108 protein-coding genes, 5 tRNA genes and 1 pseudogene (2 of these 114 only partly in view) are annotated in these 111,664 nt (G+C 64.9%); 78 read left to right on the top strand and 36 right to left on the bottom strand.

Translation table 11 applies throughout. From position 1 onward, the window contains the following. The 9 genes from bluB to OXS31_RS03450 form a co-directional block, all read left to right on the top strand. Positions 1-643, top strand: partial view of a 5,6-dimethylbenzimidazole synthase gene (gene bluB / locus OXS31_RS03490; RefSeq protein ID WP_144960271.1) — the 3' portion only. The gene continues 8 nt to the left of window position 1, outside the view; 643 of the gene's 651 nt are visible here — the last part of the coding sequence; its start codon lies off the left edge, out of view; the stop codon is at positions 641-643. Beyond that, positions 640-1,548, top strand: coding sequence for an adenosylcobinamide-phosphate synthase CbiB (gene cbiB, locus OXS31_RS03485; RefSeq protein WP_027596930.1), 909 nt, complete (start codon positions 640-642; stop codon positions 1,546-1,548). Before bluB ends, cbiB begins: the two co-directional genes overlap by 4 nt. Continuing rightward, positions 1,541-2,530 (top strand): threonine-phosphate decarboxylase CobD, encoded by a 990-nt coding sequence (gene cobD, locus OXS31_RS03480; RefSeq protein WP_267397960.1) that lies wholly within the window; start codon positions 1,541-1,543, stop codon positions 2,528-2,530. Before cbiB ends, cobD begins: the two co-directional genes overlap by 8 nt. Then, positions 2,527-3,978, top strand: coding sequence for a cobyric acid synthase (locus OXS31_RS03475; protein ID WP_267397959.1), 1,452 nt, complete (start codon positions 2,527-2,529; stop codon positions 3,976-3,978). Before cobD ends, OXS31_RS03475 begins: the two co-directional genes overlap by 4 nt. Continuing rightward, positions 3,979-4,500, top strand: a complete 522-nt coding sequence (gene cobU / locus OXS31_RS03470; RefSeq protein WP_267397956.1) for a bifunctional adenosylcobinamide kinase/adenosylcobinamide-phosphate guanylyltransferase — start codon at positions 3,979-3,981, stop codon at positions 4,498-4,500. Further along, entirely contained in the window at positions 4,497-5,555 is a 1,059-nt protein-coding gene (cobT, locus tag OXS31_RS03465) for a nicotinate-nucleotide--dimethylbenzimidazole phosphoribosyltransferase (RefSeq protein WP_027596926.1), read from the top strand. The genes cobU and cobT overlap by 4 nt, the downstream gene beginning before the upstream one ends. Continuing rightward, complete coding sequence (gene cobC / locus OXS31_RS03460) at positions 5,548-6,099, top strand: alpha-ribazole phosphatase family protein (RefSeq protein ID WP_027602696.1); 552 nt, start codon at positions 5,548-5,550, stop codon at positions 6,097-6,099. The genes cobT and cobC overlap by 8 nt, the downstream gene beginning before the upstream one ends. Continuing rightward, entirely contained in the window at positions 6,099-6,830 is a 732-nt protein-coding gene (locus OXS31_RS03455; protein WP_267397955.1) for an adenosylcobinamide-GDP ribazoletransferase, read from the top strand. Before cobC ends, OXS31_RS03455 begins: the two co-directional genes overlap by 1 nt. Positions 6,831-6,989: 159 nt before the next feature. Next, positions 6,990-9,143 carry a bifunctional diguanylate cyclase/phosphodiesterase gene (locus tag OXS31_RS03450; protein WP_267397953.1) on the top strand — a complete coding sequence of 718 codons (2,154 nt, stop codon included), beginning with the start codon at positions 6,990-6,992 and terminating at the stop codon, positions 9,141-9,143. 103 nt (positions 9,144-9,246) lie between these two features. Here the strand turns inward: OXS31_RS03450 and OXS31_RS03445 are convergent, their stop codons facing one another. Continuing rightward, positions 9,247-10,551 (bottom strand): outer membrane protein transport protein, encoded by a 1,305-nt coding sequence (locus OXS31_RS03445; RefSeq protein WP_108581366.1) that lies wholly within the window; start codon positions 10,549-10,551, stop codon positions 9,247-9,249. A 284-nt stretch (positions 10,552-10,835) separates the two neighbouring features. Here OXS31_RS03445 and rnd point away from each other — a divergent pair, with 284 nt between their 5' ends. From rnd to OXS31_RS03430, 3 genes are read left to right on the top strand one after another with little or no spacing between them, the layout of a single operon-like run. Next, complete coding sequence (gene rnd / locus OXS31_RS03440; protein ID WP_267397951.1) at positions 10,836-11,990, top strand: ribonuclease D; 1,155 nt, start codon at positions 10,836-10,838, stop codon at positions 11,988-11,990. Beyond that, a complete protein-coding gene (locus OXS31_RS03435) occupies positions 11,987-12,289 on the top strand; it encodes a YcgL domain-containing protein (protein WP_027596918.1) in 303 nt (100 codons plus the stop codon). Before rnd ends, OXS31_RS03435 begins: the two co-directional genes overlap by 4 nt. Further along, on the top strand, positions 12,286-13,227 hold the full coding sequence (locus OXS31_RS03430; protein ID WP_267397949.1) for a D-2-hydroxyacid dehydrogenase: 942 nt from the start codon (positions 12,286-12,288) through the stop codon (positions 13,225-13,227). The genes OXS31_RS03435 and OXS31_RS03430 overlap by 4 nt, the downstream gene beginning before the upstream one ends. Here the strand turns inward: OXS31_RS03430 and OXS31_RS03425 are convergent. Beyond that, positions 13,212-13,808, bottom strand: a complete 597-nt coding sequence (locus tag OXS31_RS03425) for a nitroreductase family protein (RefSeq protein WP_027596916.1) — start codon at positions 13,806-13,808, stop codon at positions 13,212-13,214. The two genes, OXS31_RS03430 and OXS31_RS03425, sit on opposite strands and share 16 nt — an antisense overlap. 135 nt (positions 13,809-13,943) lie before the next feature. Here OXS31_RS03425 and OXS31_RS03420 point away from each other — a divergent pair, with 135 nt between their 5' ends. Beyond that, the gene (locus OXS31_RS03420) at positions 13,944-14,393 is read left to right on the top strand and encodes a YcgN family cysteine cluster protein (protein WP_007159211.1); all 450 of its coding nucleotides are present in this window, start codon (positions 13,944-13,946) and stop codon (positions 14,391-14,393) included. On the opposite strand, the gene OXS31_RS03415 is transcribed toward OXS31_RS03420, so the two are convergent. The 9 genes from OXS31_RS03415 to OXS31_RS03375 all read right to left on the bottom strand — a co-directional run bounded on the left by OXS31_RS03415 (position 14,369) and on the right by OXS31_RS03375 (position 24,496). After that, positions 14,369-15,385 (bottom strand): oligopeptide/dipeptide ABC transporter ATP-binding protein, encoded by a 1,017-nt coding sequence (locus tag OXS31_RS03415; protein WP_267397947.1) that lies wholly within the window; start codon positions 15,383-15,385, stop codon positions 14,369-14,371. The genes OXS31_RS03420 and OXS31_RS03415 overlap by 25 nt on opposite strands. Continuing rightward, a complete protein-coding gene (locus tag OXS31_RS03410; RefSeq protein ID WP_267397946.1) occupies positions 15,382-16,365 on the bottom strand; it encodes an ABC transporter ATP-binding protein in 984 nt (327 codons plus the stop codon). The genes OXS31_RS03415 and OXS31_RS03410 overlap by 4 nt, the downstream gene beginning before the upstream one ends. Before the next feature lies 1 nt (position 16,366). Further along, a complete protein-coding gene (gene ddpC / locus OXS31_RS03405; protein WP_267397944.1) occupies positions 16,367-17,242 on the bottom strand; it encodes a D,D-dipeptide ABC transporter permease in 876 nt (291 codons plus the stop codon). A 1-nt stretch (position 17,243) separates the two neighbouring features. Further along, the gene (locus OXS31_RS03400) at positions 17,244-18,260 is read right to left on the bottom strand and encodes an ABC transporter permease (protein ID WP_267397943.1); all 1,017 of its coding nucleotides are present in this window, start codon (positions 18,258-18,260) and stop codon (positions 17,244-17,246) included. A gap of 48 nt (positions 18,261-18,308) precedes the next feature. After that, complete coding sequence (locus OXS31_RS03395; protein ID WP_044342416.1) at positions 18,309-19,874, bottom strand: ABC transporter substrate-binding protein; 1,566 nt, start codon at positions 19,872-19,874, stop codon at positions 18,309-18,311. A gap of 106 nt (positions 19,875-19,980) precedes the next feature. Next, the gene (ddpX, locus tag OXS31_RS03390; RefSeq protein ID WP_267397942.1) at positions 19,981-20,556 is read right to left on the bottom strand and encodes a D-alanyl-D-alanine dipeptidase; all 576 of its coding nucleotides are present in this window, start codon (positions 20,554-20,556) and stop codon (positions 19,981-19,983) included. Between the two features lie 40 nt (positions 20,557-20,596). Continuing rightward, positions 20,597-21,448: a MurR/RpiR family transcriptional regulator gene (locus tag OXS31_RS03385; RefSeq protein WP_267397941.1), complete on the bottom strand. Its 852-nt coding sequence runs from the start codon at positions 21,446-21,448 to the stop codon at positions 20,597-20,599. 217 nt (positions 21,449-21,665) lie between these two features. Beyond that, complete coding sequence (locus OXS31_RS03380) at positions 21,666-22,421, bottom strand: SRPBCC family protein (protein ID WP_044342419.1); 756 nt, start codon at positions 22,419-22,421, stop codon at positions 21,666-21,668. Positions 22,422-22,474: 53 nt separating this feature from the next. After that, the gene (locus OXS31_RS03375; protein ID WP_267397938.1) at positions 22,475-24,496 is read right to left on the bottom strand and encodes a S9 family peptidase; all 2,022 of its coding nucleotides are present in this window, start codon (positions 24,494-24,496) and stop codon (positions 22,475-22,477) included. 89 nt (positions 24,497-24,585) lie between these two features. Here OXS31_RS03375 and OXS31_RS03370 point away from each other — a divergent pair, with 89 nt between their 5' ends. The 4 genes from OXS31_RS03370 to OXS31_RS03355 all read left to right on the top strand — a co-directional run bounded on the left by OXS31_RS03370 (position 24,586) and on the right by OXS31_RS03355 (position 26,627). Then, positions 24,586-25,059: a hypothetical protein gene (locus OXS31_RS03370; RefSeq protein ID WP_027596906.1), complete on the top strand. Its 474-nt coding sequence runs from the start codon at positions 24,586-24,588 to the stop codon at positions 25,057-25,059. A gap of 98 nt (positions 25,060-25,157) precedes the next feature. After that, on the top strand, positions 25,158-25,931 hold the full coding sequence (locus tag OXS31_RS03365) for a class II glutamine amidotransferase (RefSeq protein ID WP_027596905.1): 774 nt from the start codon (positions 25,158-25,160) through the stop codon (positions 25,929-25,931). Positions 25,932-25,949: 18 nt separating this feature from the next. After that, positions 25,950-26,462, top strand: a complete 513-nt coding sequence (locus OXS31_RS03360) for a DUF2937 family protein (RefSeq protein WP_027596904.1) — start codon at positions 25,950-25,952, stop codon at positions 26,460-26,462. Between the two features lie 88 nt (positions 26,463-26,550). Then, positions 26,551-26,627, top strand: a tRNA-Val gene (locus tag OXS31_RS03355). A gap of 160 nt (positions 26,628-26,787) precedes the next feature. On the opposite strand, the gene OXS31_RS03350 is transcribed toward OXS31_RS03355, so the two are convergent. Beyond that, positions 26,788-27,957 carry an MFS transporter gene (locus tag OXS31_RS03350; RefSeq protein ID WP_267397937.1) on the bottom strand — a complete coding sequence of 390 codons (1,170 nt, stop codon included), beginning with the start codon at positions 27,955-27,957 and terminating at the stop codon, positions 26,788-26,790. Positions 27,958-28,521: 564 nt separating this feature from the next. Further along, entirely contained in the window at positions 28,522-29,229 is a 708-nt protein-coding gene (locus tag OXS31_RS03345; protein ID WP_042135821.1) for a YfdX family protein, read from the bottom strand. A 407-nt stretch (positions 29,230-29,636) separates the two neighbouring features. On the opposite strand from OXS31_RS03345, the gene OXS31_RS03340 reads away from it, so the two are divergent. The 15 genes from OXS31_RS03340 (at position 29,637) to OXS31_RS03270 (ending at position 46,563) form a co-directional block, all read left to right on the top strand. After that, positions 29,637-29,918, top strand: coding sequence for a hypothetical protein (locus OXS31_RS03340; protein WP_007159203.1), 282 nt, complete (start codon positions 29,637-29,639; stop codon positions 29,916-29,918). Positions 29,919-30,124: 206 nt separating this feature from the next. After that, complete coding sequence (gene thrS, locus OXS31_RS03335; protein ID WP_027596901.1) at positions 30,125-32,047, top strand: threonine--tRNA ligase; 1,923 nt, start codon at positions 30,125-30,127, stop codon at positions 32,045-32,047. A gap of 20 nt (positions 32,048-32,067) precedes the next feature. Continuing rightward, a complete protein-coding gene (gene infC / locus OXS31_RS03330; RefSeq protein ID WP_007159201.1) occupies positions 32,068-32,601 on the top strand; it encodes a translation initiation factor IF-3 in 534 nt (177 codons plus the stop codon). A gap of 61 nt (positions 32,602-32,662) precedes the next feature. Continuing rightward, positions 32,663-32,857, top strand: coding sequence for a 50S ribosomal protein L35 (gene rpmI, locus OXS31_RS03325; RefSeq protein WP_007159200.1), 195 nt, complete (start codon positions 32,663-32,665; stop codon positions 32,855-32,857). A 30-nt stretch (positions 32,858-32,887) separates the two neighbouring features. Beyond that, positions 32,888-33,244 carry a 50S ribosomal protein L20 gene (gene rplT, locus OXS31_RS03320; RefSeq protein WP_007159199.1) on the top strand — a complete coding sequence of 119 codons (357 nt, stop codon included), beginning with the start codon at positions 32,888-32,890 and terminating at the stop codon, positions 33,242-33,244. 96 nt (positions 33,245-33,340) lie between these two features. Then, positions 33,341-34,342 carry a phenylalanine--tRNA ligase subunit alpha gene (pheS, locus tag OXS31_RS03315; RefSeq protein ID WP_181083957.1) on the top strand — a complete coding sequence of 334 codons (1,002 nt, stop codon included), beginning with the start codon at positions 33,341-33,343 and terminating at the stop codon, positions 34,340-34,342. 18 nt (positions 34,343-34,360) lie between these two features. Then, positions 34,361-36,739: a phenylalanine--tRNA ligase subunit beta gene (pheT, locus tag OXS31_RS03310; protein ID WP_144955352.1), complete on the top strand. Its 2,379-nt coding sequence runs from the start codon at positions 34,361-34,363 to the stop codon at positions 36,737-36,739. A 3-nt stretch (positions 36,740-36,742) separates the two neighbouring features. Next, on the top strand, positions 36,743-37,045 hold the full coding sequence (ihfA, locus tag OXS31_RS03305; protein ID WP_007159196.1) for an integration host factor subunit alpha: 303 nt from the start codon (positions 36,743-36,745) through the stop codon (positions 37,043-37,045). Continuing rightward, the gene (locus OXS31_RS03300; RefSeq protein ID WP_007159195.1) at positions 37,026-37,385 is read left to right on the top strand and encodes a MerR family transcriptional regulator; all 360 of its coding nucleotides are present in this window, start codon (positions 37,026-37,028) and stop codon (positions 37,383-37,385) included. Before ihfA ends, OXS31_RS03300 begins: the two co-directional genes overlap by 20 nt. 64 nt (positions 37,386-37,449) lie before the next feature. Then, positions 37,450-37,526, top strand: a tRNA-Pro gene (locus OXS31_RS03295). Between the two features lie 159 nt (positions 37,527-37,685). Continuing rightward, complete coding sequence (locus OXS31_RS03290; protein ID WP_267397936.1) at positions 37,686-40,121, top strand: DEAD/DEAH box helicase family protein; 2,436 nt, start codon at positions 37,686-37,688, stop codon at positions 40,119-40,121. Between the two features lie 38 nt (positions 40,122-40,159). After that, a complete protein-coding gene (locus OXS31_RS03285; protein ID WP_267397935.1) occupies positions 40,160-41,938 on the top strand; it encodes an N-6 DNA methylase in 1,779 nt (592 codons plus the stop codon). After that, a complete protein-coding gene (locus tag OXS31_RS03280) occupies positions 41,938-43,899 on the top strand; it encodes a restriction endonuclease subunit S (RefSeq protein WP_267397933.1) in 1,962 nt (653 codons plus the stop codon). The genes OXS31_RS03285 and OXS31_RS03280 overlap by 1 nt, the downstream gene beginning before the upstream one ends. 1 nt (position 43,900) lies before the next feature. Next, a complete protein-coding gene (locus OXS31_RS03275; protein WP_267397932.1) occupies positions 43,901-45,745 on the top strand; it encodes an AAA family ATPase in 1,845 nt (614 codons plus the stop codon). Between the two features lie 2 nt (positions 45,746-45,747). Next, a complete protein-coding gene (locus OXS31_RS03270; RefSeq protein WP_267397931.1) occupies positions 45,748-46,563 on the top strand; it encodes a hypothetical protein in 816 nt (271 codons plus the stop codon). 267 nt (positions 46,564-46,830) lie between these two features. On the opposite strand, the pseudogene OXS31_RS03265 reads toward OXS31_RS03270, so the two are convergent. Further along, positions 46,831-47,124: pseudogene (locus OXS31_RS03265) on the bottom strand (JAB domain-containing protein); the annotation flags it as partial. Between the two features lie 658 nt (positions 47,125-47,782). Here OXS31_RS03265 and OXS31_RS03260 point away from each other — a divergent pair. Further along, positions 47,783-47,908, top strand: coding sequence for an AlpA family phage regulatory protein (locus OXS31_RS03260; protein WP_346659867.1), 126 nt, complete (start codon positions 47,783-47,785; stop codon positions 47,906-47,908). 24 nt (positions 47,909-47,932) lie between these two features. Here the strand turns inward: OXS31_RS03260 and OXS31_RS03255 are convergent, their stop codons facing one another. After that, positions 47,933-48,826 carry a LysR substrate-binding domain-containing protein gene (locus OXS31_RS03255; RefSeq protein ID WP_267397929.1) on the bottom strand — a complete coding sequence of 298 codons (894 nt, stop codon included), beginning with the start codon at positions 48,824-48,826 and terminating at the stop codon, positions 47,933-47,935. Positions 48,827-49,049: 223 nt separating this feature from the next. Between OXS31_RS03255 and OXS31_RS03250 the strand changes: the two genes are divergently transcribed. From OXS31_RS03250 to OXS31_RS03210, 9 genes are all read left to right on the top strand, one after another. Then, positions 49,050-50,123, top strand: coding sequence for an ABC transporter substrate-binding protein (locus OXS31_RS03250; protein WP_267397927.1), 1,074 nt, complete (start codon positions 49,050-49,052; stop codon positions 50,121-50,123). A gap of 234 nt (positions 50,124-50,357) precedes the next feature. Beyond that, the gene (locus OXS31_RS03245) at positions 50,358-51,431 is read left to right on the top strand and encodes an ABC transporter ATP-binding protein (protein WP_267397926.1); all 1,074 of its coding nucleotides are present in this window, start codon (positions 50,358-50,360) and stop codon (positions 51,429-51,431) included. Continuing rightward, positions 51,418-52,290, top strand: coding sequence for an ABC transporter permease (locus OXS31_RS03240; RefSeq protein WP_150338357.1), 873 nt, complete (start codon positions 51,418-51,420; stop codon positions 52,288-52,290). The genes OXS31_RS03245 and OXS31_RS03240 overlap by 14 nt, the downstream gene beginning before the upstream one ends. Positions 52,291-52,295: 5 nt before the next feature. After that, positions 52,296-53,093, top strand: a complete 798-nt coding sequence (locus OXS31_RS03235) for an ABC transporter permease (RefSeq protein WP_042135782.1) — start codon at positions 52,296-52,298, stop codon at positions 53,091-53,093. Then, complete coding sequence (locus tag OXS31_RS03230) at positions 53,090-54,229, top strand: FAD-dependent oxidoreductase (RefSeq protein WP_267397925.1); 1,140 nt, start codon at positions 53,090-53,092, stop codon at positions 54,227-54,229. The genes OXS31_RS03235 and OXS31_RS03230 overlap by 4 nt, the downstream gene beginning before the upstream one ends. Then, positions 54,219-54,566: a (2Fe-2S)-binding protein gene (locus OXS31_RS03225; protein WP_042135778.1), complete on the top strand. Its 348-nt coding sequence runs from the start codon at positions 54,219-54,221 to the stop codon at positions 54,564-54,566. The genes OXS31_RS03230 and OXS31_RS03225 overlap by 11 nt, the downstream gene beginning before the upstream one ends. After that, entirely contained in the window at positions 54,563-55,942 is a 1,380-nt protein-coding gene (locus tag OXS31_RS03220; RefSeq protein ID WP_267397924.1) for an NAD(P)/FAD-dependent oxidoreductase, read from the top strand. The genes OXS31_RS03225 and OXS31_RS03220 overlap by 4 nt, the downstream gene beginning before the upstream one ends. Before the next feature lie 13 nt (positions 55,943-55,955). After that, on the top strand, positions 55,956-57,122 hold the full coding sequence (locus tag OXS31_RS03215) for an FAD-binding oxidoreductase (protein ID WP_252977092.1): 1,167 nt from the start codon (positions 55,956-55,958) through the stop codon (positions 57,120-57,122). Beyond that, entirely contained in the window at positions 57,083-57,442 is a 360-nt protein-coding gene (locus OXS31_RS03210) for a RidA family protein (RefSeq protein ID WP_027596893.1), read from the top strand. Before OXS31_RS03215 ends, OXS31_RS03210 begins: the two co-directional genes overlap by 40 nt. Positions 57,443-57,836: 394 nt before the next feature. Here the strand turns inward: OXS31_RS03210 and OXS31_RS03205 are convergent, their stop codons facing one another. Next, positions 57,837-58,619, bottom strand: a complete 783-nt coding sequence (locus OXS31_RS03205) for a LuxR C-terminal-related transcriptional regulator (RefSeq protein ID WP_074584381.1) — start codon at positions 58,617-58,619, stop codon at positions 57,837-57,839. Between the two features lie 140 nt (positions 58,620-58,759). Here OXS31_RS03205 and OXS31_RS03200 point away from each other — a divergent pair, with 140 nt between their 5' ends. Both OXS31_RS03200 and OXS31_RS03195 read left to right on the top strand, forming a co-directional pair. Continuing rightward, positions 58,760-59,575: a carbon-nitrogen hydrolase family protein gene (locus tag OXS31_RS03200; protein ID WP_267397923.1), complete on the top strand. Its 816-nt coding sequence runs from the start codon at positions 58,760-58,762 to the stop codon at positions 59,573-59,575. A 107-nt stretch (positions 59,576-59,682) separates the two neighbouring features. Beyond that, the gene (locus OXS31_RS03195; RefSeq protein ID WP_267397922.1) at positions 59,683-61,011 is read left to right on the top strand and encodes an APC family permease; all 1,329 of its coding nucleotides are present in this window, start codon (positions 59,683-59,685) and stop codon (positions 61,009-61,011) included. Positions 61,012-61,304: 293 nt separating this feature from the next. Here OXS31_RS03195 and OXS31_RS03190 read toward each other — a convergent pair whose 3' ends face one another. From OXS31_RS03190 to dapA, 8 genes are all read right to left on the bottom strand, one after another. Beyond that, complete coding sequence (locus tag OXS31_RS03190) at positions 61,305-62,066, bottom strand: DeoR/GlpR family DNA-binding transcription regulator (protein ID WP_267397921.1); 762 nt, start codon at positions 62,064-62,066, stop codon at positions 61,305-61,307. 55 nt (positions 62,067-62,121) lie between these two features. Further along, complete coding sequence (locus OXS31_RS03185; RefSeq protein WP_139346959.1) at positions 62,122-62,805, bottom strand: SDR family oxidoreductase; 684 nt, start codon at positions 62,803-62,805, stop codon at positions 62,122-62,124. 11 nt (positions 62,806-62,816) lie between these two features. After that, positions 62,817-63,947, bottom strand: a complete 1,131-nt coding sequence (locus OXS31_RS03180; RefSeq protein ID WP_077172217.1) for an exo-alpha-sialidase — start codon at positions 63,945-63,947, stop codon at positions 62,817-62,819. Beyond that, entirely contained in the window at positions 63,934-65,346 is a 1,413-nt protein-coding gene (locus OXS31_RS03175; RefSeq protein ID WP_267397920.1) for a sodium:solute symporter family protein, read from the bottom strand. Before OXS31_RS03175 ends, OXS31_RS03180 begins: the two co-directional genes overlap by 14 nt. 61 nt (positions 65,347-65,407) lie before the next feature. Further along, complete coding sequence (pdxA, locus tag OXS31_RS03170; protein WP_267397919.1) at positions 65,408-66,427, bottom strand: 4-hydroxythreonine-4-phosphate dehydrogenase PdxA; 1,020 nt, start codon at positions 66,425-66,427, stop codon at positions 65,408-65,410. After that, on the bottom strand, positions 66,420-67,673 hold the full coding sequence (locus tag OXS31_RS03165) for a four-carbon acid sugar kinase family protein (protein ID WP_144960319.1): 1,254 nt from the start codon (positions 67,671-67,673) through the stop codon (positions 66,420-66,422). The genes pdxA and OXS31_RS03165 overlap by 8 nt, the downstream gene beginning before the upstream one ends. Then, positions 67,670-68,836 carry an iron-containing alcohol dehydrogenase gene (locus OXS31_RS03160; protein ID WP_042135738.1) on the bottom strand — a complete coding sequence of 389 codons (1,167 nt, stop codon included), beginning with the start codon at positions 68,834-68,836 and terminating at the stop codon, positions 67,670-67,672. The genes OXS31_RS03165 and OXS31_RS03160 overlap by 4 nt, the downstream gene beginning before the upstream one ends. Positions 68,837-68,848: 12 nt before the next feature. Beyond that, positions 68,849-69,724, bottom strand: a complete 876-nt coding sequence (dapA, locus tag OXS31_RS03155) for a 4-hydroxy-tetrahydrodipicolinate synthase (protein ID WP_278895023.1) — start codon at positions 69,722-69,724, stop codon at positions 68,849-68,851. Positions 69,725-70,090: 366 nt separating this feature from the next. Here dapA and OXS31_RS03150 point away from each other — a divergent pair, with 366 nt between their 5' ends. The 3 genes from OXS31_RS03150 (at position 70,091) to OXS31_RS03140 (ending at position 72,280) form a co-directional block, all read left to right on the top strand. Continuing rightward, positions 70,091-70,567, top strand: coding sequence for a heme-binding protein (locus tag OXS31_RS03150; protein ID WP_267397917.1), 477 nt, complete (start codon positions 70,091-70,093; stop codon positions 70,565-70,567). A gap of 11 nt (positions 70,568-70,578) precedes the next feature. Then, positions 70,579-70,977 (top strand): hydroxyisourate hydrolase, encoded by a 399-nt coding sequence (uraH, locus tag OXS31_RS03145; protein ID WP_027602718.1) that lies wholly within the window; start codon positions 70,579-70,581, stop codon positions 70,975-70,977. A 529-nt stretch (positions 70,978-71,506) separates the two neighbouring features. Continuing rightward, positions 71,507-72,280, top strand: a complete 774-nt coding sequence (locus tag OXS31_RS03140; RefSeq protein WP_267397916.1) for a lipopolysaccharide biosynthesis protein — start codon at positions 71,507-71,509, stop codon at positions 72,278-72,280. 76 nt (positions 72,281-72,356) lie between these two features. Here OXS31_RS03140 and OXS31_RS03135 read toward each other — a convergent pair whose 3' ends face one another. From OXS31_RS03135 to OXS31_RS03125, 3 genes are all read right to left on the bottom strand, one after another. Next, on the bottom strand, positions 72,357-72,794 hold the full coding sequence (locus OXS31_RS03135) for a YqaA family protein (RefSeq protein WP_267398223.1): 438 nt from the start codon (positions 72,792-72,794) through the stop codon (positions 72,357-72,359). Between the two features lie 113 nt (positions 72,795-72,907). Then, on the bottom strand, positions 72,908-73,447 hold the full coding sequence (locus tag OXS31_RS03130) for a thioredoxin domain-containing protein (RefSeq protein WP_267397915.1): 540 nt from the start codon (positions 73,445-73,447) through the stop codon (positions 72,908-72,910). A gap of 85 nt (positions 73,448-73,532) precedes the next feature. Continuing rightward, the gene (locus tag OXS31_RS03125) at positions 73,533-74,576 is read right to left on the bottom strand and encodes an SDR family oxidoreductase (protein ID WP_267397914.1); all 1,044 of its coding nucleotides are present in this window, start codon (positions 74,574-74,576) and stop codon (positions 73,533-73,535) included. A 162-nt stretch (positions 74,577-74,738) separates the two neighbouring features. On the opposite strand from OXS31_RS03125, the gene OXS31_RS03120 reads away from it, so the two are divergent. Beyond that, positions 74,739-76,130 (top strand): CoA transferase, encoded by a 1,392-nt coding sequence (locus tag OXS31_RS03120; RefSeq protein WP_144955336.1) that lies wholly within the window; start codon positions 74,739-74,741, stop codon positions 76,128-76,130. Positions 76,131-76,169: 39 nt separating this feature from the next. On the opposite strand, the gene yghU is transcribed toward OXS31_RS03120, so the two are convergent. From yghU to OXS31_RS03105, 3 genes are all read right to left on the bottom strand, one after another. Next, positions 76,170-77,003, bottom strand: coding sequence for a glutathione-dependent disulfide-bond oxidoreductase (gene yghU, locus OXS31_RS03115; RefSeq protein ID WP_267397913.1), 834 nt, complete (start codon positions 77,001-77,003; stop codon positions 76,170-76,172). Between the two features lie 185 nt (positions 77,004-77,188). After that, a complete protein-coding gene (locus tag OXS31_RS03110; RefSeq protein WP_027596884.1) occupies positions 77,189-78,091 on the bottom strand; it encodes an AraC family transcriptional regulator in 903 nt (300 codons plus the stop codon). A gap of 66 nt (positions 78,092-78,157) precedes the next feature. Continuing rightward, positions 78,158-79,252: a GNAT family N-acetyltransferase/peptidase C39 family protein gene (locus OXS31_RS03105; RefSeq protein WP_027596883.1), complete on the bottom strand. Its 1,095-nt coding sequence runs from the start codon at positions 79,250-79,252 to the stop codon at positions 78,158-78,160. A 139-nt stretch (positions 79,253-79,391) separates the two neighbouring features. Between OXS31_RS03105 and OXS31_RS03100 the strand changes: the two genes are divergently transcribed. Continuing rightward, complete coding sequence (locus tag OXS31_RS03100; RefSeq protein ID WP_027596882.1) at positions 79,392-80,885, top strand: RimK family protein; 1,494 nt, start codon at positions 79,392-79,394, stop codon at positions 80,883-80,885. A 57-nt stretch (positions 80,886-80,942) separates the two neighbouring features. Here OXS31_RS03100 and OXS31_RS03095 read toward each other — a convergent pair whose 3' ends face one another. Together OXS31_RS03095 and OXS31_RS03090 are read right to left on the bottom strand one after the other, a co-directional pair. Continuing rightward, complete coding sequence (locus OXS31_RS03095; protein WP_007159125.1) at positions 80,943-81,140, bottom strand: SEC-C metal-binding domain-containing protein; 198 nt, start codon at positions 81,138-81,140, stop codon at positions 80,943-80,945. Position 81,141: 1 nt separating this feature from the next. Further along, entirely contained in the window at positions 81,142-81,624 is a 483-nt protein-coding gene (locus tag OXS31_RS03090) for an LEA type 2 family protein (RefSeq protein ID WP_027596881.1), read from the bottom strand. 169 nt (positions 81,625-81,793) lie between these two features. Here OXS31_RS03090 and OXS31_RS03085 point away from each other — a divergent pair, with 169 nt between their 5' ends. Beyond that, positions 81,794-82,360 carry a hypothetical protein gene (locus tag OXS31_RS03085; RefSeq protein ID WP_108581410.1) on the top strand — a complete coding sequence of 189 codons (567 nt, stop codon included), beginning with the start codon at positions 81,794-81,796 and terminating at the stop codon, positions 82,358-82,360. A 12-nt stretch (positions 82,361-82,372) separates the two neighbouring features. Here the strand turns inward: OXS31_RS03085 and OXS31_RS03080 are convergent, their stop codons facing one another. Together OXS31_RS03080 and OXS31_RS03075 are read right to left on the bottom strand one after the other, a co-directional pair. Continuing rightward, positions 82,373-82,846 carry a YchJ family protein gene (locus OXS31_RS03080; RefSeq protein ID WP_077172226.1) on the bottom strand — a complete coding sequence of 158 codons (474 nt, stop codon included), beginning with the start codon at positions 82,844-82,846 and terminating at the stop codon, positions 82,373-82,375. A 1-nt stretch (position 82,847) separates the two neighbouring features. After that, positions 82,848-83,345 carry a DUF6231 family protein gene (locus OXS31_RS03075; RefSeq protein WP_027602728.1) on the bottom strand — a complete coding sequence of 166 codons (498 nt, stop codon included), beginning with the start codon at positions 83,343-83,345 and terminating at the stop codon, positions 82,848-82,850. A gap of 136 nt (positions 83,346-83,481) precedes the next feature. Between OXS31_RS03075 and OXS31_RS03070 the strand changes: the two genes are divergently transcribed. The 4 genes from OXS31_RS03070 to OXS31_RS03055 all read left to right on the top strand — a co-directional run bounded on the left by OXS31_RS03070 (position 83,482) and on the right by OXS31_RS03055 (position 88,053). After that, positions 83,482-84,141, top strand: a complete 660-nt coding sequence (locus OXS31_RS03070) for an OmpA family protein (RefSeq protein WP_007159120.1) — start codon at positions 83,482-83,484, stop codon at positions 84,139-84,141. Between the two features lie 90 nt (positions 84,142-84,231). Beyond that, on the top strand, positions 84,232-84,492 hold the full coding sequence (locus OXS31_RS03065; RefSeq protein ID WP_007159119.1) for a DUF1145 domain-containing protein: 261 nt from the start codon (positions 84,232-84,234) through the stop codon (positions 84,490-84,492). 135 nt (positions 84,493-84,627) lie between these two features. Further along, positions 84,628-86,772 (top strand): ATP-dependent DNA helicase DinG, encoded by a 2,145-nt coding sequence (gene dinG / locus OXS31_RS03060; RefSeq protein ID WP_267397912.1) that lies wholly within the window; start codon positions 84,628-84,630, stop codon positions 86,770-86,772. Positions 86,773-86,907: 135 nt separating this feature from the next. Further along, on the top strand, positions 86,908-88,053 hold the full coding sequence (locus OXS31_RS03055) for a serine hydrolase domain-containing protein (protein ID WP_077172228.1): 1,146 nt from the start codon (positions 86,908-86,910) through the stop codon (positions 88,051-88,053). Between the two features lie 18 nt (positions 88,054-88,071). Here the strand turns inward: OXS31_RS03055 and OXS31_RS03050 are convergent, their stop codons facing one another. After that, a complete protein-coding gene (locus OXS31_RS03050) occupies positions 88,072-88,665 on the bottom strand; it encodes an NYN domain-containing protein (protein ID WP_027596872.1) in 594 nt (197 codons plus the stop codon). Positions 88,666-88,921: 256 nt separating this feature from the next. Then, the gene (locus tag OXS31_RS03045; RefSeq protein ID WP_044342729.1) at positions 88,922-89,341 is read right to left on the bottom strand and encodes a hypothetical protein; all 420 of its coding nucleotides are present in this window, start codon (positions 89,339-89,341) and stop codon (positions 88,922-88,924) included. Between the two features lie 254 nt (positions 89,342-89,595). Between OXS31_RS03045 and OXS31_RS03040 the strand changes: the two genes are divergently transcribed. From OXS31_RS03040 to OXS31_RS02925, 24 genes are all read left to right on the top strand, one after another. Further along, complete coding sequence (locus tag OXS31_RS03040; RefSeq protein ID WP_267397911.1) at positions 89,596-90,441, top strand: OmpA family protein; 846 nt, start codon at positions 89,596-89,598, stop codon at positions 90,439-90,441. Positions 90,442-90,521: 80 nt separating this feature from the next. Further along, positions 90,522-91,169: a pyridoxamine 5'-phosphate oxidase gene (gene pdxH / locus OXS31_RS03035; RefSeq protein WP_027596869.1), complete on the top strand. Its 648-nt coding sequence runs from the start codon at positions 90,522-90,524 to the stop codon at positions 91,167-91,169. Between the two features lie 133 nt (positions 91,170-91,302). Next, positions 91,303-91,767, top strand: coding sequence for a membrane protein (locus OXS31_RS03030; RefSeq protein WP_007159112.1), 465 nt, complete (start codon positions 91,303-91,305; stop codon positions 91,765-91,767). Between the two features lie 185 nt (positions 91,768-91,952). Beyond that, on the top strand, positions 91,953-93,173 hold the full coding sequence (locus OXS31_RS03025) for an aspartate aminotransferase family protein (protein WP_027602734.1): 1,221 nt from the start codon (positions 91,953-91,955) through the stop codon (positions 93,171-93,173). A 62-nt stretch (positions 93,174-93,235) separates the two neighbouring features. Beyond that, positions 93,236-94,255 carry an arginine/ornithine succinyltransferase subunit alpha gene (aruF, locus tag OXS31_RS03020; protein ID WP_027602735.1) on the top strand — a complete coding sequence of 340 codons (1,020 nt, stop codon included), beginning with the start codon at positions 93,236-93,238 and terminating at the stop codon, positions 94,253-94,255. A gap of 26 nt (positions 94,256-94,281) precedes the next feature. Then, positions 94,282-95,289 (top strand): arginine N-succinyltransferase, encoded by a 1,008-nt coding sequence (gene astA, locus OXS31_RS03015; protein WP_027602736.1) that lies wholly within the window; start codon positions 94,282-94,284, stop codon positions 95,287-95,289. Positions 95,290-95,298: 9 nt separating this feature from the next. Beyond that, positions 95,299-96,762: a succinylglutamate-semialdehyde dehydrogenase gene (astD, locus tag OXS31_RS03010; protein WP_267397910.1), complete on the top strand. Its 1,464-nt coding sequence runs from the start codon at positions 95,299-95,301 to the stop codon at positions 96,760-96,762. Continuing rightward, the gene (gene astB, locus OXS31_RS03005) at positions 96,759-98,120 is read left to right on the top strand and encodes an N-succinylarginine dihydrolase (protein ID WP_042135697.1); all 1,362 of its coding nucleotides are present in this window, start codon (positions 96,759-96,761) and stop codon (positions 98,118-98,120) included. Before astD ends, astB begins: the two co-directional genes overlap by 4 nt. A gap of 14 nt (positions 98,121-98,134) precedes the next feature. Further along, positions 98,135-98,431, top strand: coding sequence for a GTPase (locus OXS31_RS03000; RefSeq protein ID WP_150338379.1), 297 nt, complete (start codon positions 98,135-98,137; stop codon positions 98,429-98,431). Between the two features lie 37 nt (positions 98,432-98,468). Continuing rightward, positions 98,469-99,476 (top strand): succinylglutamate desuccinylase, encoded by a 1,008-nt coding sequence (gene astE / locus OXS31_RS02995; protein ID WP_027596863.1) that lies wholly within the window; start codon positions 98,469-98,471, stop codon positions 99,474-99,476. Positions 99,477-99,487: 11 nt separating this feature from the next. Continuing rightward, the gene (gene ltaE, locus OXS31_RS02990; RefSeq protein ID WP_267397909.1) at positions 99,488-100,486 is read left to right on the top strand and encodes a low-specificity L-threonine aldolase; all 999 of its coding nucleotides are present in this window, start codon (positions 99,488-99,490) and stop codon (positions 100,484-100,486) included. A gap of 185 nt (positions 100,487-100,671) precedes the next feature. Continuing rightward, on the top strand, positions 100,672-103,296 hold the full coding sequence (alaS, locus tag OXS31_RS02985) for an alanine--tRNA ligase (protein WP_267397908.1): 2,625 nt from the start codon (positions 100,672-100,674) through the stop codon (positions 103,294-103,296). An 84-nt stretch (positions 103,297-103,380) separates the two neighbouring features. Continuing rightward, a complete protein-coding gene (locus OXS31_RS02980; RefSeq protein ID WP_267397907.1) occupies positions 103,381-104,616 on the top strand; it encodes an aspartate kinase in 1,236 nt (411 codons plus the stop codon). Between the two features lie 155 nt (positions 104,617-104,771). After that, complete coding sequence (gene csrA, locus OXS31_RS02975) at positions 104,772-104,957, top strand: carbon storage regulator CsrA (RefSeq protein ID WP_007159101.1); 186 nt, start codon at positions 104,772-104,774, stop codon at positions 104,955-104,957. Between the two features lie 61 nt (positions 104,958-105,018). After that, positions 105,019-105,109, top strand: a tRNA-Ser gene (locus tag OXS31_RS02970). A gap of 106 nt (positions 105,110-105,215) precedes the next feature. Next, positions 105,216-105,292 (top strand) — tRNA-Arg (locus OXS31_RS02965). Between the two features lie 60 nt (positions 105,293-105,352). Beyond that, a tRNA-Arg gene (locus tag OXS31_RS02960) sits at positions 105,353-105,429 on the top strand. A gap of 142 nt (positions 105,430-105,571) precedes the next feature. Then, positions 105,572-106,012: a thioesterase family protein gene (locus tag OXS31_RS02955; protein ID WP_007159100.1), complete on the top strand. Its 441-nt coding sequence runs from the start codon at positions 105,572-105,574 to the stop codon at positions 106,010-106,012. A gap of 2 nt (positions 106,013-106,014) precedes the next feature. Beyond that, on the top strand, positions 106,015-107,013 hold the full coding sequence (locus OXS31_RS02950) for a tRNA-dihydrouridine synthase (RefSeq protein ID WP_027596859.1): 999 nt from the start codon (positions 106,015-106,017) through the stop codon (positions 107,011-107,013). A 153-nt stretch (positions 107,014-107,166) separates the two neighbouring features. Next, on the top strand, positions 107,167-109,170 hold the full coding sequence (locus OXS31_RS02945) for an FUSC family protein (protein ID WP_267397906.1): 2,004 nt from the start codon (positions 107,167-107,169) through the stop codon (positions 109,168-109,170). Beyond that, complete coding sequence (locus tag OXS31_RS02940) at positions 109,157-109,360, top strand: DUF1656 domain-containing protein (protein ID WP_267397905.1); 204 nt, start codon at positions 109,157-109,159, stop codon at positions 109,358-109,360. Before OXS31_RS02945 ends, OXS31_RS02940 begins: the two co-directional genes overlap by 14 nt. 28 nt (positions 109,361-109,388) lie before the next feature. Then, positions 109,389-110,291 carry an HlyD family secretion protein gene (locus OXS31_RS02935; protein ID WP_027596856.1) on the top strand — a complete coding sequence of 301 codons (903 nt, stop codon included), beginning with the start codon at positions 109,389-109,391 and terminating at the stop codon, positions 110,289-110,291. 96 nt (positions 110,292-110,387) lie between these two features. Continuing rightward, complete coding sequence (locus OXS31_RS02930; protein WP_027602746.1) at positions 110,388-110,699, top strand: DUF485 domain-containing protein; 312 nt, start codon at positions 110,388-110,390, stop codon at positions 110,697-110,699. Further along, on the top strand, positions 110,696-111,664 hold the 5' portion of the coding sequence (locus OXS31_RS02925) for a cation acetate symporter (protein ID WP_037007224.1). The gene runs 687 nt beyond the window's last position; 969 of the gene's 1,656 nt are visible here — the first part of the coding sequence; its start codon is at positions 110,696-110,698; its stop codon lies beyond the right edge, outside the window. The genes OXS31_RS02930 and OXS31_RS02925 overlap by 4 nt, the downstream gene beginning before the upstream one ends.

The raw sequence follows: 111,664 nt of genomic DNA, 5'->3' as shown, positions 1-111,664 counted from the left end.
GACCCCCTATACCCCCGCCGAACAAGCCGCCGTCTACCGAGCCATCGCCGAGCGCCGCGACATGCGCCATTTCTGCGGTGGCGAGGTGCCTCCCGAACAACTGGCCCGTCTGCTGGGCGCTGCGCACCAGGCGCCCAGCGTTGGGCTGATGCAGCCCTGGCGCTTCCTGCGCATCAGCGATCCGGCCCTGCGCCAGCGCCTGCACGAACTGGTGGAAGAAGAGCGCTGCGCCACCGCCGAGGCCCTTGGCGAGCGCAGCGACGACTTCATGAAGCTCAAGGTGCAGGGCATCCTCGACTGCGCCGAGGTGCTGGTGGCGGCGCTCATGGACGGCCGCGAAGCCCACGTCTTTGGCCGCCGTACCCTGCCGGAGATGGACCTCGCCTCGCTGTCCTGCGCCATCCAGAATCTCTGGCTGGCGGCTCGCTGCGAAGGCCTGGGCATGGGCTGGGTGTCGCTGTTCGAACCGGAATCCGTGCGCAGCCTGCTGGAGATGCCGGAAGGCGCCCAGCCGGCGGCCATCCTCTGCCTGGGGCCGGTGGAAGCCTTCTACCCGCGGCCCATGCTGGAAGAGGAGGGCTGGCGCCAGGGGCGGCCGCTGGAGGAACTGGTCTTCGAGAACCGCTGGGGCCAGAAGCCATGATGCTGGCCTTCGCGGTCGTCGGCGGCATGCTGCTCGACCTGCTGCTCGGCGAACCCCGCCGCGCCCATCCCCTGGTCCTGTTCGGGCGCCTGGCCGATAGCCTGGAGGCCCGCTTCAATCCCGGCGGGCGCGGCTGGCGCAGCCATGGCGTGATGGCCTGGAGCCTGGCCGTGTTGCCCTGGGTGCTGCTCACCGCTTTGCTCTGCCAGATCGGCTGGCTGGCCTGGATCATCCAGCCCCTGGCGCTGTATCTGGCCGTGGGACTGCGCAGCCTGGGCGAGCACGCCGAGCCGGTGGCGCGCGCCCTGCAACGCAACAACCTGCCCGAGGCGCGGCGTCGGGTCGGCTATCTGGTCAGTCGCGAAACCAGCGAGCTGGACGAGACCGCCGTGGCCCGCGCCGCCACCGAATCGGTGCTGGAGAACGGCAGCGATGCGGTCTTCGCCGCGCTGTTCTGGTTCGCCCTGCTCGGCGCACCCGGCGTGGTGCTCTATCGCCTGGCCAATACCCTGGACGCCATGTGGGGCTATCGCACGCCGCGCCTGGAGCGTTTCGGCTGGGCCGCGGCGCGCCTGGACGATGTCCTCAACTATATCCCCGCGCGCCTGGTGGCCCTGACCTATGCCGGCCTCGGCCGTTTCTGGAGCGCCATCGAAAGCTGGCGGACCCAGGCGCCGCTGTGGGACAGCCCCAACGCCGGCCCGGTGATGGCGGCCGGTGCCGGTGCCCTGGGCGTGAGCCTGGGCGGTCCGGCCCGCTACCACGGCGAGTGGCACGAGCGCCCGGTGCTGGGCCGTGGTCCGGCGCCGACCTTCCTGGCCATCACCCGCGCCCTGAAGTTGGTCCGCCGTGGCGCCTGGTTGTGGACTGCCTTGATCGCCCTGGGAGGGTTGTTGCTTGCTTGAGCATGGCGGTCGCCTGAGGCGCGCGGCGCGCACCTACGACATTCCCCTGGGCGACTGGCTGGACCTGTCCACCGGCCTGGCCCCCTGGCCCTGGCCGCTGCCGGAGATTCCCGCCAGCGCCTGGGCACGGCTTCCCGAGCCCGACGACGGCCTGGTGGAAGCCGCCTGCGCCTGCTACCGGGCCAGCGCGGCACTGCCGGTGGCCGGCTCCCAGGCCGCCATCCAGGCGCTGCCGACCCTGCGTCCAGCCGCGCGGGTCGCGGTGCTGGCGCCCTGTTATGCCGAGCATGCCCTGGCCTGGCGTCGCGCCGGGCACGAGGTGCTGGAGTGGGACGAGACAGGCATCGCGACTCATCTCGACCAGCTGGACGTGGTGGTGGTGGTCAATCCCAACAACCCCACCGGCGAGCGCCTGTCGCCCGCCCGGCTGCTGGACTGGCACGCCCGGCTCGAACGCCGGGGTGGCTGGCTGGTGGTGGACGAGGCCTTCATGGATCCCACCCCGGGGGCAAGCCTTGCACCCTTCAGCGATCTGCCCGGCCTGATCGTGCTGCGCTCCTTTGGCAAGTTCTTCGGACTGGCCGGGCTGCGCCTGGGCTTCGTGCTGGCGGCGCCGAGCCTGCTGGCGCAGTTGGACGAGCAGTTGGGGCCCTGGACGGTGAACGGCCCCAGTCGTTATCTCGCCCGGCGACTGCTGGCCGATCAGCCGGGCCAGCAGCGTCAGCGCGAGGCGCTGCTCGAGGCCGGCGAACGTCTGGCCGCCATGCTCGCCCGCCATGATCTTATGCCCATAGGTGGTTGCGCCCTGTTTCAATTGCTGCAGCGCCCGGATGTCGCGGCTCTGCACGAACACCTGGCCCGCCAGGCCATCCTGACCCGTCTGTTTCCCGCGCTTGGCGCCCTGAGATTCGGTCTGCCCGGCGACGAGGCCGGCTGGCAGCGCCTGGACCAGGGCCTCGCCAGCTACCGGAGTCCCCTATGAGTACGTTGATGGTGCAGGGCACCACCTCCGACGCCGGCAAGAGCACCCTGGTGGCCGCCCTGTGCCGCTGGCTCTATCGCAAGGGCGTGGCCGTGGTGCCCTTCAAGCCGCAGAACATGGCGCTCAACAGCGCCGTGACCGCCGATGGCGGCGAGATCGGCCGCGCCCAGGCGGTTCAGGCCCAGGCCTGTGGCCTGGCGCCCCATACCGACATGAATCCGGTGCTGCTCAAGCCCAATACCGATGTCGGCGCCCAGGTGATCATCCATGGTCGCGCCGTCACCAGCATGGATGCCAAGGCCTATCACGCCTACAAACCGGTGGCGCGGGAAGCGGTGCTGGCCTCCCATGCGCGATTGGCCGAGCGCTATCAGGTGGTGCTGGTGGAAGGCGCCGGTTCGCCGGCCGAGATCAACCTGCGCCAGGGCGACATCGCCAACATGGGCTTCGCCGAGGCGGTGGACTGCCCGGTGCTGCTGGTGGCGGACATCGACCGCGGCGGCGTCTTCGCCCATCTGGTCGGCACCCTGGACCTGCTCGAACCCAGCGAACAGGCGCGCGTCGCCGGCTTCATCATCAACCGCTTCCGCGGCGACCTGGCCCTGCTGCAACCCGGGCTGGACTGGCTCGAAGCCCGTACCGGCAAGCCGGTGCTCGGCGTGCTGCCCTATCTGCACGACCTGCACCTGGAAGCCGAGGATCGCCTGGCCACCGGCCAGGTCGCCAAGCAGGGACCGCGCCTGCGGGTGGCGGTGCCGGTGATGCCGCGGCTGAGCAACCACACCGATTTCGATCCCCTGCGCCTGCATCCCCAGGTGGAACTGTTGTTCGTCCGCCAGGGCGAGGAATTGCCCGCCGCCGACCTGATCATCCTCGGCGGCTCCAAGAGCGTGCGCAGCGACCTGGCCTTCCTGCGCGCCCAGGGCTGGGATACGGCCATCGCCCGTCACCTGAGATACGGGGGACGGGTGCTGGGCATCTGCGGCGGCTTCCAGATGCTTGGCGAGCGGATCGCCGATCCCCTCGGACTGGAAGGCGCGCCGGGTGACAGCGCCGGTCTGGGCCTGTTGGCCATGAGCACTGAGCTGGCGGCGGAAAAGCAGCTGCGCAACGTGCACGGCTGGCTGAACGACGGCGATGCCGAGGTGGCCGGCTACGAGATCCATGCCGGCGTCAGCCAGGGCCCGGCCCTGGAGCGCCCGGTACTGCGCTTCGCCGATGGCCGTGTCGACGGCAGCCTCAGCGCCGACGGCCAGGTGCTGGGCACCTACCTGCACGGCCTGTTCGAGTCGCCAGCCGCCAGCGTCGCCTTGCTGCGCTGGGCCGGCCTGGCCGATCCGCGGCAGCTGGACTACCACGCCCTGCGCGAACGGGATCTGGAGCGCCTGGCCGATCTGGTCGAACACCACCTGGACACCGGGCGCCTGCGCGCCCTCTGCGAGCTCTAGATGCGTGAATTCATCCTCGGTGGCGCGCGCTCCGGCAAGAGCGCCCTGGCCGAGCGCCTGGCCGCCGAGTCCGGCCTTGCCGTCACCTATATCGCCACTGCCGGTTGCAGCGATGCCGAGCTGGCGCGGCGCATCGAGCGCCATGCCGCCCGCCGGCCGGCGCACTGGGCGCTGGTGGAAGAACCCCTGGCGCTGGCCGAACGCCTGGCGGCCCTGGCGGCGCCGGAGCGCTGCCTGCTGGTGGACTGCCTGACCCTCTGGCTGACCAATCTGCTCCTGCTCGACGATCCCCAGCGCCTCGATCGTGCCTGCGCGGAGCTGCTCGAGCTCCTGCCGCAGTTGCCCGGTCACCTCATCTTCGTCAGCAACGAGACCGGCCTGGGCGTCGTCCCGCTGGGCGAGCTGACCCGCCGTTATGTCGATGCCGCCGGCGAATTGCACCAGGCCCTGGCCGCGCGCTGCGAGCGCGTGGTGCTGACCGTCGCCGGTCTCCCCCTGACCCTCAAAGGAACCCCGCTATGAGCATGCCCTGGTGGCAAGGACCCTGCCGCCAACCCGATACCGCTGCGGCCGAAGCCGCACGCCAGCGGCAGACGGTATTGACCAAGCCGAGCGGTTCGCTCGGTGATCTGGAAGTGCTGGCCATCCAGCTGGCGGCCCTGCAGGGCACGCCGCGGCCGCTGCTGCAGCGCACCGCCATCGCGGTCTTCGCCGGTGATCACGGGGTGGTGGAAGAGGGCGTCTCGGCCTATCCGCAGTCCGTGACCGCCGAGATGGTGCGCAACTTTGTCTGCGGCGGGGCAGCCATTAGCGTGCTCGCCCGGCAACTGGACGCTGCTCTGGAAGTCATCAACTTGGGCACCGTCACGCCGCTGGAAGCGCTGCCCGGCGTCATCGACCTGCCCCTGGGGCGCGGTACCGCCAACTTCACCCTGACCCCGGCCATGACCCATGACCAGTGCCAGGCGGCGCTGCTGGCCGGTCGCGACGCCGTCCTGCGCGCCTGTGCCGGCGGCGCCGACCTTTTTATCGGTGGCGAGATGGGCATCGGCAACACCACCGCCGCCAGCGCCATTGCCAGCGTGCTGCTGGATACCTCGCCGCTGGCCCTGGCCGGCCCCGGGACCGGGCTGGACGCCGATGGCGTGGCGCGCAAGGTGGCGGTCATCCAGCGCGCCCTGTTGCGCCATGGCGACGCCCTGGAGGATCCCTACGAACTGCTGCGCCGCCTGGGCGGCTTCGAGCTGGCCGCCCTGACCGGTGCCTATATGGCCTGCGCCCAGCAGGGCCTGCCGACCCTGGTCGACGGCTTCATCTGCTCGGTAGCAGCCCTCTGCGCCCAGCACCTGCAACCCGATACTCGCGACTGGCTGCTGTTCGCCCACTGTGGCGCCGAGCCCGGCCACGCCGCGGTGCTGCTGGCGCTGGGCGGCGAACCCCTGCTGGATCTCGGCCTGCGCCTGGGCGAAGGCAGCGGCGCGGCCCTGGCCGTGCCGCTGCTGCAGCTGTCCTGCCGCCTGCACAGCGAGATGGCGACCTTCGCCGAAGCCAGCGTCTCCAGTCGCGCCCATGACTGACTGCTGGCTGCTGCGCCATGGCGTCACCGAAGGCCCCGAAGGCTTTCGCGGACGCCTCGATCCGCCGCTGGCGGAACACGGCTGGGCGCAGTTGCGCGCCGCCGTCGCCCCGCAGCCGCCTTTCGAGCTGATCCTGACGTCGCCGCAGCAGCGTTGCGCGCGCTTCGCCGAGTGGCTGGCGGCGGAGCAGGGCGCCGAGCTGGCGGTGGAAGCCGATCTGCGCGAACTGGATTTCGGCGCCTGGGAAGGCCGTACCGCCGCCGAACTCATGCAGGACCAGGCAGAGGCCCTGGGCCGCTTCTGGGCCGATCCCTATGCCTACACCCCGCCCGGGGGCGAACCCGTGGCGGCTTTCGCCACGCGGGTCCTGGGCGCGGTGGCCCGCTGGCGGCCACGGCTGCAGGGCCGGCGCAGTCTGATCGTCACCCACGGCGGCGTCATCCGCCTGCTGCTGGCCCGCCAGCGGGGGCTGCCACCCAAGGACCTGCTGCAGGTCGAGGCGCCCTACGCGACCCTGCAGCCGCTGACGCTGGAGGAGGGCTGATGCCGCTGCCGCTGCTGATCGCCGTGCAGTTTCTGACCCGTCTGCCGGTGCGCCTGCCCGGCATGCCGCCCGCTGCGGCCGTCGGCCGCTCGGTGCTCTGGTATCCGGCGGTCGGCCTGCTGCTGGGTGCGCTGCTCAGTCTGATCGCCTGGCTGGGGGCGTCGGGCGGTGTCTTGCTGCAGGCGGCCCTGGTGCTGGCCGGCTGGGTGGTCCTCACTGGCGGCCTGCATCTGGACGGCCTGGCCGACACGGCGGATGCCTGGATCGGCGGCTACGGTGACCGCGAGCGGACCCTGGCCATCATGAAGGATCCGGCCTGCGGCCCCATGGGCGTGCTGGCGCTGCTGCTGACCCTGCTGCTCAAGTGGAGCGCCCTGGTGGTGCTTCTGCCCCACGCGCCGGCCGCGCTGTGGCTGGCGCCGCTGGCCGGTCGCCTGGCATTGCCCTGGCTGTTGCTGACCACCGCCTATGTGCGCCCTGGCGGTCTGGGCGAGCTGCTCAGTCGTCACCTGCCGCGGAAGGTCCTGGTCCGGGTGCTGTTGCTGGGGGCTCTGGGCATGGTCCTGCTACCCCAGGGCCTGACCGCGCTGTTAGTGACCGCCGGGATCGCGCTGCTGGTGCGTCGCGCCCTGCGCCGGCGGCTTGGCGGTACTACGGGCGATACCGCGGGCGCCCTGCTGGAGATCGTCGAAGCCGGGGTGCTGGTCGCGCTGGCCCTGACGCTGGGCTGAAAAATCGGCCCAAGCGTGAGATACCCGGGATTTTGCGATCTCCGTCCTTGAACGACCCGGGTTAACGGGTTAATAAGGCGCCTGGTTGCGCGCCCAGCGAAGCCACCTCGGCACGTGCGGATCCAGAGGGAGTCGTCGTCAGCTGGACAAGGAGCCCCAATGACCGATGCGCCTCACCGCGCCGCCTCGCCCCGGGAAGTCGCCCCCGCGTCGCGGCTCCGTCTCAAGCCCCGCAGCCTGTTCGCCAAGTTCTTTCTGGCGTTCATCCTGGTGGACGCCCTGGGCACCCTGCTGTTCACCCTGCACAGCTATCGCCAGGCGCGCGACGCCAGCAGCCAGAGCATCGACTATCGCCTGATGAGTGCGGCCCTGGCGCTGCCGGAGATCCTCGGCGAAGACTATCTCGCCCAGTTGCAGGACCCGGCCAAGGCGGACCCGGAACGCTACCAGCGTACCCTGATCACCCTGGATCGCTATGCCCGCAAGGCCGGACTGGCCTCGCTCTATGCCTTCGTCAGGGAAGGCTCGAGCTTTCGCTTCATCATGGATTCGGCCAACGAGGAGGAAATCCGCGTCGGCTACTTCGGCGACTATCGCCAGCTCTACGATCAGGCACCCCCGGAACTCGGTGCGGTGTTTGCCGATCATCAACCGCGTTTCGCGGAGTACCAGGATAACTTTGGCAGTTTCCGTTCCCTGTTCCTGGCCATTCCAGGACAGGACGGGCAAGCAGTCGTCATAGGGGCGGACATGTTCATGGAAGGAATAGCAGCGGCGGAGCAGTCGGCTCTGCTGGATTCGCTGCTCATAGGGGCGATCATCTTCGCGATGGGCGCCCTGGTCAGCCGGATTCTGGCTGGCGCGCTCAATCGCTATCTGGCCCGTCTCGGGCAGGCTACTGAACGTATCGCCGACGGTGACTATCAGCTAGGGCTCAAGGAAGGTCGCGATCCGGTCGGCCGGCTGGGCCGCGCCATGAACCAGATGGGCGCCGCCCTGGCCGCGCGCGAGCGGCGCATCAGCCAGCTGGCCTTTCGCGACATGCTCACCCGGCTGCCCAATCAGGTGCGGCTGGTGCTGGAAATCCGCCAGCGCATCGAGCGCGCCGCGGCCGGACGCTTCGCCGTGCTGCTGCTGGACGTGGCCAATTTCCGCAACATCAACGAATTGCTCGGCCAGGAAGGCGGCGACAAGATCCTGCGCCACCTGGCGCGTCGGCTGCGGGTCGCGGCGCCGGAAGAGAATGGCGTGGCGCGGATCGGCGCCGACACCTTCGTCCTCTTGCTGCCCTGGTTCGACGACGCCTCGGCGGAGGCGGCGCTGCTGTCGCTGCGCAACCTGGTGGAGAAACCCTTCGTCAGCGGCAACCAGCGGGTGTCCCTGCGCATCACCTTTGGCATCGCCTGCTACCCCGAGCACGGCGGCAGCGCCGAAGCCCTGCTGGCCAACGCCGAGACCGCGCTGCAGGACGCGCGCCGGCGCCAGTTGCCCTTCGCCTTCCATGATCCGGACCAGGAGCGTCAGCGGCAGCTGGGCATCGCTATGCTCGACGCCCTGGACCTGGCCGTGGACCACGATCAGCTGCGGCTCTATCTGCAACCCAAGATCGCGCTGCCCGACGGCCGCGTCGAGGGCGCCGAGGTGCTGATCCGCTGGCAGCATCCGGAACTGGGCCTGCTCAAGCCGGATGCCTTCGTCGGCATCGCCGAACAGAGTCGCAAGATCTGCGACATCACCCTCTGGGTGCTGGAGCGCTGCATGCGCCTGCAACGGGAGCGGCAGCTGGGCGCCCTCAAACTCAACGTCAATCTGTCGCTGCTGGACCTCGAGCACCCGGCCTTCATCGCCCGCATCGGCCGGTTGCTGGACGAGACCGGCGCCATGGCCGCCGGCTTCTGCCTGGAAATCACCGAGTCCCGCGCCATGAGCAATCCGGTGCAGGTGCTCGACTGCCTGCGCCAGCTCAAGGCCATGGGTTTCGAGTTGTCGCTGGACGACTTCGGTGCCGGGCATTCCTCGCTGGCCTGCCTGAGCAGCTTTCCTATCGACGAGCTGAAGATCGATCGCCAGTTCATCGAGCATTGCCAGCTGCCCGGGGATCAGGAGGTGATCAGGCTGCTGGTCCAGCTCGGCCAGTTGCGCGGGTTGCGGGTGGTGGCCGAAGGCGTGGAAACCCGCCAGGCCCTGGAGGTGCTCACAGACCTGGGCTGCGACCAGATCCAGGGCCAACTGGTGGCCGGCGCCCTGTCGCTGGACGACTTCCAGCGCTGGTATGCCGAGCAGGAACAGGGCCTCTGGGCGCTCAGAGCATAGCCTGATACCAGTTTCAGCCGCCGCTGCGGGTAGCCGTAGCTCGATCGATAGCCTGAAAAGCACGAAGCCGCCTGGCGGCGGCTTCGTTAGCGGACCCTGGCGCTTAGAAGCGGTAGGTCAGCTGGGCGCCCAGACCGTGGGCGCTGTTGTCGTACTTGGCGCTGTAGCCGGCCTTGGTGGAGGTGGCGGGCCGATTGACCGACACATCGTCTTCCCAGAGGTAGGCATAGGCCACATCGATGGTCATGTCCTTGGTCGGCGACCAGCCGGCGCCCACCGAGAAGGTCTTGCGATCGCCCACCGGGATGCGCACGTTGCGGTCGCCGTTGTCGGCCGGAGAGGGGTCGATGGCCATGCCCGCGCGCAGTACCCACTGGGGATTCAGCTGATAGGCCGCGCCAACGGCGTAGGACCAGGTGTCCTTCCAATTGAGTTCTTCCGATACGGTCGCAAGGGGCGAACCCAGCACCGGCAGGGTGGGGGTGCCCTCGTTTTCTACGTCGATCGACTTCAGGCGACTCCAGCGGGTCCAGGTGGCACCGGCGTACATCGTCCAGTCGTTGTTCAGACGGTAGGTGAAGGAGGCATCGCTGCTTTCCGGCAGGGTGATGTTGAGGCTGGCGTCATATTTGCCGTTGAGCCGGCTGACCAGGGCGTTGGTGATCGGGCTGGCCTGGCTGTTGGCGCCGGTGACCTCGGTGTTGCCCTTGAGCTTGTAGGTGACCTTGGAGTGGTAGGTCAGGCCGAAGGTCAGGTCATCGGTCAGGTCCGCGAGCAGGCCGACGTTGAAGCCGTAGGCGGTGTCGTCGCCGTCGATCTTGACCTGGCCATCCTGGGTGCTGCCGAAGTTGACGTTGCTGTTGAGCTTGCCTTCGATGCGGTTGATGGTCGGACCGAAGCCGATGGAGACCTTGTCGGTGATCTTGTAGCTGACGGTGGGCTGGATGGTGATGACTTCCACCTTGCTCGCCTGACCCTGGTAGCGACCCTGGAAGGCGTGCTCGTAGTTGCTGATCAGCGCATAGGGGACATACACACCCAGGCCGAAGTGCAGGCGGTCATCCACCGGGGTCACGAAGTAGCCGAAGGGCACCACTGAGTTGGGCACCATGTCGCCGTCGTTGCTGCCCTGAACGGCCTGGCCGTTGGCATAGCGGCCGCTGGCGTCCTTGATGTCGATCTTGGCATGGATGTAGGCGCCGCCCAGGGACACCTCGCGGCCCAGGCGCGACATGCCGGCCGGGTTGCCATAGATGGTGGAGGCGTCCTGCGCGGAGGAAGAGCGTCCGGCGAAGGAAGTACCCATCCCGCTGACACTTTGTTCGTTGATAGCCAGACCGTTCGCCAGGGCATAGCCGGAAGCGCTCGAAACGGCCAATGCAAGTAGGGTCAGTTTTATTGTTTTCATGCTCTTGCAGCTCCATTGAAAGGCGAGAAGCGCTTACCTCCGCGGATTCCCAAGTCCGAGTGAGTACCTGCGCACACTCAGCTTTTAGCAGGCCCTGCTTGCGAATACAAAAAAAACTATTCGGTCACGTTTGGTTCGGGGCGGTCAGCCGGCGTTCATCCGACGAACCCGCCTGGAAAGGCGCTGAATGCCATGCGTTCCGGTACCGGAAAGGCGGGTCGAGCGGCACCGAAGATCGTGCCAGGGTGGCTTATACTGTCGGCTCATCTGTTCGGAGTGCGCCCTTGACTTCTGCCCCTCACTGGATCCGCGACGACGCGGCGCTGGCCGCCCTCTGCGCGCGCTGCCAGACCTTGCCCTTCATCGCCCTCGACACCGAATTCATGCGGGTCGACACCTTCTATCCCAAGGCCGGCCTGATCCAGATCGGCGACGGCGAACAGGCCTACCTGGTCGATCCCCTGTGTATCGGCGACTGGACACCCTTCGCCGCGCTGCTGGAGGACCCGGCCGTGGTCAAGGTGCTGCACGCCTGCAGCGAAGACCTGGAAGTGCTGTTGCGCCTGACCGGCAGCCTGCCCCAGCCGCTGTACGACACCCAGCTGGCGGCGGCCTATCTGGGCCTGGCGCATTCCATGGGGTATTCGCGGCTGGTCGCCGAAGTGCTCAAGATCGACATACCGAAGGACGAGACCCGCTCCGACTGGCTGCAACGCCCCCTGACCCCGCTGCAGGAGCGTTATGCGGCGGCCGACGTGACCTATCTGGTCGACGTCTACCTCTATCTCGATGCGCGGCTGGATGACCAGCGGCGGGCCTGGCTGCTGGAGGATGGCGCCGAACTGGTGGCCAATCTGCGCCGCGTCAGCGATCCCTGGGAAGCCTATCGCGACGTCAAGCTGGCCTGGCGCCTGTCGCGCCAGCAACTGGCGGTACTGCGGGTGCTTTGCCACTGGCGCGAGGTCCAGGCCCGCGAGCGCGACCAGCCGCGCAACCATGTCCTGCGCGAACGCTCGCTGTGGCCGCTGGCGCGTTTCCAGCCCACCGACAAGCAGGCCCTCGCGCGCATCGACGATATGCACCCGCGTACCGTGCGCCAGGATGGCGATACCCTGCTGGCGCTGATCGCCGAAGGCGCGGCCACCCCGGCCGAGCAATGGCCGCCGCTGCAGTCCGAGCCCTTGCCCCACGAGGCGTCGCCGCTACTCAAGGCCCTGCGCGCCATCGGCGAACGGGACGCCGAGGCTCTGGGCATGGCGCCGGAACTGATGCTGCGCAAGAAGGTGCTCGAAGCCCTGCTGCGCACCGGCTGGCCCGATGGCGACTATCAGTTGCCCGACAACCTGCGGGGCTGGCGTCGCGAGCGCTTCGGCCAGGCCCTTCTCGATCACCTGCAGGCGCAGCGCACCCCGCCGGCGCCCCTGGAAGACACCCCATGAAATTGCTGTGCTCCATCTACCGAAGCCCGCGCAAGCCGGAAATGTACCTGTATGTCGACAAGCTCAAGGGCCTGACACCTGTCCCCGAAGGCCTGCTCACGGCCTTCGGCCCGCCGGCACTGGCCTTCGAATTCGTGCTGACCCCCGAGCGCAAGCTGGCGCGAGAAGACGTCGCCAAGGTCCTCGAGAACATCGCCAAGCAGGGCTACCACCTGCAGATGCCGCCGCCGGAGCTGGAGCGCGACGACTACATCGAGCACCTGCCCGAAGAACTGCTGCGTCTCAACGATCCGCTATGACCGCCGTCCTGCTGCTGGAAGACGCGCCGGCCGGCTATGTCGATGCCTGGCGCCAGCTGGCGCCGGAGCTAGACCTGCAGGTGCCGGCGGACCCGGCTGCGGCCGTGCGTCTGGCGCAGCAACCGTGCTACTGGCTCGGCCAACCCGATCGCGCTGCGGCCCTGCTGCGCCAGGGCGTAAAGCCGCTCTGGCTGCAATCCACCTGGGCCGGCTATGCGCCGCTGCTGGCCGCGGAGCTGCCATGCGACTATCTCTTCAGCCGGGCGGTGGGTCTGTTCGGCCAGAGCATCGGCGAATACGTCCTGACCTATCTGTTGCAGCATGAGCGCCAGGTGGCGGCGCGTCAGCTCAGTCAGCGGGAAGGACGTTGGGATACCCGGGCGCCAGGCCCCCTCGCCGGGCGGCGCCTGTTGCTGGTCGGGGCAGGGGACATCGGCCAGGACATCGCCCGCCTGTTCGCGCCGTTCGGCATGAGCCTCACCGGCGTCGCCCGCAGTGCGCGAACCCTGCCCGGCTTTGCCCGGGTGGTGCCGCTCTCAGAGCTGCACCAGGCGGCGCGGGAGGCGGACTTCGTGGTCAATCTGCTGCCGGACAGCGCCAGCACCCGGGATCTCTACGACGCGGCTTTCTTCGCCGCCTTGCCTGCCGGCGCCTTGTTCATCAATGCCGGACGCGGCACCAGCGTGGTGGACGCCGATCTGATCGCCGCGCTGGAAAGCGGCCACCTGGCCGGCGCGGTGCTGGACGTGTTCCGTCAGGAGCCGCTGCCGATCGAGCATCCCTTCTGGCAGACGCCCAATCTGCACCTCACCGCCCATGTCGCCGGACCCACGCCACCGGCGGCGGCCGTCCGGTTGTTCCTCGACAATCTCCAGCGCCTCCAACAGGGGCAGCCCCTGCGCGGCGCCGTCGAGCTCGCCGCTCAGCCGAAGGTATAGGGGCCGGCCACCGCCAGCTCCTCGACGGTCAGGCGTGGGCTGGGCAGCTCGCGGCCCTGCAGGGACTCCGGCAGGCTGGCCTTGTCGCCCAGCTTGCCAATGGCCACCGCCAGCTCGACCTTGAACGCCGCCGGCACCTTGAGTTCGCGCTGGATGCCTTCGCGGTCGATCCCGGCCATGCCGTGGGCATGCCAGCCGGCATTGGTCGCCTGCAGCGCGAGGTAGGCCCAGGCCGCACCTGCATCGAAGCTGTGGCTGGGGAAGGGGACCTCCTCACCGCTGCTGGCGCGCAGCAGGGTGGTCTTCGACAGGATGATCACCAGGGCCGAGGCGTGTTGCGCCCAGCCACGATTGAATTCGGCCAGCAGACTCAGGAACAGCTCCCAGTGGGCATCGCCGCGCCGTGCATAGAGAAAGCGCCAGGGCTGGGCATTGAAGGCGGAGGGCGCCCAGCGCGCGGCCTCGATGAAGCCGAGCAGCGTCTCTTCCTCGATGGCGACCGGTTCGAAGGCGCGCGGCGACCAGCGCTGCACGAATTGCGCGTCGACGGGGTATTGCGGAGTACGGCTGGTGCTGGTCATGGCTTCACCACGGAGGAAAGGGAATCCGGCACGGTAATCCGGCCGGGCGGAGTCGACAAGGGCGCGAACGGTGCTTGGCGCTCGCGGCGTGCGGCACTAGACTGCGCGCCCCCTCTCTTTGCCACGATCCCCGCCATGGCCGCCATCACCCAGCCGTTCTGGAAGCGCAAGACCCTCGACCAGCTCGATGCCCAGGAATGGGAGTCGCTGTGCGACGGCTGTGGCCTGTGCTGCCTGCAGAAACTCGAAGACGAGGACGACGGCGCCGTCTACTACACGCGCATCGCCTGCAAGCTGCTGGATCTCAAGACCTGCCAGTGCAGCCGCTACGCCGAGCGCACCCGCTTCGTCCCCGACTGCATCCAGCTCACTCCCGCCCAGGCCGACCAGTTCGCCTGGCTGCCGCCCACCTGCGGCTATCGCCTGGTGGCCGAGGGCAAGGACCTGCCGGAATGGCACCCGCTGATCTGCGACGACCCCGAGGCGGTGCACAAGGCCGGCATCTCCCAGTCCGGCCGCATGCTGAGCGAGACCCAGGTCGCCGAAGACGACTGGGAAGACTATCTGATCTTTCGCGCGGGCTGATCCCGGCCGCAGACCACCGCCGGGCTGTTCCGTAGCGGCGTCGTAAGACCCGCCGCCCAATGGCAGCGGACCTCCGCCAACCTGCCTGGCAACAGCGCCTGAGGGTGCTCGCAACCGGTACCCGCCTGGGGACAGCGATCCCGAAAGAAGCAGCCACTCGGCAGCACCCGGTTGCCCGGCAACTCGGTACGCTGCGTGGCGGCATTGCCGGTGAGCGGCTGATCCAGGCGCGGCACCGCCTCCAGCAAGAGCCGGGTATAGGGATGACTCGGTTGTTCCAGCACCTCAGCCGCCGCCCCCAGCTCGACGATCTGCCCCAGGTACATCACCGCTACCCGGTCGGCCAGATGGCGTACCACCGAGACGTTGTGGGAGATCAGCACGAAGGTCAGGCCACGTTCTCGTTGCAGCTGGGCCAGCAGGTTGAGGATCTGTGCCTGCACCGAGATGTCCAGTGCCGAGGTGGGTTCGTCGAGAATGATGACGTCCGGATCCGACGACAGCGCCCGGGCGATGGCGATGCGCTGGCGCTGACCGCCGGAGAACTGGTGCGGGTAGCGATCCAGGTATTCGGGACGGATACCGACCTGCAGCGCCAGGCGCTCGGCCAGGGCGCGCAATTCGGCAGAGGAGCTGCGACCCCGCACCACCAGCGGTTCGGTGATCAGCTTCCATACCGGCAGGCGCGGGTCCAGCGAGGACTGCGGGTCCTGGAAGACGATCTGGATGTTGCGTTCGCCACGGGCGGCGCCGGCGAGGGTGCCGCTCACCGGCGCCACCAGCCCCATCAGGACCTGGGCCAGGGTGCTCTTGCCGCAGCCGGATTCACCGAGCACGCCCAGCGTTTCGCCGGAAAAGAGCCGTAGGTCGATGCCGTTGAGGGCATGGGCCTGGCCCTTGGTGCGCCCGAGCCAGTCGCGGCCCACCGGATAGCGAACCTCGATGCCTTTGAGCTCCAGCAAGGGTACGGCGGGCGGAGAAAGGGTGTTCATGCCGGGGCGTCCTCTGCCTGCAGCCAGCAGGCGCTCAGGTGATCGGGGGTGTCCGTTGGCAGCAGCGCAGGGCGTGTCTCGCAGCGCTCATGGCGCCGGCTGCAACGCTCCTTGAAGCTGCAGCCACCAGGCAGCTGGGCCAGGTTGGGCACCTGTCCGGGGATGCTGGCCAGATCGCTGCCCGGCACCGCCTTTTCCGGAAGGCAGGCCAGCAGCCCCTGGGTATAGGGATGCCGGGGGGACTGCATGACCGCCGCGGTGGCTCCCTGTTCGACGATGCCGCCGGCGTACATCACATAGACGCGGTCACAGAATTGCGAGACCAGCGCCATGTCATGGGTGATCAGCAGGATGGCGGTGCCCCGCGCCCGCGCCTTCTCGCGCAGCAGGAGCAGCACCTGGCGCTGCACCGTGACGTCCAGCGCGGTGGTCGGCTCATCGGCGATCAGCAGCTGCGGATCGCAGGAGAAGGCCAGGGCGATCATGATGCGCTGGCGCATGCCGCCGGACAGTTCGAAGGGATAGCGTTCGAGGATCTGCTCGGGGTCGGCGATGTGCATGTCCTTGAGCAACTCGATCGCCCTGGCGCGGGCCTGGGCGGCATCCAGCGCGGTATGGCGACGGATCACGTCCAGCAGCTGGCGACCGATGCGTCGCGTCGGATTGAGCGCGGTCATCGGCTCCTGGAAGATCATTGCCGCCTCGCGGCCGCGAACTTCCATCAGCTGGCGCTCGCTCAAGGCGAGCATGTCGTGGCCCACCAGGTTGACGCTGCCGCCGGTGACCCGGTAGCTGCCGGGGGGCAACAGGCCAAGGGTGAGCATGGCGGTGACCGACTTGCCCGAGCCGGACTCGCCCACCACGCCGACGATCTCGCCGGGGGCCACACTCAGGCTGACGCCGTTGAGCGCCTTGGCGCTGCTGCGAAAGCCGGGAAATTCCAGATTCAACTGGTCAATGTGCAGAACGGGCTGGCCCATGTCATTTGCCCTTTTGGCGAGGATCGAGCAGATCGCGGATGCCATCGCCCAGCAGGTTGAAACCGATGGCGGTGACCAGGATCGCCAGGCCCGGGAAGGTCGAGTACCACCACTGATCGAGGATGAAATTGCGGCCGCTGGCAACCATCACGCCCCATTCCGCGGTGGGTGGCTGGGCGCCCAGGCCGATGAAGCCCAGCGCCGAGGCCATGAGGATGGCGTTGCCGATGTCCAGGCTGAATTGCACCAGCAGCGGCGGCAGGGCGTTGCGTGCCACGTGCCAGTGCACCAGGTGCCACTTGCCGGCGCCGAAGGTGCGTGCGGCCTGGACATAGGGCAGCTGGCGGATGCTCAGGGTCTGGCCGCGCGCCAGGCGCACATAGAAGGGGATGCGCACCAGGGTGATGGCCAGCATGGCGTTGAACAGGCTCGGCCCGAGGGCGGCGGCCAGGGCCATGATCAGCACCAGCGAAGGCACCGAGAGGATGATGTCCATCAGGCGCATCATCAGGCGATCGAAGGCGCCGCCGACGATGCCCGACAGGCAGCCGAGCAACCCGCCGATGGCGCAGGCGGCAAAGGCCACGAAGAGGCCGACGCCCACCGACTGGCGGCTGCCGTAGATCACCCGGCTGAGCAGGTCACGACCCACCTCGTCGGTGCCGAACCAGTGCAGGGCACTGGGTGGCTGCAGGCGGGCGGTGAGTTTCAGCGCGTTGGGCTGATAGGGCGCGAGCCAGGGCGCGGCGACCATGCACAGCAGCACCAGCAGGGTGATCACCAGCCCCGTGAGCATCAGCGGATTGCGGCGAATGCGCCAGGCCAGCCAGGCGGTCTGCTCGCGCCAGCCGGGGCGCGAGGCGGTCAGGGTCGTCATGCTAGTTCACCTTGCCGATGCGGGGATCGACCAGCCGGTAGAGCAGGTCGATGAAGCGGTTGAGCAGGACGTAGATGAAGGACACCACGATGGCGAAGCCCATGACCGCCGGGAAATCCAGCGCCTGGATCGACTTGACCACATAGGCGCCCATGCCCGGCCAGGCGAATACGGTCTCGGTGAGCACCGCGCCATAGAGCAGGTCGCCCAGGGCCAGGCCGATTACCGTGATGGAGGGAATCAGGGCATTGGGCAGCGCGTGGCGCAGCACCACGGTGGTCTGCGACAGGCCATAGGCGCGGGCGGTACGGATATAGTCCTCGCCCAGCTGTTCGAGCATGGCGCCACGGATCTGCCGGGTGATGACGCCCAGGTTGACGAAGGCCAGGGTCACCGCCGGCAGCAGCAGGTGCCTGGCCGCGCTGACGAAGCCGGTGAGATCGCCCGCCAGCAGGGTGTCGATCAGATAGAAGCCGGTCACCTTGGGCGGTGGCGTCAGCCCCTGGTCCAGGCGCCCGCCGCCGGGCAGCCAGCCGAGGTGCCCATAGAACAGCACGATCAGCCCCAGGCCCAGCCAGAAGGCCGGGGTGGAGATGCCGGCCACCGCCAGGGTACGGCTGATGTGATCGATCCAGCGATTGTTGTAGACCGCCGAGAGCACGCCCAGCGGCACACCGATCAGGATCGACAGCAGCAGCGCGGCCAGGGCCAGCTCCAGGGTGGCCGGAAAGAACAGCTGCAGGTCTTCCAGCACCGGCCGATGGGTGCGGATCGACTGGCCCAGATCGCCCTGCAGCAGGTCCCCCATGTAGCGGAAGTATTGCTGGTAGAGCGGCAGGTCCAGACCCAGCTGCTGACGGATACCGGCGACGATTTCGTCACTGGCACGCTCGCCGGCGATCAGCCGCGCCGGATCGCCCGGGATCAGGTGGGAGATGACGAAGGTGATCAGGGACACCCCGATCACCACGATGAGGATATCGGTCAGCTGCTTGCGCAGCAGATGGAAGAAGGCCATGGCATACCTCGCGAGGCGGGTGCCGGAACGCGCCGGCACCCGTCGCCCTTACTTGGACATCGCAGCGAAATCGAAGACCTGCTCGAGCATGGGGTTGAACACGTACCCCTTCACCGCGGCGCGCATCGGCACCGTGTAGGCCTTCTGGTAGAGGTAGGCGTAGGCGGCGTCGCCCACCACGATCTTCTGGGCTTCCTGGTACAGCGCCTTGCGCTGGGCCACGTCACTGACGCTGGCGGCGTCGCGCAGCAGCTGGTCCACCTTGGGATTGCTGTAGAAGGCGCGGTTGCCCGCCAGCCCCGCATTGGTGCTGTCGAACCAGAAGTTCATGAACATGTAGGGATCGGCGAAGTCCGGACTCCAGTTGCCGATGGCGACGTCGAAATCGCCCTTGCCCAGGCGTTCGCGGAAGGTGGCGTTGGCCAGCTTCTCCATCTTCAGGTTGACGCCGAGGGTGCTCAGGCCGGCTTGCAGGGTCAGGCCGATGGGCTCCCAGGCAGGGTCCTTGTCCGAGTAGAGGAATTGCAGCTCCCGCACCTTGGGCGCCTTGCCCAGGGCGGCCTGGGCCGCTTCCAAGTCCTGCCTGGGCATTGGCAGGCTCGGGTCATGCCCCCACATGCCGTCCGGGATCGGGCCGTTCATGAGCTTGGCCTTGCCCATGGCGATGCCTTCGACGATGCCCTGGTAGTCGAGGGAATCGACCACCGCCTTGCGCGCATTCACATCGTTCATGGGCGCGCGCCTGTTGTTGAGGTAGAGGTAGGTCACCCGCAGCGAGGGGTAGGCGGTGGTGACGAAACCGGACTTCTGCGCCAGGGCCTTGACCTGGTCTTCGGGCAGGTCCTCGATGATGTCCAGGTCGCCCTGTTCCAGTTGCAGGCGGCGTACCGAAGGCTCGGCGATGATGCGGATCACCACCTGCTTGAGCGTGGGTGCCTTGCCGGCGTAATGCGGGTTGGGCTCCAGGGTCAGCGACTGGCCCTTCTGCCAGGCGGCCAGGCGATAGGCGCCGGAGCCGGCGGTATGGCCGGCCAGCCAGGCGTCCACGTCCTTGCCGTGGGTGCTGGCCACCTTGGGGTTGATCACGCTGGCGCCGTCGTGGGCCAGGGCGAAGAGGAAGGGCGCGAAGGGCTTCTGCAGGGTGAATCTGATCGTCTGCGGATCCACCACGGTCACCGTCATGTCCGCCGGGAAGATGCTGGACGGGCCCTGCTTGAGCTTCATCAGGCGCTCGACCGAGAACTTGACCGCCTCGGCGGTGACCTCGCTGCCATCGTCGAATTTGTTGCCGGGCTTGAGGGTAAAGGTCCACACCAGGTTGTCGGGGGAGACGGTCCAGCCGCTGGCCAGGTCGCCCTCGACGTCGGTGCTGCCCTTGCCGTCTTCCACCTTGTAGCGCATCAGGCGCTGGTAGGCCGGATAGGTCACGGTCCAGTCGTTGTTGTCGAAGGTCACACCCGGGTCGACGGTCTGCAGATCCGCAGGCTTGCCGATGACCAGGGTGTCGGTCGCGGTGGCGGCACTGGCCGGTTGCCAGGCGCCGAGGCCCAGCAGGGAAACCAGGGCGAGCACGCGGGACGCCGATGAAACGCAGGTGCGCGAAGACGAGAACATGCCGGTACCTCGGATTGTTTGGGTTTATGGGTGTTTCGGCAGTGGGCAAGGTGGTCGAGCGAAGGGCTCGCGGCGCCGGATTCGAATGACCCGGTCGCCGGCAGGATCAGTTCAGCAGGGCGGCGAGTTCCTCCGGACTGAGATGGTGGTAGTCGATCAGCGCATAACGGCGGGCGTCGGGCAGTTCGAAGTGCCACCACTCGCTGGGGATGAAGGTGAAGCCGGCGCTCTGCATCACCCCCAACAGCAGCAGGCGGTTGCGCTGGGCCGCGGCGGGCACGGCCGGATTGAACAGGTGCGACAGCTCGCGCATGTCGTCGAAACCGGTACCCATGTCCAGCGGCGAGCCGGCTTCGTCGAGCAGGGTTACGTCCACCGCCACACCGCGGCTGTGGTGCGAGCCCTGGGCCGGGTCGCTCACGTACTGGGCATCCGGCAGCACCCGCCAGAGCAGTTGCTGGGCATAGGGCGGGCGATAGGCGTCCAGCACCTGCAGGCGCAGTCCGGCCTGTCGGGCCAGTTCGCTGGCTCTGTGCAGGTAGATCGCGGCATCGCGGTGCAGCAGGCAGTGGGCATCCTGGTAGAGGACCTTGCCCGCGAGATTGTCGGCGGTCGCATAGACGAGGTGGATGTCCACGCCGTAGCGGTGGGCGTCGATCTCGACGAGTTCTGGGTGGTTCACGGTAGGGGGGCTTCCTTGAGGTGAAGAGGGCGGCCTGGGCTCATTCGAATTGACCGAAGCGCTGCTGCAGGACGCGGTTGCTGGCCAGGCGCTGCTCCAGGGCATCGCCCGAGCGATCCGCCACCGCCGACACCAGCAGGTTGAGCAGGCAGGCCAGGGGCGCCAGGGAGTCCCAGAACTGGTCGACCTCCAGGCGCAGTTGCAGCAGGTCGGCCGGATAGTCCCGCGCCCAGGGGCAGTGGTAGTCGGTGATCAGCGCCATGGGCAGTTCGGCATCGCGGGCGGCCTCGCAGAGCTTGCGGGTCACGCTGGAATAGGCGCGAAAGTCGGCGACCACCAGATAGGGGCGGGTGAAGCCGCTGTTGAAGATGTCGGCGTAGGTGCCCGACAAGCCATCGACGTAGAAGGCCTTGGGACGGATGTATTCCAGCAGGCTGTGGAAACTGCCGAGCACCCCGCGGGTGGTCTGGATGCCGGCGATGAAGACGGCGTCCGCGCCGGTCAGCTGCTGGACCACCTGTTCGAACACCGGGCCGCGGGCCAACTGGTAGACGTCCTCAATGGCGGCGAGCTCGGCGGCCAGGGAACGGTCCAGCGCATCGCTGCGTCCGCTCTGCTGGCGAAAGGCACTGAAGCGGTCGGTGATGCGCCAGGCTTCCAGGCCTTCGTCTCTCAGGCTCTGCTTGACGTCGTCGAGGTTGCGATAGCCCAGCGAGCGCAGCAGCCGACCCACGGAGATGCCGGTGGTGTTGGTGCGCTGGGCAATGCTGTCGGCGGTCTCGAAGGGCAACTTCTCCGGATTGGCCAAGAGGTAGCCGGCGACGCGTTTGCCAGTGGGGGTGAGGTCGGCGAAGGCGCCTTCGAGGGCTTGGAAGAAAAGTGGCTTGGTCACACCAGATAGCCTGCGATGTTATCGAGCTGTCATTAAGAGCTCCGTTGTTCGAAAGCTAACATCGGTTTTCCAGGCGTCGCAAGCGGCGACACGCCGGTTGTTACCCAAGTGTCGCAAAGCGGGATTTGGGGTCGTTAGGAGATAAGCCAGTAGCGGCTCAACGGCTCGGAAGGAGGGTGGCGGCGTCCCGAGCGAGACGCCGCGGCACAGCCGGAGGTCAACCCAGCGGCGACTCCATGTGCGAGGTGCGCTCGACGGCGCCGTAGCGATCGCCGACCGCATGGGCACGTTCCAGCAGGATCTTTAGCTCGGCCAGGTCCTGGGCGATGCGGGTGCCAGGGTCGCGGCGCAGCAGCCGGGCGAACAGATGGCCGAGGCGACCGGCTGGCGGCTCGTAGGCCATGACCGCCGTCACCTCGGTACCGCCGGGCACGTCGGCGAAGCTGACCCAGCCCAGGTTGTTCAGGCCGGCGTAACCGCACGAGCGCCAGCCGATCAACTGGCCGGGGATGTCGTCGGTGACTTCGGCGTCCCATTCGAAACGCCCCATGGGTGCCTTGACCACCCAGTGGGAGTAGCGGTCGTTGAGCACGTCCACGCGTTCGATATGGCGCATGAAGATCGGCAGGTTGGAGAAGTCGCGCCAGAAGCGATAGAGCTCATCGCGGGGGCGGGCGATGACGACCCGGCGGGTCTGGGAGGCCGCCGAATGCCAGGCCAGCGAACGGCGGACGTCGCGTTCGAAACGCACCTTGGTCAGGGTACTCTTGATTGAGCAGTGTCCGCGCAAGCCACGTTTCAGCAGCCAGGCACCGGTGGCGCCGGTCAGCAGGCCGAGCAGACCGCCACGCGCCAGGCCGCGGCTGATCAGCAGACCACCGCCGGCCACGGAGGCCAGGCGTTCGACGCCCTTGATAGCAGCGGCGTCGCGAGGCGGAGGAGCGAGAGGGGGAGTGGGGGCATCTAGGTGCATGGCAGATTCTCCTTTAGCTGTGGAAAAGACCTGCCCAGAGCCCCCGCCGTTCCCTAGCCGGTCAGGCCCAGTACCCGGAAGACGAAGGCGTATTCCAGGGCCACGTCGCGCAATGCCTGGTAACGCCCGCTCATGCCGCCGTGGCCGGCGCCGAATTCGGTCTTGAGCAGGAGCAGGGGCGCCTGATCGGTCCGCCGCTCGCGCAGCCGCGCCACCCACTTGGCGGCTTCCCAGTACTGCACCCGGGTGTCGTGATAGCCCGCCACCGCCAGGATGGCCGGATAGGCCTGGGCCTTCACGTTTTCATAGGGCGCGTACCCGGCGATGCGTACGCGCACTTCCGGCTCGTTCGGATCGCCCCATTCGTCGTACTCGGTCACGGTCAGCGGCAGATCAGGCTTGAGCATGGTGTTGAGCACATCGACGAAGGGCACCTCGGCGATGGCGGCGGCATAGAGTTCGGGCCGCTGGTTGACGACCGCGCCGATCAGCAGGCCCCCGGCGCTGCCACCGCTGATGACCACCTGTTGCGGGGTCGTCAGGCCCTGTTCCAGCAGATGCTCGGTGCAGGCGATGAAGTCGTCGAAGGTGTTCTGCTTGTGCTCCAGCTTGCCGCTGCGATACCAGGCTTCACCCAGTTCGCCGCCGCCGCGGACATGGGCGATGGCGAAGCGCACGCCGCGATCCAGCAGACTCAGGCGGGCGTGGGAGAACCAGGGATCGAGGCTGTGGCCATAGGCGCCGTAGCCGTAGAGATAGAGCGGCGCGCTCTGCGGCAGGTCGCGACGACCGACCAGGCTGACGGGGATGCGGGTGCCATCGGCGGCGGTGGCCCACAGGCGGCGGCTCTCGTAGGCGTCGGCGTCGAACGGGCCTTCCACCGGGACCTGCTTGAGCACCCGCTGGGTGCCGCTGGCCAGATCCAGTTCGCGGATCTCGGCGGGGCGATTGAGCGCCTCGTAGCGCAGGCGCATGACCGGACTGGCGAATTCCAGCACGTCCATGGCATCCAGGCTGTAGACCTCGTCCGGCAGGTCGACGCGATAGGGCGCCTGCCCATAGGGGCGCACCTCCAGTATCGGCAGTCCGGCGGTACGCAGGCTGAGCACCAGGGCGTGGGCGCCGAGGCTGGCATCCTCCAGCATCACCTCGGGGTCGTGGGGCACCAGCAGTTGCCAGTGCGCGCGGGTGGGACTGCTCTCGGCGGCCTGGTAGAGGGCGAAGTTGATGCCGTCCTGGTTGCTGCGGATGTACCAGCCATCGACGCCATGATCGGGAAAGTACTCGTGACCTTCCTCGCGTGGGGCCAGGCAGACGAAGGCCTCGTCCGGCCGGTCCGCGTCCAGCACCCAGGCTTCGCTGGTGGTCTTGCTGTGGGACAGCAACAGCAGCTTGCGCTCTGAGCTCGAACGATAGCAGCCGAGAAAGAAGCGCCCATCGGTCTCGTGAAAGACCAGTTGCGGCTCGGCATCGCCCAGGTGATAGCGATAGAGCTTGTGCGGACGATGGGATTCGTCGCGCTCGCCAAAGAACAGGGTACGGCTGTCGTTGGCCCAGGTCAGGCTGCCGTCGCATTCCTCGAAGGGCAGTTCGGTCACCAGGCCGGTGGCCAGCTCCTTCACATAGAGCCGGTAGGTCTCATCGCCCACCTGATCGAGGCTGTAGGCGAGGCGGGTCTGGTCCGGGCTGATGGTGAAGCGGCCCACGGAGAGAAAGCCGCCGTCGGCGATGGCATTGCCGTCGAACAGCAATTCCTCGGTCGCGGGATCGGGCGTCAGGTCGCCATTGGCCGGGCGGCGGCAGCGATAGTTGCGGCCGTATTCGTCACCGGCTTGGGTACGCTGATAGTAGAGATAGTCGCCGCGGGGGACGGGCAGGGACAGGTCCGTCTCGCGAATGCGCGCGCGGATCTCCTCGAACAGCTGCTCGCGCAGGGCGGCCTCGGGTGCCAGTTGGGCTTCAAGGTAGGCGTTCTCGGCCTCCAGGTGCGTCAGCACCTCGGGGGCGTCACGGTTTTCCAGCCAGACGTAGGGATCGTCGCCAGGGGCGCGGCGGGCAATGGGGGCTTGGGTCATGCGGGCTCCTTGGGCGCCGCGCAAAGACACGCGGGCGGGGCAAAACCGCTATCATAGGCTTCTCCTTTCCGCTATCGCCATGGATCGCAATGACCGAGCAAGAGTACCTGATCGCCTGGGCCGTCTACGCCATCGCCGCGCTGCTGTTGTTGGTGGTGTCTTTCAAGGCCACCGGCTGGCTCTGGCGCTGGCTGCGCGAACCCATCCGGCTGGTGGTGGCCGTGCTGCTGGTGACGCCGGCCCTGGTGGACGCCGAGCATGGCCTCTATGCCCCGGCCATCGCCGTGACGGTGCTGGACCTGGTATTCAAGGTGGGCAACAGTGCCTGGTCGGCGGTGGCCAACCTGGCGGCTGCCGGCACCATCGGCGTGGTGCTCTACCTGATCTTCGTCCTCTGTCGCTGGCTGTACCGCCGCTCCCATCCGCGTCCCGCGCCGGTCGTCGGCGAAGGGCCGACGGATGATCCGCAACCGGAATCGCCGATGACCCCACGGACCCCGGCAACCCCAGTCGAGCGCCGCGAACCCCGGGGTCGCAGCGAGCGCGTCGAACCCCGTCTGTAATCCAGGCTTGCGCCCAGGACGTGACCCCTTCAGCATGATTGCGAAGGGCAGCGGCTGCAGCCGCCGTTGAACCAGGCAGCCACCCCGGAGGGACGGACATGTGCGAATTGCTGGGCATGAGTGCCAACGTGCCCACGGATCTGGTCTTCAGTCTCCAGGGCCTCATGCAGCGGGGCGGTCGTACCGGTCCGCATCGGGACGGTTGGGGCGTGGCCTTCTACGAGGGCAGGGGCCTGCACCTGTTCAAGGATGCCCTGCCAGGCGCCGATTCCGAGGTGGCCAAGCTGGTCCAGGGCTACCCGATCAAGAGCCACACGGTGATCGGCCATATCCGTCACGCCAACGTCGGGTCGGTCAATCTGGCCAATACCCACCCCTTCGTACGGGAACTTGGCGGCCGCTATTGGAGCTTTGCCCATAACGGCCAGCTGCAGGATTTCCATCCCGAGCCGCGTTTCTACCGGCCGGTGGGTGATACCGACAGCGAGACGGCCTTTTGCAGCCTGCTGGACCAGGTCCGCGAGCGCTTTCCCGAACCCGTCCCGGTGGAGATGCTGTTGCCGCAGCTGGTGAATGCCTGCGACGGCTTTCGCAAGAAGGGCGTCTTCAATTGCCTGCTCAGCGACGGCGACTGGCTGTTCAGCTTCTGCACCACCAAGCTGGCCCATATCACCCGCCGCGCCCCCTTCGGTCCGGCCCAGTTGCGTGATGCGGAAGTCCATATCGATTTCAAGGCCGAGACCACGCCCAATGACGTCGTCACCATCATCGCTACCGAGCCGCTGACCTCCGACGAGGTCTGGACCCTGCACCAGCCCGGGGAATGGCATCTCTGGTGGGATGGCGAGATCGTCTCCCAGGGTCGCGTCTAGACAGGAAGCCACTTCACGATGCTGCGCAGTTATATTCGTCTGCTGTTGTTCACCCTGGCCTTGCTGGTAGGGGTGCAGATCCCCGGCTTCATGCTCGACTACGAGCAGCGCGTGGATGCCCATCGCCTCGAATCCGATCAGGCCCTGAGCGGCTTCAGACGGACCGCGCAGCAGTACTTCGAAGGCAATCTCGACGGCTTGCTGGCGCATTACCGGGCCAGCGAGGATCCGGTCTTTCGCAGCGACGCCGACAGCCTCGGCGTACTGCTGCGCCGTAATGCGCTGTTCAACGAAGAGTGGCAGGCGCTGCAGGGTCCCTGGTACCAGCGGGCCTGGCACATCCTGGTACGGCCCAACAGCGAACTGCGCGACGAGACCCTGCAGCAGTATCGCTATCAGGTAGTGCTTACCCCCGAAGCCATCGGCTGGGGGATAGGGCTGGGCTTGGCCCTGGCGATAACGGTGGAAACCCTCGCGCTCTGGCTTTCAATCCTGCTCTATCCGCGGCGTCCAGCCCGGCGGGTTTCCTAGCCTTCAAAAAAATTTCACGTTTTCAGGCGTTTAGCTGAAAAAAGGGCTTGACGCTAAAGTCCCGCGCTGTAGAATGCGCACCCACAGCAGGCACGTAGCTCAGTTGGTTAGAGCACCACCTTGACATGGTGGGGGTCGTTGGTTCGAATCCAATCGTGCCTACCAAACAAAACCCGCACTGCTGGCGGGTAAGAAAAAAGGCGATCCGAAAGGGTCGCCTTTTTTCGTTTGGGGTTTTATTGGGGGGTGGCAGCGGTGAGGGCTTCAGATGGGTCCCGGCGACATACTGCTCGGCCCTGGCCTTTGCCTCGGCGAAGGCGAGGCGCTAGGCGTCTCGCTGTCGGGCGGTCATCGGCCAGGTGAGCGCAACGAACGCCATTCCGCCACCCACCAGTAGCAGCGCTGCACTCAGGCTCCAGTGCTGCGCGACGAAGCCGATCGCGGCCGGACCGATGAGAATGCCGGCATACCCGATGGTGGTGATCGCTGCAATGGCGTGGCTTGCCGGCATCCGGGTCTGCCGTCCGGCGGCACTGAAGAGCACGGGGACGATGTTGGAAGCCCCGAGGCCAACCAGCAGAAAGCCTGCGAAGGCAAAGGGCTGGGTGGGTGCCAGGACCGCCATCAGGAAGCCTGCCGCGGCGAGCAGACCGCCGCCTACGACCACTTTCAGGCCGCCCAGCGTCTTCACGATCCAGTCGCCGGTCAGGCGGCCAATGGTCATCGCCAAGGCAAATACCGTGTAACCGAAGCCGGCCTGCGCCGGGTCGACGCCATGCGCATCGATCAAAAACAGGGCGCTCCAGTCCAGGATCGCGCCTTCGCCGAGAAAGATCAGAAAACAGAGCAAGCCGATGAAGGCGACGATCCCGCGCGGCAGTGTAAACAACGGGGTATGTCCGGCGTCATGATTGCCGTAGGGCAGCAGACCCTTGATCGAGACCGCGAGTAGCACGATCAGCAGCGCGCTGAACACCAGGGTCGCCACCAGCGGTTGGATTCCAGCCCCCAGCAGAACGCTCATGCCGCCGGCGCCGACGATCCCGCCGACACTGAACAGGCCGTGGAAGCCGGACATCATGTTGCGACCGCTGTCCTTCTCGACCATCACGGCCTGAATGTTGATCGCGACGTCCAGCGCGCCAACGCTTGCCCCGAACAAGGCCAGGGCGATGGCCATGCCGAAGATCGAATCGGCGACGGCAAGCAGCGGCAGCACCAGGGCAAGTGCTACCGAGCTGGTCGCGATCACCGCGCGACAGCCGAAGCGGCTGGCGAGGATGCCGACGATGGGCATCGCGACAATGGATCCCAGGCCCAGGCAAAGCAGGAGAAGGCCAAGCGTCGAATCATCGGCGCCGATCCTCGCCTTGGCGACGGGCACCAGGGGTGCCCACGCGGCCATGGCAGAACCCGCAATGAGGAAGCCAGCGCGGGTCGCCCATTGCTCGATCGCTCCCGAAGGCTCTTGGGCGGCGAGTTGCACGTGTTGCATTGGATAGGCTCCGGATAGGGTGACAGGAGGAGTAATCGCACCTCATACCAGTGTTAGCTGATCATGCATGATTAAGCAAGAATGCGCACAATCGTGCATATCAAGGCTGTATTTGCAGCCCGTGTAGGCCGTGCCTGATCCGGGTGGGTTAGAAGCTGGCTGGCATCGAGGTATCGGCAGGACCGGGTGGCTCTGCCTGCGGGGAGGGGGTGGAAGCCTGTGCGAATCCGTGGGCGGGCGGAGTCTCAGCATGGCGACAGGCTCAGGTGCATTCGTGCACCGGCGGCCTCTCCTGCAGCGGCAGTCCATGGCCGGCACCTTGAAATTCAGGCGCCGGCGGCTGTGGACGGGTCCCGCCGAGGCCCGTGCGGGAGGGGTAGGGTTTGGGTCAGCTGGACCTGGTAACAACATCCGCATCGGTGGCGGGTAATGGAAAGGGGCGATCCGAGAGATCGCCCCTTTCGTGTCTGGCTGCTCCGCACGCTGGGATCGAGGCGGACTAGCCGGGCATCGGGTCTTTTAACAGGGCGACCCTGCGATCGCCCTGTTGCCCCTGCCAAGCCATCAGCTGCTCGGGGTGACGGTCTCGGTGAAGGAGCCTGCCGGCTGCAGCCCATGCTTGTTCGCCGTGAAGTCCAGGGCCGTCGAGGCGTAGCGCACGCCATCCTGAACCTGCTTGAGCGTCAGGTTGGCCTCATAGAACTTGTCGCTGGCCAATTGCTTGGCCGCCTGGTCGACGTCCGTCATGGTCTGCTTGAGCGGTGCCAGGGCGATGGCCGTGTCGATATCCACATCGGCCAGGCGCAAGGTTTCTGCAGCACCCTTGGCGTCGCCATGCTTGAGTTTGTTATTGGCATCGGCCACCGCCTTAACTTTCTGCGGGCTGGCCATGTAACTGTCCTGTACTACGGTATCGCCCCAGATGGGTAACCAGGACGTTACGGTAGTGCTGGTATCGGCCTTGCCCTGATTGTCCTTGACCTGCAATTCGCTCGCGGCTTTTTTCAGCGCGGTATTGTCCGATTGCGCAAGTTTGAGTGCCTGCTGGGCGTCCTTGACATGGGATACCGCCTGCTTCGTTTGCCCCTGGAAGAGTTCCAGGCGTGCGGCGGAGATGTCGGTAAAGGCCCGTTGTCCCTGGGTGGACAGGGCCTGGAAGCTACCCAGTTCGTTTGCCGAGGGGGCTTGGTTCGCGGCGATGGCCGCAGATGAGCAGGCGGCTACGATGGCGACGACAAGCATGCTCTTTGCCAGTTTATTCTTGACGTTCATTTGCTGCCTCCAGCGGATATGCAATTGAAGTAAGGCTATCGCTCAGGTACCAGAACCAGGTTCTGCAGTGCCTGGAATCGATACTCCGCCGTATCGCTTAACACTGGATTAATAGGTGCGGGGCTTTTCTTGAATAGCCGCTGAACAAGTTGGCACAGCTAACTACGCGTGATCTTTCCGCGCCTTGATTGAAGTGCGGAATTGATCGGGTCGGGCGTGAGTCTGGTTTGCGCGTTAGAACTTTCCGGAAGTGCGAATAAAGGTTCTGCCGATTGCTCGGGAGGGTGTGACCGCGTGCCTCGGTCGTGATGCCCGGGGTTTTCACGTAGACTGGCGGACGATTTTTCTTGGGGCTTCGTTGCTTCGCCAAGGCGCGAGCAGGGGTCCGTTACCGCGAGGAGAGAGTGATGACGCAGGGTGGTGAAGGGCGGCAGATCGGTAAAGGCGGCTGCCTGGGATTGATCCTGCTATCGATCCTGTTCGCGGTCGTGGTCTTCGGCTCCATCATCTATGTCTATCGCCACAATGCGACGCCGGCCAATCGGGCCAACGAGCAGCAGGCCATCGATCAGTGCCTGGCGCGGGCCAATGCCCCGGAAACCTCGCCGGCCGATCGCCAGGCGCTCATGGAAAATTGCCAGGAAATGCAGAAGCAGTTCCTCAAGAAGTACCCCGACGCGGCCCGTTGAGCCGGCGACTGTTCCTCTCGAGGTTGCGCCAGGTCTCAGTTTCTGAAAGGATTTCCGTCCCAAACTTTCCAGTGATCCTTTCGCGTCGCCCGGAATGCCTTGCGGCCCTGCCACTGTGCGGCGGGATTTCCAGCGGTGCGGCTGCTTACTGGCCAATCCCACCATGTGGCCCTTGGTATGGGTCACCACTGAGTTGAGGAGGCGCCATGCCTGTCATTACTCTCCCCGACGGTAGCCAACGTCCATTCGACAAGCCCGTCACCGTAGCCGAAGTCGCCCAGTCCATTGGTGCCGGTCTCGCCAAGGCCACCATCGCCGGTCGCGTCGATGGCCAGCTGCGCGATGCCAGCGATCTCATCGAGCAGGATGCCAACCTGCAGATCATCACCGCGAAGGACGAGGACGGCCTGGAGATCATCCGCCACTCCTGCGCCCACCTGGTGGGTCATGCGGTCAAGCAGCTGTTCCCGACCGCCAAGATGGTCATTGGTCCGGTGATCGACGAAGGCTTCTACTACGACATCTCCTTCGAGCGTCCCTTTACCCTGGATGACCTCTCGGCCATCGAGACGCGGATGCGCGAGCTGATCGACAAGGACTACGACGTCATCAAGAAGATGACGCCGCGCGCCGAGGTCATCGAGGTGTTCAAGGCCCGGGGTGAGGAGTACAAGCTGCGCCTGATCGACGACATGCCCGAGGAGCAGGCCATGGGCCTGTACTACCACGAGGAATACGTCGACATGTGCCGGGGCCCGCACGTGCCCAACACCCGCTTCCTCAAGGCGTTCAAGCTGACCAAGCTGTCCGGCGCCTACTGGCGTGGCGACGCCAAGAACGAGCAGCTGCAGCGCATCTATGGCACCGCCTGGGCGGACAAGAAGCAGCTGGCGGCCTACATCCAGCGCATCGAGGAAGCCGAGAAGCGCGACCACCGCCGCATCGGCAAGCAGCTGGATCTCTTCCACTTGCAGGAAGAAGCGCCCGGCATGGTGTTCTGGCACGCCAACGGCTGGACCGTCTACCAGGTGCTCGAGCAGTACATGCGCAAGGTCCAGCGCGAGCACGGCTACCAGGAGATCAAGACGCCCCAGGTGGTTGATCGCATCCTCTGGGAACGTTCGGGGCACTGGTCCAACTACGCCGAGAACATGTTCACCACGGCCTCGGAAAACCGCGACTTCGCGGTCAAGCCCATGAACTGCCCCTGCCACGTGCAGGTGTTCAACCAGGGGCTGAAGTCCTACCGCGACCTGCCGCTGCGCCTGGCCGAATTCGGTGCCTGCCACCGCAACGAGCCGTCCGGCGCCCTGCACGGCATCATGCGCGTGCGTGGCTTCACCCAGGACGACGCCCATATCTTCTGTACCGAAGAGCAGGTGGAGAAGGAAGCGGCCGATTTCATCAAGCTGACCCTGCAGGTCTATGCCGACTTCGGTTTCACCGACGTGATCATGAAGCTCTCCACGCGCCCGGCCAAGCGCGTCGGCTCCGAAGAGCTGTGGGATCGCGCCGAGAAGGCTCTGGCCGATGCGCTGGATGCCTCGGGTCTGGAGTGGGAATACCAGCCGGGCGAGGGCGCCTTCTACGGGCCGAAGATCGAGTTCACCCTCAAGGACTGCCTGGGTCGTAACTGGCAGTGCGGTACCCTGCAGTACGATCCGAACCTGCCGGAGCGCCTCGACGCCAGCTACATCTCCGAGGACAACAGCCGTCAGCGTCCGGTAATGCTGCACCGCGCCATCCTCGGCTCCTTCGAGCGCTTCATCGGCATGCTCATCGAGCACTATGCCGGTCTGTTCCCGGCCTGGCTCGCCCCGACCCAGGCGGTGGTGCTCAATATCACCGACAAGCAGGCCGATTTTGCCCAGCAGGTCGTCGGCGAATTGAACGCTGAGGGCTTCCGGGCCAAAGCCGACTTGAGAAACGAGAAGATCGGCTTTAAAATCCGCGAGCATACTTTGCTCAAGGTTCCCTATCTCCTGGTCATTGGAGACCGGGAGGTTGAGACACGATCCGTTGCCGTGCGTACCCGTGAAGGCGTTGATCTGGGCTCCATGCCCATCGAGCGTTTCCGCGAGCTGCTCACGCAAGCGGTTTCCCGGCGTGGCCGGCAAGATTCGGAGTAATCACTATCAAGCAGCGTGACATGAGACAAGACAAGCGAGCCGCCCCCCGGGCACCGATCAACGAAAATATCACCGCCCGGGAAGTTCGCCTTATTGGCGCCGATGGTCAGCAAGTAGGCATCGTCTCCATCCAGGAGGCCCTGCAGGCTGCTGAAGACGCCAAGCTGGATCTGGTGGAAATCACCGCCGACGCCGTACCCCCGGTCTGCCGGATCATGGACTACGGCAAGCACGTCTTCGAGAAGAAGAAGCAAGTCGCGGCGGCGAAGAAGAACCAGAAGCAGGCTCAGGTCAAAGAAATCAAGTTTCGTCCAGGGACGGAAGAAGGGGATTACCAGGTAAAACTACGCAACCTGGTACGTTTCCTAACCGAGGGGGACAAGGCCAAGGTCTCGTTGAGATTCCGTGGTCGGGAGATGGCCCACCAGGAGCTGGGCATGGAGCTGTTGAAGCGGGTCGAAGCTGACCTCGCCGAACATGGCGCCGTTGAGCAGCATCCTAAGATGGAAGGACGCCAACTCATCATGGTCATCGCCCCCAAGAAGAAAAAGTAACTACCAGGGCACTGGCAGGCCTTGCTGTTATGCGTAATCACTCAATGCGGAGTATCCGAACATGCCAAAGATGAAAACCAAAAGCGGCGCTGCAAAGCGCTTCGTGAAAACTGCTGGTGGCATCAAGCACAAGCACGCTTTCAAGAGCCACATTCTGACCAAGATGACCACCAAGCGTAAGCGTCAGCTGCGCGGTACGTCGCTGATGCATGCATCCGACGTCCAAAAGGTCGAGCGCATGCTGCGCCTTCGTTAATCCTGGTCAAGAATCTAGAGGAAGTTACTCATGGCTCGTGTTAAGCGTGGCGTCATCGCTCGTCGCCGTCACAAGAAAATCCTGAAGCTCGCCAAAGGCTACTATGGTGCCCGTTCGCGCGTCTTCCGCGTCGCTAAGCAAGCGGTAATCAAGGCAGGCCAATACGCCTACCGTGACCGCCGTCAGAAGAAGCGTCAGTTCCGCGCTCTGTGGATCGCTCGTATCAACGCTGGTGCTCGTATCAACGGTCTGTCCTACAGCCGTCTGATCGCCGGCTTGAAGAAAGCGGCCATCGAGATCGACCGCAAGGTACTGGCCGATCTGGCCGTGAACGAAAAAGCGGCGTTTGCTGCGATTGTCGAGAAAGCTAAAGCTTCGCTGGCTTAAGCCCCCCGGCAATCTCGCGCCTCTGGCGCGAAGCAACGTTATCAATAGGGGAAGAGCCTCATAGCTCTTCCCCTATTTTGTATCTGGAGTCCCTAGATGGAAAACCTGGATGCGCTGGTCTCCCAAGCACTGGAGGCCGTGCGGCACACCGAAGACACCAATGCCCTGGAACAGCTCCGGGTCAATTACCTGGGCAAGAAGGGTGAGCTGACCCAGATCATGAAGACCCTGGGCCACCTCACCGCTGAGGAGCGTCCCCAGGCTGGCGCGCTGATCAACGCCGCCAAGGAACGTGTCCAGGACGCAATCAACAGCCGCAAGGCGACGCTGGAGCATGCTGCATTGGCCGCTCGCCTCGCCGCAGAACGCATCGACGTGACCCTGCCCGGGCGGGGCCAGGCCTCCGGTGGCCTGCACCCGGTCACCCGCACCCTGGAGCGTATCGAGCGTCTGTTCGCCAACATCGGCTATGGCGTCGCCACCGGTCCCGAGATCGAAGACGACTACCATAACTTCGAAGCGCTCAACATCCCCGGCCACCACCCGGCGCGGGCGATGCACGACACCTTCTACTTCAATGCGAACATGCTGCTGCGCACCCACACTTCGCCGGTGCAGATCCGTACCATGGAGAGCCAGCAGCCGCCGATCCGCATCATCTGCCCGGGTCGTGTCTATCGCTGCGACAGCGATCAGACCCACTCGCCGATGTTCCATCAGGTCGAAGGCCTGGTGATCGACGAGGAAGTCAGCTTCGCCGATCTCAAGAGCACCCTAGTAACCTTCCTGCGCGAATTCTTCGAGGAAGAGCTGGAAGTCCGCTTCCGTCCCTCCTACTTCCCCTTCACCGAGCCGTCGGCCGAGGTGGATATTCGCCGCCCGAGTCGCGATGGCGAACCGGCCTCGCGCTGGCTCGAGGTGCTGGGCTGCGGCATGGTCCACCCCAACGTCCTGCGCATGGCCGGCATCGATCCGGAGAAGTACCAGGGCTTCGCCTTTGGCATGGGCGCCGAGCGCCTGGCCATGCTGCGCTACGGGGTCAACGACCTGCGCCTCTTCTTCGACAACGATCTGCGCTTCCTGGCGCAATTCCGCTAGCTGCCAGACGGGAGTCCTATGAAATTCAGTGAACAATGGCTGCGTAGCTGGGTGAACCCTGCGGCTACGCACGAGGATCTGGTTGCCCGGCTGTCCATGGCCGGCCTGGAAGTGGACGGCGTCGAAGCGGCGGCCGGTAGCTTCCAGGGCGTCATCGTCGGCGAAGTGGTTTCCGTCGAGCGTCATCCCGATGCCGACAAGCTCAATGTCTGCCAGGTCAGCAACGGCCAGGAATCCTTCCAGGTGGTCTGCGGCGCGCCCAATGTGCGCGCGGGCCTTAAGGTGCCTTTCGCCACCGTCGGCGCCACGCTGCCCGGCGACTTCACCATCAAGAAGGCCAAGCTGCGCGGCGTGGAATCCCACGGCATGCTCTGCTCGGCCAGCGAACTGCAGATCAGCGACGACAACAGCGGCCTGCTGGAGCTGCCGGCCGGCGCGCCGGTGGGCGAGAGCATCCGCAGCTACCTGCAGCTGGACGACGCCATCATCGACGTCGACCTGACCCCGAACCGCGGCGACTGTCTGTCCATCGCCGGTCTGGCGCGGGAAGTGGGTGCCCTGTACAACGCCGCGGTCGAGCCGCTGCAGGTCGAGGCCGTAGCGGCTACGCACCAGGAAACCCGTCCGGTCGAGGTGCTGGCTCCCCAGGCCTGCCCGCGCTACCTGGGTCGCGTAGTGAAGAACGTCGACCTGTCCCGCCCGACCCCGGACTGGATGGTCGAGCGTCTGCGCCGCAGTGGCGTGCGCAGCATCGACGCCGCCGTCGACGTCACCAACTACGTGATGCTCGAACTGGGTCAGCCCATGCATGCCTTCGATCTGGACCAGATCAAGGGCGGCATCCGCGTGCGCCTGGCCGATGCCGGCGAACGCCTGGTGCTGCTGGATGGCCAGGACATCGAACTGCGCAACGACACCCTGGTGATCGCCGACCACGAACGTGCCCTGGCCATCGCCGGCGTCATGGGTGGCGAGCACAGCGGCGTTGCTGCCGGTACTCGTGACCTGTTCCTGGAAAGCGCCTTCTTCGACACCATCGCCGTGGCCGGCAAGGCCCGTTCCTACGGCCTGCACACCGATTCATCCCACCGCTTCGAGCGGGGCGTGGACTTCGAGCTGGCGCGCAAGGCCATGGAGCGGGCGACCCGCCTGCTGCTGGACATCGTCGGCGGTGAGCCGGGTCCGGTGATCGAGGCGGTCAGCGCCGAGCACCTGCCGCAGGTCGAGCCGATCCTGCTGCGCGCCGAGCGCATCGAGCGCGTCCTGGGTCTGACCCTGGACGATGCCCAGGTCGAGCGTCTGCTCAGCGGCCTGGGTCTGGCCGTGGCCCGCCTGGAAGCCGGTCGTTGGCAGGTGGGCGTACCCAGCCACCGCTTCGACATCAGCATCGAAGTGGACCTGATCGAAGAGCTGGCGCGCCTCTATGGTTACAACCAGCTGCCGATCCGTTTCCCCCAGGCGCGCCTGGCGCCGCAGCCCCTGCCCGAGAGCAAGGGCGAGCTGAGCCAGCTGCGTCGCCTGCTGGTGGCCCGTGGTTACCAGGAAGCCATCACCTACAGCTTCATCGACGAAAAGACCTTCCGTCTGTTCGCCCCTGAGGCGCAGCCGGTGATGCTGGCCAATCCCATCTCCACCGACATGGCCGCCATGCGCTCGTCGCTGTGGCCCGGTCTGGTCAAGGCCGTGCAATACAACCTCAACCGTCAGCAGGACCGCGTCCGGCTGTTCGAGTCGGGGCTGAGATTCGTCGGTCAGCTGGAAGGCCTGGTACAGGAAAACGTACTGGCTGGTGCTGTGTGCGGTTCGCGTCTGCCGGAGAGCTGGTCGTCCGGTCGTGAGGCGGTGGACTTCTTCGACGTTAAGGCCGACGTCGAGGCGCTGCTGGCACAGTCCGGTGCGGGTTCTGACTTCCGCTTCGTCGCAGGCGAGCATCCGGCCTTGCACCCGGGGCAGACCGCGCTGATCGAACGGGCAGGGCAGCCAGTCGGCTACCTGGGCGCCCTGCATCCGGAAGTGGCGCGCGAACTGGACGTGGATCGTCCGGTGTTCCTCTTCGAGCTGGTGCTGGATGCCCTGACCACCGGCAGCCTGCCGCGCTTTGGCGAGCTGTCGCGCTTCCCGGAAGTGCGGCGTGACCTGGCGCTGGTGGTGGACGAAACCGTAGCCGCAGGCGACCTCCTGGCCGACATCCGTGAAAACGCCGGAGAAGGCCTCAAGGAGCTGCGTCTGTTCGACGTCTACCAAGGCAAAGGCATTGATCCACATAGAAAAAGCGTCGCCATCGGCTTGACCTTGCAACATCCATCGCGCACATTAACCGATGAAGAAGTCAACGAAACGACGCAGAAAATCCTCGTTTCTCTGGAAAGAAGGTTCAACGCCACCTTAAGGAAATAGCGCATGGGGGCCCTGACGAAAGCTGAGATGGCCGAACGTCTGTTTGAAGAGCTCGGTCTGAACAAACGTGAAGCCAAGGAATTGGTCGAACTGTTCTTCGAAGAAATTCGTCATGCGCTCGAAAGCAACGAGCAGGTCAAGTTGTCCGGTTTCGGCAACTTCGACCTGCGCGACAAGCGCCAGCGCCCCGGACGCAATCCCAAGACAGGGGAGGAGATACCCATCACGGCGCGCCGTGTGGTGACCTTCCGCCCCGGGCAGAAACTCAAAGCCAGGGTCGAGGCCTATGCTGGAACCAAGTCATAACGACGAGCTGCCGGTCATACCGGGCAAGCGCTACTTCACCATCGGTGAGGTGAGCGATCTCTGCCTGGTCAAACCGCACGTGCTGCGCTACTGGGAACAGGAATTTCCCCAGCTGAACCCGGTGAAGCGCCGCGGCAACCGGCGCTACTACCAGCGCCACGACGTGCTGATGATCCGCCAGATCCGCTCGCTGCTGTACAACGAAGGCTTCACCATCGGCGGGGCACGCCAGCGCCTCACCCAGGGCGACGAGACCCGCGACGAGGGTTCGCAGTACCACCAGCTCATCCGCCAGATGATCAGTGAACTCGAAGAAGTCCTCGTCGTACTGAAGAAGTGAAAAAAAGCTTCCATTAATCAAAGCGTTGCAGTAAGATGCACGCCGTTCCCTAGAGGAACATAGTCGGGGCGTAGCGCAGCCTGGTAGCGCACTTGCATGGGGTGCAAGGGGTCGAGTGTTCGAATCACTCCGTCCCGACCAAAAAACCCTAAAAAAATCCAGTCACTTAGCGGTGACTGGATTTTTTTTTGCCCAATGATTTTTTCTGCGTGCCCTAGAAAGTCGCTTCTGGTTGCCAATTGAGATTGTCTGCACGATAGTTTCGACTGAACGGATTAAGCTCTATGGGGAGGGGTCGTCATGGACAGGACGCAGTATTCTGAGCGTGACATCTGCACGAAGCTTATAACTCCGGCCATACAGCAAGCAGGCTGGCTGCAGCACCAGTTTCGTGAGGAAGTAAGTCTCACTGACGGTCGTGTAATCGTGCGAGGGAAGTTGGCGACCCGAATAAAGAATCCTGATGCCAAAGGTGGCCCTAAACGTGCGGATTTTGTTCTTTATGCCCGCCCGAGCGTACCTATTGCAGTGATTGAGGCCAAACAAGCCAAGTTTTCTGTCGGGCATGGAATGCAGCAGGCTCTAGCTTATGCGGAGATGTTGGATGCCCCATTTGCTATTAGTAGCAACGGCGGAGGATTTCTCTTTCACGACCGCACCGGCTTAACGCAGCCCATCGAGCGTGAGCTCTCTCTCACAGAGTTCCCATCACTAGACGATCTGTGGCCGCTTTACCAGAAATGGAAGGGGCTTGGCACAGACACTGCGGTCAAACTCGTCGAACAGCCTTTTTACTCCGACGGCAGTGGCAAGGAGCCGCGTTATTACCAGCGCGTCGCCATCAATCGCGCTATCGAGGCCATCGCCAAGGGCCAGCAACGCGTGTTGTTGGTCATGGCTACCGGCACCGGCAAAACCTACACAGCCTTCCAAATCATCTGGCGACTGTGGAAGGCCAAGGCCAAGAAGCGCATCCTATTTTTGGCCGACCGCAACATTCTCGTCGACCAGACCATGCAGCAGGATTTCGCCCCTTTTGGCGAAGTGATGCACAAGGTCACCAATCGCGAGGTCAAGAGAAACTACGAAATCTATCTGGCGCTCTATCAGGCTGTGACCGGGCGTGAGGAGTGGAAGCAGATCTATCGGCAGTTCCCGGCCGACTTCTTCGATCTAGTTGTAATCGACGAATGCCATCGCGGCAGTGCCGCTGATGACTCTGCATGGCGGGACGTGCTCGACTACTTCAACAGCGCCACCCACCTGGGTCTGACCGCCACACCCAAGGAAACGAAGGAAGTCAGCAACATCACCTACTTTGGTGACCCTGTGTATACGTATTCGCTCAAGCAGGGCATCGAAGATGGCTTCCTCGCTCCTTATAAGGTCATCCGCATTGCTACTGATGCCGACGCCGTGGGCTACACTCCCGAGAAGGGCAAGGTCGATAAGCTCGGCCAAACGGTGGAGCAGCGCCAATACAACACTAAGGATTTCGACCGCAATCTAGTGCTGGAAAAGCGCACTAGGCTCGTGGCCAGCAAAGTGTGGGAATACCTCAAAGCCACTGACCCGATGGCCAAGACCATCGTGTTTTGCGACGACCAGGATCACGCCGAGCGGATGCGGCAAGAGCTGGTCAAGCTCATACCCGCTGCTTCTAGCAACCGTCGCTACGTGATGCGCATTACCGGTGACGACAACGAAGGTAAGGCTCAGCTTTCCTACTTCATCGATAACGACGAGCTTTACCCGGTCATCGCCACCACCTCCAAGCTGCTCACCACCGGAGTGGATGCCAAAACCTGCAAGCTCATCGTGCTGGACCAGAACATCAACTCAATGACCGAGTTCAAGCAGATCATCGGCCGTGGCACCCGCCTGCGCGAGGACTACCAGAAACTCTACTTCACCATCATGGATTTCAAGGGTGCCACGCGTTTGTTTGCTGACCCTGATTTTGACGGCGAGCCTGTGGTGATCTACGAGTCCAAATCTGATGAGCCTGTGGTCCCGCCAGAAGTAATCGAAGTGCCTGGTATTGGCGAGCAAGAGCCGCCGCCTTACGACCTCGATGCCACAGGCAGCGATGAAATACCCCCTGGTAGCATTACTGGCGGCACAGGTGGCGAGGGTCGCGTCAAATATGTGGTCGACGACGTAAACGTGCGCGTCGCGGTAGAGCGTTCGCAATACCTCGACGCCGACGGCAAACTCATCACCGAGGATTACCGCGTTCTGCTCAAGGACGATATCAAGAAAGCATTGCAGGCCGAATTCGGTACGCTCACCGATTTCCTGCGCCGCTGGAACAGTGCTGAGCGCAAGCAAGCTGTGCTCAAAGAACTGGCCGATAATGGCGTTCCACTTGAAATCCTGCAGCAGGCCGTCGCTAACGGCAGCGAGCTGGACGTCTTCGATCTGGTTGCGCACGTCGCTTTCGACCAGAAACCGCTCACCCGCCGCGAGCGTGCTAACAACGTCAAGAAGCGCGATGTGTTCGCTAAATACGGTGAGCAGGCTCGCGCCGTGCTAGAAGCCCTGCTGGATAAATTTGCCGACCACGGTGTGCAGGACATTGAAGACGCGAAGGTGCTGGAGCTACCACCGTTTGACCAGTTCGGCAGCAAAACCCAGATCCGTCGTAGCATCTTCGGCAGCGTCGAGCAATTCACCCGGGCCGTACAAGAGCTAGAACAGGCGCTCTACGACCAGAATGAACAGAAACAGGCCTGACTCCCCCCCGTCAGGTCATGTGAGTCGAGAATAATACGATGAATCTCAGCAGTACCATCAAATCCATCCAGGACATCATGCGTAAGGACGACGGCGTCGACGGCGACGCCCAACGTCTGGGCCAGCTTACCTGGATGCTCTTCCTAAAAGTATTCGACCAGCGCGAAGAAGAATGGGAAGACGACAACGCCGCCTACCAATCGCCGATACCCGAGCACTACCGCTGGCGTAACTGGGCCGCTTACAAGGCCGATGCTGACGGCAAAAAAAAACCGCAGATCGCGGGTAGCGAGTTGATCGGTTTCGTCAACAATGAACTGTTTCCTGCACTCAAAGATCAGATCGATGCTGACCGTAGCCCCCAGCACAAGGTCATTCGCGAAGTTTTCCGCGATGCCAACAACTACATGAAATCCGGCCCGCAGATGCTGGCAGTGATCGAAAAGTTAGAAGAGGCAATCAACTTCCACGACTTCAAAACCCGCGCCAACTTGGGTGACGTCTATGAGCAGATGCTCAACGACCTGCGTGGTGCCGGCAATGCGGGTGAGTTCTACACCCCGCGTGCGATTACTGCTTTCATGGCCGACCGCGTCAATCCGCGTCTGGACAAGCGCGAAACTATGATGGACCCGGCCTGCGGTACCGGCGGTTTTTTGACCGCTGTCATCGACCACTTCCGCAATCAGCTCAGCATCAAATCCAGTGCCGAAGACAAACGCGCCATTGAAGACCTAATCCATGGCATCGAAAAAAAGCAGCTACCTCACCTGCTGTGTACCACTAATATGCTGCTGCACGGCATCGATGTGCCCAGCCAGATCGAGCATAAGAACACGTTGGGCATAGGGTGGAACGAATGGAGCGCCAACGACAAGGTCGATTGCATCATCACCAACCCGCCTTTTGGCGGTTATGAGGATGATGGCGTCGGCAGCGATTACCCGGCCGATCTGCGCACCCGCGAGACCGCCGACATGTTCATGGCGCTCATCATCAAAAAGCTCTTGAGAGAAAACGGCCGCGCCGCCGTGGTGCTGCCCGATGGCTTTTTGTTTGGCGATGGCATCAAAGGCACGCTGAAAAAGCTGCTGGTACGCGACTGCAAGCTGCACACTATCATCCGCCTACCTAGGGGGGTGTTTGCGCCGTACACCACCATTAAGACCAATCTGCTGTTCTTCACCAAGGGCCGCGCGGCGGATGATGGCGCCGAGCACTTCCACACCGACACCATCTGGTTCTACGAACACCCCTATCCTCAGGGCTACAAGAGCTATTCCAAAACCAAACCCATCCGGCTAGAGGAATTCAAACCCGAGCAGGATTGGTGGGGCTCGGAGGAAAACGACTTTGCTGACCGCGTGGAAAACGAATTCGCGTGGAAGGTGGATTTCAAAACCAGACGTGAGCAGGCCGAGGCCGCCGCTAAACCGCACTGGCAGCGCGCTGAAGATCTGAACAACCAGGCCGCTGCACTGGAAGGCGAAGCGGGCTACTTACGCAAGAGCTTAGTAGGCACCACTGATGCTGCCTACCGTGAAAAGATCGACGCCCAGATCGCAGAGCTGCGCGCCAAAGCCGAAACACTGCGCCTTCGAGCTCGCGACGCCCAGGCGGCGGGCGATCGCCTTTACTGGCCGATCTTTAATCTCGACATTAAAAACCCCAACGCGCCGGAAGAAGAAACCCACGATGCGGATCTGCTGCTGGAGAAGTACAAAAAGCTGCTGTGCGAAATTGAAGAAACCGAAAACCAGCTTAAAAGCGAACTGGCCGCCGCACTGGCACATCACTTCGTCGGTGAGGCCGTCTGATGGACGCGCAGCAGTTTTTGGCCGAGTTTGGGCATATTGCCAGTGCACCGGGGGGCATTAGTAAGTTGCGGGAGTTAATTCTCCAGCTTGCAGTTTTCGGGAAACTTACGGAGCGCGTTGCAGATGACACCAGCGCACTTGAGTTGATAGAAGCCAACAAGATTATTCAGGAGAATTTGGTCGCACAAAAGCTGCTAAAGCGGCGGCCCGCTCCAAAGCCCGTCATTGAGAGCGATCATCCTTGGATGCTGCCGCCGGGTTGGGCTTGGACGCGTTTGGGTACAGTCACCAACTATGGTGATGCTCCTAAAGTTGAGTTTGAGGACGTGACGGAAGACACCTGGGTGCTCGAGCTTGAAGATATTGAGAAAAATACCTCAAGGCTTCTTACCAAAGTCTTCGCACGCGAAAGAAAATTCAAGAGCACGAAGAACGGATTTCCTGAAGGTGCGGTGCTTTACGGGAAGCTTCGCCCTTATCTCGACAAGGTCCTAGTTGCTGATTCACCCGGAGTATGCTCTACCGAAATAAGCCCGATCTCGTTCTTTGAAAATATTAATGCAGGTTATTTGCGTTGGTATTTGAGGTCGCCTTACTTTATTGCCTATGCTAACGGTTCAACTTATGGCATGAATCTTCCGCGAATCGGAACAGAGTCTGCTCGCGAAGCGCTATTTCCTTTTCCTCCCCAAAAAGAGCAATCCCTCATCGTAGCCAAAGTCGATGAGCTGATGGCTTTGTGCGACAAGCTGGAAGCGCAGCAGCACGCCCGCCGTAAGTTGCAAAGCGCTCTGCGCCACTCCACTCTCCAAGCCCTCGCAAGCAGCCAAAGCCCGCATGAATTGCAAACAACTTGGGCACGCTTGGCCGAGAACTTAGGGAGGTTGATTTATGTGCCGCAGGATGTTCGTGAATTCAAGGCGCTGATCTTAGATTTAGCAATTCGGGGGCTGCTGACTGATCGACGGCTTGATGATGAACCTCCTGAGACGTTGATTAGCCGATCTTTGGAGGCTAAGCGTGCGCGCCTCGCCTCTGGCGAAATGAAGAACAAAAAGCCTTCGGCTACAGATATTGTTGATGTAGAGATAAAAATTCCGTCGCATTGGGAAAGAGCGAGCTTAGATGAGCTTTTTCAGTTCATTGACTATCGTGGGAAAACACCAGTAAAAACAAGCAGTGGTGTTGTGCTCGTAACTGCAAAGAACGTACGTCCAGGTGTCATTGCGACTGAGCCGGTTGAGTACCTCTCAGAGTCCTCATATCGAGCATGGATGACGCGAGGTTTTCCTCGTGCTGGGGATCTGCTAATTACTACTGAAGCTCCACTTGGTAATGTGGCGCGTATTGAGGGCCAACCAAGTTTTGCGCTTGCGCAACGTGTTATTGACCTTCAACCTTATGCAGACTTAGACACGAAGTGTGCTATGTACTTCATGATGTCTCCACTCTTTCAGTCATTGCTAGAAGCGAACTCAACGGGGATGACTGCGAAAGGCATTAAGGCAGGGAAGCTTAAGCAGCTACTTTTGCCAATCCCCCCAAAAGAAGAGCAGCAACGAATTGTTCAGCGGGTCGAGCAGCTGATGAAAATATGTTCGGTACTGTCGTCACAGCTGGAAGCAGCCAGAAAGCAATCTGCTCGGCTTGCTGCAGCTTCTGTGTCCATCCTCACCGGTATCGCCTTCGAACAGGAAGAGGCCCCCATGAAAGCTCCACAAACTGAGTTGATCGCTCCCTTGCGGTTAGGGGCAGCACCTCACATCAAAGTTCAGGCCCCGCTGGCGACCATACTGGCTCGTCACAACGGCGAAATGGGCGCCAATGACTTATGGCAGCGCTTTGGTGGCGAAATCGATGCCTTTTACGCACAACTGAAAGCTGAAATAGCGCACGGCTGGATTCTGGAGCCGACGCCTGCCGAAGTGCGTGAAAAGTCAGCCGACATGGTGAACGCCTGATATGCAGTTACTCCGCATTCGCATCCCGGCCTTTCGCAATCTGCGGGATCTCGACATTGCCTTCGCAACTCACTTGCAAGCTACGGCAGGTGCGGCTGCGGATGCACCGCTCAAGCCCATCCGCAGCCACGCGCTGATCGGCCAGAACGGCACCGGCAAATCCAACTTAATCGAGGCGCTAATCACCATCTTCCGCGACGTGGATTTGGAGCGCGAAGCAGCGTTTGATTACACACTGGAATACAGCATTCGTGGCCATGTGGTACGCATTGAAGCTGACTCTGCCAAGCAGAAACGCCCTTATGTTTGGGTAGATGGCGATCGAGTTAGCCAGGAATACTTAACCAAGAACGACCCTCCCGACAAGGAACAGCCAGACCGTCGGCGTGGTCCTCGCTTGCTTCCAACACATATTTTTTCTTATTACTCCGGGCGTAATGAACGTATTGAGACCTTGTTTCAGGAGCACCAGCGCCGCTTCAACCTACGCCAGGAAATTACCGCAGACGAGGTGCTGCCTGAGCAGCTGCTGGAAAACTTCACTGGTACAGAGGCAGACATCCGTGCGGTGGAAGACGCCAAGCGCCGGCGTGAGGCGCGGCTGAAACAAGCGGGTGACGACCGCCTTCGCCGTCTGTTCTACTGCCGTGGTGGGCATAGTCAGCTGGTGCTGTTGGCCTGTTTACTGTCCGATGACCCGGTGTTTCAGAAGGTACTGAAGAACCTGCACATCGAATCACTGGAATCCGCGCTGTTTGTACTTAAGGAACCGCATCGCCTGCGCGAAAAGCGTCGGGGTGGCAAGTTCGACGAACAGGAGCTGAATGAAGGTGACCCGCGCTTCTGGTATGCACGCGGCAACGTGGTCAGCGAGTTTCTTGACAAATTATGGCAAGTGTCTTGGGCGCCCATTGAGCAGGAGGCGACCAAACAGATCGACTTCCGTGGCCGCACAGAGAAACAAAAGCAGCTCTATTTGTTCGTGCCGAGTCAGGAGAAGCTCAAGCAACTGGGCGAGCTGGCCGGCAGCACCGACAGCTTCTTCCGCTATGCCGAGGGAGCCTACATTGGCGACCTGATCGACGAAGTACGGATTACAGTCAAGAAGCGCGATGAACATGGTGGCAAGGTGAGCTTTACGCACCTGTCGGAAGGCGAACTGCAGATGCTCACCGTGCTGGGGCTAATGCGCATTACCCGCGAAGACAATTGCCTGTTCCTGCTTGATGAGCCGGACACCCATCTGAACCCGATCTGGAAGTTGCGTTACTTTGATGATATTGAAGGCGTATTGAGTTCGGAAAATGATTCACTGGTACAAGCTAAATCGCAAATTTTGATAACCACTCACGACCCGATGATGGTGGGCTCACTTCGGAAAGAACAGGTTTATATAATTCGCAAAAGAGATGGCAGCACGCTGGTGGAGCAGCCTGACGAGCACCCGCAGGGCATGGGTGTATCAGGGTTGTTAAAAAGTGAAATGTTTGGGTTGCCCTCGACACTCGATCGACACACTTTAAATATGCTGCAACGCCGTAATGACTTACTGGCGAGAAGAAAGCACGAAGGATTGAACGATGATGAGCAGCGAGAGCTTGAGCTTTTGGTTGTTCGTCTAGATGACTTGGGGTTCTCGAGAGAATACCGTGACCCAATGTATCAGCTGTTCATTGAGCAAATGTACAAAGTGCGCAGTAGGCCGCTGGATGAGTTGTTGAGCGAGGAAGAGTTACAGCAGCAAAATGCCTTGGCTGAGAGAATTATGGAACAGCTTGTGAAAGCCCAGCGAATGGATGATCTTTCCTCGCTTGCGCAAGAGCTAGCTGAGAAGTTAAAGGATTAAGCATGCGCAAGGTAATTATTAACGGTACGCCACCAGTTGACTGGGTCGCCGAGGCTGATGCTATTACTGCGCAACTGCAGGCCGCTACAAACGATGCAGCGCGCCAAGCGATAGTCGATAGATATGAAGGTTTCTGGCGTGATGATCGTATTCGTAATTGGCTAATGGGCCAATTTTCCAATAAATGTTGGTACACCGAAGCGGAGGAGTCCATCTCACCGATTCACGTTGACCATTTTCGGCCGAAAGGGCGGATTAGGAATCTTGATGGCAGTTACGAAGACGGCTATTGGTGGTTAACTTTTAATTGGAAAAACTATGTCATTGCCGGTCATTTAATAAACTCTAAAAAGAGTGATCTTTTTCCTTTGATGGAAGGTGAACGGCGCGCCGCTGTGAACTGCCCGGAAGTGCAGCTTCGGCTAGAAGGTACAGTACTAATCGACCCGTTAACGGATCAGGCACGGTTAATTTCCTACGACCGCGACGACGATGGGTGCATTGCCGTATTAGCTGGCGGCATTGATGATCTAGAAATATTTAAAGCAGAAAAAACTATCGAAATTCTTGGCTTAAATAGAATCGATCGCTTAAATCAAAAGCGTGCAAAAAAATGGGATGAGTGTCTTGCGACCATTCAGGACTATCGTGGTGCTAGAGCCTATGGCGCTCACGCATTGGTTTGGATTATGAAGGAAAGCTCAATTGCCCGTTTAAAAGAAAAAGTGAAATACGACGCAGAGTTTTCATCTGTTGCAGAAGCATGCATCCGTAAGCAGGCGCCTGAAGCTGTAATTGCCGCGGTATTCGAACGGTAGAAGCTACAGATATGACCAACCGGTGGGTCATCCCGGATGCTACTGGACAATGGACAAAAAACAAAGCGAAGCAGCCGTCGCGAGCAGCCTAACGGCCGCCTGCGCTGGGTTACCCTATTCGCTGGATGGTTGATCTATGTTGCTCTTCGCCCCAACGACAAATTTAGCCTGCCACCACCACCGAACCAAGTGGTGGTGTAAAGCGCACCACGAGCACCGACAGCGGAAGCGCCGCAATGTAGCCCGAAAAGATGTTGGTGAATACGATTATGGCGATAAGTTTCGTAGCTCCTTCATGGTTGGCCCCCTATAAAAGTGCAGTTCCGCCAGCGATGGGCACCCCTCTCTGCCCACTACGATATGGTCCTGCGTTCTCACGCCGACCAGGTTCAACGCCTCCTTCAACTTGTGAGTTAGCGTACGGTCAGCCTGACTAGGTTCGGGGTCGCCGGATGGGTGGTTGTGAACCAGAATGATGGCGGCGGCGTTGTGCTCCAGAGCGATCTTGACGACTTCCCTGAGGTAGATGCTTGCGCTATCCAGGGTGCCCTGGGATAGCTCGCCCCGGCGAGCCCTCCGGCAGTTCCTCCTGCCAGGCCGCCTAGAATAGCACCGGCGAGACTGCCGATAGTAATTCCCACAGGTTCAGCGAAAGACCCGATTAGTGCGCCGCGCTGTGCTCCTGCCATAGCTTCGGCAGCTCCGCTGGCTGTGCCGCCAACGGCACCAATAGCACCTCCGATCTTCCGGCCCTCATTACGTGCAACCACTCGAAGAGAACCGCAGGAAGGACAGCAAATACTCATTATCTAAGCTCCTTTAATAGTTGTTGGGGCATGCGGGTATGTATTGCCGGCTGCTAATGAGTAATACAGACCTGAAATCTTTTTAATGGGTATCGCTATCCACACTTAGCCTGTCCGAATACGGGGTCCTAAACGGCGTGCACTGCCGCACCTAGGCGCTTCCTCCGCTTTTTCAGTTGGTTCCTTTCTAAGCAAAAGTAAGTTCCTGGCCGCGGTTGGCGGGCCCTCCAGCAAGGCAAGATCGAGTCGGCAGTGCGAGGCCAGATTACGCCTGTAGGTCCCCATCTACAGCGCCTATGGTGGTGTGTTTGCTTTCAGTATTTTTTTACACGAAGCACACGTAAAGACATCGCCCCGGCCGGCTCCTATAGTCCAGCTCCATCAGCTTCGGCACTCGAAGAGGAGAAGCGCCTATGGATCAAAGGAACTCGCAGATGAGAATTCTTAGAATGAAGCAGGTTCAAGAACGTGTTGTACTTTCGAGGTCAACGATCTATGACCGAATTAACGAGAGATCCCCTCGATATGATCCCGTGTGAGTAGAGAGGTATTGAAGTCAGCCCTCAGTGCGGATAGTGCGCTGCGTAGTGCTTTTGTAATGCCTGAATAAAGTCTGTTGCCAGCGGCGTTTGGCCCGATCCCGCCGGTGCAACCACATAAACTGGAAACAACAGCTCCGGCTCGAAGCGGTGAATGGTGATGCCCTTGTGCAGGAAATCCTGGGCGACGTTCGGGCTCATAAGGGCGGCGCCCATGCCGGCGGCGACCATCTCGCAGGTGATGGAGCTGTACTGGCCTTCCACGGCGAGCTTACGTTCGACACCGGCCTGCTCGAACACCCTGTCCATCTGCTCGCGGGTGCCGTCGCCGTGGCAGAGGGAGACGAAGTTCTCGCCGTGAAGATCCTGCGCTCTGATGACTTCTTGCGACGCCAGTCGATGGCCTGGCGGCAGGACGCAGACGGCGCGGAGCCGGGTGATAAGCAGCGTTTCCAGGGGTCCGGCGTCGCTGGGCTGGACCACCACGCCCAAATCGCAGAATTGAGATTGCACCCACTGCACCACAGTGGGCGAGGCGTTCATGTGCAGGGAGACGGTCAGCTCAGGGCGGGTCGCGACGAAATCCTTTATGACGAGGGGGATAAGCGTGAGGCCGGTCGAGGGTACCGCCGCGATCCGCAGTCGGCCGGTACCCAGATTGCGGATGTTCTTGGCCGACTGGCGCAGGCTGTCCAGCCCTACGTAGGCCCGTTCCACTTCCTGGAAGAAGGCGCTGCCTTCCTTCGTGGGTATCAGCCGTACCCCCGCGCGCTCGAACAGTTTGAGTCCGGTGCTCAGCTCCAGCTGGGCGATCAGTCTGCTGACATTGGGCTGCGAGGTGTGCAGCGCTTCCGCCGCCGCGGTCATGGAGCCTAGACGCATCACGCTGCGGAAGGCCTCGATCTGTCTGAGATTCAACAGAGTTCTCCATATCAAATATGAATACTTAACCCGTACCTTCGTATTTGACCCTATGGGTTCAGGCTGACAATACTCGGTCACAAGCCAAATGGCCCCATAAAAAGAAAGCGTTTCCGAATGGCGGTTACCGCGATGTCCTCGGAGGCGGATGCCTGGATCTTCCGGTCGTGTCCTCACGACGTTCTCGATCTGCCGCAACGCAAAAAAGGGAGCATTGCCCGTGACCAGTCCGTATCTCGTCCGTACCTCATCCATCTCATTGCGTCAGGGTCTGTCCGCGCTGCTGTTGGCCACAGCCGGTACCGGAATGACGCTTCCTGCTCACGCTGAAACGACGCTGTACGTCGCCGGCGTCGGCGGTTCTACCGAGCAGATGTACAAGACGCGCGTCATTCCCGCTTTCGAAAAGGCGCATGGGGTGAAGGTCGTGTATGTGTCGGGCAACTCGACTGAAACGCTGGCCAAGCTGCAGGCGCAGAAAGGACGGCAACAGATCAACGTCGCCATGATGGACGACGGCCCCATGTACCAGGCTTTGCAGCTCGGGTTCTGCGAAAAGCTCACGGATGCGCCTGTCTACCAGGACCTGTATCCCCTAGCGCGTCTGAGTCCCGAGGCGACTGCGGTAGGTATGGTTGCTACCGGGATCGGCTACAACGAAGTAGCCTTCAAGAAGCGCGGGTGGGCGGCCCCGACGTCCTGGACTGACCTCGAAGATCCGAAGTATCGGCAACTGCTGGGCATGCCGCCGATCACCAATACCTACGGCCTGCATTCGCTGATCGAGATGGCGCGGCTCAATGGCGGCGGCGAGAAAGACATCGATCCGGGTTTCGCGGTGTTCGAGAAGAAGATCGCGCCCAACGTGCTGGCCTGGGTGAGTGCGCCGGGTGAGATGGACGGGATGATGCAGAACGGTGATGTGGTCATGGCGGTGTACGGCAGTGGTCGGGCGGTGGCGCTGCAAAACACCGGCTTTCCGCTCAAGTTCATCTATCCGAAGGAGGGCGCTGTAGCCCTCCAGGTGGCCGCCTGCTCCGTCACGCCCAATGCGCAGTCCGAACTCTCCCAGCAATTCATTCAGTATGTGCTGTCGCCGGAAATCCAGAAGATCCAGTCCGAAAGTAACGGTTTTGCTCCGGTGAATCGCACTGTGAAGCTGCCGCCGGAACTCGCTGCGCGTATGCCTTATGGCCAGGAAAAGGTCGACAGCCTCCTCAAGGTCGATTGGGACACCATCAACCAGAAGCGTTCCGAGTGGACGACGCGCTGGAACAGGACCATCGAGCGGTAGAGGGCGTACCGACCAGACGGCGATGAAATGACACTGGGGATTGCGAGTGGAGAGGACGGTCCCGCCGGACTGCCCATCCGCTAGTTGTAGCGCCAAGCCCTCACGTCCATTTCGCCATCGTCCGGTTCCAATTCGCTCAATGATCGAGCGGCCGGTTACCCCTTGCTAACCGTCCGCTCCCACCTCCCCTGGACGAACAGTGATCACGCCCTCGTGATCGCCGGAGGCATGCCCATGGCTTTTCTGATCCTCGACGGCCTCGTCAAAACCTATGGTGACTTCACCGCCATCGCCGGACTCGATCTGGCTGTGGAGAAAGGCGAGTTTCTCTCCCTGCTCGGCCCCTCGGGGTGCGGCAAGACCACGACCCTGCAGAGCGTTGCCGGCTTCGTGCAGCCCACAGCCGGGCGCATCGTGCTGGACGGGCGTGACATCACCCATGTCCGCCCGGAGAAGCGCGGGCTAGGGATGGTGTTCCAGAGCTATGCCCTGTTCCCCCACATGACCGTGGCCGAAAACGTCAGCTTCGGCCTGGAGATGCGCGGTGTTCCGCGCAGCGACAGGGCGGAGCGGGTGAAGTCGGCGCTCGACATGGTTCGGCTGCAGGGTCTGGGCGAGCGCTATCCCAAGGCCCTGTCCGGCGGGCAGCGTCAGCGGGTGGCCATCGCCCGCGCCCTGGCGATCCGCCCGGACCTGTTGCTGCTGGACGAGCCCATGTCGAACCTCGACGCCAAGTTGCGCGAGGACATGCACATCGAGTTGCGCGCCATCCAGCGCGACCTGGGTATCACCACCATCCTGGTCACCCATGACCAGGTGGAGGCGATGACCATGAGCGACCGTATCGCGGTGATGCACGGGGGGCGCATCGTGCAGATCGGTTCGCCGTTCGAGACCTATGAGCGGCCCCAATCCCCCTTCGCCTCGAGCTTCCTGGGCAAGACCAATGCCTTCCCGGGTGCCGTCCAGACCCGCAAGCCGCGCTGCTACGAGGTCAAGGTCGACGGTCTGATGCTGCATATCCCTCATGAGGGACATCAGTTCGACGGCGATGTAAACGTCTACCTGCGGCCGGAAAAGATTCGCCTGGCCGATCCTGCCGAAGCGCGCTTGCGCGGCACGGTGCGCATGCGGGTGTTCCTCGGCAACCTCTGGCTGATCGGCGTCGAGAGCCCCCTGGGGCCGGTGAACCTGACGCAGCCGAACCTCGGCGCGCCGCCGCCGCTGGAAGGGTCTGAGGTGGGCCTGACCTGGCTGGACGATGACCTGCGCCTGCTCGGCCGGGAGGTGTCCCATGGCCACCTATGATGCCGAGCGCGTCGGCAGTGCCCCCTGGCTGCTGACTGGCCCTGCGCTTCTCGTCTTCCTGACCCTGCTGGCGGCGCCGCTGGTGCTCACGGCCATGCTGTCGTTGAACCTGTTCAGTGACACCAAGGGCGTCATTCCCGTGTATTCGCTCGCCAACTACCTGGAGGTATTCGGCGACGACTATTTCCACGAGATCTTCCTGCGTACCGGAGGAATGGCGCTCGCCGTGACCATCTGCTCGGTCCTGATCGGCGTACCGGAGACGCTCATCATCGCCCGGATGCGGGCGCCCTGGCGATCGCTGTTCCTGCTCGTGGTGCTCGGTCCGCTGCTCATCTCGGTGGTGGTGCGCACCCTGGGGTGGGCCATCCTGCTGGGCAACAATGGCCTGATCAACCAGGCGTTGCAGGCGCTGGGCATCATCGATTTTCCGATCCGCATGATGTTTACCCAGTTCGGCGTGGTGCTGGCGCTGACGCATGTGCTGGTGCCCTTCATGGTGATCGCCGTCTGGGCCAGCCTGCAGAAGCTCGATCTGCAGGTAGAGCAGGCCGGCCTGTCGCTGGGCGCTTCGCGGATGACGACCTTCAGGCGGGTGGTGCTGCCGCAGATCGTGCCGGGAATCCTCTCGGGCTCGATCATCGTCTTCGCCCTGGCGGCCTCGGCCTTCGCCACCCCCGCGATCATCGGCGGGCGACGCCTCAAGGTGGTCGCCACGGCTGCCTACGACGAATTCCTCGGCTCGCTGAACTGGCCGCTGGGCGCCGCCATCGCGGTGCTGCTGCTGATCGCCAACCTGGTGATCGTGGTGGGCTGCAGCCGGCTGGCCGAGCGCCGTTTCAAACACGTCTTCGAGTGATCGCCATGTACCGGAACGGTTTCTTCTCCCTTGCCTTTCATACGCTCTTCATCGCCTTCATCGTCGCGCCGCTGGTGGTGGTGATGGCGGTGTCCTTTACCGGCGAAGGCTTCATCTCGCTGCCCTCCGGTGGCCTGTCGCTGCGCTGGTTCCAGGCACTGTGGGCCAATCAGGAAATGGTCGATGCCTTCTGGCTGTCGCTCAAGCTGGGCCTGGTGTCGGCGACGGTCGCCACCCTGCTAGCGGTCCCCGCGGCGCTGGCCATCAGTCGCTACGACTTTCCCGGCCGCGGGGCGATCACGGGCTTCCTGATGTCGCCGCTGATGATTCCCTCGGTGGTGCTGGGGATCGCCTTCCTGCGCTTCTTTTCCCTCGCCCAGGTGGGCGGCTCGCTGTGGGCCCTGAGCATCACCCACGTCATCGTCGTGCTGCCCTATGCCTTGCGGCTGACCCTGGCGTCCACCATCGGCCTCGAGCGCGATGCGGAGCACGCGGCGCTGTCCCTGGGCGCCAATCGGCTGCAGACCTTCTGGCGGGTGATCCTGCCGCGGATCCGCACCGGCGTGGTGGGTGGCTGGCTGCTCGCCTTCATCCAGAGTTTCGACGAGCTGACCATGACGGTCTTCGTCGCCACGCCAGGCACCACGACCCTGCCGGTCGCCATGTACAACCAGATCGCCCAGACCATCGATCCCCTGATCACGGCGGCCTCTACGGTGCTGATCCTGGGGACCCTGGCGGTGATGCTGCTGCTGGATCGGCTCGTTGGCCTGGATCGCGTGCTGATCGGAGAGAAGCAATGAACGACAGCAGCATACCCACCTCGGCAGAGGTCATCGTGGTTGGCGGTGGATTGGTCGGCATGGCGGTCGCCTATGGCCTGGCAAAGGCCGGTACCAGGACGCTGGTGCTCGACCAGGGCGATGACGCCTTCCGCGCCTCGCGGGGCAACTTCGGCCTGGTCTGGGTGCAGGGCAAGGGCTTCGACCGCCTCGAATATTCCCGCTGGACGCGGTCCTCGGCGCTGGCCTGGGCAGGGCTGGCCGAGGACTTGCTGCAGGAGACGGACGTCGATGTCCGCCTGAAGCAGCCCGGCGGCTTTCATATGTGCTTTTCCGATCAGGAGTTGGCAGAGCGGCAGGCGCGGCTGGCCGGTATGCAGGCGGGCCTGGGTGATTACCCCTTCGAGATGCTCGACCGAGCAGATCTGCGGGCACGCTTGCCCGGTATCGGTCCGAAGGTCGTCGGGGCGAGCTACACGCCCATGGATGGCCACGTGAATCCGCTCAAGCTGCTGCGCGCTCTGTACGCCGGGGCGCGGCACCACGGGGCGACGATACTGGGGCGGATGTCGGTCGAGCGGATCGATTCCGCGCCGGGCGAATTCGCCGTGGTCACGCCGGGGCAGCGCTTCACCGCGCCGCGCCTGGTGCTGGCGGCAGGCCTGGGCAATCGAGCGCTGGGGGAGCAGGTCGGGCTGCATGCGCCGGTCGCGCCGAATCGGGGGCAGGTATTGGTCAGTGAGCGGGTTCGCCCCTTCCTCGACTACCCGACGATCAATGTGCGCCAGACCGACGAGGGCAGCGTGCAGCTCGGCGATTCCATGGAGGAGGTCGGCTTCAACGACCTGACCACTACCGACGTGCTCGCCCGGATCGCCCAGCGCGGCGTCAACACCTTTCCGCTGCTGGCTGATGTACGCCTGGTGCGCGCCTGGGGCGCCTTGCGCGTCATGAGCCCGGACGGCTATCCGATCTATCAGGAGTCCGCTTCGCATCCCGGTGCCTTCGTCGTCACTTGCCACAGCGGCGTGACCCTGGCCGCGGCGCACGCGACCCGGATCGCGCCCTGGGTCCGCGGCGGTGTTCAGCCGGAAGAGCTGGCGGTGTTCGCTGGCGAACGTTTTCTTACGGGGGAGGTGTTTTCCCATGCCCACTGATTCCTTGTTTCGCCGCATCGATGCCGAAGGCGGCCGCCTCATCACCCTGACCTTCGATGACCAGGCCTTCCAGGTACCGAGCGGTCTCACGGTTGCCGCCGCCTTGCTGCTGGCCGGCGTACGGCAGTTCCGCACCTCGCCGGTGGGCGGTGAAGCCCGTGCACCCTATTGCATGATGGGCGTGTGCTTCGAATGCCTGGTTGAGATCGACGGGGTGCCGAGTCGCCAGAGCTGCCTGATCGAGGCGGCCGACGGCATGCGTATCCGTTCGCAGCAGGGCGCCCGGGAGCTGCCCTTCACCGCTGCCGAACCCGTGGTGATGGAGGTGCAGCCATGAATCTCGAACCTGTGGACGTCGTCGTCATCGGCGCGGGCCCGGCCGGCATGGCCGGGGCCCGCACCCTGGCGGACCTGGGACTCTCCGTCGTGCTGCTGGATGAGCAGTCGGCGGTGGGCGGACAGATCTATCGCGGTATCGACAGCGCCTCAGCGGCACGGCGTACGCTGCTCGGGCCGGATTATGCGGCTGGCGCCGACTTGGCGAATGCGGTGAAGAGCACGACCGTGCGCCTTGAGACGGGTGCCTCCGTCTGGCAGATCACCCGCGAGCGTCAGGTGCACTATCTCAAGAACGGACAGGTACGTTCCTTCGCCGCCAGGGCCGTGCTGCTGGCGACCGGTGCGATGGAGCGACCCTTTCCCATTCCCGGCTGGACCCTGCCCGGTGTGATGACCGCCGGAGCCGCGCAGATCCTGCTCAAGACCGCTGGCATCGGTCCGCAGGGACCGGTGGTGCTGGCCGGGTGCGGACCGCTGCTATACCTGCTCGGCTGGCAATACCTGCGGGCGGGTATACCCATTGGGGGCCTGGTGGACACCAGTCGACGTGAGGATTACTGGCGCGCCCGTGGGCACCTGCTGGCGGCGCTGCGGGCCTGGCCCTATCTGCGCAAGGGCGTCTCGCTGCTGCGCGCCCTGCGCAAAGGAGAGGTCCCGCACTACACCGGTGCCGAACAACTCCAGGTCGAGGGGGAAGGGCAGGCGCAGGCGCTTCGCTTCGTCGTCGATGGGCAGTCGCATCGCTTGCCGGCCAGCACCGTGCTGCTGCACCAGGGTGTGGTGCCGAACATCCAGTTCACCCAGGCGCTGAGGGCCCAGCATCGTTGGGATGACGCGCAGCTGTGCTTCGTCCCGGAAGTCGATCAGTGGGGCGCGCTCGACGTGCCCTTCATCTCGGTGGCCGGCGATGGCGCGGGCATCGGTGGTGCCCAGGCGGCCGCGCTGCAAGGACAACTCTCGGCACTGGGGCTGGCGCGTAGTCTTGGCCAGATCACCCCGGCGCAGCGCGATGCCCAGGCCGCTCCCTTGCGTGCGGAGCTGGAGCGCAACCTGCGTATCCGCCCCTTCCTCGATGCCCTGTATCGCCCGCGCGAGGAGAACCGGATTCCCGCGCGTGACGACGTCACCATCTGCCGCTGCGAAGAGGTAACGGCGGGCGACGTCCGGCGCTTCGTCGAGCTGGGCTGCAGCGGGCCCAATCAGGCGAAATCCTTCGGTCGCTGCGGCATGGGTCCCTGTCAGGGACGCATGTGCGGACTGACCGTCACCGAGATCATCGCCAAGTCCCGCGGACTCACGCCCGACGAGGTGGGCTACTACCGCATTCGGCCACCGATCAAACCCATCACCCTGGGAGAACTCGCCAGTGGCTGACAGGACGGCGGACGTGATCGTCATTGGCGCCGGGCTGCATGGGTTGAGCACGGCCTGGCATCTCGCGCAGCGCGGCGTGCGGGTGGTCGTGCTCGAAGCCGACTATGCCGGGCGACATGCCTCTGGCGTGAACGCCGGCGGGGTGCGGACGCTCGGCCGGCACCTGGCGGAAATCCCCCTGGCGCTGGCGTCGCGCGCGCTCTGGCACAACCTGCCGGCGCTGCTGGGGACGGATGCGAGCTTTGTCGCCAGCGGTCAGCTCAAGCTGGCCGAAAGCGACGAGGAGCTGCAGGAATGTCGGGACCGAGTCGCTCACCTCCAGGCGCATGGTTTCTCCCATGAGGTGCTCGTCGATCGGCAGGAGGTCTTCGAACTCCTGCCGACGGTGGCGCCCCATGTGGTGGGAGGCATCTGGGTGGCGGACGATGGCTACGCGACGCCTTACCGGGTAGTGACGGCGGTTCGGCAGGCAGCGGAGCGCCTGGGCGTGGTGCTGCATGAGCAGACGCCTGCGCTAGCCATCATGCAGCGAGGCACCCGTTGGCAGGTCGAGACGCGCCAAGGGCGGTTCGCGGCGGACCAGCTGGTGGTGACGGCCGGTGCCTGGGCGGGGCGCCTGGCTGCCGAAGTGGGCGAGCCGGTACCCACCTATCCGCAAGGCCTGATGTTGATGGTGACCCACCGGGTAGCGCCCTTCTGCAGGCAGGTACTCGGCGCCACCGGCCGCGCCCTGTCCTTCAAGCAATTCGACAACGGCACGGTGGTCATTGGCGGCAAGTTGATCGGAGCCCTGGACTTCGATGCCCGCCACGGCGAGGTCGATATCGCTCGGCTCGTGACCAGCGCCCAGACCGTGACGGATCTCTTTCCGCACCTCAGGCATTTGGGCATCAACCGCGCCTGGTCCGGTATCGAAGCCTTCACCGAGGACGATCTGCCCGTCATCTCAAGCAGCAGTCGCGCCAGTGGCCTGACCTACTCGTTCGGTTACTGCGGCAGCGGTTTCCAGATGAGTCTCGGCACCGGCCAGCGCGTCGCGCAGCTGGTGCTGGGCGAGTCTTCACCCATCGATCTCGCGGCCTTTGCCATCGATCGCTTCCACAGAGATTTCTCAACCCCCAGGCAACCCAAGGAGCCTATATGCAACCCATTACCCGTATCGAAACCAACCAGCGCATGAGCCGGGTCGTCCAGTACAAGGGCGGCATCACCTTCGTCGGCGGCCAGACGGCCAATGATCGCACCCAGGACATCAAGGGGCAGACCGCGCAGGTGCTGCAGAAGATCGACGACTACCTGGCCAAGGTCGGCCTGGACAAAACGCGCATCCTCAGCGCCCAGGTATGGCTCTCGGACATCCAGGCCAACTTCGCCGGCATGAACGAGGTGTGGGACGCCTGGGCACCGGAAGGGCAGGCACCCGCGCGGGCCACGGTGGAATCCAGGCTGGCGGCACCGGAATTGCTGGTCGAGATCGCCATTGTCGCGGCGGCGGAGTGAAGACAGGCGCAGTGGCTCGCGTTCGATGGGACGCTGCGCTTATCTCAAACCTTTAGCAGAGCCCGTTTGTGGGGTACGGCTGACCTGGCTACACACCTGCGAAGATCGCTGGAGCGGGTGCGTGATGTAAGACGTTCGTCGGGCAAAGGGGGAGGCCTAGGGCTGGCAAGGTTGCTCGACCAGGCCCAACCGCCGTGTCTACTCGACGGTAGTCGCTTGAGCGCTGGTGTACCGGGAGCCGGAAAGTTTTCGGCGGACCCTCTCGTCCAATAACCCCTGAGCGATGGTGCAGGCAACTCGCCTAGCATAGACGCATGAAGATCCGCAGCGGCATGGTTCATAGGCGTGTCTAGACCATGAAGCCTAGGTCACCGGCTTACCCAGCTTGCTGCCGTCATCCGCGCTGAGCCTGCAGGAACACCGCGAACAGCTCCGACTGCGACTTGATGCCCAGCTTGCTGTAGACGTGCTTGCGATGCACCTTCACGGTCTCAGCCGAAATGGCTAATTTGCGCGCCACCTCTTTGCTGGAGTACCCGCTGAGGACCAGGCGCGCCACTTCCAACTCGCGACCGGTCAGCGCCGTTTCCACTTGGCGAGCCATCCGCTCAAGGCGCTCCTGCCAAGGGGGAGCGGCTGTTGGCTCGCTGGGCTCCGGCTCGTACCGCAGGCGCTGGCGCACCAGTGCCGTAACCCAGGGCGCTACCAGGGAGAGCAGGGCTATCTGCTCGGGTTGAAACCGTTGCCGTGAACCCAGTGACAGACACAGCGTTCGAGCACTGGGGAGGGCAACATTGAATTGCACCTCGTCAGCGACCACGTTGAGGCTGAAATAGCGCTGGTAGTAGTCCGTTTGCTCGAAACAATCAGGCGCGATTTCGCTCAAGCGCACGAGACCTTCCCGCTGGCTCTCGCGACTGGCGATGTAGAAGGGGTCGAGCAGGTACAGGCCGTGCAGGTAGTCCTGAAAGAGCCGGTCCGGTGCACCGTCGTCGGCGGGACTTTCGGCTAACACCTGCGGGCGTCCCTCGCTAAAGATCAGGGCCACCCAGCTGTCGTGATGTACGTACTGCTCCAGCGCGCGGGTCATAGCACGCCAAAAATGCGGGCGTTCGAGCGCTTCGATGAGTTCGGCCACGGTCTGATGGAAGGCGATGTCGTGCAAGGTCATGGTCATCTGTCTACCCCTATGGGGTTACCCCGCGTGCGTAATTCCGCCTGTGTGGCTCCGCCTCCATACTCGACTTCGGACGGAGGGGCGTTCGCATTCTGTGTTTGCCCCCCCACGTGATGCAACACTAGGAACGGAGCCCCGTCATGCAAGTTGAACTCGCTCAGCTCACCGGTCGTGATGGTAATACGGCCCATAATCTCGCCCAGGCCCTGCAGGCTATCGCGGCGTGCAGGGCGGGCACTCGCCTGCTGGTGTTCCCGGAGACCTACCTGACGGGCTTTCCGACGCCAGAAAACGTTGCGGCCCTGGCTGAGCCTTTGGATGGCCCGAGCCTGACCGCCATCGGCAAGGCAGCGGCTGCGCGTGGGCTGGCTGTTGCCATCGGTTTTGCAGAAGACGACGGTGGCACGTTCTATAACACCACTGTGTTGATGGACGGGCAGGACATTGTGCTGACCTACCGCAAGACGCACCTGTGGGCGTCGGATCGCGGCGTGTTCGCGCCGGGCGATCGCTACGCCACTGCGCTGCTGGACGGCGTACGGGTCGGCTTGCTGGTGTGCTTCGACATCGAATTCCCTGAGAGCGCACGGGCCCTGGGTGAGCTTGGCGCAGAGCTGCTGATCGTCACCAACGGCAACATGGACCCCTACGGGCCGACGCACCAAACCGCGATTATGGCGCGGGCGATGGAAAACCAGGCCTATGCGGTCATGACCAACCGGGTCGGCGCAGGGGACGACGGTCTGGTATTCGCCGGTGGCAGTGCAGTGGTCGACCCCAACGGCAGCCTGCTGCTGGAAGCCGGTCGAGAGCCCTGCGCGCAGTCCATCTCCCTGGACTTTCATCGCTTGGCCGAAGCCCGCCGTGACTATCGCTACCTGGAAGAGCGCCGCATGACGCTGCCAGGTACGCGTATCGACCATGCCAATGGCGTGCGTGAGCTACTGATCCCCTGACATTTTCCTTCTGAAGGGCGCCACAGACGCGCCCGTTGCGGCCTTGCCGCGCGCTTTTGCCGACTTCGGTCCTGCCATAACAACGTATAAAATGGGAGTAACCAGTAATGGCTCGTCTGCAACGATCCCTCTCTCTAGGAGCGGTGGTGCTGTTCGGCATCGCCTACATGACGCCGATCATCGTACTCGGCACGTTCGGCATCCTTGCCGAGATTACCCACGGTGCCGTATCAGCGGCTTACCTGGCCGCTGCGGTGGCGATGTGCTTCACCGCGCTGAGCTACGCGCGCATGGCCAAGCTGTTTCCGGTAGCCGGATCGGCTTATAGCTATGTGCGCCACAGCATCAGCGATCACCTCGGGTTCATCGCCGGCTGGGCGGTGTTGCTGGACTACCTCTTCCTGCCGATGGCGATCTGGCTGATTGGCGCGGCTTACCTTCATTCGGCGTTCCCGCAGCTACCCCAGGCAGTTTGGGTGCTGACGTTCATCCTGGTCACCAGCGTGATCAACATCTTTGGCCTGCACCTGGCCAAGGGCATCAACAGCGTACTGATGTTGGTGCAGTTTTTGGTACTGCTGGCTTTCGTGGCGCTGTGCGTGCATTACGTGCTGGGCGACGCCAGCAAGCCGCTGTTGTCGTTGCAACCGTTCTTGGGCGAGGGCGTGAACCTGTCCCTGGTGATGGCCGGCGCGGCGGTAGCCTGTTACTCCTTCCTGGGCTTTGATGCGGTCAGCACCCTGACCGAGGAAACCCGCGACCCCCAGCGCACCATTCCTCGGGCGATCCTGCTGATCACCCTGATCGGTGGACTGATTTTCGTGGTCACGGCCTATTTCGTTCAGCTGGCCCATCCGTCCACCCTATTTGAAAGCAGCGATGCGGCCGCTTACGAGATCGCGCGCAATATCGGGGGTGACCTGTTTGTGTCGGTCTTCCTGATCGGGTTGATCGTGGGCCAGTTCACCTCGGGCTTGTCGGCGCAGGCCAGCGCCTCGCGACTGATGTTCGCCATGGGCCGCGATGGCGTGCTGCCCCGGGCGCTACTGGGCACCCTGAGCCCGCGCTTCGGTACGCCGGTAGGCGCTATCCTGGTCTGCGCGGTAGTGGCGCTGCTGGCCCTGAGGCTCGATGTCACCACCTCGACCTCATTCATCAACTTCGGCGCCTTTCTAGCGTTCAGCCTCGTGAACCTCTCAGTGATCGTTCACTTCGCACGCCAGCCGCAGAAGCGTGGCCCCCTACAACTGGTGCTCTACCTACTGTGTCCACTCATCGGTATGTTGGCGACGCTCTGGCTGATGATCAGTCTTGACCGCTTGGCGATCATGCTTGGCTGCAGCTGGCTGCTGCTCGGTGGACTCTATCTGGCTTGGCTGACGGGAGGTTTTTGTAGTCGCCCGCCCGCACTTAGTTTCGAAGCTGAGCAAGGGTAAGTAACGCGCTTTTCGCTGTGCAGGGCAGGTACCCAGCCAAGCTGGCGAAGGCGTGTGAGTACAGCTGCTTCGCCGGTGGCCACATACCGAACCATTGCCGTATCGGCTGCGGGTGGCCTCTATGCACTCAGCTCAGGCGCCGGCCAAGGTTTGGCGTCAGGAGCCGGCGACACGGTTTAGGGGTGGCACCCAAAGCACGCCTGGAATGAAGCTGGTGTGTGGATCACAGCCGCCTACCGCTTTTAATGACTGATCCTTACGCCAAGGCCCTGCGTAGATCAGCGCGTTAGCGCTCAGGAAACCACTTCGACCCTTACCAATCCCAGCTGCCTGAACGGCGTCAGAACCTCACCCGCCGTCGCATCGGTAATCAGCGTCCAGTCCGTCTTTAGCGGCGTCCAGTGTTGCTGGCGATCCCGGCCCAGCTTGGTCGAGTCGGCAAGCACGAAGACCTCAGCGGCCTGTTGGATCATCAATTCCTTGAGGTAGGCCTGCTCAGTGCTGGCCTCACAGAGGCCGCGGCCGGCGACCACGCCGTCGGCGCTGAGGAAGACCTTGTCTGCCGAGAGTCGCTCCAGCATGGTGAAGGCCGCCGGGCCGAAGGTGGACATGCTGCCGGGGCGCAGGTCGCCGCCGAGCAGGGTGACGTGGCCTTCAGGCAGATCACGCAGCAGCGGCACCGCCAGCAGGTTGTTGGTGATGACGTGCAGACCGCGCCGCTCGCTGAGCAGTTTGGCCAGCGCGGCGGTCGTCGTGCCGCCGTCCAGCACCAGGGTGTCGTGGTCGTTGATATGGGCAAGAGCGGCGCGGGCGAGGAGGGCTTTCTCTGGACCGGACTGGCTGCTGCGTTGCTCCAGCGACGGCTCCGGCTCACGGGTACCGATGTGGGTCGCGCCGCCATAGGTCCGCAGGATCTGGCCTTCCTCCGCGAGGGCAGTCAGGTCGCGGCGGACCGTGGCTTCCGACACCCCCAGATGCCGGCACAGGGTTTCGACGTTGGTGTGACCAGCCAGGACCAGCTCGAGGATGGCCTGGCGACGTTTGGCGACCTTCATGGGGAATCCATCGGGAGAGACCGCGCTACTCTAGCGCAGTCACGCTTCCCCCACATCACAGCGACGCGCCACCGCAGACCGTCAGCGTCTGGCCGGTGAGGGCGCCGGCATCCGGACCGAGCAGGAAGGCGGTCAGGCCCGCAACCTCTTCAGGCTGCACGTAGCGACCCAGCGGGGGCAGCCGCGGTGGCGTGCCGGCGCGGCCCGGGTCACGCAGCATGGGCGTCTCGGTCGCCCCGGGTGCCACCAGGTTCACGGTGATGCCCCGCGAGGCCGATTCCAGCGCCCAGGAGCGCACCAGGCCCACCAGGGCCGCCTTGGTGGCAGCGTACTGGCTGCGTCCGGCCGCGCCCTGCATGGTGCGGCTGCCGATCAGCACGATGCGACCACCCGTAGCGAGGCGCTCGATCAGGCGGTCCACCAGCCGACTGGCCACGGCGACGTGCAGGTGCCACATGGCCGCGCCGTCGGCCGGGTCCAGGGCGCCCAGTGGCGCTGTACGCATGAAGCCGGCCGCGTGGACGATGGCGTCGAGCATGCCGATGTTGGCCAGCACGCCATCCAGCGCCTGGTCATCGGCCAGGTCGACACCGATCCAGGTCAGTGCCGGATGCGTTTGCTCTGGCGGGCGGCGGCTGAGGCCGGTCACCCGCCAGCCTTCGGCGAGCAGTCGCTGAGCGATGGCCGCGCCGATGCCGGAACTGACGCCGGTCACCAGGGCGTGAGGCGGAGTCATCATCGCCATCTCCTCTAACGCAGCGCCGCCAGTGGCAGCCGGACGTGCTTGATGCGCTGGCGGAAGTAGGTGAAGGCCAGGTGCACATCCCCGTCGGCCGCCTGTACCAGGCTGGGATAGGAGTACTCGCGATTGAGCTTCTCGGTGGAGTTGTTGGTCAGGCAGTAGCCATCGCCGGCTTCAACATCCAGACGTCGCCAGGTATGCCCCTCATCCGTAGACACGGCCAGGCTCATGGGGCCGCGCGGCACGCCCCAGACAGCGCTGCGCTCACCATCCTTCGCCACCGGATCGACGCGGCTGTCGCCATCGTCGATCTCGTCGTAGAGCGAGGCGCGGCGCTCGCTGTACTCGGCGGCGCTAGTAGGGTTGTAGGCCACCACCAGTTCGCCGCTGGTGAGGCGAACGAACTGGATGGACGAGTTGTTGTTGGGCAGGGCCGTCGGGGTGGGGACGCTCCAGCTGCGACCACCGTCCTGGGAGCGGCTGGCGTGGATGAAGTCCGCCCAGCGACTGCGGAACAGCGCCAGCAGGCTGCCGTCACCCAGCCGCTGGATATTCATGTGCACGCAGCCGGTGCTCTCCGGTACTGCATGTTCGGTCCAGCTACGGCCCTGATCGCCTGAAATCAGCACGGCGCTGGTGTCATGGCTGCCTACCCACTTTTCGCCGGGGCGGGCGATGCAGTGGAAGATCGGCAGCAGCCAGTCGCCGTTGGCCAGCACCACCGGCGGTTGGCGAACGAAGGTTCCGGGGGTGTCGATCAGCGTCTCGATGGCGCCCCAGCTGTGGCCGCCATCGGTGGATAGGCGACGACGAACGATGGCGGTGTCCTGGTTGCCGGCCACCTGAGCCGTCCACAGTAGCCACAACGGGCCATTCGGCGCCTGGAACAGGATGGGGTTCTGCTCGGAGCGGGTCGGGTCGTCCGACAGTTGCACGGGCTCGCTCCAGATGCCGGTCTTCGGATCGCGGCGGCTGAGCAGGACCGAGATGTCGGCCTTGCCTTCCTGGGTCCCGGCGAACCAGGTGCACAGCAGGGTGCCGTCAGGCTGAGCCAGCAGGTTGGCGGCGTGGTTCTGCGGATAGGGCGTCGGCAGGAAGCTGTCCTGGCGGCCAGCGATGGCGATTTCAGTGATGGACATGGGGGACCTCGGCAGGAGCGGCTTTGGCGGCGGGCTGGGGAAAGAGACGTTCGATGACCACGACGATGGCAGGCGTCGCCAAGGCAACGTACATGTTGTCGATGCCATAGGGATTGCCCAGCAGATACCAGACGCTGGTGGTGATGGTCGAGGCCAGCAGGCCCAGGGTCGCACCGCGGTTGGTGGCGAACAGCGGCAGGTAGATGGCGATCATGGCGATCACCGCGATGGACAGGCGCAGCGCCCGGGTAAAGAACGACAGGTTGAGGATCTCGGGCACGAAGAACACGAAGAACAGCGGCACGAAGCCGATGATCAGCGAGATCACCCGGGTAGCCTTGAATTCACGCTCGGGCGTGGGCTTGCGCAGCGGCACGTAGAAGTCCCGGACCACCAGCGAGGCGATGGCCAGGGCCACGGTGCTGACGCTGACGAAGATGGAGGCGACCAGGGAAATGGTCACCACGCCGGCCAGTACCGGGTGCATCGACTGCAGGAAGACCGGCAGGGCATAGAGGCTGCTCATCTCCGGATGCAGGTACCTGGACGCGACCCCGATGAAGCCCAGAGCCAGGGAGATGGGAATGCACAGCAGCGAGGCATGGAAGGTGGAGCGTTGGGCGGCGCGGGCATCCTTGGTCGAGGAGATGGCCTGGATGATGAACTGGGTGGAGAAGATCGCTCCGACGGTACCGATGATCCAGGCGAAGATCTTGCTGCCGCCAATGGCGCCGTCCCAGGTGAAGTAGTGCTCCGGCATGTTCTGCATGACCGGGGTGAAGCCACCGGTCATGTGCAGGGCCACGCCCAGGACGATGAGCACGCCCACGTACTTGACCGAGGTGTGCAGGATGCTGACGTAGGCCACGCTCTTCAGCCCGCCGAAGACGTAGTACAGGGTACTGACAATGGCGGTGATGAAGGCCGCGGTGGGCAGGTTGATCTTGAGCACCGTGGCGATGGCCGCGGCGCCGCTGACGTAGTTGCCTACGTTCACCAGCAGGAGGGCGTAGATCATGATGATCGACACCATCAGCTTGGTGGACAGGCCGTACTTCTGCGCGATGAAACCGGAGATGGTGAATTCGCCGGAGGCATAGAGCTTGCGCGCCATCAGCAGGCCGAACAGCGGAAAGCCGATGGCCGCGGCGATAACCGACCAGGATGCGGCGAAACCACTCTCGAAGGCGGCCTGGGCGGTGCCCACCGTGGACTTGGCGCCGATGAACTCCGACATCATCAGGATGCCCACCACGAAGGCCGGCATGCTGCGCGCGGCCACCATGAATTCGCCGCTGGTGCGGCTGCGCAGGCGGATGCTGAGCCAGGTGGTGAAGAGGATGTAGACCACCACCATCCCGACGATGATGGCGGTGCTTTGCACGTCGAAGGTTTGCATGCGAGTGATTCCTGTTGTTGTTGTTGGATAGCACTGGCGTTACGGGAAAAGCGGTCGTTCCTCAGGCGATGGCGGCCTGGCTGGCACGGCGCCGGCTGGCGAGTTCGGTGGCCTGGCGCAGCGCTTCGATGAGGCTGCGCTCGTCGGCGATGCCCTTGCCGGCGATGTCGAAGGCGGTGCCGTGGTCGACCGAGGTGCGGATCACCGGTAGGCCGACGGTGACGTTGACCCCGGCTTCCAGGCCCATGACCTTGACCGGGCCGTGGCCCTGGTCGTGGTACATGGCCACTACGCAGTCGAAGTCGCCGCGCCCCGCGCGGAAGAACAGGGTGTCGGCGGGTAGCGGGCCTTCCACGCGCCAGCCGCGGGCGCGCAGCTCGTCGATGGCGGGCTGGATCTTGGTCTCTTCCTCGCCGTAGCCGAACAGGCCGTTCTCCCCGGCATGGGGATTGATGCCGCAGACGGCGATCAGCGGGTCCTGGATGCCGGCGCGTTGCAGGGTGGCGTGGGCACGTTCGATGGTGCGCTTGACCAGGCCCGGCTCGATGCGCGCGATGGCATCGATGATGCCGATATGGGTGGTGACGTGGATGACTTTGAGGATCGGCGTCATCAGCATCATCGACACCTCCTCGGTGCCGGTGAGGTGCGCCAGCAGCTCGGTGTGGCCCGGGAAGATATGGCCGCCCGCGTGCAGGGCTTCCTTGTTCAGCGGGGCGGTGCAGATGGCGTCGAGTTCGCCCGCGGAGGTGAGCTGCACGGTGCGTTCGATGTAGCGATAGGCGGCGTCGCCGGCCAGCGCGGACAGCTTGCCGTAGGGCAGGTCGGCGGGAATCAGCCCGAGGTCGATGCAATCCACCACGCCGGGTTGGAAGCGTGCCTGATCGGGCCGCTCGATGGCGTTGATCTGCAGGCGACCGCCGACGATGCGATTGGCATCCTCTAGGCGACCGGCGTCGCCGATGACCAGCGGGCGGCAGCTGTCGTAGACCGAGGCGTGGGCCAGGGACTTCATGATGATCTCGGGACCGACGCCGGTGGCGTCACCCATGGTGATGCCGATGACGGGACGTTCAGACATGGTGGGCTTCCTTCTGCAGGGAGGCCGGGGCGGCCTGTGCGGGTAGGCTGGCGCGCAGGTGGCGCCAGGCGTCGAGGAGGGTGTCGGGTTGGCCGAAGCCGCCGGCCTTGGTCACTACCCGCAGGGCACGGCCACGCCAACGGGTGCTGGCCAGGGCCACGCCCGGCGCGAGGGCGCCGTGCAGGTCCAGCGCGGTGATGCCGGCCTGGGCGAGCAGGGCGCGAGCGGTCTCGCCGCCGGTGGCCATGAGGGCGGCGGACTCCTGCAGGGCGGGCTGCAGCAATTCGGCCAGGGCCTGGCTCAGGGCCACGGCCTGGCGCGGGTCTCGGGCCTGCTGGTCAAGACTCACCAGGACGTCTTCGCCGCGGGCGAGTTGCCGAGCGAGGGCCGTGGCCAGCGCGGTACGCTCGGCGGCGCGCTGCGGCTCCAGCAGCCAGGCAGGGGCCAGCCGCTGCCAGTGTTGGCCGCTTCCCGCCACCAGACGTTCGGCCTGGGCCTGGGAGTGCCGGGACATGCTGCCCACCACCGTAAGGATCGGGCCGTCGCTTGGAGGGCGGAGTGCGGTATGGCCGGTCAGGCCCAGGGCAGCGGGCAGCGCTTCGGCGAGACCTGCCGAACCGACCCAGAACAGTTGCTGCGCCAGGGGCGCGGAAGCCCGGCCCAGCGCCTCGAGGTCCGTTTGACGCTCGGCGTCGCAGACCAGCGCGGGCAGACCACTGTCCAGCGCGCGGCGCAGGGCGGCGGCCAGGGCCACCGGCTGACGCAGGGTGGCGATATCGAGCCGCGCACAGCTGATGCCGTGATCGGTCAGTTGAGCGACCAGGTCGGCGCTACCGGTCAGGCCCTCGTTGCGCCAGACATCGGTCTGGTCGACCGGTACGCCGTCCAGGTACTGGAGGCCACCCTGGGTCGTGCGGCCCAGTGCCGGGTAGGCGGGCGCGACCAGGGCCAGGCCACGCGGGGTAAGGGCCGCTACCTCGGCGGCGACATTGCCACGCAGGGTGGAGTCGATCTTCTTGTAGAGCGCGGCGCCCGCCAACGCCGGGTGCCCGAGCAGTGCGGCATGGCGCGCGGCCGCCGCACGCGCATCCAGTCGACGGCTGTCCAGATCCAGTGCCGTCACCGGCGCCTGGGCATCCAGGGCCTCGGCGTCGAGCAGCACCCGGGTCGCCTGGGCCTTGGCGAAGCCCAAGGCGCAGTCGGCGGCGCCGCTGAGGTCGTCAGCCAGGATCAGCAGGCGGGTCATGGCAGCAGGCGCCGGTACAGCGCCTGGATGTCGTCCAGGCTCAGCGGCTTGGGATTGTTGACCATTAGCCGGGTGACCTTGGATGCCGCCACGGCCATCTCTGGCAGGTGTTCCTCGCGGACACCAAAGGCGGCCAGGTCCTGTGGGATCTCCAGGGTGGCGGTCCAGGCGGCGATCTGCTCGATCAGTTTGTGCGCGGCGGCTTCGTCGCTGTCCTCCTCGCGGGCCAGGCCGCAGACCAGGGCGGCGCGCTTCAGGCGTGGCGCGCAACTGTCCAGGTTGAAGGCCATGACATGGGGCAGCAGCATGGCGTTGGCCACGCCGTGGGTGACATGGAACTTGCCGCCCAGGGGATAGGCCAGGGCATGCACGGCGGCCGTGCCGGCGGCGGTCAGGGCCACGCCGCCATAGGTGGAGCCGAGCAGCATATCGCTGCGGGCCGGTACCGAATCCGGCTGCTGGTAGGCCTCGACGATGCTGCCGGCGATCAGGCGCATGGACTCCAAGGCGAAGGTATCGCTGACCGGGTTGGCCTTGTTGGAGATGAAGGACTCCAGGGAATGGGTGAAGGCGTCCATCCCGGTAGCCGCGGTGATGGCCTTGGGCAGGCTCAGGGTCAGCAGCGGATCGAGCAGGACCAGGGCGGGCAGCAGGTGGCGGCTGACCACGCCCACCTTCAGCTCTTCGTCGGGCAGGGTGACGATGGCATTGGGGGTCACTTCCGAGCCGGTGCCGGCAGTGGTCGGCACCAGCACGGTGGGCAGCCCGGCGCGGGCCACCTGGTCGATACCCAGCATGGATCTGAGCGACTGCTCGTTGGTGAGCATGACCGCGAACAACTTGGCGGCGTCCAGCACCGAGCCGCCGCCGATGGCGAGCAGGGCGTCGGGTTGGCGCGGCGCGACCTGCTCGCGAAAGACCTGCTCGATGTTCTCCAGGGTGGGCTCGATCTCGACGTTGTCGATCACGGCCACCTCGATGTCGCGGGCGGCTAGTTGCGCCTTGACGCGCTCGGTCACGCCCAGGCCGTGCATGGCGTTCTGGGTGACCAGCACCACGCGGCGCAGCGGGACGTCGAGGAGGGCGAGCTTGTCGCCGAGCTGATCCAGGGCGCCAGCGCCGTGAACCAGGTGTTTGACGGTCTGGAAATGATAGAGGGACATGGGCGCTCCGGATCAGTCGCGGTAGATGGCCAGCAGGCCTTCGAGCTTGTGTACGGTGGCTTCGTCCAGCGCTGCCACCGGGGCGCGGCAGGGACCGACCGGGACGTTGAGCAGGTCGGCGGCCTTTTTAAGCACCGACGGCATGGTGCCCAGGGCGAAGGCATCGCGCAGCGGCCGCAGCTTTTCCTGGGCGGCGCGGGCGGTGGCGTGGTCGTCGGCCTGGAAGGCGTTCCAGATGGTCATGACCACCTGGGGCACGGCATTGGCGGTGGCGGCCACGGCGCCATCGCCGCCGGCCAGCAGGTTCCAGTAGATGAGGGAGTCGGTACCGGCGAAGACGGCGAAGTCGTCGCTGCGGTACTTCATCATCTGCACCAGGGCGTCGAAGTTGCCGGCGCTGTCCTTGATGCCCTTGATCTGCGGGTGCTGGCTCAGAGTGGCGACAGCGCCGATGCCGATCGACATGCCGGTCTTGGCCGGAATGTTGTAGAGCATGAGCGGCAGCGGGGAGGCGTCGCCAATGGCTTCGTAATGCGTGATCAGCTCTTTCTGGCTGACGGCATTGAAGTAGGGCGTGATCACCGAAAGGGCATCGACGCCGCGATCCGCCATCTTTTTGTTCAGTTCAATCACTTCGTGAGTGGCAAAGGCGCCGGTACCGGCGACCACGGGGACCCGGCCGCCCGCGGCGTCTACCGTGAGCTCGGCGATACGCAGCTTCTCGGCTTCGGAGAGCGCGAAGAATTCGCCATTGGTACCCAGTACGAACAGGCCATGGACGCCAGCGCCGATTAGGTTTTCGATCAAACCGCGCAAAGCGTTTTCATCGACACGTTGCTGGGCGTCAAAAGGGGTAACGAGGGCGGGAACGATGCCGCGGAATTTCATGGTCATGCCTACCTTGTGATTGTTCTGATCACAATAAAGCATGTTTTGATCTAATCGATCAATAGTGGTCTGACGATTTTGCGCGTTCGATGAGCCTGTGCACCTCTAAAGGCAATAGCTCATTTGCGAAGCAACTATTGACTCGGATTGCTCGGCAATAGAGACGGATAAACGTAATGGCAGCCTCGGCGCGGCGCCTTCACGCGTCTGAAGGGACGAATGTTCAAGCTATGGGTAAGGAGTGGTGCCTGTTGGGTCCGGCAAGCTATCCCGCTGATCCCTCTGACAAAATTGTCATCCCGCAGTACCCGTTCCTGACCGAACGATCAGGATAATTTGGCGAGGTCATCTCCTGGACCTCCAATCATGTCGCGCTTTCTTTCTTCCCTAACCGTCACGCTGCTGGGCGCTGCCTTGCTCGGTCAGGCGCAGGCGGCGCTGCCGCAGCATCCCGATCTCGACCTTGCTGCCGCGCAGCGACTGGCAGAGGCCGCGCCCTGCAGCGCCGCGCTGGCGGTGCTCGACCGCAGCGGTCAACTGATCCTCCTGCAACGCGATACCCGCGTCGGACCGCACAACGCCGAGGCGGCGCGGCGCAAGGCCTTTACTGCCCTGTCCACCCGCACCCCGTCACAGGCGTTGGCCGAGCGCGCCCGGCAGAACCCGGATGCGGCCAATCTCGTCACCCTGCCCGAATTGCTGCTGCTGGGCGGTGGCATCCCCCTCTACGAAGGCGACCAGCTGGTCGGCGCCCTGGGCATCGCCGGTGCCGGCGGTGGCGGGGCGGATGAGCGCTGTGCGCTGGCGGCTGCTGAACACCTCAACCTCACCTCTCATCCTTGAAGGAGATTTTCATGAAGACGTTCGTTCTGTTGTCCGGCCTGGCCCTGTCCGGCTTCGCGGTCGCCGCACCTAACCCCCTGAGTGTCCATGTGCTCAACCTGGAAGACGGCAAGCCGTCGGCCGGCGTACATGTGACCCTGGAACGTCAGGTGGGGCAGGGCTGGCAGCCGCTGGCGGAAGAGGTCACCAACGAGCAGGGCCGGGTGCCGGCGCTGTTTCCCAAGGAAAAGACCTTCGAGAAGGGGGAATACCGCGTGGTCTTCAAGACCGGCGACTACTACCGCCAGCAGGGCCGCAGCGCCTTCTTCCCCGAGATCCCGGTGGTGTTCGACGTCACCCAGCCGGAGCAGCACTACCATATCCCGCTGTTGCTCAGCCCCTATGGCTTCAGCACCTACCGCGGTTCCTAGTTCGCCGGCGAGGCGTCGGTCCTCGCGCCTGTCCACCGCGCTCGTGCAGGCACAGTGCGGTTGGCGGCAAATTCCAGCGCTGGGATCCTGCCATGCTTGGTGAAGGCCATTCGCGAGCGGTCGAGGCCCTGCACGAATGGCGCCTCTCCGCGCGGTATTCCTGAGCATAGGAGCGGCATCTCCGCTAAGGGGTAATGGGTCGTCCGCGATGTCGGTGGGGGTAGGGCGGATCTTCGGATCGTTCCAGGCCCTGGGCCACCTCGGCTCCTACTGGCTCACGGACAAGTCTTCTAATTGCTATGAGTGCCTCATTCGGTACGGGTCTCTTAAGTGAGTCCTAAGCGGCAAAACGTAGCGTTGATAGCGTCATTCATGAGGGTGCCCGGTTACTTTTTTATCGGCGCCGTTGATTATGTATGACTAATTACCTTCGTCATCGCCGATAGGGAGCTGATGGCATGCCACTCGAGCAGCTTTCAAACCGCCTGTACAAGGTCCTTGATGACGCGCGTCCAGGTGGCTCGCCGCTGTGAGCCGGGACTTCGCGCCCCTGCGTAACAGTCAACGGGGCCCGGTGCTCCTGCTGGCCTCCGGACCTTCGGCTGCCGAACTCAACCTGGACGCCTGGCAGGACGTGCCGATCATCACCATGAACGGTGCCATCGCCAAGCTGAGCGGGAGCGGCATCCGTCCGCTCTTTTACGTCTGCAGCGACCTGAGCTTTGCCGAGCAGCAACCTGAACTCTATGAATGCGGGCTCGAGCAGGCGCAGCGGCTGGCATTGTGGCCGACGGCGATCGAAAGCCTGGCGGAAAGCCGGCAGGCCAAGGCTCACGCGTTGCGACGAGCGCCCAGTACCCGGCTGGAACACTACCTCGGGCTGGAGCGCGACCAGGCCGAACGCACGCTCACCCTGCTCAGTCGCCGAGCGCGCGACATCGGCTTCAGCCGGGACATGGACTACGGCATCTTCGATGTCCGGACCGTTGCCTTCATCGCCCTGCAACTGGCCTATCACCTGGGCTTTACCAAGATCTATCTGGCCGGTGTCGACCTCAATGCCCGAGCTCCACGCTTCTACGAAGGCGGCGCGGACGCGAGATCGCCCTGTGGGCTGGACGAGCATCTGCACAACCGTATCCTGCCGGGGCTCAAGGTCATGCAGGACGTCATGACCGCCGCGGGCCGCCAGGTCTTCAATCTGTCGCGCTGCAGCTGTATTCCTGCGCAACTCATCCCACGCGCCGACCTGGCCGCCGTCGAGGCGGGCTGGCTGGGCCAGCGGACCCGTCAGGCCAGTTGAGCGCGCTCGATGTTTCGGTAGCGCATCGAGAGGTCTGGATGGCAGGGACCGCCGGACCTTTGGCTGCTGCGCTCGATCACTGCCAGCCCAGGGTAAGACCCCAGACCACGACGTAGCGCGTGGCCTTGGCCAGGCTCACCACCACTAGAAAGCGCCACAGGGGTTCGCGCATCACCCCGGCCACCAGGGTCAGGGGATCGCCGATCACGGGGGTCCAACTGAGCAGCAGCGACCACCAGCCCCAACGCTGGTAGGCCGCCTGGATGCGCGCCAGGCGCTCCGGCGACAGCGGAAACCAGCGGCGTGGGCGAAAGCGTTCGAGATGGGTGCCCAGCCACCAGTTCAGCGTCGAGCCGGCGACATTGCCCAGCGTCGCGGCCAGCAGCAGGAGGGGCGTGGCATAGCGCTCGGTGAGCAGCAGCCCGGCGAGGGCCGCTTCCGATTGCAGGGGCAACAGGGTGGCCGACCCAAAGGCGAGGGCGGCCAGGCCCAGGTAGACGCTCAGGGCTTCCAGGATGGAGCTCCAGCAGGGCAGGCCATGAGGAGGCTGTCTCGGGTCGAGGGGAAGCCGCGGAGCATAGCGCGAGGGACCGGACTATGCCTCCTCGCGATCCTGAGCCCCGGTGCTCACTCCAGCCGCGCGAGCCAGTCCGCGACCGAGTCCCCGCTGCTGATATCGGGCTGCACCAGGCCATCGATCATGAAGGTCGGCGAGACGTGGATGCCGTTCTGCCGGGCGTACTTGCAGTGCCACTTGATGGCGTGCTGCAGGTCCGGATTGGCGAAGGCATCGGCCAGGGCCAGGCCGCTGTAGCCTTCCAGGCGCGCGATGATGTCATTGGGTGTGGCGTCGCGATTGGGCCCGGTGGCGTGATCCTTGAACTCGAATTCCTCGCGATGGGCCGCCACCGCTGCCAGCACCACCTTGGCGCTTTCCTTGCCGCCTTCGAGGGCGGCGGCGGCCAGCACGCAGCGCACCACGACGCCGGAGAACAGGTGCCAGGGCTGGGATTGCAGGCGGATCTTCAGGGTGATGCGGTCCGGTCCGGCCTGGGCCAGCAGGTCGTCCAGCTTGTTGAAGGCCTTGACCGAAAAGGGGCAGGTGGGCTCGAGAAAGACTTCGAAGGTGTGGGGGCCATGGCCCCAGGTGAGGGTGTCGGCGTACAAGGTAGGACTCCAATGGCGAGACGTTGGGGTTGAGACCGCACGCCGTCCCGGGCGTTTTGCCTCAGTCGGGACGGCGCGGGATGCCTCAGGGAATCAGTCGCCGCCGACGCATGTCCTCCAGGTGCGCGAGCAGGACCTCGTCCGATCTCAGCATCATCTGCCCGAAGCCGGCCTGCCGCGCCTTGGTCACATCGAAGATGGCATCCTTCTCGACATGAAAGATGAAGTCGCCGAAGGCCCCGGGCGCGATCCGCTCGGGATCGGCCTCGGCCAGTCCTTCGCGCTGCGCCAGCGCCTGCCAGACCGGCTTCAGGGCGGTCAGGCGCTGAGCCAGGGAGATGGGTTGCGGCTCGCCGTCGTCCAGCCCGAACCAGTCGGCCAGCTGTGGCCAGACGTGACTCCAGCGAAAGACATCGCCGTTGGTGAGATTGAAGGCGCCATCGCGCTGCTCTTCGGCGGCCCAGACCGCGGCTTCGCCCAGCAGCGGCGCGGCCGTGACGTTGACCAAGGCGCCGCGATAGGCCTGCTCGGTTCCGGGGAATTGCATGGCGGTACCGGTCGCCTTGCACAGCGCGCCATAGAGACCGATCAGGTTGCCGAGGTTCATGGCCGAGCCCAGCGAGTGGCCGATAACGATGTCGGGGCGCAGGGCGGTCCACCGGATGCCGTCGGCCTCCAGGCTGCGCACGAAGTCTTCATGGCGGAAATAGAGGTTGGGCGGGAAGTGGCGGCTGTCATCCTCGCGGGCTGGGGTCTTGTACACCCCCAGGTGGGCGCCGTAGATCTTGCCGCCCTGGACGAAGGTGATGCGGGCCAGAGGCGCGCCAGCGCTACGCACTGCGGCGACCAGGTTCTCCAGCATGGCGGCGTTTTCGTCCGCCTCGACGCCCGAGTCAGGGTTGGGCTTGAGGGCGCTGTAGAAGAGATGGGTCACACCGGCGAGATGGGCCTTGGCCGCGGCCAGGCTCGCCGGGTCCAGCAGGTCGGCGGTCAGGTGCGGAAAGCGACTGGGTGCCTGTCGCGAGCGGCCGACGGTGTTGATGGACCAGCCGGCGTTGGCAAAGGCTTCCAGCACGGCCTGGCCGATGATGCCGCTGGCGCCGGCGATGAGGAGCTGTCGTTCGGTCATGGGGTCTCCCGATAGCGTGGGTGGGCTGATGAAGGGGAGACCCAGGCAGAGGGCGATTTGTCCCCGTGTCGGGCTGGACGGTAGACGGACGAACGCCGGTGTCCTGCTCGCGCAAGCAGGGCTACTGTGAGAGCACTGCCTGCTGCCGCGGAGGACCGCGCCTTGACCCATCCGTCCCGTACGCCTGCCGTCTTTCAATCCCTGCTCGGCGAACTCGTCACCGCCCTGGATCTGTCTGCCGCCCAGGCGGCAAACCTGCAGGTCCGGGGCAACGACAGCCTGGCCTCCTGCTTTCCGGTCAGCGACCTCGCCACGGCGGCGATCGGGGTCGCCGGCCTGGCCGCCGGCGACCTGCTGGCCGAAGGGGCACCCGGATTGCCGGTGCAGGTGGACCGGCACCTGGCCGCGGCCTGGTTCAAGACATCCCTGCGTCCCCTGGGCTGGGAATTGCCCGCCGTCTGGGATGCGATCACCGGCGACTACCGTACCCGCGACGGCTGGCTACGGTTGCACGCCAATGCGCCCCATCATCGGGAGCGCGCCCTGGCCGTGCTGGGCTGTGGCAATAGCCATGACGCCGTGGCGCAGGCCATGGCGGGCGGGTCGGGCGAAGACCTGGAGACGGCCATCGTCGCGGCGGGCGGCTGCGCGGCGAAGCTGCGCACCCAGGCGGAGTGGCAGGCGCATCCCCAGGGGCAGGCCGTTGGCGCCGAACCGCTGATCGCTCAGGAATGGACAGTCGCGGATATCGCCAGCAATTGGCGGCCCGATCCACAGCGTCCGTTGCAGGGCATCCGCGTCCTCGACCTGACCCGCATCCTCGCCGGGCCGATCGCCACCCGCCTGCTGGCCGGGCTGGGCGCCGAGGTGCTGCGGATCGATCCGCCCGACTGGGACGAACCGGCCCAGGCACCCGAGGTGACCCTGGGCAAGCGCTGCGCGCGACTGGACCTCAGGCGCCCCGCCGATCGCCAGCGATTCGAGGCGCTGCTGACCTCGGCAGACATCCTGGTCCACGGCTATCGCGCCGATGCGCTGGAGCGACTGGGCTACGGCGTCGCTGCACGTCGCGCGCTGAATCCCGGGCTGATCGATATTTCGCTCTGCGCCTATGGCTGGAGCGGTCCCTGGGCGCTCCGTCGGGGCTACGACAGCCTGGTGCAGATGTCCTGCGGTATCGCCGCAGCGGGTCGTGAGTGGCAGGGCGGTGAGCAGCCGGTGCCCTTGCCGGTGCAGGCGCTCGATCATGCTACCGGCTACCTCATGGCGGCCGCCGCCCTTCGCGGGCTGGCGCTGCGTCAGCGGGAGCGGCGAGCTATGACGGCGCGACTGTCCCTTGCCCGTACCGCCGTACTACTGACCGAGCGACCGGGCGCGAGTGGTGGTCCGGCGTATGGAGGGCCGGAGGAGGGCGACTATGGCGAGACGCAAGAGCCGACCGCTTGGGGGCCGGCGCTGCGCTTGCGGTCGCCGCTGAGGATCGGCGAGGTCGAGTTGCAGTGGCGTCGCCCCGCGACTCGTCTTGGCTCCGCGACCGCGGACTGGAGTCGCTAGCGGCGGCGGAGAGATGCCGCCGCCGTCCGCTCTGCCGGATTAATCGAAATCGCTGGCCGAATGCCGCTCCGCCAGTTGCTCACCCGGCTTACCCCAGGTGCGATTGACCCGCCGACCGCGCTGCACCGCCGGCCGGGCGGCGATGGCCTGGGCCCAGCGCTGCACGTGGCTGTAGTCCTGTACCGAGAGGAATTCCGCGGCGTTGTACAGCTGGCCCAGTACCAGATTGCCGTACCAGCTCCAGATGGCGATGTCGGCGATGCCGTACTCCTCGCCGGCCACATAGGTGCGCTCGGCCAGCAGGCGATCGAGCACATCGAGTTGGCGCTTGGCTTCCATGGCGTAGCGGTTGATGGGGTATTCGAGCTTTTCCGGCGCATAGGCGTAGAAATGGCCGAAGCCGCCGCCCAGGAAGGGCGCCGAGCCCATCTGCCAGAACAGCCAGTTCAGGGTTTCGGTGCGACCGGCGTGATCCTTCGGGATGAAGGCGCCAAAGCTGTCGGCGAGATAGAGCAGGATGGCACCGGACTCGAAGACGCGCAGCGGCTCGGCGCCGCGGCGATCCACCAGGGCCGGAATCTTGGAATTCGGATTGATCTCAACGAAGCCGCTGGAGAATTGGTCGCCCTCGCTGATGCGGATCAGCCAGGCGTCGTATTCGGCGTCGGCATGACCAGCCGCCAGCAATTCCTCCAGCAGGATGGTCACCTTCATGCCGTTGGGCGTGCCCAGGGAATACAGCTGGAAGGGATGCTCGCCGACCGGCAGTTCCTTGTCGTGGGTCGGGCCGGCGATGGGGCGGTTGATGCTGGCGAAGTTGCCGCCGGAGGTGGTGGGGGTCCAGACGCGTGGGGGGGTATAGGATTCGGTCATGGTGGCACTGGCCTCAGTCGGCAAGGGTTGGTAGTTCGATCATAACCGAACTTTGCGTCCGGTCTGTTCAATGGCTCGCAAGCTGGCGATAAACCCTGTCTCGCATTCATACGACAGCAGGGCTCAAGGGCGGCTGCTGATCACAGACCCGCTCGACGCCGCAGGACCGAGACGCGACAGGCCGTTCAGGCGTTCTGCTCGGTCAGCCGCTGTACCGTCAGGGTGCGGTACTGACGTGGGGTCATGCCCTTGAGTTGGTGGAAGCGTCGATTGAAGTTGGAGATGTTGTTGAAGCCGGCTTCGAAGCAGATGTCGGTGACCGGCATGCTGCTGTGGGAGAGCATCTCGCAGGCCTTGCTGATGCGCAGGCTGTTGACGAATTCGACGAAGGTGCGACCGGTGGCCTGGCGGAAGAAGCGCGAGAAATAGGTGGGCGTCATGCCCAGGTGTTCGGCCACTTCTTCCTGGGTGAAATCACGCTGGTAGTGATCGAAGATGAAATTCAGCGCCCGGTTGGTGCGATCCACCGCCTGTTCGCTGGCCGTGGCCGGCTCGACGCTGCCGGACAGCAGCTGGTAGCGCTCCGAGGTGGCCAGTGCCTCCATCAGTACCAGGAAATGACCGAGACGGGTGGCGCCGCCGCTCTCGGAGATCTGTTGCAGCAAGGCCTCGGCGCGAGCGATCAGCTGCGGATCCTGGAATTCGATGCCGTAGCGGGCGCGTTCCAGCAGCGGCGCCAGGCCGCTGAGTTCGGGAAACACCGCCGTGGCGTTGTCCACCGTCTCGTTGGTGAAGTTGACCAGCATGTCGCGCTTGGCCACCACCTCGCCCTCGGCGACGCGGCTGATCCAGTTGTGCGGCAGATGCGGCCCGGTAAGGAACAGGCTGCCCGGATAGAAGTTGCCGATGTAGTCGCCGATGAAGGCGGTCCCCGAACTGGCCACGATCAGGTGCAGCTCGTATTCCTTGTGGAAATGCCAGCGCACCAGCGGGCAGGGAAAACCATGCTCCCGGTAGATCACCGAGTGACCGCTCAGGTCCTCCATCAATTCGTAGGAGGGATTGCGCTTGCGCAAGGACTGACTCATGGACCGCCCCGTCGTTCTTGTTGGCCTTGATCCTGGCCCTGTTCGACGTCCGTCGCAACCCCGGGTTCAGCCGGTGCGCAGGATCACCGCCGCGCGCAGCTTGCCGCGGCCGAAGCGACTCATCTTGTCGAACTCGGCGTGGGACACGGGGATGTGCTGGCAATCCAGTTCGCGGCGATGCTGGCTGTGGTCGACATCGGGATCGTGCAGGTAGACGAAGTCCTCGTCGCAGTCGGTGACCAGCACCCAGTGCGGCCCCTTGGCCTTGGTCAGGCGGAAGGAGCTGATCAGCACCAGCGGAAAGGCGCCCTGGTCGACCCAATGGGCGATGTCCAGGCGCGTCCGGTACAGGCGCTCGATGGGCGACTGCTTGACCTCGGCGCTGAAGTCCTCGTGCACCAGGCGCATCACCTCCTTCTTTTCCTCGCTGCGCACGCCGTCGAGAAACAGGGGCCCCCGGGTATTGACCTGCAACGTGACCTTGAATCCGCGGCGCAGCGCAGCCAGGGCCAGACCATGGGGCCCGCAGCCGCCGTGGCCGGCGGTCATGTAGATGGTGGTAGCCTCGCGCCACAGCCGCAGTTCCTCGCGCCGTTCCAGCGGGCGGCCCGGCTGCAGGGCGCCCATGGCCATCAGCAGACTGGCCGGGCCACAGGTGAAATCGGTGGTCTGGCGATAGAAGGGCACCGGGCGGGCCTGGCCTTCGCGCGGCTGGCGGATGCGCTTCTCGAAGCGCAGCGCCTGACTGTGGTCTTCGTAATAGTCCTCCACCGTGGCGAAGGGCAGATAGCCGTTGCGCTCGTAAAGGGCGATGGCGGCGGCGTTGTCCGGCCGGACCTCCAGGCGCAGGTAGGCGCAATCGCGCTCCACCGCCTCGGCTTCGGCAGCCTCCAGCAGGCGCTGGCCCAGGCGATGACCGCGGGCCTCGGGATCGACGGCGATGGAATAGAGCCGCGCCAGCGAGGTGTTCTGGTGGAACAGCACCAGGGCGTAGCCGGCCACCTGGCGGTCATTTTCCGCCAGGATCAGGACCGCGTTCGCACGGGTGAGCATGTAGTGGAAATTGCGCCGGGAAAGGCGGTCATAGCTGAAGCAGCGGGCTTCCAGATCGACCAGCGCCGCCAGATCGTCCAGCCCGGCGGGCCTGAGCATGAAACTCATCGCGAAGGATTCTCCTGGAGCAGAGCGGGCAGCCTGGCATGGTTAAGCAACGGTTAATAGCACCCGCGTTACAACAGTTGGAGTGGTCCGGCGGCATCCGGGTTTCCGCCGGGACCACGCCCCGCAACCAGGAGGTCCAGTGAGCAAGCTGTATATCGTCGTGGAACGCAAGGAAGACTGGTCGTCCTACTATCCCAGCGAAGACGTCATCACCGCCCAGGAATACCTGGAGCAATCCAACGAACAGGACAATGGCAAACGCGTGCAGGTGATCAACCTGTGCCGCAGCCAGAAGTACCTCGGCCACGGCTACTACTGCTCGCTGCTCGCCGAAGCCCGCGGGCACAAGGTCATCCCTTCGGTGCGCACCATCAGCGAACTGGCGCGCAAGTCCCTCTACGGCCTGGCGCTGGAGGACCTGGACAAGCTGCTGACCAAGGCGCTGGCCGGTCATCCCTATGGCAGCGCCGATGGCTTCACCCTCACGCTCTACTTCGGCAACACCGACATCGCGCCCCTGCAGGACCTGGCGCGCCAGGTGTTCGAAGCCTTTCCCTGTCCGCTGCTGCTGGTGGAATTCCGCCGCGACCGCGCCGGCTGGCACATCGGCGGCCTCAAGCTGGGCAGCATCCACAAGCTGCACGAGCAGCAGGAAGACCTCTTCGCCAACGCCCTCGACGGCTTCAGTCGCCGCGTCTGGCTCAAGCCGGGGCGCCGTGAGAAGTACCGCTTCGACCTGGCCATCCTGCACGACCCCAAGGAAGCGTTTCCGCCCTCCGATGCCAAGGCACTGAAGAACTTCGTGCGCGTCGGCAAGCACCTGGGGCTGGACGTGGAGCTGATCGAAAAGAAGGATTACGCGCGGCTGGGCGAATTCGATGCCCTGTTCATCCGCGAGACCACCGCCATCGACCACCACACCTATCGCTTCGCCAAGAAGGCCGAAAGCGAGGGGCTAGTGGTGATGGACGACCCGCGCTCCATCCTGAGATGCACCAACAAGGTCTATCTCGCCGACCTGCTGCGCGCCCACAAGCTGGACATGCCGGCGACCGAGATCCTCTACAAGGACAATCCCGGCCAACTCGAAGGCCTCGGCGAACGCCTGGGCTTTCCGCTGGTGCTGAAGATTCCCGATGGCTCCTTTTCCCGTGGCGTCATCAAGGTCGAGGACGCCGCGCAGCTGCGCAAGGCCAGCGCCGAGTTGTTCGAGCGTTCGGTACTGCTGCTGGCCCAGGAATTCTTCTATACGGAATACGACTGGCGCATCGGCGTGCTCAACCAGGAGCCGATCTTTGCCTGCCAGTACTTCATGTCCAAGGGGCACTGGCAGATCTATGACCACAGCGCCAGCGCCACCGAGGTCAGTGGCGATTTCCGCACCCTGGCGGTGCAGGACGCGCCCCATGCGGTGGTCGAGCTGGCGGTACGCACAGCCAACCTGATCGGCGATGGTCTCTATGGCGTGGATCTGAAACAGGCGGGCGACAAGTTGGCGGTGATCGAGGTCAACGACAACCCCAACATCGATTGCGGGGTCGAGGATCTAGTGCTCAAGGACGATCTCTACGCCCTGGTGCTGGAGGAATTCATCCGGCGGCTGGAGTCGCAGCGCGGCGGACAGCCCTGGTAAGGCGCCAGGGTCGCGGAGCGGGTGAGGGCAGGGCCTCACCCGTCGCTCAAAGCGCGATCAGGCGCCGTGGCACTTCTTGAATTTCTTCTCGCTGCCGCACGGGCAGGGATCGTTGCGACCCACTTCCTTCAGCGGATTGCGCACCGGCTCCTGGGCCGGGCCATGGTTGCAGTGCGGGCCGTGCACATGGTGGGCATGGCCGTGATCGTGGTCATGGTCGTGATTGCAATCGGGACCGTGGACGTGTTGGTTCATCTCATAACTCCGGGATGTAGGCGCCAGGCACGAACTGCCCCTGGCGAGAAAAATGGACACTGCGCCCGAACAGCCAGCCGGTCTTCACCCGACCGCGCAGCCGATAGTTGATCGGCTGGTTGGGGTCTTCCAGCATGCGACCGACGTCCTTCACGTAGCGCCACAGATTGGTCTGCACCGGCACCGAGAAGCTGCGCTGACCATTGGCCGGCACCGACGAATGCAGGTTGGCGGTCCCCTGGGACAGCAGCAGATCGTTCAGGTAGACGGTATAGGCCAGGCTGCGCACGGGCAGGGCGCTGTCGTTGGGATTCTGGACGCGGAAGTGCAGCACGAAGTCCTGGCTCCACAGCCGGGCGCGGATCAGCTCCACGCCGGTCAGTTCGACCTGGGGCTCCTCATAGTTGCGCCCGATGTAGGTACAACCGCCAAGGCTGCTCAGCAAGACGCCGAGCAGGGTGATGAACAAGGCCTGGCGAAGCATGCGGCACTCCCGTTTTCTGCGCAGTTTAACAAGCACCGATTGCTGCACAAGTCGGGGCCGCTTCGGCACAGGCTAACAAAAAAACGCCTGGGCCAGGCGACCATGCGGACTGGACCCCTCCGGCGCGACGTTGCATCCTGCAGCTCTTGCCGTGACCGAGGAGGTCGTCATGTCCGCCGTGCTCTATGAAATCGCCTTCCAGGGCGAGCTGGTCGCTGGCGCCGATGCGCAGCAGACCCGACAGAATCTGATGCGTCTGTTTCAGGCGGATGAACAGCGCATCGCCGTGCTCTTTTCCGGTCGTCGCATGATCATCAAGAATCGCCTCGACGCCGCCACCGCCGAGCGCTATCGCGCCACCCTGGCCCAGGCCGGGGCACGGGTCGAGGTGGCGCCCATGGCCGAGACGGTCGAGCCGGCTGCCGCACCCGTCGAGCCGCGGGAACCGACCCCGGCCACCACGGCGACCGCCACGCCACCGTCCGCGGAGCGCGGATCCCTGTCGGTTGCACCGCGCGATGCCGTGATGGCGGCCTTCGTCGATGTCCAGGCACCGGATTTCGGCCTGGCACCGGTGGGCGCCGATCTCCAGGACGAGGCCGCACCGGTGGCGCCGCCGCGGGTCGATCTGTCGCACCTGAGTCTGGCGCCGGTGGGCAGCGATCTGGGCCCGGCCTCCGAGCCGCTACCCGTGGCGGTCCCGGATACCGATCACCTGACGCTGGTCAGGGAGTGAGCACGGCCGGCGTTACAGGAAGCCGGCGCAGCACTTCTTGAACTTGGCGCCGCTGCCGCACAGGCAGGCGTCGTTGCGACCCGGCAGCGGGCGTACGGTCGGATCGAGAAAGTACCAGCGCCCCTCGCGCTGGACGAAGCCCGAGCGCTCTTCATGGCGATGGGCGCCGCGGCCGTCCTCCCAGCGCGCCACGAAGCTGACCCGCGCATGGTCAGGATCGCCCGGCTCGGGGCGATGCTCCAGCACCTGCAACCCCTGCCAGCGACTGCCCAGACTCCAGGCCGTCAGGGCTTCCCTGTCCAGCTGCCCCTGCTGCGCAGGCACCGTGGTGGCCACCAGATAGTCGATCAAGCCCAGCACATAGGCGCTGTAGCGCGAACGCATCAGGCGCTCGGCATCGGGCGCCGGCGTGCCGGCATGAAAGACGCCGCAACAGTCGCCGAGCGGACGTTCCGAGCCACAGGGGCAGGGGGCCATGGGTTGCATCTCACCACCAGTACTTGCCGAAATTCTGCGGGTTGGCCCAGAACTTGGCATTGAGCCAGTCCGGGACCTGTTTGTAGTCGTGCAGATCATAGCTGAACAGGGTGACCACCTGGCCATCGCGGGCGAAGCGCTCGCTGGCCTGCAGGGCCAGGGCGTAGAAATCCGTCAGCTGCCATTCGCTGGCGGCCAGGTCCACCAGCACCGCCAGGCGCGAGGTGTTGAAGTTGCGCAAGCCGCCGAGCAACTCGCGCCCCTGGCGCAGCGGCAGATGTTCCAGGCAGTCGGCGACGATCACCAGATCGTAGCGTTCGGCCAGTAGGCTGGGATCATCCAGAGGCACCGTCGCTTGCACCAGCTGGCAGTGCGGATGGGCCTCGGCATAGGCCGCGAGCGCCGGCAGCGGTTCGCGCGCCACACAGAGCAGGCGCCTGGGCTGATGATGCTCGAGCAGGCTTGCCAGAGCCTGTTGCGGGGTACGGGACGAGAATATGTTTGCCACTAAGGGAACCCTAATCAAATCGCGATTGACTAAGCAACCAGCGTTGTCAAGATGTGTACGCCACCATTAGTCTGACAGCGCCATAAAACGAAAGACGAGCACAACTCGCGGTACCTGGTCTATAGGAGACCCCTTCATGAGCAAGAGCATCGCAAGGACAGCTTTACCCCTCATCCTGGCAAGCACCGTGCTGGCTGGTTGTGCGGGCGGCGTACAGAAATCCGATTGGCCGGTCTGCGCTGCGGTCGGCGCGCTGGTCGGCGGTGCGGCCGGCGCTACCCAGAGCGGTAACGTCGCCGGCATGGCGGCCCTGGGCATAGGTACCACCGCCGGCGCCTATTGCTGGGTGCATGGCAAGGGCAACGAACAGGTCGCCCGCATGGAGCCCGCTCCGGCCCCGGCTCCGGCGCCCGCACCGGCTCCCGCACCGGCCCCGCTGCCGAAGCAGGAAGTGATCACCGCCCGTGATCTGCACTTCGCCTTCGACTCCGCCGCCATCGATGCTCAAGACCGGGCTCAGCTGGACGGCATCGCCGGTCGTCTGCGTGGCGAAGCCGCCAGCACCCGTCTGTCGATCACCGGCCACACCGACAGCAAGGGTACCGACGCCTACAACCAGCGTCTGTCCGAGCGTCGCGCCAAGTCGGTCAGCAACTACCTGATCCAGGCCGGTGTGCCGGCAGCCAGCATCGTCTCCGTGAAGGGCATGGGCGAGCGTCAGCCGATCGCCACCAACGAGACCGCTGAAGGCCGCGCCACCAACCGCCGCGTCGAAATCCAGATCGACCGCGAGTGATGCATCGGCGGCGGACCCTGGTCCGCCGCCTTTACTTTTTCCGGCTCCAGGCGTTATGGTCCGATCCATCTCGTCCTCCTGCTGGAATCCATGAAAACCCTGTCCCTTACCGGCAAAGTTCTTCTCCTGCTGTTCTGGCTCGCCGCAGCCGCCGCCATCGCTCTGCCTCTCGCTCGTCCTTTCCCCCAATTGCTCGCCCTGGTGGCCCTGGCCCTGCTGCTCCTGCACCTGGGTGAAGTCTTCGCCAGTCGTCGTGCCCTGCGCCTGCGTCGCCATCCCTGGCTCGACCGCCTGAGCCTGCTGATCTTTGGCGCCTTTCATCGGCTGCCGCCGCAGCTGCCGGTGGCCTGAGCGGCCTGCGACCTCAACGTCGGGCGCATCCTGACGACAGGCGCGTTATCATAGCGCCCAAGATCCATTACTGTAGATGCATACAGCGCTCGTCCGCCGGACGTGGCGCTGCTTCGCCATCGCCCGGAACCAGGCATGCTCAGCACCGAACTCAAGACCCAGATCCAGGGCGCCTACACGCGTTTCCTCGAAGCCAAGTCGCTCAAGCCACGCTATGGCCAGCGGCTGATGATCGCGGAGACCGCCAAGGGCCTGGGTGCCATCGCCCAGGACGAGGAGGGGCATCGCGAAGGCGAGCCCGCCGTGGTGGCGGTGGAGGCGGGCACCGGAACCGGCAAGACCGTGGCCTATGCCCTGGCCGCCATTCCCGCGGCCAAGGCGGCCGGCAAGCGCCTGGTGATCGCCACGGCGACGGTGGCGCTGCAGGAGCAGATCGTGCACAAGGATCTGCCGGACATCCTGCGCAACAGCGGCCTGTCCTTCAGCTTCGCCCTGGCCAAGGGGCGGGGGCGCTATCTGTGCCTGTCCAAGCTGGACATGCTGCTGCAGGAGGGCCAGGCGCAGAACGCCACGGCCCAGCTGTTCGCCGAGGATGGCTTCAAGATCGATGTGGACGAGGCGTCCAACGAACTGTTCGGCAAGATGATCGAGCGCCTGGCCGGCAATCGCTGGGACGGCGATCGCGACAGCTGGCCGGAAGCCATCGAGGACGTCCAGTGGTCGCGCATCACCACCGATCATAGCCAGTGCACCAATCGCCATTGCCCGAATTTCCAGCAGTGCGCCTTCTATCGGGCCCGCGAAGGCATGACCAAGGTCGATGTCATCGTCACCAACCATGACCTGGTGCTGGCCGACCTGGCCTTGGGCGGCGGCGCCATCCTGCCCGATCCGCGCGATACCCTCTATGTGTTCGACGAAGGCCACCACCTGCCGGACAAGGCCATCGGCCACTTCGCCCATTTCACCCGGCTGAGATCCACCGCCGAATGGCTGGAGCAGATCGCCAAGAACCTCATCAAGCTTCTTGCCCAGCACCCGCTGCCGGGCGATCTCGGCCGGCTGGTGGAGCAGGTGCCGGAACTGGCGCGGGAGATCCGCACCCAGCAGCAATTCATGTTCACCGCCTGCGAGGCGCTGGCGGATTTCCGCGCGGGTGAGGACATGGAAGGCCGCGAGCGGCCGCGGCACAGATTCGTCGGCGGGGTGATCCCCGAAGACCTGCGGGAAATGGGTGTCGAGCTCAAGAAAGGCTTCGCCAAGCTCACCGACCTCTTCACCCGTCTGACCGAGATGCTCAAGCAGGCCATGGACGGCGAATCCAGCATCGGCCTGGCCAGCTACCAGGCCGAGGAGTGGTATCCGCTGTTCGGCAGTCTGCTGGCGCGTTCCCAGGGCAACTGGGAGTTATGGACGGCCTTTACCTGCGAGGATCCGGAAGACAGCCCGCCCATGGCGCGCTGGATGACCCTCGCCGAAACGGGTTCGTTGTACGACATCGAGGTCAACGCCAGCCCCATCCTCGCCGCGGAGATGCTGCGCCGCCACCTGTGGAACGTCGCCTATGGCGCCCTGGTGACCTCGGCGACCCTGACCGCCCTGGGCACCTTCGACCGCTTTCGCATGAGATCCGGGCTGCCGCGGTCGGCGGCCACCGCGGTGGTGCCCAGTCCGTTCCGCCATGCCGAGGCCGGGGTGCTGCGGGTGCCGGATCTCAAGGCCGATCCGCGCAACGCCGCCGAGCACACCGCGGCCATCGTTCGCGAATTGCCGGCCATGCTCGACGGCGCGCGTGGCGCCCTGGTGCTGTTTTCTTCGCGGCGGCAGATGCAGGACGTCTTCGACGGCCTGGAGCGCGACTGGCGCAAGCGGGTGCTGATCCAGGGCAACCTGTCCAAGCAGGAGACCCTGAACAAGCACAGGAAGCGCGTCGACGATGGCGAGGCCAGCGTACTGTTCGGCCTGGCCAGCTTTGCCGAGGGGGTCGACCTGCCCGGCGCCTATTGCGAGCACGTGGTCATCGCCAAGATTCCCTTCGCCGTGCCCGACGATCCGGTGGAAGCCGCCCTCGCCGAGTGGATCGAGGCGCGCGGTGGCAATCCATTCATGGAAATCGCCGTGCCCGACGCCTCGCTGCGCCTGATCCAGGCCTGCGGCCGGCTGCTGCGCACCGAGCAGGACAGCGGCACCATCTCGCTGCTGGATCGCCGCCTGGTGACCCAGCGCTACGGCAAGGCCATCCTCAATGCGCTGCCGCCGTTCCGGCGGGAGATCCAGTAATTCGTGGCCATGGCGGTCCGCCGATGCGGCCGCTCCTACAGGTAACCCTAACCGTAGGAGCGGCCCATGGCCGCGATCCTATCCAAACTCCCTGTCAGCGCTATCGGTAAACACCTTAAACCCCCAGGAGCCCCCATGACCGTCCACGGCTATCACGACCTGAGATTCGAATCCGTCCGCGAAGCCTTCGCCGAATTGCTCGCAGCCGGTCAGACCCGCGGTGCGGCGCTGTGCGTCCAGGTCGGCGGTGAAACGGTGCTGGATCTCTGGGGCGGGATGGCCGACAAGGACGGCCAGACGCCCTGGCACACCGATACCCTGCTCAATCTGTTCTCCTGCACCAAGGCCTTCACCACGGTGGCGGCGCTGCAACTGGTGGAGGAGGGCAAGCTGGCCCTCGATGCCCCGGTCGCCGAACGCTGGCCGGAGTTCGCCGCCGCCGGCAAGGCCGACATCACCCTGCGGCAGTTGCTCAGCCACAGATCCGGCGTTTCCGCCTTGCGCGAACGCCTGGCTGGGGATGCGTTGTACGACTGGGACACCATGACCGCCGCGGTCGCCGCCGAGGCTCCCTGGTGGACGCCTGGCACCGCCCATGGCTATGCGCCCATCACCTTTGGCTGGCTGCTCGGCGAGCTGATCCGGCGCGCTGATGGCCGTAGCCCGGGCGAGGCCATCGTCGGCCGTACCGCCGGGCGCCTGGACCTGGATTTCCATATCGGCCTGCCGGCCAGCGAAGACGAACGCGTCGCCCATATCGTGCGTGGAAAAGGCGTGCTGGGCGACGCCGCGGCGCAGCGCCTGCTCAAGACGACCATGAGCGATCCGGCGGCGCTGCCGACCCTGGCCTTTGGCAATCCGTCCGGGGTGCTCACCAGCACCAACAAGGCGGAGTGGCGCCGCTTCCAGCAGCCGGCCGCCAACGGCCATGGCCATGCGCGCAGCCTGGCGGGCTTCTATGCCGGTCTGCTGGCCGGCGATCTGCTGGAATGGGAGACGCTTAGCGAGGCCCTGGTGGAGCACAGCCAGGGCGAGGACCGCACCCTACTCACGCCGACCCGCTTCGGCCTTGGCTTCATGCTCGACCAGCACGACCAGGCCAATGCCACCTACGGCTTAGGCCCCCAGGCCTTTGGCCATCCGGGGGCGGGCGGTTCGACCGGCTTCGCCGATCCGGAGCGCGAGGTGGCCTTTGGCTTCGTCACCAACACCCTCGGCCCCTATGTGCTGATGGATCCGCGCGCCCAGGCCCTGGCGCGCGCGGTGGGGGAGTGCCTGTAAGGGCCTCGCGACGGGCGGCTAGCGGGCGATGGCCGCCTCGATGTCCTTGAATTCGATCACCCGGACATAGGGCGCGATCTCGCCGCTGATGGAGAAGTGCGCGCCTATCACCGTGACTTCGACCCCTTCGTTTTCCACCAGGTACTGCACCACCTCGTGAAAGTCGCCGTCGCCCGCGACCAGGTACAGCTTCTTCCAGCCGCGCTTGGCATGGGAGCGCATCAGGTTGAAGGCCAGGCCGACATCGACGCCCTTCTGGCTCTTGGTGGTGTACTGCTCGCCGGTCACCGGATGCAGGATCGGGCCGCCGCCTGCCGAGGCCGGCCATTCGTGGGCCTTGCTCTGCAGCCAGTAGAGCTTGACCCTGAGACCGGCGCCCTTGGGTGGGGCCGAGCTGAGAAACTTGTTGAAGTTGGTCTGGGCGACGGTGGGCGGATCGCTGTCGCAGTTGAAGTAGTAGGCGTCGCCTATGGGTTCGCCCGCATCCTGCTCGATGAAAAGCCGCAGTTTGAGATAGTCGAATTTGGCGCCATATACCGAACCATTCCAGGCGCTCAGGGCGTAGGCGCCGTCGACAAACCAGGCGACGCCCGTTCGAGTTGTAGTAGCCATCGTATTGCTGGGACCAGGTTTTCTACCGTTGATGGGCGCACACCCGCACGCGGGATACGCGGTGCCTATTGTGGGCTTAATTCCCGGTTTGCGCCTCAGGTAACGCAAAGGAATTCCAGGGGGCGCATGCTAGAGCGCCCGCGAGGGTGAAGGCGTCGCTCCAGGCGACGGGGGAGGCGACCACCAGTTCGGTACGAGCGTCGTGCCAGGCCGCTGGTAGCAGCTTCAGCGCAGAGGCCGGCTGGCACTGGCGTAGTCAGATCGCCGTGCTGTCGCGCCCGTCGCCGGCGTGGGCGGCATCGACGATCAGCGTCGGCTGCAGCAGCCGGATTCGCGGTGCTACGTGGTAAGCACCGTCATCGTTATGTCGCAGGTAGAGCCGCTGGCAGCCCAGGCACCGCCATAGTGTGCTCTGGTTGCAGGGATAGAAGCGCGGCGCGATCGGGGCGGCGCTAGCCCAGTAGTGAGTGCCCGTCGGGTGATACTCCGCAAGGGTCGACTCCTCGGGCGCGTGGCGCGCCAGGGTGCCGACTCGGGCGAAATCCGCTTCCCGATAACCCACTGGCCAGGCTGTCCATCCCGACAGATCCCGCTGCTGGCAATGGCAGGCCTGGGTGATGGCTGCAGCGGTGGCGGCCAGTTCCTTCAGGGTCGCGACATCGATGAAGTCTTCCATGCCCAAGCCTCCTGCTGGTCGGGCGACCTTGCGCCCACGGATCTCGATTGTCGCCTGACCTGTATGGATCTGGTCGAGGCGTGGCTCAAGACACGCCACTGGTCGGCGGATACGCAAATTTCGTGACTCCACCGCTTTGCCCGGCGTAGGTTTGCGGCCACAATCTCGAAACTACTTTAAGTTCACTCGTGCCGCCGGCTCTGGCCGGGGCATTGATTCACTCTGTCCTCCGGCTCGCCGATGGGAAACTTTGCATGAAGCTGATCAAATCCACCACCCTCATTCTCTGCATGGGCGTATCCGCCTGCAGCTCCTTCCAGGGAAATGGCGACCAGGCCGCCGCCCCCGCCAAGCCGGGCAATGCCCAGGCCAGCACCGCCGCCAGTGGCAGCCACTGGTGGTGGCCGTTCGGCGGCAGCGACAAGGCGGCCGAGCCGGTCAAGCCGGTGGCCAAGGCCGCCGAGCCCAAGGCCGAAGCCAAGGTCGCGGCGAAGGCGCCGGGGGCCAAGCCGGAGCAGACCGCTGCAGCCGGCGAGAAGGGCAGTCACTGGTGGTGGCCCTTCGGCAGCGAAGACGTCAAACCCGTTGCCAAGGCGGAAGTCCTCAAGCCGGTACCGGTCAAGGTCAGCAAGGCCTGGCTGGACGAGCACGAGCAGAAGCTGCGCGTCGCCGTGGCCGGCAGCAACGTCAAGGTCGAGCGTCGCGACGATGCCCTGGTGCTGGTGACCCCGGTGGACGGCTCCTTCAACCCGGATCGCGCCGAGATGCTGCTGCCGGTGATGCTCGGCCCGCTGTCGCGGTCGGCCAAGTCGGTGAGCGTGGATGAAGACAGCGCCGTCATCGTGCTCGGCTTCAGCGACAGCACCGGTGCCGCCGCGCTTAACGACAAGATCAGCCTGCAGCGCGCCCAGGCCGTGGCGGCGATCTTCCGTCTCAGTGGCTACAGCGGCAATCGCCTGATCGTACGGGGTCTGGCGGCCGCCCATCCGCGTGCCGACAACACCACCGCCGCCGGCCGCGCCGCCAACCGCCGCGTCGAGGTGCTGATCCAGCCGCGCGCCACCGTGCTGGCCAGCCTGCAATCCCTGGCCGCGCGCTAGCCGCAAAGCTTGTCCTGAAGCAGGCGAGCGGGGCGGGACTTGGTTAAGCTAGGTCGACAACGACCTAGCAGGAGACCTCCATGTCACCGTCCCTCGCCGATATGCGTCGCGACTACACCCGCGACGGCCTGACCGAAGCCCAGGCACCCGCGGATCCCTATGCCCTGTTCGGGCAGTGGTTCGAAGAGGCGGTGCGCACCGAGCAGCCTCCCGTCGAAGCCAACGCCTGCTGGCTGGCCACCGTCGATGACGAGGGTCAGCCGCATTGCCGCGTGCTGCTGCTCAAGGGCGTCGATGCCCAGGGCTTCGTCTTCTACACCAACTACGACAGCGCCAAGGGCCAGCAGATGGCCAGGCAACCCCGGGCGGCCATGACCTTCTTCTGGCCGGCGCTGGAGCGCCAGGTGCGCATCGAGGGTTTGGTGGAGCAGGTCTCTACCGAGGAATCAGACGCCTACTACCGGGTCCGCCCGCTGGGGAGTCGCCTGGGTGCCTGGGCCTCGCCGCAAAGCCAGGTCATCGCCGATCGTCACGAGCTGGAGCAGCGCCTGGCCGCCGTGCAGCAGCGCTTCGCCGACGGTGAGCCGAGCCGCCCGCCGTTCTGGGGTGGTTATCGTCTGATGCCCCAACGCATCGAATTCTGGCAGGGCCGCTCCAGCCGCCTCCATGACCGGCTGGACTACCGGCGCGTGGAAGGCGAGTGGCAGCGCCAGCGCCTGGCACCTTAAGGCGTTCGCAAGGTACCGGCGTTACAGTCGCCGGAAACCTCCCCGGACGCCCTGGGTCAAGGATAATAGCGATCTGCGCCAGTACCGCTGCCCGGTACGGCCAGTGTCTTTCAACTGCCCTTGGAGTTGCCCCATGAACAGAGTCCTTCAGCTCGCCGCCTCCCTGACCGCCGTCGCCCTGCTCGCCGGCTGCGCCTCCGATCAGTCCGGCGACGTCTATTCGCGCGATGAGGCGCGGCAGGTGCAGACGGTCCGTACCGGCACCATCACCGCCCTGCGCCCGGTCACCATCGAGGGCACCAAGTCGCCGGTGGGCGCCGGGGCCGGTGCCGTGGTCGGTGGCATTGGCGGTAGCGCCATCGGCGGCGGTCGTGGCAGCTTCGTCACCGCCATCATCGGTGCAGTGGCCGGCGGCCTGCTGGGTGCCGCCACCGAAGAAGGCTTCACCAAGGCCAACGGGGTCGAGATCACCGTGAAGGAAGACGACGGCGGCTCCCGCGCCTACGTGCAGGCGGTCAACAAGGGCGAGATCTTCCGCGTGGGCGAGCGGGTGCGCATCCTGACCGTCAACGGCACCAGCCGCGTCGCGCCCAACTGATCCGCCGGGCGTACCCGAAGGTACGTCCATGCCCTTCCAGAACGGGCGTCCGAATCGCTAGACTGCGAATCGGATGCCCGTTTGCGTTTTCGCCCGTAAATAGTTGTCGCCTGGGCGCAATGCCGCGCCTGGAGGCCGTCCTACAATCCCCCTCAGTCACCGCCGTGATCGGCAGGAGAACCCCGATGTCCGCTTCTCAACCCAACGTGCAACGCGCCGCCTTCGATGAGGTGATGGTCCCGACCTACGCCCCCGCCGCGTTCATTCCGGTGCGAGGAGAGGGCTCCCGTGTCTGGGACCAGGCCGATCGCGAATACGTCGATTTCGCCGGCGGCATCGCCGTCAGCGCCCTGGGCCATGGCCATCCCGCGCTGATCAACGCCCTGACCGAGCAGGCCGGCAAGCTCTGGCACGTCTCCAACATCTACACCAACGAGCCTGCCCTGCGCCTGGCGCGCAAGCTGGTGGACCACACCTTCGCCGACCGGGTGTTCTTCGCCAACTCCGGCGCCGAAGCCAACGAGGCGGCCTGCAAGCTGGCCCGTCGCTATGGCCATGACGTCAGCGGCGGCAGCCGTTACGAGATCGTCGCCGCCACCAACAGCTTCCACGGCCGGACCCTGTTCACCGTCAGCGTCGGCGGTCAGCCCAAGTATTCCGATGGCTTCGGTCCCAAGATCGAAGGCATCCGCCACGTGCCCTACAACGACCTGGCCGCTCTCGAAGCCGTGGTCTCGGACAAGACCTGCGCGGTCATCCTCGAACCCATCCAGGGCGAGGGCGGCGTGCTGCCGGCCGACCAGGCCTACCTGGAGGGCGCGCGTCGCCTGTGCGACGCCCATGGCGCCCTGCTGATCTTCGACGAGGTGCAGAGCGGGGTCGGTCGCAGCGGTCATCTCTACGCCTACCAGCACTATGGCGTGGTACCGGACATCCTCACCACCGCCAAGAGCATCGGCGGCGGCTTTCCGCTGGCGGCCATGCTGACCACCGAGAAGGTCGCCCAGCACTTCAGCGCCGGCGTGCACGGCAGCACCTATGGCGGCAACCCGCTGGGCTGCGCCGTGGGCGCCGCGCTGCTGGACATCGTCGCCACCCCGGAAACCCTGGCCGGTGTCGCTGCCCGTCATCAGCGCTTCGTCGCCGGTCTGGAGCAGCTCAATGCCCGCTATGGCCTGTTCCAGCAGATCCGCGGGCTGGGCCTGCTGATCGGCGCCGTGCTCAACGACAGCTGGAAGGGGCGCGCCAAGGACATCGTCACCGCCGCCAACGAAGAGGGTCTGATGATCCTGCAGGCCGGTCCCGACGTGCTGCGCATGGCGCCGAGCCTGATCATCTCCGAGACCGATATCGACGAAGGCCTGGCCCGCCTGGATCGCGCCCTGGCGCGTCTCACCCAAGGCTAATCTCCGGACGCGGGACGCGTACCGCTGGCATCCAGGGATGGATCCGTACACAAGGAGTTCTCATGCTGGTAATGCGCCCTGCGCGCGCGGCGGATCTGCCCCTGGTCCAGCGGCTCGCCGCGGATAGCCCGGTTGGCGTCACCTCGCTGCCCGACAACCCCGAGCGGTTGCGCGACAAGATCCGCACCTCGGAGTCGTCGCTGGCGGCCGAGGTGGGCTTTCATGGCGAGGAGAGCTATTTCTTCGTGCTCGAAGACACCACCAGCGGCGAGCTGCTGGGCTGTTCGGCCATCGTCGCCTCGGCCGGTTTCTCCGAGCCCTTCTACAGCTTTCGCAACGAGACCTTCATCCACGCCTCGCGCGAGCTGAAGATCCACAACAAGGTGCATGTGCTGTCGCTCTGTCACGACCTGACCGGCAACAGCGTGCTCAGCAGCTTCTATGTCCAGCGCCCGCTGCTCGACACCCCCCACGCCGAACTCAACTCCCGTGCCCGCCTGCTGTTCATGGCCGCCCACCCGGCGCGCTTCGCCGAAACGGTGGTGGTGGAAATCGTCGGGCTGGCGGACGATGACGGCGAATCGCCGTTCTGGAACGGGGTAGGGCGCAACTTCTTCGATATGGACTACGCCGCCGCCGAGCGCCTGTCCGGGCAGAAGAGCCGCACCTTTCTCGCCGAACTGATGCCCACCTATCCGCTCTATGTGCCCCTGCTGCCCGACAGCGCCCAGGAGGCCATGGGTCAGGTGCATCCCCGCGCCCAGATCACCTTCGACATCCTCAGCCGCGAGGGCTTCGAGACCGACAACTACATCGACATCTTCGATGGCGGTCCGACCCTGCACGCCCGCACCACGGCCATCCGCTCCATCGCCGAGAGCCGCCTGGCGCCGGTGAGCGAAGGGGCCCCGGCCGGCGAGGAGGCGCCCTGGTTCCTGATCGCCAACGACGGCCTGGAAAACTTCCGGGCACTGGCCACGCCCCTGCGCTGGGCGCCTGGCGATCCCGTCGTCCTTTCCCCCGAGCAGATCGCCACCCTGGAGATCGCCGAAGGCGACCGGGTTCGTCTGGTAGCGCTGTAGCCGACCCTAGCGTCTTTGGAGGTCCGATGATCGTCCGTCCCGTCACCCGTGCCGATGTGCCCGCGCTGCTGCAGCTGGCGCAGGCGGCCGGCGCCGGTCTCACCACCCTGCCGGCCAGCGAAGAACGCCTGGCGCAGCGGGTGGAAAATGCCGAGCGCAGCTTTCTGCGCCAGGCCGAATCCGCCGATGCGGACTATCTCTTCGCCCTGGAAGAAGACGGCGAGGTCATCGGCATCGCCGGGATCGCCGCCGCCCTGGGCCTGCGCGAGCCCTGGTACAACTACCGGGTCGGGCTGACGGTGAGCGCCTCGCGCGAACTGGACATCCACCGGCAGATCCCCACGCTGTTCCTGGCCAACGACATGACCGGCAGCTCCGAGCTCTGCTCGCTGTTCCTGCGCGCGGATCGCCGCGGCGGCGCGGCCGGGCGCCTGCTGTCCAAGTCGCGCTTCCTGTTCATCGCCGAATTCCGCGAGCTGTTCGCCGAGCGCATCATCGCCGAGTTGCGCGGCATGTCCGACGACCAGGGGCAGTCGCCGTTCTGGGAGGGCCTGGGCCGCCACTTTTTCAAGATGGAATTCTCCCAGGCGGACTATCTCACCGGCATCGGCAATCGCGGCTTCATCGCCGAGCTGATGCCGCGCTTCCCGCTCTATACCTGCTTCCTGTCGGCGGAAGCGCGCCAGGTGATCGGCAAGGTACACCCGGACACCGAAGCCGCTCGCCGCCTGCTGGAGGCCGAGGGCTTCAATTACCAGGGCTACGTCGACATCTTCGATGCCGGTCCGACCCTGGAAGCCGAGACCGCCAAGGTACGCGCGATCCGCGACAGCCAGCGCCTGGTGCTGGCAGTGGGCACGCCGGGCGATGACGCCGAGGTCTATCTGATCCACAACCGCAAGTGCCAGGACTGCCGCATCACCAGCGCCCGCGCGCGCCTGGCTTCGGGCACCCTGGTGGTCGATCTGGCCACCGCCCGCGAATTGCGGCTGATGGCCGGCGCCCAGGTGCGCGCCGTGCGCCTGATGCCCTGAGGAGAGCTCATGGATAGCCTCTATATCGCTGGTCAATGGCGCCCCGGGCGCGGCGAGACCTTCACCTCGCTCGACCCCTACGCCGGTACCGAGCTCTGGCAGGGCGCCGCCGCGGATGCAGCGGACGTCGACCAGGCGATCGCCGCAGCGCGCCAGGCCTTTCCCGCCTGGGAAAGACGCGGCCAGGCCGCGCGCCTGGAGATCCTGCAGGCCTTCGCCCAGGCGCTGCAGCAACGCCGCTCCGCGCTGACCCGGGCCCTCGCCGAGGAAACCGGCAAGCCGCTGTGGGAAGCCGATACCGAACTCGGCAGCATGATCGCCAAGGTGGCCATCTCCGCCCAGGCCGAGGCGGCCCGTAGTGGCGAGCGCTCGGCCAGCGTGGCGGATGCCCGTAGCGTCACCCGTCATCGGCCGCATGGTGTCCTGGCGGTCTTCGGTCCCTACAACTTTCCCGGCCATTTGCCCAACGGCCATATCGTGCCTGCGCTACTGGCCGGCAACACGGTGGTGTTCAAGCCCAGCGAGCTGACGCCGCGTTTCGCCGCTCTGACCCTGGAGTGCTGGATCGCCGCCGGACTGCCGGCCGGGGTACTCAATCTGGTGCAGGGCGGTCGGACCACCGGTGAGGCCCTGGCCGCGCATCCGGGCCTGGACGGCATCCTCTTCACCGGCTCCAGCGCCACCGGAGCGGCACTGCATCGGCTCAATGCGGAGCGTCCGCAGCGACTGCTGGCCCTGGAGATGGGCGGCAACAATCCGCTGGTGGTGGCGCCGGTGGCCGATCTGGACGCCGCCGTGGTGACCATCGTCCAGTCGGCCTTTCTCTCCGCGGGGCAGCGCTGCACCTGCGCCCGCCGCCTGCTCGTGCCCCAAGGTGCCTGGGGCGATGCCCTGCTGGCGCGCCTGGTGGCCGTCAGCGCTGGTCTCGGCATCGGTCGCTTCGACGCCGATCCGCCGCCCTTCATGGGCACCGTCATCTCCCTCGCCGCTGCCCAGGCCCTGCTGCGGACCCAGGCCCAGCGTCTGGCGCAGGGGGGACGGGCACTGCTGGAGCTGCGCCAGCCGGACGCCCGGCGGGCGCTGCTCACGCCGGGGATCATCGAGGTGTCGGACATCGCCGACCTGCCCGACGAAGAGGTCTTCGGGCCGCTGTTGCAGGTCCAGCGCTATGACGACTTCGACCAGGCCCTGGCCCTCGCCAACGCCACCCGCTTCGGGCTGGCAGCCGGGCTGCTGGCCGACGATCCGGTCCTCTACGAACGCTTCTGGCAGGGCGTGCGCGCCGGCATCGTCAACTGGAATCGGCCCCTGACCGGGGCGGCCAGCGCGGCGCCCTTCGGTGGCGTCGGTGCCTCGGGCAACCACCGCCCCAGCGCCTACTACGCCGCGGACTACTGCGCCTTCCCGGTCGCCTCGCTGGAAAGCGACGCCCTGACCCTGCCTAGCCAATTGCCTCCAGGATTACCGCTATGAGTCAACTCGCCCCTGCTGCTCGAGAGGTCAATTTCGACGGCCTGGTCGGTCCGACCCACAACTATGCCGGCCTGTCCTATGGCAACGTGGCCTCCCAGGCCAGCAAGCAGCAGTGCTCGAATCCGCGCGAGGCCGCGCGCCAGGGCCTGGCCAAGATGCAGGCGCTGATGGAACTGGGCTTCGAGCAGGGCGTGCTGGCCCCCCACGAAAGACCCGACATCGCCTCGCTGCGGCGCCTAGGGTTCGCCGGCAGCGATGCCCAGGTGCTGGAAAGCGCCGCACGCGAAGCCTTGCCGCTGCTCCTGTCCGCCAGTTCCGCCTCGGCCATGTGGACGGCCAACGCCGCCACCGTCAGCCCCAGCGCCGACACCCGCGATGGCCGCGTGCACTTCACCCCGGCCAACCTGGCCTGCAAGTTCCACCGCAGCCTCGAACCCAGCACCACGGCGCGCATCCTCCAGGCGATGTTTCGCGATTCCGCGCATTTCCAGCACCATGCGCCGCTGCCCTCGGTGGCCCAGTTCGGCGACGAGGGCGCGGCCAACCACACCCGCTTCAGTCGCGACCATGGCGCTCCGGGCGTGGAATTCTTCGTCTTCGGTCGCAGCGCCTTCGATCCGCGCTATCCCGAGCCTCATCGCTATCCGGCGCGGCAGACCCTGGAAGCCTCCCAGGCCATCGCCCGGCTGCATGGCCTGAGCGAGGAGGGCGTGGTCTTCGCCCAGCAGAATCCGGCGGTGGTGGACCAGGGCGTCTTCCACAACGACGTCATCTCGGTGGGCAACGCCCAGGTGCTGTTCCACCATGAAGATGCCTTCCTCGACAGCGACCGGGTGCTGGACGAATTGCAAACCAAGCTCGCCCGACGCGGCGCCACGTTGCAGCGCCTCTGCGTACGTCGCAGCGAGATCAGTGTCGGCGACGCCGTGCGCTCCTATCTGTTCAACAGCCAGCTACTGGATCGGCCGGGGCAGGGCGCTCTACTGGTGGTGCCCGACGAGTGCCGGCAGAATCCGGCGGTCTGGGACTATCTGCAGGCCCAGGTCAGCGGCGCGGGCCCGCTGGGCGAGGTCAAGGTCTTCGATCTCAAGCAGAGCATGCAGAACGGCGGCGGCCCCGCCTGCCTGCGGCTGCGGGTGGCGCTCGCCCCTGAGGAGCTGGCCGCGGTGAATCCGGGGGTGCGCTTCACCCCGGCGCTGCATGCCCAGTTGCTCGACTGGGTGGATCGGCACTACCGCGACCGCCTGGCACCGACGGATCTCGCCGATCCCCAGTTGCTGGGTGAGGTCCGCACCGCCCTCGACGAGCTGACCCAGTTGCTGGGCCTCGGCTCGGTCTATCCCTTTCAATTGCCCTGACGTCCGGAGCCCCCATGAGCAACCGTCTCGATCTCATCCTCGAACCCACCGCCGACGAGCAGCAGACGCTGCAGGTCCAGCGCCTGGCCATCCGCCTGGCCGGTCGCGACCTCTGGCTGGAAGCCGATGGCGCCGGTGGCCTCAATATCTTCGCCGACTCCCAGGATGACGAAGAGCAGACCCCGGTCCTGGTGCTGCGCCCTCAGGCCCTCAATGCCCTGGGCCTGTCCATCGCCCTGGAGACCTTCGCCGACGAAGGTGATGAGAATCATGTGCATGACGCCGATTGCGGTTGCGGCCACGATCATTGAGTATCTAGCCTCGACACGTCGCTCAGCGGAGTAGAGCATGGCTGCATCTGAACGTTATCGGTTGGCGCTTGGCCGCCTGCTGGACCTGACCCTGGCCGGCCGCGAGCCGACCGAGAAGATTCAACTGACTGCCGACGGCACCCGTCTCCACTGGCTGACCGAAGGCGTGCTGGAAGTCACCCCGCCGGTGGCGCGCGACAACCGCATGGACCTGCTGCTCTCGGCGGGCATCCATGGCAACGAAACGGCGCCCATGGAGTTGCTCGACGAGTTGCTCGGCGGTATCGCCAGCGGCGCCCTGCGTCCCGCCTGCCGTCTGTTGTTCATGTTCGGCAATCCCGACGCCATGCGCCGCGGCACCCGCTATGTCGAGCAGGACCTGAATCGCCTGTTCAACGGCCGCCATGCCCAGGCCGAAGGCTCCGAGGCGCAACGCGCCAACGACCTGGAACGCCTGTCCGCGCAATTCTTCAGCAAGCCGGATCGAGCGCGCCTGCACTACGACCTGCACACCGCGCTGCGTGCCTCGGCGCTGCCGCGTTTTGCCCTCTATCCCTGGAGCGCCGGGCGCGAGCATTCCGAAGCCGAGTTGCAGCGTCTCGAAGCCGCCGGCATCGAAGCCGTGCTGCTCTACGACAAGCCGGGCATCACCTTCAGCGCCTATACCTATGCCGAGTGCCAGGCCGAAGCCCTGACCCTGGAGCTGGGCCAGGCGCGGCCCTTTGGCGAGAACAGCGAACTCGATCTGAGTCGCCTGCGGCTGCTGCTCCAGGCGCTGATCGAAGGCCGCGAAGCCGAGCTGCCGCCGCCGGATTCCTCCTTGCTGAGATTCCGCGTGGCGCGCCAGGTATACAAGTCCAGTCCGCGCTTCCAGTTGCACCTGGCCGACGACGTGGCCAACTTCTCGCCGCTGCGCCAGGGTTCGCTGCTGGCCGAAGACGGCAGCGAGCGCTGGATCGTCGACGAAGCCGAGGCGCGCATCATCTTTCCCAATCCCAAGGTCGCCGTCGGCCTGCGGGCCGGACTCATCGTGGTCCCGGCTTAAGGAGCGACCTCATGATCGATCTGCGCAGCGATACCGTCACCCAGCCCACCTCGGCCATGCGTCAGGCCATGCTGGCCGCCGAGCTGGGCGATGACGTCTATGGCGAAGACCCCACCGTCACCCGCCTGGAACAGCGTCTGGCGGGCGATCTGGGCCTGGAAGCCGGACTCTTCGTGCCCAGCGGCACCATGAGCAATCTGCTCGGACTGCTGGCGCACTGCGAGCGGGGCGACGAATACCTGGTCGGCCAGCAGGCCCACACCTACAAGTACGAAGGGGGCGGCGCCGCGGTGCTGGGCTCCATCCAGCCGCAACCCATAGAGATGGCCGCCGATGGCAGCCTCGACTTCGATCTGGTGCGCAGCTACATCAAGGCCGATGACTTCCACTTCGCTCGCACCCGGCTGCTGGCCCTGGAAAACACCATGCACGGCAAGGTGCTGCCGCTGACCTATCTGGCCGCGGCACGCGCCTTCACACGGGAGCACGGCCTGGCCCTGCATCTGGACGGCGCGCGGCTGTACAACGCCGCGGTCAAGCTCGGGGTACCGGCGCGCGAGATCAGCCAGCATTTCGATTCGGTATCGGTCTGCCTGTCCAAGGGCCTCGGCGCGCCGGTGGGGTCGGTGCTCTGCGGCGATGCCGCCCTGATCGCCAAGGCGCGCCGCTGGCGCAAGGTGGTCGGCGGCGGCATGCGCCAGGCCGGCATGCTGGCAGCGGCCGGTCTGCATGCCCTCGACCACCAGGTCGAGCGCCTGGCCGAGGACCATGCCCACGCGGCGCAGCTCGGCACCGCCCTGGCCGAACTCGGCTATCAGGTGGAGCCGGTGCAGACCAACATGGTCTACCTCGCCCTGGGCGACGGGGCGCCCGCCCTGCAGGCCTTCCTGGCCGAACGCGGCATCCGCATCAGTCCTGCGCCGCGCCTGCGACTGGTCACCCATCTGGACGTCAGCGCCGCCGATATCGAGGCGGTCATCGCCGCTTTCGCCACCTACCGCCGCCGCTAAGTCTTCCGACGACGTTTTTCCTGCGCAACCGGGGCGACACCGGGGCGCAGGCGTCGATATACTCCCAGACATGCGTGTCCGTTTTCCGCACGTGCCGCGTCTGCGGCGCCCGCTCCGTTCGTCTCGTCTGCGATCCAGTCGGATGCCCGTCACGCGCGTCGAAAAGCCCATTGTCTGGAATGAATATGAAAAGCGCCGAAATCCGTGAAGCCTTCCTCCGCTTCTTCGAAGAGAAGGGGCACACCCGGGTCGCCTCCAGTTCGCTGATCCCCGCGAACGATCCGACCCTGCTGTTCACCAACGCCGGGATGAACCAGTTCAAGGACTGCTTCCTCGGCATGGAAAAGCGCAGCTACACCCGCGCCGCCACCAGCCAGAAGTGCGTGCGCGCGGGCGGCAAGCACAACGACCTGGAGAACGTCGGCTACACGGCGCGTCACCACACCTTCTTCGAGATGCTGGGCAACTTCAGCTTCGGCGACTACTTCAAGCGCGACGCCATCACCTTCGCCTGGGAATTCCTCACCTCGCCTCAGTGGCTGGGTCTGCCCCGGGAAAAGCTCTGGGTCACCGTCTACGCCACCGATGACGAGGCCTACGACATCTGGACCAAGGAAGTCGGGGTGCCCGAGGCGCAGATGGTGCGCATCGGCGACAACAAGGGCGCGCCCTATGCCTCGGACAACTTCTGGACCATGGGCGACACCGGTCCCTGCGGTCCCTGCACCGAGATCTTCTTCGACCACGGTCCCGAGATCTGGGGCGGCCCGCCCGGCTCGCCGGAAGAAGACGGCGATCGCTACATCGAGATCTGGAACAACGTCTTCATGCAGTTCAACCGCACCGCCGATGGCGTCCTGCATCCGCTGCCGGCGCCCAGCGTCGACACCGGCATGGGCCTGGAGCGGGTGAGCGCCGTGCTGCAGCACGTGCACTCGAACTACGAGATCGATCTGTTCCAGCAACTACTGGCGGCCTCGGCCGAGGCCATCGGTTGCGCCAACGACGACGCCCCCTCGCTCAAGGTGGTGGCCGACCACATCCGTTCCTGCAGCTTCCTGATCGCCGATGGCGTGCTGCCGTCCAACGAAGGCCGTGGCTACGTGCTGCGTCGCATCATTCGTCGCGCCTGCCGCCACGGCAACAAGCTGGGCGCCAAGGGCACCTTCTTCCACAAGATCGTCGCCGCCCTGGTGGCCGAGATGGGCCAGGCCTATCCCGAGCTGGTCCAGCAGCAGGCGCACATCGAGCGCGTGCTGCGCACCGAGGAAGAGCAGTTCGCCAAGACCCTGGAGCAGGGCCTGAAGATCCTCGAACAGGATCTGGCGCAGCTGCAGGGCGACACCATTCCCGGTGACGTGGTGTTCAAGCTCTATGACACCTACGGCTTCCCGGTCGACCTGACCAACGACATCGCCCGCGAGCGCAACCTCAACCTCGACGAGGCTGGTTTCGAGCGCGAGATGGAGGCCCAGCGCGAGCGCGCCCGCTCCGCCAGCGCCTTCGGCGTGGACTACAACAGCCTGGTCAAGGTCGAGGGCGAGACCCGCTTCCTCGGCTACGACACCACCAGCGCCTCGGGCACCATCGTCGCCCTGTACCGCGCCGGCCAGCCGGTGGACAGCCTCGCCGAAGGCGAGGAGGGCGTGGTCATCCTCGACCAGACGCCGTTCTATGGTGAATCCGGTGGCCAGGTCGGCGACACCGGTACCCTGGAAAGCGCCGGCGTTGGCTTCGCCGTGCGCGACACTACCAAGACCCAGGGGGCCTTCCTGCACCATGGCGTGGTGACCAAGGGCAGCCTCAACGTCGGCACCGCGCTGATGGCCCAGGTCGATGCCGGGCGCCGCCAGGGCATCGCCCTGAACCACTCCGGTACCCACCTGCTGCACGCCGCACTGCGCCAGGTGCTGGGCGACCATGTCCACCAGAAGGGCTCCCTGGTCAACGACCAGCGCCTGAGATTCGACTTCAGCCACTTCGAGGCCATCAAGCCCGAGGAGCTCAAGCGCATCGAGACGATCGTCAACGAAGAGATCCGCAAGAACAGCGCGGTGACCACCGAGGTCATGGCCATCGACGAGGCCAAGGCCCGCGGCGCCATGGCGCTGTTCGGCGAGAAGTACGGCGACGTGGTGCGCGTGGTCGGCATGGGCGGTGAATTCTCCGTCGAGCTGTGCGGCGGCACCCACGTCGCCCAGACCGGCGACATCGGCCTGCTCAAGCTGGTCAGCGAAGGCGGCGTGGCCTCCGGCGTGCGCCGTGTGGAAGCCATCACCGGCACCGCGGCCCTGGCCTACCTCAACAGCGCCGAAGAGCAGCTGCGCGAAGCCGCCGGCCTGCTCAAGGGCAGTCGCGACAACGTGCTGGACAAGCTGGCCGCGCTGGTCGAGCGCAATCGCCAGCTGGAAAAGGAAATCGAGCAGCTCAAGGCCAAGGCCGCCAGTGCCTCGGCCGGTGACCTGGCCGACCAGGCGCAGGACGTCAAGGGCGCCAAGGTGCTCACCGCGCGCCTCGACGGTCTCGACGGCAAGGCATTGCTGGCGCTGGTCGACCAGCTCAAGAACAAGCTCGGCAGCGGCATGATCCTGCTCGGTGGCGAAGCCGACGGCAAGGTGGTGCTGGTGGCCGGCGTCACCGCCGACCTGACCGCCAGGCTCAAGGCCGGCGAGCTGATGAAGCGCGCCGCGGCCGTGGTCGGTGGCAAGGGCGGCGGTCGTCCGGACATGGCCCAGGGCGGCGGCACCGATGCCAGCCAGCTCGAAGCGGCCCTGGCCTGCGCCGCGCAGTACGCCGAGGAAAGCCTTTAAGAGCGCTGCGGGTCGCCGGGGAGGGCGGCCCGCTTCCTCCTTCAACAACTTGAATCAGATTTTTCTGCGGACGGGCAGCAAGCAATGGCATTGATCGTACAGAAATTCGGCGGTACCTCGGTGGGTACGGTGGAGCGTATCGAGCAGGTCGCCGAGAAGGTGAAACGCTTCCATGAGGCGGGCGACCAGATCGTGGTGGTGGTATCGGCCATGAGTGGCGAGACCAATCGCCTGATCGGCCTCGCCAAGCAGATCATGGAGCTACCGGATCCGCGCGAGCTGGATGTCATGGTCTCCACCGGCGAGCAGGTCACCATCGGCCTGCTGGCCATGGCGCTGCTCAAGCGTGGCGTCCAGGCGGTGTCCTATACCGGCAACCAGGTGCGCATCCTCACCGACAGCGCCCACACCAAGGCGCGCATCCAGCAGATCGACGATGCCCGCATCCGCGCCGAGCTCAAGGCCGGCAAGGTGGTGGTCGTGGCCGGCTTCCAGGGCGTTGACGAGCAGGGCAACATCACCACCCTGGGTCGCGGTGGCTCCGACACCACCGGCGTGGCCCTGGCGGCCGCGCTGAAGGCCGACGAGTGCCAGATCTACACCGACGTCGACGGCGTCTACACCACCGATCCGCGCGTGGTGCCCCAGGCCCAGCGCCTGGACAAGATCACCTTCGAGGAAATGCTGGAAATGGCCAGCCTCGGCTCCAAGGTGCTGCAGATCCGTTCGGTGGAGTTCGCCGGCAAGTACAACGTGCCGCTGCGCGTGCTGCACAGCTTTCAGGAGGGTCCGGGCACCCTCATTACCCTTGATGAAGAGGAATCCATGGAACAGCCGATCATCTCCGGCATCGCCTTCAACCGTGACGAAGCCAAGCTGACCATTCGCGGTGTGCCGGATACCCCCGGCGTGGCCTTCAAGATCCTCGGCCCGATCAGCGCGGCCAACATCGAAGTCGACATGATCGTGCAGAACGTCGCGCACGATAACACCACCGACTTCACCTTCACCGTGCACCGTAACGACTACCAGAGCGCCCTGGAGATCCTCAAGCGCACCGGCGTCGAGATCGGCGCTCGGGAGTCCGTCGGCGACACCAAGATCGCCAAGGTCTCCATCGTCGGCGTCGGCATGAGATCCCATGCCGGCGTAGCCAGCCAGATGTTCGAAGCCCTGGCCAAGGAGAGCATCAACATCCAGATGATCTCCACTTCCGAGATCAAGGTGTCGGTGGTCATCGAGGAGAAATACCTCGAACTCGCCGTCCGCGCCCTGCACACCGCCTTCGAGCTCGACGCCCCCGCACGCGGCGCCGAGTGACCCGCCAGATGAGGTTCCTGCCACAGGGACCTCATCCGACGCGGGTTCTGCGGAACTTTACTTGCATGGACAGAGGTCAATAGCGACTAGAGGGTCCATTCAGGGATCGTTTCGGTTCATACGTGCAGACTGAGTTAAAGCTTAAGGAGAATGGAATGCTTATTTTGACTCGTCGGGTTGGTGAGACCCTGATGGTGGGTGATGAAGTCACCGTGACGGTACTGGGAGTCAAGGGCAACCAGGTCCGCATCGGCGTCAATGCGCCCAAGGAAGTCGCGGTTCATCGCGAGGAAATCTACCAGCGCATCCAGAAGGAAAAGGACCAAGAACCAAACCACTGATTTTTTTTGAATTTTTCTCTTTGCAAACGGGCAAACCTTCGATATAGTTTCGCCCCGTTGCGGTGAGGTGGCCGAGTGGCCGAAGGCGCTCCCCTGCTAAGGGAGTACACCTCAAAAGGGTGTCGAGGGTTCGAATCCCTCCCTCACCGCCATTTGCTTCAAACTGGCTCCGCTGTACTGACCGATTGGTAAGTACCTGATAAACAAGCAAATTTGCTTGACACGTCAGAAATGGAAGCTAGAATACGCAGCTTCAACGCACTCGTAGCTCAGCTGGATAGAGTACTCGGCTACGAACCGAGCGGTCGGAGGTTCGAATCCTCCCGAGTGCGCCAAATCGACGAAGCCTCTGGCTTCAGCAGTACCAGCGGTGTTCTGGCTAAACGCACCGAAACGCACTCGTAGCTCAGCTGGATAGAGTACTCGGCTACGAACCGAGCGGTCGGAGGTTCGAATCCTCCCGAGTGCGCCAAACATGAAGAAGGGCCTGCAGCGATGCAGGCCCTTTTTTATTGTCTGCGGATTCGTGCCAGTATCCGCGACCGTTGGCCTGGCCAGGATTCCGTCCGGTCAGGCCGTGCGTCTTTCGACCTTGCCCGCGAGAGGGTCTCTTCATGCAGTGGGACAGACCGACTCCCCACCTCCTGCCGCTGCGCATCGGTGCCGAGCACATCGACGGCCTGGGCCATGCCAACAACGCCGTGTACGTCAGCTGGCTCGAACAGTGCGCCTGGCAGCATTCGGCGGCCCTGGGCCTGGACCTCGCCACCTTCCAGCGGCTGGACCGCGCCATGGCCGTGGTGCGCCACGAGATCGACTATCTCAGCAGTGGTTACCAGGACGATGAGCTGGTGCTCGGTACCTGGCTGGTCGACTGGGATCGTCGTCTGCGCATGACCCGGCAATTCCAGCTGCAGCGTCCCGCCGATGGCGTGACCCTGCTGCGCGCCCGGACGACCTTCGTCTGCATCGAGCTGTCTTCCGGCAAGCCCAGGCGCATGCCACCCGAATTCCTGGCCGGTTATGGCCAGGCACTACCTGGCGAGGACGTCTGAGCATGGAGATCGCCCTGGCGCCCATGGAGGGCCTCGTCGACGACATCCTGCGGGAATTGCTGACCGAGGTCGGTGGACTCGACTGGTGCGTGAGCGAATTCATCCGTGTCTGCGATCGCCTGCTGCCGGCGGCGGCTTTCGCCAAGCTGGCACCTGAGCTGGAGCAGGGCGCGCGCACGCCGTCCGGTACGCCCATGCGGGTGCAGCTGCTGGGTTCGGATCCGGCCTGCCTGGCCGACAACGCGGCCTTCGCCTGCACCCTGGGCGCCCCGGTGATCGATCTCAACTTCGGCTGCCCGGCCAAGACCGTCAACAAGTCCCGCGGCGGGGCGGTGCTGCTCAAGGAGCCGGAGCTGCTCAACCGGATCGTCGAGAGCGTGCGCCAGGCCGTGCCGGCGCACATTCCGGTCACCGCCAAGATGCGCCTGGGCTACGACAGTCCGAACGCCGCCCTGGCCTGCGCCGAGGCCCTGGTCGAGGGTGGCGCGGCGCAACTGGTGGTCCATGCGCGGACCAAGGTCGAGGGCTACAAGCCGCCGGCGCACTGGGAATGGGTGGCGCGGGTGGCCGACCGGGTATCCGTGCCGGTGCTGGCCAACGGCGAGATCTGGACCCTGGACGACTACTGGCGTTGCCGCAGCGTCAGCGGCCAGGCCTCGGTGATGCTGGGGCGCGGCCTGGTCTCGCGGCCGGACCTGGCGCTGCAGATCGCCGCGGCGGTGCGCGGAGAGGAGACCGCGCCGCAGAGCTGGGCCGAGATCCTGCCGCGGGTGCAACGCTTCTGGGTCATGGCGCAACGCAAGCTGGCGCCGCGCTACGCCCCCGGTCGCCTCAAGCAGTGGCTGGGCATGCTGACCCGCAGCTATCCCGAGGCCGCGGCCCTGTTCGCCGAGGTGCGGCGCGAATCCGATTGCGCCCTGATCGACCGCCTGCTCGGCATGGCCGGGCACAATCCAGCCGAACTTGATCTCGATCAAGAACGCCGGCCGCAACTCGTCTAGTCTCTGGGGAGTGGTGACGACGGAGCGTCGTCGCTCGAGCACGCAAGGCACTTCAGGCGACCCCGGGTCGCCTTTTTTTCGTCCGGGCGATCGGCTGGAACTTCGCCTGGGCCACGCGGCCTATGCTGGATCCCCTATACACCAAGAGCCGACGTGCGCCTACCCTGGACGGTCTTTCTCGCACCCACGCCTGCGGCACTCCTCTTTGCCGGCAAGACCCTGTTCGCCGCCGGACTGGCGCTCTGGCTGGCCTTTCGTTTCAGCCTCGAACAACCGGTCTGGGCCTGCATGACGGTGATGATCGTCTCCCAGCCGCTGTCCGGCATGGTGCTGGCCAAGGGCCTGTTCCGCCTGCTCGGCACCATTGCCGGCACCTGCATGGCGGTGGTGCTCATGGGCTTCTTCGCCCAGACGCCCTGGCTGTTCCTCCTGGCCCTGGCCGGCTGGATGGCCCTCTGCACGGCAGCCTCGACCCTGCTGCGCAACCATGTCGCCTATGGCTTCGTGCTGGCCGGCTATACCGTCGCCATCATCGGCCTGCCCGCCATTGCCCATCCGCTCACGGTGTTCGACCAGGCGGTGGCCCGCTGCACCGAGATCTGCCTGGGTATCGTCGTGGCCTCGGCGGTCAGCGCGCTGTTCTGGCCGCAGCGGGTGGAACAGAATCTGGCCGCCCAGGCGCGACGCACCTGGGAGCAGGGCGTGGCTGCGGCGCGGGCGGAGCTGGCCGAGGCCCAGGATGCCACCCAGGGTCTGCTGGCCATGCTTGGCCAGGTGGTGGCGGTGGATGCCCAGCGCGACCACGCCTGGTTCGAAGGCCAGCGCGGCCGGCAACGCGCCAGGGCGTTGCGCCTGCTCTCGCGGGATCTGCTCAGCCTGCTGCGCACCGCCCGCGGTGCCATGCGGCAGTGGCGTGGCCTGGACGAGCCGAGAAGGGCCGCCCTGCAGCCCTGGCGCGACGAACTGCTCGCGACCCTGGCCGACCCCCAGGCGCCTGCCCTGGAGGCCCTCCTGCAGCGTCTGAGAGAGGCTGCGGGCACCGCCCCGGAGCTGGACAACGATCAGCGCTACCTGCTAGCCCGTTTCGCCATCCTGCTGGACAAGATCCTGCTGGCCGGTCGCGCCCTGGACAGCGTCCACACGGCCCAGCTCAGCGCCGTGGCGCCCTCGGCGCTGGCGCGCCATCGCGATGTGCAGACGGCGCTGCTCTACGGCCTGCGCAGCGCCTGTGCGCTGCTGGTCGTCGGCGTCTTCTGGCTGGCCAGCGCCTGGCCCTCGGCACCGGGTGCCATGCTCATGGCCGGGGTCATCTGCAGCCTGTTCGCCAATCGCGACAACGCCGCCACCATCGGCCTCGGCTTCCTGCGGGGCATCCTCTATGCCGCGCCAGTCGCCATCCTGGTCAGCCAGGTGCTGCTGCCGCAGATCAGCGGCTATCCGCTGCTGTGCCTGGTGCTGGGGGTGCCGCTGTTCTTTGCCGCCCTGGGAATGGCCGGACCGCCGGGCGTGGTGGGGACGGCGACGGCCTTCGCCATCCATCTGCTGGTGCTGGTCTCGCCCAGCAACCACGGCCAGGTGGAGATGGGCGCCTTGCTCAACCAGTTGCAGAGTCTATTGATCGGCGTCGGTTCGGCCGTGCTGATGTTCCGGCTGATCAGTCTACGCACGCCGCGGCGCACCAGCCGCCGCATCCTCGAGGCCACCACCTACGACCTGCAGCGACTGACCACGGTCCCCCTGGCCAACGCCGAGACCTGGTTCGGCGGGCGCATGGCGGATCGCCTGCTGCTGCTGGCGCGACATATCGAGCAGCTGTCGGCCAGCGAGCGGGGGCGCTGGGAGCAGGGGCTGCTGGCGCTGGACCTGGGTAACGAGCTGCTGCATCTGCGCGCCTGCCTGGCAGGTGCCCAGGGCGAGGTGGCCCGGGCGCGGGACGCCTTTCTCGGCCGCTTCGCCGAACAGCTGGCGGTGGGCTTCGGTAACCTGCGGCCGGGCGCGCTGGACGCGGCGGCAGAGCGTCTGCGGCAGGCGCTGCACCAGGCGCCGGACGATGAGCCGCATCGATTGGCGCGCGGCGCCATCGGCCAGCTCCAGCAGACCTGGCGCAGCTGTTGTCTAGAGACGGTAGCGGAGGAGGGCGCGGATGAATCTGCATGAATGGGCCATCGGTGGGGTCTACCTGGGGCCGCTGTTCGTCTATGGCGTCCTGGCACTGCTGCTGACGGTGCTGTCGCTGTGGCTGCTGCAGCGCAGTGGCCTGGGCCGCCATCTCTGGCACAGCGCCCTGTTCGGTTGCGCGCTGTTCGTGTTGTGGCTGGCCAGCCTCGTGGTCGTGCTGGCCACCTGAGCCCCATAACAAGAGGATCGACAAGGCGATGCACAAGACCCTGCGTGTGGCGATAACCCTGATCGTGGTACTGCTCGCCATCCTGGCCGGCACCTGGCTGTGGCACTTCTATCTCTATACGCCCTGGACGCGCGATGCGCGGGTGCGCGCCGATGTGGTGGTGGTCGCGCCCGACGTATCGGGCTGGGTGACGCGCCTGGCGGTGGTGGACAACCAGCTGGTGAAGCCCGGCGATCTGCTCCTGCAGATCGATCAGCAGCGCTACCAGGCCAATCTCGCCCATGCCAAGGCGGTGGCCGAGACGCGCCAGCAGCAACTGCGCCTGCGTGAGAGCGAGGCCGCCCGGCGCCAACGGCTGGGCACCAGCGCCATCAGCGCCGAGGATCGCGAGACCGCCCAGGTCAACGTTGCGGTCGCCCGCAGCCAGTACCAGGAAGCCCTGAGCGATGTGAACCTGGCCCAGATCAACCTGGATCGCAGCCGGGTGCTGGCGCCGCGGGAAGGGCGGATCACCAACCTCAGATTCGCCGAGGGCAACTATGTGCAGACCGGCCAGGCGGTGATGGCCCTGGTGGATACCCGCTCCTTCTATGTCATGGCCTATTTCGAAGAGACCAAGATTCCCCACATCCACCCCGGCGATGCGGTACGGGTGCGCCTGATGAACCAGGCGGCGCCCCTGCAGGGGCGGGTGGCGAGCATCAGCAGCGGCATCACCGATCGCAACGCGGCCAGCGATACCCAGCTGCTGGCCAACGTCGAGCCGACGTTCAACTGGGTGCGCCTGGCGCAGCGCATCCCGGTACGCATCGAACTGCTGGACGTCCCCGCGGATATCCACCTCAGCGCGGGGATGACGGCAAGCGTTTCGGTGCTCGATGGCGAGGGTCACCACCCGCTGCAGGGCTGGCGTCGGCTCTGGGATTACTGAGGTCTGGAGGGGTACGACTAAAGTCGTCTGGAAGCCTTACCGGGCGGGCCTAGAGTAGAGCTCGACGCTCCCGTCATGCTGTAAGGAACAACAATAATGAATGACAGCACCTACCGGCGGATTGAAGCCAGTCCGCGTTTCCAAGAACTGGTGACCAAGCGCGGGCGCTTCGCCTGGACGCTTTCCGCCATCATGCTCGGACTCTATTCCGCCTTCATCCTCCTGATCGCCTTCGCGCCCAAGGTTCTCGCGACCCGTATCCATGCGGAAACCGCCATGACCTGGGGCATCCCCCTGGGCGTCGGTCTGATCCTTTCGGCCTTCGTCCTGACCGGCATCTATGTGCGCCGGGCCAATGGCGAGTTCGATCGGCTCAACGCGGAAATTCTCCGGGAGGTGCAGCCATGAGACGTCTTTCCCTCGCTGCCGGGCTGCTGGCGCTCTCGCCTTCGCTGTGGGCAGCCGATGCCATCAGCGGCGCGGTCCAGCGCCAGCCGCTGAACATCTCCGCCATCCTGATGTTCGTCGCCTTCGTCGGCGCCACCCTGGGCATCACCTACTGGGCTTCCAAGCGTAACCGCTCCGCCGCCGACTACTACGCCGCCGGTGGCCGCATCACCGGGTTCCAGAACGGCCTGGCCATCGCCGGCGACTACATGTCGGCCGCCTCCTTCCTGGGGATTTCCGCGCTGGTGTTCACCTCGGGCTACGACGGCCTGATCTACTCCATCGGCTTCCTGGTGGGCTGGCCGATCATCCTGTTCCTGATCGCCGAGCGCCTGCGCAACCTCGGCAAGTACACCTTCGCCGACGTGGCCTCCTATCGCCTCAAGCAGAAGGACATCCGGACCCTGTCCGCCTGCGGCTCGCTGGTGGTGGTCGCCCTCTATCTGATCGCCCAGATGGTCGGTGCCGGCAAGCTGATCCAGCTGCTGTTCGGCCTGGACTACACCCTGGCCGTGGTGCTGGTGGGTATCCTCATGGTGCTCTACGTCCTCTTCGGCGGCATGCTGGCCACCACCTGGGTACAGATCATCAAGGCCGTGCTGCTGCTGTCCGGTGCCAGCTTCATGGCCTTCATGGTGATGAAGCACGTCGGCTTCGACTTTAACCGCCTGTTCGCCGAAGCCATCGCCGTGCATCCCAAGGGTGAAGCCATCATGAGCCCCGGTGGCCTGGTGAAGGATCCGATCTCGGCCTTCTCCCTGGGTCTGGCGCTGATGTTCGGCACCGCCGGCCTGCCGCACATCCTGATGCGCTTCTTCACCGTCAGTGACGCCAAGGAAGCGCGCAAGAGCGTCTTCTACGCCACCGGCTTCATCGGCTACTTCTACATCCTGACCTTCATCATCGGCTTTGGCGCCATCCTGCTG

This window comes from Pseudomonas sp. GM_Psu_1 (assembly GCF_026544185.1).
Taxonomy (GTDB): Bacteria; Pseudomonadota; Gammaproteobacteria; order Pseudomonadales; family Pseudomonadaceae; genus Chryseomonas; species Chryseomonas oryzihabitans.
Note: the sequence above shows the minus strand (reverse complement) of the source record. Positions and strands in the feature narration are given on the sequence as shown.

What these genes read in the sequence shown, in the direction of transcription:
- cbiB (WP_027596930.1), top strand. Translation starts at nt 640, where the DNA reads ATGATGCTGGCCTTCGCGGTCGTCGGCGGCATGCTGCTCGACCTGCTG.
- OXS31_RS03475 (WP_267397959.1), top strand. Translation starts at nt 2,527, where the DNA reads ATGAGTACGTTGATGGTGCAGGGCACCACCTCCGACGCCGGCAAGAGC.
- cobU (WP_267397956.1), top strand. Translation starts at nt 3,979, where the DNA reads ATGCGTGAATTCATCCTCGGTGGCGCGCGCTCCGGCAAGAGCGCCCTG.
- cobT (WP_027596926.1), top strand. Translation starts at nt 4,497, where the DNA reads ATGAGCATGCCCTGGTGGCAAGGACCCTGCCGCCAACCCGATACCGCT.
- cobC (WP_027602696.1), top strand. Translation starts at nt 5,548, where the DNA reads ATGACTGACTGCTGGCTGCTGCGCCATGGCGTCACCGAAGGCCCCGAA.
- OXS31_RS03455 (WP_267397955.1), top strand. Translation starts at nt 6,099, where the DNA reads ATGCCGCTGCCGCTGCTGATCGCCGTGCAGTTTCTGACCCGTCTGCCG.
- OXS31_RS03450 (WP_267397953.1), top strand. Translation starts at nt 6,990, where the DNA reads ATGACCGATGCGCCTCACCGCGCCGCCTCGCCCCGGGAAGTCGCCCCC.
- OXS31_RS03445 (WP_108581366.1), bottom strand. Translation starts at nt 10,551, where the DNA reads ATGAAAACAATAAAACTGACCCTACTTGCATTGGCCGTTTCGAGCGCT.
- OXS31_RS03435 (WP_027596918.1), top strand. Translation starts at nt 11,987, where the DNA reads ATGAAATTGCTGTGCTCCATCTACCGAAGCCCGCGCAAGCCGGAAATG.
- OXS31_RS03430 (WP_267397949.1), top strand. Translation starts at nt 12,286, where the DNA reads ATGACCGCCGTCCTGCTGCTGGAAGACGCGCCGGCCGGCTATGTCGAT.
- OXS31_RS03425 (WP_027596916.1), bottom strand. Translation starts at nt 13,808, where the DNA reads ATGACCAGCACCAGCCGTACTCCGCAATACCCCGTCGACGCGCAATTC.
- OXS31_RS03420 (WP_007159211.1), top strand. Translation starts at nt 13,944, where the DNA reads ATGGCCGCCATCACCCAGCCGTTCTGGAAGCGCAAGACCCTCGACCAG.
- OXS31_RS03415 (WP_267397947.1), bottom strand. Translation starts at nt 15,385, where the DNA reads ATGAACACCCTTTCTCCGCCCGCCGTACCCTTGCTGGAGCTCAAAGGC.
- OXS31_RS03410 (WP_267397946.1), bottom strand. Translation starts at nt 16,365, where the DNA reads ATGGGCCAGCCCGTTCTGCACATTGACCAGTTGAATCTGGAATTTCCC.
- ddpC (WP_267397944.1), bottom strand. Translation starts at nt 17,242, where the DNA reads ATGACGACCCTGACCGCCTCGCGCCCCGGCTGGCGCGAGCAGACCGCC.
- OXS31_RS03400 (WP_267397943.1), bottom strand. Translation starts at nt 18,260, where the DNA reads ATGGCCTTCTTCCATCTGCTGCGCAAGCAGCTGACCGATATCCTCATC.
- OXS31_RS03395 (WP_044342416.1), bottom strand. Translation starts at nt 19,874, where the DNA reads ATGTTCTCGTCTTCGCGCACCTGCGTTTCATCGGCGTCCCGCGTGCTC.
- OXS31_RS03380 (WP_044342419.1), bottom strand. Translation starts at nt 22,421, where the DNA reads ATGCACCTAGATGCCCCCACTCCCCCTCTCGCTCCTCCGCCTCGCGAC.
- OXS31_RS03375 (WP_267397938.1), bottom strand. Translation starts at nt 24,496, where the DNA reads ATGACCCAAGCCCCCATTGCCCGCCGCGCCCCTGGCGACGATCCCTAC.
- OXS31_RS03370 (WP_027596906.1), top strand. Translation starts at nt 24,586, where the DNA reads ATGACCGAGCAAGAGTACCTGATCGCCTGGGCCGTCTACGCCATCGCC.
- OXS31_RS03365 (WP_027596905.1), top strand. Translation starts at nt 25,158, where the DNA reads ATGTGCGAATTGCTGGGCATGAGTGCCAACGTGCCCACGGATCTGGTC.
- OXS31_RS03360 (WP_027596904.1), top strand. Translation starts at nt 25,950, where the DNA reads ATGCTGCGCAGTTATATTCGTCTGCTGTTGTTCACCCTGGCCTTGCTG.
- OXS31_RS03350 (WP_267397937.1), bottom strand. Translation starts at nt 27,957, where the DNA reads ATGCAACACGTGCAACTCGCCGCCCAAGAGCCTTCGGGAGCGATCGAG.
- OXS31_RS03345 (WP_042135821.1), bottom strand. Translation starts at nt 29,229, where the DNA reads ATGAACGTCAAGAATAAACTGGCAAAGAGCATGCTTGTCGTCGCCATC.
- OXS31_RS03340 (WP_007159203.1), top strand. Translation starts at nt 29,637, where the DNA reads ATGACGCAGGGTGGTGAAGGGCGGCAGATCGGTAAAGGCGGCTGCCTG.
- thrS (WP_027596901.1), top strand. Translation starts at nt 30,125, where the DNA reads ATGCCTGTCATTACTCTCCCCGACGGTAGCCAACGTCCATTCGACAAG.
- infC (WP_007159201.1), top strand. Translation starts at nt 32,068, where the DNA reads ATGAGACAAGACAAGCGAGCCGCCCCCCGGGCACCGATCAACGAAAAT.
- rpmI (WP_007159200.1), top strand. Translation starts at nt 32,663, where the DNA reads ATGCCAAAGATGAAAACCAAAAGCGGCGCTGCAAAGCGCTTCGTGAAA.
- rplT (WP_007159199.1), top strand. Translation starts at nt 32,888, where the DNA reads ATGGCTCGTGTTAAGCGTGGCGTCATCGCTCGTCGCCGTCACAAGAAA.
- pheS (WP_181083957.1), top strand. Translation starts at nt 33,341, where the DNA reads ATGGAAAACCTGGATGCGCTGGTCTCCCAAGCACTGGAGGCCGTGCGG.
- pheT (WP_144955352.1), top strand. Translation starts at nt 34,361, where the DNA reads ATGAAATTCAGTGAACAATGGCTGCGTAGCTGGGTGAACCCTGCGGCT.
- ihfA (WP_007159196.1), top strand. Translation starts at nt 36,743, where the DNA reads ATGGGGGCCCTGACGAAAGCTGAGATGGCCGAACGTCTGTTTGAAGAG.
- OXS31_RS03300 (WP_007159195.1), top strand. Translation starts at nt 37,026, where the DNA reads ATGCTGGAACCAAGTCATAACGACGAGCTGCCGGTCATACCGGGCAAG.
- OXS31_RS03290 (WP_267397936.1), top strand. Translation starts at nt 37,686, where the DNA reads ATGGACAGGACGCAGTATTCTGAGCGTGACATCTGCACGAAGCTTATA.
- OXS31_RS03285 (WP_267397935.1), top strand. Translation starts at nt 40,160, where the DNA reads ATGAATCTCAGCAGTACCATCAAATCCATCCAGGACATCATGCGTAAG.
- OXS31_RS03280 (WP_267397933.1), top strand. Translation starts at nt 41,938, where the DNA reads ATGGACGCGCAGCAGTTTTTGGCCGAGTTTGGGCATATTGCCAGTGCA.
- OXS31_RS03275 (WP_267397932.1), top strand. Translation starts at nt 43,901, where the DNA reads ATGCAGTTACTCCGCATTCGCATCCCGGCCTTTCGCAATCTGCGGGAT.
- OXS31_RS03270 (WP_267397931.1), top strand. Translation starts at nt 45,748, where the DNA reads ATGCGCAAGGTAATTATTAACGGTACGCCACCAGTTGACTGGGTCGCC.
- OXS31_RS03260 (WP_346659867.1), top strand. Translation starts at nt 47,783, where the DNA reads ATGGATCAAAGGAACTCGCAGATGAGAATTCTTAGAATGAAGCAGGTT.
- OXS31_RS03245 (WP_267397926.1), top strand. Translation starts at nt 50,358, where the DNA reads ATGGCTTTTCTGATCCTCGACGGCCTCGTCAAAACCTATGGTGACTTC.
- OXS31_RS03240 (WP_150338357.1), top strand. Translation starts at nt 51,418, where the DNA reads ATGGCCACCTATGATGCCGAGCGCGTCGGCAGTGCCCCCTGGCTGCTG.
- OXS31_RS03235 (WP_042135782.1), top strand. Translation starts at nt 52,296, where the DNA reads ATGTACCGGAACGGTTTCTTCTCCCTTGCCTTTCATACGCTCTTCATC.
- OXS31_RS03230 (WP_267397925.1), top strand. Translation starts at nt 53,090, where the DNA reads ATGAACGACAGCAGCATACCCACCTCGGCAGAGGTCATCGTGGTTGGC.
- OXS31_RS03225 (WP_042135778.1), top strand. Translation starts at nt 54,219, where the DNA reads ATGCCCACTGATTCCTTGTTTCGCCGCATCGATGCCGAAGGCGGCCGC.
- OXS31_RS03220 (WP_267397924.1), top strand. Translation starts at nt 54,563, where the DNA reads ATGAATCTCGAACCTGTGGACGTCGTCGTCATCGGCGCGGGCCCGGCC.
- OXS31_RS03210 (WP_027596893.1), top strand. Translation starts at nt 57,083, where the DNA reads ATGCAACCCATTACCCGTATCGAAACCAACCAGCGCATGAGCCGGGTC.
- OXS31_RS03205 (WP_074584381.1), bottom strand. Translation starts at nt 58,619, where the DNA reads ATGACCATGACCTTGCACGACATCGCCTTCCATCAGACCGTGGCCGAA.
- OXS31_RS03200 (WP_267397923.1), top strand. Translation starts at nt 58,760, where the DNA reads ATGCAAGTTGAACTCGCTCAGCTCACCGGTCGTGATGGTAATACGGCC.
- OXS31_RS03195 (WP_267397922.1), top strand. Translation starts at nt 59,683, where the DNA reads ATGGCTCGTCTGCAACGATCCCTCTCTCTAGGAGCGGTGGTGCTGTTC.
- OXS31_RS03190 (WP_267397921.1), bottom strand. Translation starts at nt 62,066, where the DNA reads ATGAAGGTCGCCAAACGTCGCCAGGCCATCCTCGAGCTGGTCCTGGCT.
- OXS31_RS03185 (WP_139346959.1), bottom strand. Translation starts at nt 62,805, where the DNA reads ATGATGACTCCGCCTCACGCCCTGGTGACCGGCGTCAGTTCCGGCATC.
- OXS31_RS03180 (WP_077172217.1), bottom strand. Translation starts at nt 63,947, where the DNA reads ATGTCCATCACTGAAATCGCCATCGCTGGCCGCCAGGACAGCTTCCTG.
- OXS31_RS03175 (WP_267397920.1), bottom strand. Translation starts at nt 65,346, where the DNA reads ATGCAAACCTTCGACGTGCAAAGCACCGCCATCATCGTCGGGATGGTG.
- pdxA (WP_267397919.1), bottom strand. Translation starts at nt 66,427, where the DNA reads ATGTCTGAACGTCCCGTCATCGGCATCACCATGGGTGACGCCACCGGC.
- OXS31_RS03165 (WP_144960319.1), bottom strand. Translation starts at nt 67,673, where the DNA reads ATGACCCGCCTGCTGATCCTGGCTGACGACCTCAGCGGCGCCGCCGAC.
- OXS31_RS03160 (WP_042135738.1), bottom strand. Translation starts at nt 68,836, where the DNA reads ATGTCCCTCTATCATTTCCAGACCGTCAAACACCTGGTTCACGGCGCT.
- dapA (WP_278895023.1), bottom strand. Translation starts at nt 69,724, where the DNA reads ATGAAATTCCGCGGCATCGTTCCCGCCCTCGTTACCCCTTTTGACGCC.
- OXS31_RS03150 (WP_267397917.1), top strand. Translation starts at nt 70,091, where the DNA reads ATGTCGCGCTTTCTTTCTTCCCTAACCGTCACGCTGCTGGGCGCTGCC.
- uraH (WP_027602718.1), top strand. Translation starts at nt 70,579, where the DNA reads ATGAAGACGTTCGTTCTGTTGTCCGGCCTGGCCCTGTCCGGCTTCGCG.
- OXS31_RS03125 (WP_267397914.1), bottom strand. Translation starts at nt 74,576, where the DNA reads ATGACCGAACGACAGCTCCTCATCGCCGGCGCCAGCGGCATCATCGGC.
- yghU (WP_267397913.1), bottom strand. Translation starts at nt 77,003, where the DNA reads ATGACCGAATCCTATACCCCCCCACGCGTCTGGACCCCCACCACCTCC.
- OXS31_RS03110 (WP_027596884.1), bottom strand. Translation starts at nt 78,091, where the DNA reads ATGAGTCAGTCCTTGCGCAAGCGCAATCCCTCCTACGAATTGATGGAG.
- OXS31_RS03105 (WP_027596883.1), bottom strand. Translation starts at nt 79,252, where the DNA reads ATGAGTTTCATGCTCAGGCCCGCCGGGCTGGACGATCTGGCGGCGCTG.
- OXS31_RS03095 (WP_007159125.1), bottom strand. Translation starts at nt 81,140, where the DNA reads ATGAACCAACACGTCCACGGTCCCGATTGCAATCACGACCATGACCAC.
- OXS31_RS03090 (WP_027596881.1), bottom strand. Translation starts at nt 81,624, where the DNA reads ATGCTTCGCCAGGCCTTGTTCATCACCCTGCTCGGCGTCTTGCTGAGC.
- OXS31_RS03085 (WP_108581410.1), top strand. Translation starts at nt 81,794, where the DNA reads ATGTCCGCCGTGCTCTATGAAATCGCCTTCCAGGGCGAGCTGGTCGCT.
- OXS31_RS03080 (WP_077172226.1), bottom strand. Translation starts at nt 82,846, where the DNA reads ATGCAACCCATGGCCCCCTGCCCCTGTGGCTCGGAACGTCCGCTCGGC.
- OXS31_RS03070 (WP_007159120.1), top strand. Translation starts at nt 83,482, where the DNA reads ATGAGCAAGAGCATCGCAAGGACAGCTTTACCCCTCATCCTGGCAAGC.
- OXS31_RS03065 (WP_007159119.1), top strand. Translation starts at nt 84,232, where the DNA reads ATGAAAACCCTGTCCCTTACCGGCAAAGTTCTTCTCCTGCTGTTCTGG.
- dinG (WP_267397912.1), top strand. Translation starts at nt 84,628, where the DNA reads ATGCTCAGCACCGAACTCAAGACCCAGATCCAGGGCGCCTACACGCGT.
- OXS31_RS03055 (WP_077172228.1), top strand. Translation starts at nt 86,908, where the DNA reads ATGACCGTCCACGGCTATCACGACCTGAGATTCGAATCCGTCCGCGAA.
- OXS31_RS03050 (WP_027596872.1), bottom strand. Translation starts at nt 88,665, where the DNA reads ATGGCTACTACAACTCGAACGGGCGTCGCCTGGTTTGTCGACGGCGCC.
- OXS31_RS03045 (WP_044342729.1), bottom strand. Translation starts at nt 89,341, where the DNA reads ATGGAAGACTTCATCGATGTCGCGACCCTGAAGGAACTGGCCGCCACC.
- OXS31_RS03040 (WP_267397911.1), top strand. Translation starts at nt 89,596, where the DNA reads ATGAAGCTGATCAAATCCACCACCCTCATTCTCTGCATGGGCGTATCC.
- pdxH (WP_027596869.1), top strand. Translation starts at nt 90,522, where the DNA reads ATGTCACCGTCCCTCGCCGATATGCGTCGCGACTACACCCGCGACGGC.
- OXS31_RS03030 (WP_007159112.1), top strand. Translation starts at nt 91,303, where the DNA reads ATGAACAGAGTCCTTCAGCTCGCCGCCTCCCTGACCGCCGTCGCCCTG.
- OXS31_RS03025 (WP_027602734.1), top strand. Translation starts at nt 91,953, where the DNA reads ATGTCCGCTTCTCAACCCAACGTGCAACGCGCCGCCTTCGATGAGGTG.
- aruF (WP_027602735.1), top strand. Translation starts at nt 93,236, where the DNA reads ATGCTGGTAATGCGCCCTGCGCGCGCGGCGGATCTGCCCCTGGTCCAG.
- astA (WP_027602736.1), top strand. Translation starts at nt 94,282, where the DNA reads ATGATCGTCCGTCCCGTCACCCGTGCCGATGTGCCCGCGCTGCTGCAG.
- astD (WP_267397910.1), top strand. Translation starts at nt 95,299, where the DNA reads ATGGATAGCCTCTATATCGCTGGTCAATGGCGCCCCGGGCGCGGCGAG.
- astB (WP_042135697.1), top strand. Translation starts at nt 96,759, where the DNA reads ATGAGTCAACTCGCCCCTGCTGCTCGAGAGGTCAATTTCGACGGCCTG.
- OXS31_RS03000 (WP_150338379.1), top strand. Translation starts at nt 98,135, where the DNA reads ATGAGCAACCGTCTCGATCTCATCCTCGAACCCACCGCCGACGAGCAG.
- astE (WP_027596863.1), top strand. Translation starts at nt 98,469, where the DNA reads ATGGCTGCATCTGAACGTTATCGGTTGGCGCTTGGCCGCCTGCTGGAC.
- ltaE (WP_267397909.1), top strand. Translation starts at nt 99,488, where the DNA reads ATGATCGATCTGCGCAGCGATACCGTCACCCAGCCCACCTCGGCCATG.
- alaS (WP_267397908.1), top strand. Translation starts at nt 100,672, where the DNA reads ATGAAAAGCGCCGAAATCCGTGAAGCCTTCCTCCGCTTCTTCGAAGAG.
- OXS31_RS02980 (WP_267397907.1), top strand. Translation starts at nt 103,381, where the DNA reads ATGGCATTGATCGTACAGAAATTCGGCGGTACCTCGGTGGGTACGGTG.
- csrA (WP_007159101.1), top strand. Translation starts at nt 104,772, where the DNA reads ATGCTTATTTTGACTCGTCGGGTTGGTGAGACCCTGATGGTGGGTGAT.
- OXS31_RS02955 (WP_007159100.1), top strand. Translation starts at nt 105,572, where the DNA reads ATGCAGTGGGACAGACCGACTCCCCACCTCCTGCCGCTGCGCATCGGT.
- OXS31_RS02950 (WP_027596859.1), top strand. Translation starts at nt 106,015, where the DNA reads ATGGAGATCGCCCTGGCGCCCATGGAGGGCCTCGTCGACGACATCCTG.
- OXS31_RS02940 (WP_267397905.1), top strand. Translation starts at nt 109,157, where the DNA reads ATGAATCTGCATGAATGGGCCATCGGTGGGGTCTACCTGGGGCCGCTG.
- OXS31_RS02935 (WP_027596856.1), top strand. Translation starts at nt 109,389, where the DNA reads ATGCACAAGACCCTGCGTGTGGCGATAACCCTGATCGTGGTACTGCTC.
- OXS31_RS02930 (WP_027602746.1), top strand. Translation starts at nt 110,388, where the DNA reads ATGAATGACAGCACCTACCGGCGGATTGAAGCCAGTCCGCGTTTCCAA.